General features: G+C 64.0%; 105 protein-coding genes, 1 other RNA gene and 1 pseudogene (2 of these 107 running past the window's edge). 45 read left to right on the top strand and 62 right to left on the bottom strand.

From position 1 onward, the window contains the following. The 9 genes from ilvC to miaA form a co-directional block, all read right to left on the bottom strand. On the bottom strand, positions 1-86 hold the 5' end (the start) of the coding sequence (ilvC, locus tag UP06_RS24570; protein ID WP_045006225.1) for a ketol-acid reductoisomerase. Its footprint begins 934 nt before the window's first position; only the first 86 of its 1020 coding nucleotides appear in the window; the start codon lies at positions 84-86; its stop codon lies off the left edge, out of view. Positions 87-219: 133 nt separating this feature from the next. Further along, positions 220-822, bottom strand: coding sequence for a LysE family translocator (locus UP06_RS24565; RefSeq protein ID WP_045006224.1), 603 nt, complete (start codon positions 820-822; stop codon positions 220-222). A 7-nt stretch (positions 823-829) separates the two neighbouring features. After that, entirely contained in the window at positions 830-1705 is an 876-nt protein-coding gene (locus UP06_RS24560) for an EamA family transporter (RefSeq protein ID WP_045006223.1), read from the bottom strand. 42 nt (positions 1706-1747) lie between these two features. Next, the gene (locus tag UP06_RS24555; RefSeq protein WP_045006222.1) at positions 1748-2443 is read right to left on the bottom strand and encodes a class I SAM-dependent methyltransferase; all 696 of its coding nucleotides are present in this window, start codon (positions 2441-2443) and stop codon (positions 1748-1750) included. Positions 2444-2446: 3 nt separating this feature from the next. Next, on the bottom strand, positions 2447-2989 hold the full coding sequence (gene ilvN / locus UP06_RS24550) for an acetolactate synthase small subunit (RefSeq protein WP_045006221.1): 543 nt from the start codon (positions 2987-2989) through the stop codon (positions 2447-2449). Between the two features lie 11 nt (positions 2990-3000). Further along, positions 3001-3144, bottom strand: coding sequence for a hypothetical protein (locus tag UP06_RS41020; protein WP_156163193.1), 144 nt, complete (start codon positions 3142-3144; stop codon positions 3001-3003). Then, positions 3141-4094: a threonine dehydratase gene (locus UP06_RS24545; protein ID WP_045006220.1), complete on the bottom strand. Its 954-nt coding sequence runs from the start codon at positions 4092-4094 to the stop codon at positions 3141-3143. Before UP06_RS24545 ends, UP06_RS41020 begins: the two co-directional genes overlap by 4 nt. Before the next feature lie 4 nt (positions 4095-4098). After that, positions 4099-5874, bottom strand: coding sequence for an acetolactate synthase 3 large subunit (locus tag UP06_RS24540; protein WP_045006219.1), 1776 nt, complete (start codon positions 5872-5874; stop codon positions 4099-4101). Positions 5875-6203: 329 nt separating this feature from the next. Continuing rightward, complete coding sequence (miaA, locus tag UP06_RS24535) at positions 6204-7160, bottom strand: tRNA (adenosine(37)-N6)-dimethylallyltransferase MiaA (RefSeq protein WP_045006218.1); 957 nt, start codon at positions 7158-7160, stop codon at positions 6204-6206. Positions 7161-7171: 11 nt separating this feature from the next. Between miaA and serB the strand changes: the two genes are divergently transcribed. After that, positions 7172-8077 carry a phosphoserine phosphatase SerB gene (gene serB, locus UP06_RS24530; protein ID WP_045006217.1) on the top strand — a complete coding sequence of 302 codons (906 nt, stop codon included), beginning with the start codon at positions 7172-7174 and terminating at the stop codon, positions 8075-8077. Between the two features lie 139 nt (positions 8078-8216). Here serB and UP06_RS24525 read toward each other — a convergent pair whose 3' ends face one another. From UP06_RS24525 to UP06_RS24470, 12 genes are all read right to left on the bottom strand, one after another. Next, positions 8217-9734, bottom strand: coding sequence for a Do family serine endopeptidase (locus tag UP06_RS24525; protein WP_045006216.1), 1518 nt, complete (start codon positions 9732-9734; stop codon positions 8217-8219). A gap of 158 nt (positions 9735-9892) precedes the next feature. Beyond that, on the bottom strand, positions 9893-10099 hold the full coding sequence (locus tag UP06_RS24520; protein ID WP_045006215.1) for a DUF2065 domain-containing protein: 207 nt from the start codon (positions 10097-10099) through the stop codon (positions 9893-9895). 71 nt (positions 10100-10170) lie between these two features. After that, entirely contained in the window at positions 10171-11067 is an 897-nt protein-coding gene (hflC, locus tag UP06_RS24515) for a protease modulator HflC (protein ID WP_045006214.1), read from the bottom strand. Then, entirely contained in the window at positions 11064-12203 is a 1140-nt protein-coding gene (hflK, locus tag UP06_RS24510) for an FtsH protease activity modulator HflK (RefSeq protein ID WP_045006213.1), read from the bottom strand. Before hflK ends, hflC begins: the two co-directional genes overlap by 4 nt. A 159-nt stretch (positions 12204-12362) precedes the next feature. Further along, positions 12363-12872 carry a dihydrofolate reductase gene (locus UP06_RS24505; protein ID WP_045006212.1) on the bottom strand — a complete coding sequence of 170 codons (510 nt, stop codon included), beginning with the start codon at positions 12870-12872 and terminating at the stop codon, positions 12363-12365. Further along, the gene (locus tag UP06_RS24500) at positions 12872-13357 is read right to left on the bottom strand and encodes a GNAT family N-acetyltransferase (protein WP_045006211.1); all 486 of its coding nucleotides are present in this window, start codon (positions 13355-13357) and stop codon (positions 12872-12874) included. The genes UP06_RS24505 and UP06_RS24500 overlap by 1 nt, the downstream gene beginning before the upstream one ends. 5 nt (positions 13358-13362) lie before the next feature. Further along, on the bottom strand, positions 13363-14157 hold the full coding sequence (locus UP06_RS24495; RefSeq protein WP_045006210.1) for a thymidylate synthase: 795 nt from the start codon (positions 14155-14157) through the stop codon (positions 13363-13365). 171 nt (positions 14158-14328) lie between these two features. Further along, entirely contained in the window at positions 14329-15312 is a 984-nt protein-coding gene (locus UP06_RS24490) for a tripartite tricarboxylate transporter substrate binding protein BugD (RefSeq protein ID WP_045006294.1), read from the bottom strand. 153 nt (positions 15313-15465) lie between these two features. After that, positions 15466-17031 carry a tripartite tricarboxylate transporter permease gene (locus UP06_RS24485; protein ID WP_045006209.1) on the bottom strand — a complete coding sequence of 522 codons (1566 nt, stop codon included), beginning with the start codon at positions 17029-17031 and terminating at the stop codon, positions 15466-15468. A gap of 7 nt (positions 17032-17038) precedes the next feature. Beyond that, positions 17039-17803 (bottom strand): tripartite tricarboxylate transporter TctB family protein, encoded by a 765-nt coding sequence (locus UP06_RS24480; RefSeq protein WP_045006208.1) that lies wholly within the window; start codon positions 17801-17803, stop codon positions 17039-17041. A 94-nt stretch (positions 17804-17897) separates the two neighbouring features. Continuing rightward, positions 17898-18428 (bottom strand): chromate transporter, encoded by a 531-nt coding sequence (locus UP06_RS24475; protein WP_045006207.1) that lies wholly within the window; start codon positions 18426-18428, stop codon positions 17898-17900. Beyond that, positions 18425-19030, bottom strand: coding sequence for a chromate transporter (locus UP06_RS24470; RefSeq protein ID WP_045006206.1), 606 nt, complete (start codon positions 19028-19030; stop codon positions 18425-18427). The genes UP06_RS24475 and UP06_RS24470 overlap by 4 nt, the downstream gene beginning before the upstream one ends. A 73-nt stretch (positions 19031-19103) precedes the next feature. Between UP06_RS24470 and ssrA the strand changes: the two genes are divergently transcribed. From ssrA to UP06_RS24435, 8 genes are all read left to right on the top strand, one after another. Next, positions 19104-19478, top strand: a transfer-messenger RNA (tmRNA) gene (ssrA, locus tag UP06_RS39450). A gap of 114 nt (positions 19479-19592) precedes the next feature. After that, positions 19593-20099, top strand: coding sequence for an SspB family protein (locus UP06_RS24465; protein ID WP_045006205.1), 507 nt, complete (start codon positions 19593-19595; stop codon positions 20097-20099). 101 nt (positions 20100-20200) lie between these two features. After that, positions 20201-21631: a class II fumarate hydratase gene (gene fumC, locus UP06_RS24460; RefSeq protein WP_045006204.1), complete on the top strand. Its 1431-nt coding sequence runs from the start codon at positions 20201-20203 to the stop codon at positions 21629-21631. A gap of 274 nt (positions 21632-21905) precedes the next feature. Beyond that, a complete protein-coding gene (locus UP06_RS24455; RefSeq protein ID WP_045006203.1) occupies positions 21906-22094 on the top strand; it encodes a DUF4169 family protein in 189 nt (62 codons plus the stop codon). Continuing rightward, a complete protein-coding gene (locus tag UP06_RS24450; RefSeq protein WP_045006202.1) occupies positions 22091-22342 on the top strand; it encodes a ribbon-helix-helix domain-containing protein in 252 nt (83 codons plus the stop codon). The genes UP06_RS24455 and UP06_RS24450 overlap by 4 nt, the downstream gene beginning before the upstream one ends. Before the next feature lie 114 nt (positions 22343-22456). After that, complete coding sequence (locus UP06_RS24445) at positions 22457-22732, top strand: FeoA family protein (protein WP_045006201.1); 276 nt, start codon at positions 22457-22459, stop codon at positions 22730-22732. A gap of 35 nt (positions 22733-22767) precedes the next feature. After that, positions 22768-24639: a ferrous iron transporter B gene (gene feoB, locus UP06_RS24440; protein WP_045006200.1), complete on the top strand. Its 1872-nt coding sequence runs from the start codon at positions 22768-22770 to the stop codon at positions 24637-24639. 418 nt (positions 24640-25057) lie between these two features. After that, positions 25058-26383: an MFS transporter gene (locus UP06_RS24435; protein WP_045006199.1), complete on the top strand. Its 1326-nt coding sequence runs from the start codon at positions 25058-25060 to the stop codon at positions 26381-26383. A 20-nt stretch (positions 26384-26403) separates the two neighbouring features. Here UP06_RS24435 and UP06_RS24430 read toward each other — a convergent pair whose 3' ends face one another. After that, positions 26404-26781 (bottom strand): response regulator, encoded by a 378-nt coding sequence (locus UP06_RS24430; protein ID WP_283806041.1) that lies wholly within the window; start codon positions 26779-26781, stop codon positions 26404-26406. A 155-nt stretch (positions 26782-26936) separates the two neighbouring features. On the opposite strand from UP06_RS24430, the gene UP06_RS24425 reads away from it, so the two are divergent. Further along, positions 26937-28058 (top strand): sensor histidine kinase, encoded by a 1122-nt coding sequence (locus UP06_RS24425; protein WP_245305531.1) that lies wholly within the window; start codon positions 26937-26939, stop codon positions 28056-28058. 63 nt (positions 28059-28121) lie between these two features. Next, the gene (locus UP06_RS24420) at positions 28122-28625 is read left to right on the top strand and encodes a GNAT family N-acetyltransferase (RefSeq protein WP_045006198.1); all 504 of its coding nucleotides are present in this window, start codon (positions 28122-28124) and stop codon (positions 28623-28625) included. A 151-nt stretch (positions 28626-28776) separates the two neighbouring features. Here the strand turns inward: UP06_RS24420 and UP06_RS24415 are convergent, their stop codons facing one another. The 3 genes from UP06_RS24415 to UP06_RS24405 form a co-directional block, all read right to left on the bottom strand. After that, the gene (locus UP06_RS24415; protein ID WP_045006197.1) at positions 28777-29205 is read right to left on the bottom strand and encodes a universal stress protein; all 429 of its coding nucleotides are present in this window, start codon (positions 29203-29205) and stop codon (positions 28777-28779) included. A 187-nt stretch (positions 29206-29392) separates the two neighbouring features. After that, positions 29393-29878, bottom strand: a complete 486-nt coding sequence (locus tag UP06_RS24410; protein ID WP_045006291.1) for a YkgB family protein — start codon at positions 29876-29878, stop codon at positions 29393-29395. Between the two features lie 164 nt (positions 29879-30042). Next, the gene (locus tag UP06_RS24405) at positions 30043-30636 is read right to left on the bottom strand and encodes a TetR/AcrR family transcriptional regulator (RefSeq protein ID WP_045006196.1); all 594 of its coding nucleotides are present in this window, start codon (positions 30634-30636) and stop codon (positions 30043-30045) included. Positions 30637-30731: 95 nt separating this feature from the next. On the opposite strand from UP06_RS24405, the gene UP06_RS24400 reads away from it, so the two are divergent. The 3 genes from UP06_RS24400 to UP06_RS24390 all read left to right on the top strand — a co-directional run bounded on the left by UP06_RS24400 (position 30732) and on the right by UP06_RS24390 (position 32716). Next, on the top strand, positions 30732-31472 hold the full coding sequence (locus tag UP06_RS24400; protein ID WP_045006195.1) for a 3-oxoacyl-ACP reductase family protein: 741 nt from the start codon (positions 30732-30734) through the stop codon (positions 31470-31472). A gap of 143 nt (positions 31473-31615) precedes the next feature. Then, on the top strand, positions 31616-32260 hold the full coding sequence (locus UP06_RS24395) for an HAD hydrolase-like protein (protein WP_045006194.1): 645 nt from the start codon (positions 31616-31618) through the stop codon (positions 32258-32260). Between the two features lie 96 nt (positions 32261-32356). Next, positions 32357-32716: a hypothetical protein gene (locus UP06_RS24390; protein WP_045006193.1), complete on the top strand. Its 360-nt coding sequence runs from the start codon at positions 32357-32359 to the stop codon at positions 32714-32716. Between the two features lie 54 nt (positions 32717-32770). On the opposite strand, the gene UP06_RS24385 is transcribed toward UP06_RS24390, so the two are convergent. Continuing rightward, entirely contained in the window at positions 32771-33319 is a 549-nt protein-coding gene (locus UP06_RS24385; RefSeq protein ID WP_245305530.1) for a sterol desaturase family protein, read from the bottom strand. Then, positions 33298-36681: an AAA family ATPase gene (locus tag UP06_RS24380; protein WP_045006191.1), complete on the bottom strand. Its 3384-nt coding sequence runs from the start codon at positions 36679-36681 to the stop codon at positions 33298-33300. The genes UP06_RS24385 and UP06_RS24380 overlap by 22 nt, the downstream gene beginning before the upstream one ends. 159 nt (positions 36682-36840) lie before the next feature. Here UP06_RS24380 and UP06_RS24375 point away from each other — a divergent pair, with 159 nt between their 5' ends. After that, positions 36841-37680 (top strand): class I SAM-dependent methyltransferase, encoded by an 840-nt coding sequence (locus UP06_RS24375; protein ID WP_156163192.1) that lies wholly within the window; start codon positions 36841-36843, stop codon positions 37678-37680. 9 nt (positions 37681-37689) lie between these two features. On the opposite strand, the gene UP06_RS24370 is transcribed toward UP06_RS24375, so the two are convergent. From UP06_RS24370 to UP06_RS24350, 5 genes are all read right to left on the bottom strand, one after another. Further along, positions 37690-39318: a di-heme-cytochrome C peroxidase gene (locus UP06_RS24370; protein WP_156163191.1), complete on the bottom strand. Its 1629-nt coding sequence runs from the start codon at positions 39316-39318 to the stop codon at positions 37690-37692. Between the two features lie 427 nt (positions 39319-39745). Continuing rightward, a complete protein-coding gene (locus tag UP06_RS24365; protein WP_045006188.1) occupies positions 39746-39979 on the bottom strand; it encodes a hypothetical protein in 234 nt (77 codons plus the stop codon). A 34-nt stretch (positions 39980-40013) separates the two neighbouring features. Then, the gene (locus tag UP06_RS24360) at positions 40014-41138 is read right to left on the bottom strand and encodes a DUF2336 domain-containing protein (RefSeq protein ID WP_045006290.1); all 1125 of its coding nucleotides are present in this window, start codon (positions 41136-41138) and stop codon (positions 40014-40016) included. Positions 41139-41387: 249 nt separating this feature from the next. Further along, entirely contained in the window at positions 41388-44996 is a 3609-nt protein-coding gene (locus UP06_RS24355) for an AsmA family protein (RefSeq protein ID WP_045006187.1), read from the bottom strand. Between the two features lie 155 nt (positions 44997-45151). Next, the gene (locus tag UP06_RS24350; RefSeq protein WP_045006186.1) at positions 45152-46381 is read right to left on the bottom strand and encodes a cytochrome P450; all 1230 of its coding nucleotides are present in this window, start codon (positions 46379-46381) and stop codon (positions 45152-45154) included. A gap of 130 nt (positions 46382-46511) precedes the next feature. On the opposite strand from UP06_RS24350, the gene UP06_RS24345 reads away from it, so the two are divergent. After that, complete coding sequence (locus tag UP06_RS24345; protein ID WP_045006185.1) at positions 46512-47123, top strand: TetR/AcrR family transcriptional regulator; 612 nt, start codon at positions 46512-46514, stop codon at positions 47121-47123. A gap of 36 nt (positions 47124-47159) precedes the next feature. On the opposite strand, the gene UP06_RS24340 is transcribed toward UP06_RS24345, so the two are convergent. The 4 genes from UP06_RS24340 to UP06_RS24325 all read right to left on the bottom strand — a co-directional run bounded on the left by UP06_RS24340 (position 47160) and on the right by UP06_RS24325 (position 55116). Continuing rightward, positions 47160-48533 (bottom strand): HD-GYP domain-containing protein, encoded by a 1374-nt coding sequence (locus UP06_RS24340; RefSeq protein ID WP_082081572.1) that lies wholly within the window; start codon positions 48531-48533, stop codon positions 47160-47162. A gap of 49 nt (positions 48534-48582) precedes the next feature. After that, positions 48583-51168, bottom strand: a complete 2586-nt coding sequence (locus tag UP06_RS24335; RefSeq protein ID WP_045006288.1) for an EAL domain-containing protein — start codon at positions 51166-51168, stop codon at positions 48583-48585. 157 nt (positions 51169-51325) lie between these two features. Next, positions 51326-52627, bottom strand: coding sequence for an MFS transporter (locus tag UP06_RS24330; RefSeq protein WP_045006184.1), 1302 nt, complete (start codon positions 52625-52627; stop codon positions 51326-51328). Between the two features lie 98 nt (positions 52628-52725). Next, complete coding sequence (locus tag UP06_RS24325; RefSeq protein ID WP_045006287.1) at positions 52726-55116, bottom strand: bifunctional diguanylate cyclase/phosphodiesterase; 2391 nt, start codon at positions 55114-55116, stop codon at positions 52726-52728. Positions 55117-55443: 327 nt separating this feature from the next. Between UP06_RS24325 and UP06_RS24320 the strand changes: the two genes are divergently transcribed. Then, positions 55444-56610: an ABC transporter substrate-binding protein gene (locus UP06_RS24320; protein WP_045006183.1), complete on the top strand. Its 1167-nt coding sequence runs from the start codon at positions 55444-55446 to the stop codon at positions 56608-56610. Positions 56611-56622: 12 nt separating this feature from the next. Here UP06_RS24320 and UP06_RS24315 read toward each other — a convergent pair whose 3' ends face one another. After that, a complete protein-coding gene (locus UP06_RS24315; protein WP_245305529.1) occupies positions 56623-57393 on the bottom strand; it encodes a GntR family transcriptional regulator in 771 nt (256 codons plus the stop codon). Between the two features lie 102 nt (positions 57394-57495). Next, on the bottom strand, positions 57496-58413 hold the full coding sequence (locus UP06_RS24310; protein ID WP_082078570.1) for a transporter substrate-binding domain-containing protein: 918 nt from the start codon (positions 58411-58413) through the stop codon (positions 57496-57498). A gap of 27 nt (positions 58414-58440) precedes the next feature. Between UP06_RS24310 and UP06_RS24305 the strand changes: the two genes are divergently transcribed. Then, positions 58441-59727, top strand: a complete 1287-nt coding sequence (locus UP06_RS24305; RefSeq protein WP_082078569.1) for an NAD(P)/FAD-dependent oxidoreductase — start codon at positions 58441-58443, stop codon at positions 59725-59727. Positions 59728-59745: 18 nt separating this feature from the next. Here UP06_RS24305 and UP06_RS24300 read toward each other — a convergent pair whose 3' ends face one another. The 4 genes from UP06_RS24300 to UP06_RS24285 all read right to left on the bottom strand — a co-directional run bounded on the left by UP06_RS24300 (position 59746) and on the right by UP06_RS24285 (position 64470). After that, positions 59746-60723: an NAD(P)-dependent oxidoreductase gene (locus UP06_RS24300; protein WP_045006181.1), complete on the bottom strand. Its 978-nt coding sequence runs from the start codon at positions 60721-60723 to the stop codon at positions 59746-59748. 11 nt (positions 60724-60734) lie between these two features. Next, entirely contained in the window at positions 60735-62588 is a 1854-nt protein-coding gene (locus UP06_RS24295; protein WP_045006284.1) for a TRAP transporter large permease, read from the bottom strand. 52 nt (positions 62589-62640) lie between these two features. After that, positions 62641-63672, bottom strand: coding sequence for a TRAP transporter substrate-binding protein (locus tag UP06_RS24290; protein ID WP_045006180.1), 1032 nt, complete (start codon positions 63670-63672; stop codon positions 62641-62643). A 354-nt stretch (positions 63673-64026) separates the two neighbouring features. After that, complete coding sequence (locus UP06_RS24285; RefSeq protein WP_045006179.1) at positions 64027-64470, bottom strand: DoxX family protein; 444 nt, start codon at positions 64468-64470, stop codon at positions 64027-64029. 93 nt (positions 64471-64563) lie between these two features. On the opposite strand from UP06_RS24285, the gene UP06_RS24280 reads away from it, so the two are divergent. The 3 genes from UP06_RS24280 to UP06_RS24270 all read left to right on the top strand — a co-directional run bounded on the left by UP06_RS24280 (position 64564) and on the right by UP06_RS24270 (position 68947). Beyond that, positions 64564-65484 (top strand): LysR family transcriptional regulator, encoded by a 921-nt coding sequence (locus UP06_RS24280; RefSeq protein ID WP_045006178.1) that lies wholly within the window; start codon positions 64564-64566, stop codon positions 65482-65484. A 142-nt stretch (positions 65485-65626) separates the two neighbouring features. Then, complete coding sequence (locus UP06_RS24275; RefSeq protein ID WP_045006177.1) at positions 65627-67129, top strand: caspase family protein; 1503 nt, start codon at positions 65627-65629, stop codon at positions 67127-67129. 150 nt (positions 67130-67279) lie between these two features. Next, positions 67280-68947, top strand: a complete 1668-nt coding sequence (locus UP06_RS24270) for a SulP family inorganic anion transporter (protein WP_045006176.1) — start codon at positions 67280-67282, stop codon at positions 68945-68947. Between the two features lie 68 nt (positions 68948-69015). Here UP06_RS24270 and UP06_RS24265 read toward each other — a convergent pair whose 3' ends face one another. After that, complete coding sequence (locus tag UP06_RS24265) at positions 69016-69375, bottom strand: hypothetical protein (RefSeq protein ID WP_045006175.1); 360 nt, start codon at positions 69373-69375, stop codon at positions 69016-69018. A 50-nt stretch (positions 69376-69425) separates the two neighbouring features. Next, on the bottom strand, positions 69426-70850 hold the full coding sequence (locus UP06_RS24260) for an FAD-binding oxidoreductase (protein ID WP_045006283.1): 1425 nt from the start codon (positions 70848-70850) through the stop codon (positions 69426-69428). 88 nt (positions 70851-70938) lie between these two features. Between UP06_RS24260 and UP06_RS24255 the strand changes: the two genes are divergently transcribed. Continuing rightward, positions 70939-71442: a thioesterase family protein gene (locus tag UP06_RS24255; protein ID WP_045006174.1), complete on the top strand. Its 504-nt coding sequence runs from the start codon at positions 70939-70941 to the stop codon at positions 71440-71442. Positions 71443-71503: 61 nt separating this feature from the next. Here UP06_RS24255 and UP06_RS40150 read toward each other — a convergent pair whose 3' ends face one another. Further along, entirely contained in the window at positions 71504-71674 is a 171-nt protein-coding gene (locus UP06_RS40150; protein WP_045006173.1) for a DUF1328 domain-containing protein, read from the bottom strand. A gap of 249 nt (positions 71675-71923) precedes the next feature. Between UP06_RS40150 and UP06_RS42190 the strand changes: the two are divergent. Together UP06_RS42190 and UP06_RS40145 are read left to right on the top strand one after the other, a co-directional pair. Next, a pseudogene (locus UP06_RS42190) lies at positions 71924-72798 on the top strand (ATP-dependent helicase); the annotation flags it as partial. Position 72799: 1 nt separating this feature from the next. Next, positions 72800-74516: ATP-dependent helicase (locus UP06_RS40145; RefSeq protein WP_245305528.1), on the top strand; the 1717-nt coding region annotated here is incomplete at its 5' end. A 46-nt stretch (positions 74517-74562) separates the two neighbouring features. On the opposite strand, the gene UP06_RS24235 is transcribed toward UP06_RS40145, so the two are convergent. Further along, on the bottom strand, positions 74563-74949 hold the full coding sequence (locus UP06_RS24235; RefSeq protein ID WP_045006171.1) for a winged helix-turn-helix transcriptional regulator: 387 nt from the start codon (positions 74947-74949) through the stop codon (positions 74563-74565). Positions 74950-75113: 164 nt separating this feature from the next. Here UP06_RS24235 and UP06_RS24230 point away from each other — a divergent pair, with 164 nt between their 5' ends. The 7 genes from UP06_RS24230 to UP06_RS24200 all read left to right on the top strand — a co-directional run bounded on the left by UP06_RS24230 (position 75114) and on the right by UP06_RS24200 (position 81237). After that, entirely contained in the window at positions 75114-75956 is an 843-nt protein-coding gene (locus tag UP06_RS24230) for an SDR family NAD(P)-dependent oxidoreductase (protein ID WP_045006170.1), read from the top strand. Positions 75957-76091: 135 nt separating this feature from the next. Further along, positions 76092-76508 carry a hypothetical protein gene (locus UP06_RS41610; RefSeq protein WP_045006169.1) on the top strand — a complete coding sequence of 139 codons (417 nt, stop codon included), beginning with the start codon at positions 76092-76094 and terminating at the stop codon, positions 76506-76508. Beyond that, positions 76508-77176, top strand: coding sequence for an OmpA family protein (locus tag UP06_RS41605; RefSeq protein WP_045006281.1), 669 nt, complete (start codon positions 76508-76510; stop codon positions 77174-77176). The genes UP06_RS41610 and UP06_RS41605 overlap by 1 nt, the downstream gene beginning before the upstream one ends. Before the next feature lie 154 nt (positions 77177-77330). Beyond that, a complete protein-coding gene (locus UP06_RS24215) occupies positions 77331-77867 on the top strand; it encodes an Mpo1 family 2-hydroxy fatty acid dioxygenase (RefSeq protein WP_063778869.1) in 537 nt (178 codons plus the stop codon). 32 nt (positions 77868-77899) lie between these two features. Then, the gene (locus tag UP06_RS24210; protein ID WP_045006168.1) at positions 77900-78931 is read left to right on the top strand and encodes an NAD-dependent epimerase/dehydratase family protein; all 1032 of its coding nucleotides are present in this window, start codon (positions 77900-77902) and stop codon (positions 78929-78931) included. Positions 78932-78961: 30 nt separating this feature from the next. Beyond that, a complete protein-coding gene (locus tag UP06_RS24205) occupies positions 78962-79588 on the top strand; it encodes a methyltransferase family protein (RefSeq protein WP_045006167.1) in 627 nt (208 codons plus the stop codon). A 344-nt stretch (positions 79589-79932) separates the two neighbouring features. Further along, complete coding sequence (locus tag UP06_RS24200; RefSeq protein WP_045006166.1) at positions 79933-81237, top strand: PQQ-dependent sugar dehydrogenase; 1305 nt, start codon at positions 79933-79935, stop codon at positions 81235-81237. 3 nt (positions 81238-81240) lie between these two features. On the opposite strand, the gene UP06_RS24195 is transcribed toward UP06_RS24200, so the two are convergent. Then, complete coding sequence (locus UP06_RS24195; RefSeq protein WP_045006165.1) at positions 81241-82065, bottom strand: aspartate dehydrogenase; 825 nt, start codon at positions 82063-82065, stop codon at positions 81241-81243. A 38-nt stretch (positions 82066-82103) separates the two neighbouring features. Then, positions 82104-83021 carry a LysR family transcriptional regulator gene (locus tag UP06_RS24190; protein WP_045006164.1) on the bottom strand — a complete coding sequence of 306 codons (918 nt, stop codon included), beginning with the start codon at positions 83019-83021 and terminating at the stop codon, positions 82104-82106. Between the two features lie 132 nt (positions 83022-83153). Here UP06_RS24190 and UP06_RS24185 point away from each other — a divergent pair, with 132 nt between their 5' ends. Both UP06_RS24185 and UP06_RS24180 read left to right on the top strand, forming a co-directional pair. After that, complete coding sequence (locus UP06_RS24185) at positions 83154-84452, top strand: MFS transporter (protein ID WP_045006163.1); 1299 nt, start codon at positions 83154-83156, stop codon at positions 84450-84452. A 21-nt stretch (positions 84453-84473) separates the two neighbouring features. Continuing rightward, positions 84474-85547: a tartrate dehydrogenase gene (locus tag UP06_RS24180; RefSeq protein WP_045006162.1), complete on the top strand. Its 1074-nt coding sequence runs from the start codon at positions 84474-84476 to the stop codon at positions 85545-85547. A 7-nt stretch (positions 85548-85554) separates the two neighbouring features. On the opposite strand, the gene UP06_RS24175 is transcribed toward UP06_RS24180, so the two are convergent. The 3 genes from UP06_RS24175 to UP06_RS24165 form a co-directional block, all read right to left on the bottom strand. Next, positions 85555-86484, bottom strand: a complete 930-nt coding sequence (locus tag UP06_RS24175) for a LysM peptidoglycan-binding domain-containing protein (protein ID WP_045006161.1) — start codon at positions 86482-86484, stop codon at positions 85555-85557. Between the two features lie 597 nt (positions 86485-87081). Further along, positions 87082-87342, bottom strand: a complete 261-nt coding sequence (locus tag UP06_RS24170; RefSeq protein WP_045006160.1) for a hypothetical protein — start codon at positions 87340-87342, stop codon at positions 87082-87084. 56 nt (positions 87343-87398) lie between these two features. Beyond that, on the bottom strand, positions 87399-88262 hold the full coding sequence (locus tag UP06_RS24165; protein WP_045006279.1) for a DUF3313 domain-containing protein: 864 nt from the start codon (positions 88260-88262) through the stop codon (positions 87399-87401). Positions 88263-88449: 187 nt separating this feature from the next. On the opposite strand from UP06_RS24165, the gene UP06_RS24160 reads away from it, so the two are divergent. Further along, a complete protein-coding gene (locus UP06_RS24160; RefSeq protein ID WP_045006159.1) occupies positions 88450-89112 on the top strand; it encodes a TetR/AcrR family transcriptional regulator in 663 nt (220 codons plus the stop codon). 13 nt (positions 89113-89125) lie between these two features. On the opposite strand, the gene UP06_RS24155 is transcribed toward UP06_RS24160, so the two are convergent. Then, a complete protein-coding gene (locus tag UP06_RS24155) occupies positions 89126-89818 on the bottom strand; it encodes a haloacid dehalogenase type II (protein ID WP_045006158.1) in 693 nt (230 codons plus the stop codon). 46 nt (positions 89819-89864) lie between these two features. After that, the gene (locus UP06_RS24150; RefSeq protein ID WP_045006157.1) at positions 89865-90467 is read right to left on the bottom strand and encodes a CGNR zinc finger domain-containing protein; all 603 of its coding nucleotides are present in this window, start codon (positions 90465-90467) and stop codon (positions 89865-89867) included. 143 nt (positions 90468-90610) lie between these two features. On the opposite strand from UP06_RS24150, the gene UP06_RS24145 reads away from it, so the two are divergent. From UP06_RS24145 to UP06_RS42715, 3 genes are all read left to right on the top strand, one after another. Next, positions 90611-91306, top strand: coding sequence for an alpha/beta fold hydrolase (locus UP06_RS24145; RefSeq protein WP_045006156.1), 696 nt, complete (start codon positions 90611-90613; stop codon positions 91304-91306). An 85-nt stretch (positions 91307-91391) separates the two neighbouring features. Further along, positions 91392-92252, top strand: coding sequence for an alpha/beta fold hydrolase (locus UP06_RS24140; protein ID WP_045006155.1), 861 nt, complete (start codon positions 91392-91394; stop codon positions 92250-92252). 15 nt (positions 92253-92267) lie between these two features. Beyond that, positions 92268-93095, top strand: coding sequence for an SDR family NAD(P)-dependent oxidoreductase (locus UP06_RS42715; RefSeq protein ID WP_502691592.1), 828 nt, complete (start codon positions 92268-92270; stop codon positions 93093-93095). Here the strand turns inward: UP06_RS42715 and UP06_RS24130 are convergent. Next, positions 93077-94096 (bottom strand): zinc-binding metallopeptidase family protein, encoded by a 1020-nt coding sequence (locus UP06_RS24130; protein ID WP_045006154.1) that lies wholly within the window; start codon positions 94094-94096, stop codon positions 93077-93079. The two genes, UP06_RS42715 and UP06_RS24130, sit on opposite strands and share 19 nt — an antisense overlap. Before the next feature lie 360 nt (positions 94097-94456). On the opposite strand from UP06_RS24130, the gene UP06_RS24125 reads away from it, so the two are divergent. Further along, positions 94457-94849 (top strand): PRC-barrel domain-containing protein, encoded by a 393-nt coding sequence (locus UP06_RS24125; protein WP_045006153.1) that lies wholly within the window; start codon positions 94457-94459, stop codon positions 94847-94849. Between the two features lie 172 nt (positions 94850-95021). Here UP06_RS24125 and UP06_RS24120 read toward each other — a convergent pair whose 3' ends face one another. Further along, positions 95022-95735 (bottom strand): hypothetical protein, encoded by a 714-nt coding sequence (locus UP06_RS24120; RefSeq protein ID WP_045006152.1) that lies wholly within the window; start codon positions 95733-95735, stop codon positions 95022-95024. A gap of 277 nt (positions 95736-96012) precedes the next feature. Here UP06_RS24120 and UP06_RS24115 point away from each other — a divergent pair, with 277 nt between their 5' ends. Further along, a complete protein-coding gene (locus UP06_RS24115; RefSeq protein ID WP_045006151.1) occupies positions 96013-96936 on the top strand; it encodes an ABC transporter ATP-binding protein in 924 nt (307 codons plus the stop codon). Then, entirely contained in the window at positions 96933-97694 is a 762-nt protein-coding gene (locus UP06_RS24110) for an ABC transporter permease (RefSeq protein ID WP_045006150.1), read from the top strand. The genes UP06_RS24115 and UP06_RS24110 overlap by 4 nt, the downstream gene beginning before the upstream one ends. Positions 97695-97749: 55 nt before the next feature. On the opposite strand, the gene UP06_RS40135 is transcribed toward UP06_RS24110, so the two are convergent. After that, positions 97750-98070, bottom strand: a complete 321-nt coding sequence (locus tag UP06_RS40135) for a hypothetical protein (RefSeq protein ID WP_082081566.1) — start codon at positions 98068-98070, stop codon at positions 97750-97752. A 303-nt stretch (positions 98071-98373) separates the two neighbouring features. Here UP06_RS40135 and UP06_RS24105 point away from each other — a divergent pair, with 303 nt between their 5' ends. Then, entirely contained in the window at positions 98374-99153 is a 780-nt protein-coding gene (locus UP06_RS24105; RefSeq protein WP_045006149.1) for a L,D-transpeptidase, read from the top strand. Positions 99154-99212: 59 nt separating this feature from the next. On the opposite strand, the gene UP06_RS24100 is transcribed toward UP06_RS24105, so the two are convergent. Next, a complete protein-coding gene (locus UP06_RS24100; protein WP_045006148.1) occupies positions 99213-100475 on the bottom strand; it encodes a hypothetical protein in 1263 nt (420 codons plus the stop codon). A 56-nt stretch (positions 100476-100531) separates the two neighbouring features. Beyond that, positions 100532-103720, bottom strand: coding sequence for a CHAT domain-containing tetratricopeptide repeat protein (locus UP06_RS24095; protein ID WP_050031990.1), 3189 nt, complete (start codon positions 103718-103720; stop codon positions 100532-100534). 218 nt (positions 103721-103938) lie between these two features. Here UP06_RS24095 and UP06_RS24090 point away from each other — a divergent pair, with 218 nt between their 5' ends. Then, positions 103939-104193 (top strand): acyl carrier protein, encoded by a 255-nt coding sequence (locus tag UP06_RS24090; protein WP_045006277.1) that lies wholly within the window; start codon positions 103939-103941, stop codon positions 104191-104193. Positions 104194-104219: 26 nt separating this feature from the next. Next, a complete protein-coding gene (locus UP06_RS24085) occupies positions 104220-105920 on the top strand; it encodes a fatty acyl-AMP ligase (protein WP_045006147.1) in 1701 nt (566 codons plus the stop codon). Between the two features lie 3 nt (positions 105921-105923). Here UP06_RS24085 and UP06_RS24080 read toward each other — a convergent pair whose 3' ends face one another. The 3 genes from UP06_RS24080 to UP06_RS24070 are packed head-to-tail and all read right to left on the bottom strand — an operon-like array spanning position 105924 to position 109304. Beyond that, positions 105924-106940, bottom strand: a complete 1017-nt coding sequence (locus UP06_RS24080) for a hypothetical protein (protein WP_045006146.1) — start codon at positions 106938-106940, stop codon at positions 105924-105926. Continuing rightward, a complete protein-coding gene (locus tag UP06_RS24075) occupies positions 106915-108297 on the bottom strand; it encodes an MBOAT family O-acyltransferase (protein WP_045006145.1) in 1383 nt (460 codons plus the stop codon). The genes UP06_RS24080 and UP06_RS24075 overlap by 26 nt, the downstream gene beginning before the upstream one ends. A 47-nt stretch (positions 108298-108344) precedes the next feature. After that, positions 108345-109304: an acyl-CoA desaturase gene (locus UP06_RS24070; protein ID WP_245305527.1), complete on the bottom strand. Its 960-nt coding sequence runs from the start codon at positions 109302-109304 to the stop codon at positions 108345-108347. Between the two features lie 156 nt (positions 109305-109460). Between UP06_RS24070 and UP06_RS24065 the strand changes: the two genes are divergently transcribed. Further along, on the top strand, positions 109461-110444 hold the full coding sequence (locus UP06_RS24065) for a glycerophosphodiester phosphodiesterase (RefSeq protein ID WP_045006144.1): 984 nt from the start codon (positions 109461-109463) through the stop codon (positions 110442-110444). A gap of 8 nt (positions 110445-110452) precedes the next feature. On the opposite strand, the gene UP06_RS24060 is transcribed toward UP06_RS24065, so the two are convergent. Then, positions 110453-112735, bottom strand: coding sequence for a fused MFS/spermidine synthase (locus tag UP06_RS24060; protein WP_045006143.1), 2283 nt, complete (start codon positions 112733-112735; stop codon positions 110453-110455). Between the two features lie 178 nt (positions 112736-112913). Between UP06_RS24060 and UP06_RS24055 the strand changes: the two genes are divergently transcribed. Then, a protein-coding gene (locus UP06_RS24055; RefSeq protein ID WP_045006142.1) for a phytoene desaturase family protein crosses the window boundary here: on the top strand, positions 112914-114165 show its 5' portion. Its footprint extends 359 nt past the window's final position; only the first 1252 of its 1611 coding nucleotides appear in the window; the start codon lies at positions 112914-112916; its stop codon lies off the right edge, out of view.

Genomic DNA, 114165 nt, shown 5'->3' with positions numbered 1-114165 from the left:
TGGCCCTGGCTGCCGTAGCCGACGATGACGACCTTCTTGCCCTTGATCAGGTTCAGGTCGGCGTCGCGATCGTAATAAACACGCATAGTCGTTTCCTCGGGTCTGGGCCAGAATCGGCCGTGGGTCAGGTCTCGGACGGTGAGATTTGCGGATTTCGGGGGCTGTCTAGAGCATTTTCAGCCCCCTGGGAAACCCGTTTCTGCATGGAAATCTGCGGCATCATGCATCCATGAAGACAGGATAAAGCGAGGCCAGCAGCAGGATCGCCATCAGGATATTGAAGGCGCGGACCAGCCGCTCGGAGGTCAGGACCGGTCGCAGTGCGGTGCCGAAAAAGGCCCAGAGCACGGTCGAGACCGTGCCCACGAGCAGGCTGATCACGGTCTGGATCGCGATGTTGATGGGGAACTGGGCAATCGCCGCATAAGCGGTGATGGTGCCGATCACGATCACCCAGCCCTTGGCGTTGATCCATTGGAACATGGCCGCGCCCCAGAAGGTCATCGGTCCGCGGCCATCCCCCGCGCCCGGCTTGGTTGGGCCGGAGAAAGCGATCACAGCGGCGAGGTAAATCAGGTAGGCGGCGCCGGCATATTTCAAAATGCTCTGGAGGATCGGATAGGCCAGGAACACCGTTCCGAGCCCAAGGCCGATGGCGCCGACCATGAAGGCGAAGCCGATGACGATGCCGGCGATGTGCGGGACGGTGCGGCGGAAGCCGTAGGTCAGACCCGAGGCCAGCAGCATGATGTTGTTCGGCCCGGGGGTGAAGTACATCACCGCCATAAAGGCGAGGAAGGCATAGAAGAGCGAGTAGGCCATATCCACCTCACGCAGTCTTCGGCAGCGCATGCGGCCGCTTGACCAGCACCATCACCGCAATGCCGCCGATCACGGTCAGCATGCCGGCGAGACGCAGCGGGCCGAACCGCTCGCCGAACACGATGCTGGAGGCGGCAGAACCCACGAACGGCACCAGCAGTGCGAACGGCACCACTTGGGCTGCGGGATAATCCCGCAGCAGCCGACCCCACAGCCAATAGGCGATGCTGGTGGAGATGGCGCCGATCACCAGCAGGCAGACGAGGCCGGTGAGCGACATATGAATCAGCGACTGCACAGTCGGCGCCGGTCCGTTCACAAGCAGCGTCAACACGAACAGCGGCAACGCGGTGACGAGGCAGAGCCAAGCGAACAGATCGAACATCGGCACGCCGCGAGCACCACGCAGCAGGATGTTGCCGACCGCAAAGCTAAGCGGCGCGATCATCAGCACCGCAAAGGCCCCGACGCTGAAATCGTAGCCGACGGTGCCGCAGATCATCAGCAGGCCGACTGCCGCGATGACGACGCCCAGCGTCTGCGCAGGCGTCGGGCGCTCGCCGAAAGCGAGCGCGGCAAAGCCGATCGTGAACAGCGCCTGGCTCTGCACGACGACGGAAGTCAATCCCACCGGCACGCCATGGGCGATGCCGTAAGCCTGGCTCAGGAACTGGCCGAGGAACAGTGTGAAGCTGATCGCGATCAGCAGCGACCAGGCGATCTTCGGCTTGCGAACGAACAGGCATGGCACCGCGGCAATCGTGAAGCGCATCGCCGTCATCAGCTCCGGCGAAAATTCGTCGAGCGCGATCCGGCTCGCCACGAAGGCAAGCCCCCAGATGATCGCCACCAGGATGGCGATGAGGATATCGGCCGGCTTCATTTTTGTTTCCGGTTCTGCTTTGTCGTGCAGCCCTGTTGTTGTCTAGCCTTGCTCGCCGGCTTTGGGTTTCCGCAGCAGATAGGTGCCGTGCATCGGCGCGTGATAGTCGACCGAAACCAGCGTGAAGCCGACATCGGTCAGCATCCGCTCCATCACCCAACCGAAGGTGGAATATTCGTCGCGCATATGCGTCACCACGCTCTCGTGCGAGAAATCGTGGTTCTTGATGTGGTAGTCGGCCCATTGCTCGACGTCGCGCTCGACGGCGTCGGGCATCGAGGCGTAAACGATGTCGCGCAGGTAGAATGTCGCGCCCGGCTTCAGCGCGCGATAGATCCGCGACATCGCCACCGCCTTCCAGAAATCCGGCAGATGGTGCAGCGTAAACTCGCTGACGATCAGGTCATAGGATTCCGGCTGGTAGGAGAAGCTGAGCAGGCCGGCGGACTGCGTGCGCACGGGCGCCTTGCGGTCGCGGGCATAGATCTCGGCAAGCGCCAGCATCGCCGGCGAGATGTCGATGGCATCGACCTCGGCGCCCATCAGCGACGCTTCGGTCGCCAGCACGCCGTTGCCGCAGCCGATGTCCGCAATCCGCCAGCCCCGCTGTACGCCCAACATTTTCAGCGCGGCGCGCGCACGTAGATCGGCATCGTCGTGGGAGTCGTAGATCGACGCCACCGTGGGCCCGATGCCCATCCGATTCCGCTCGTTATAGTACCAGTCGCGCGCCAGCATGGTTCACATCCCCTCAGGCCCGCGGCCGATCGCGGCAACGCCCGTGCGCGACACCTCGACAAGGCCAAGCGGACGCATCAGGTCGATAAACTGGTTGATCTTGTCCGTATTGCCTGTGATCTCGAACACGAAGCTCTCGGTGGTCGCGTCGATCACACGGGCGCGGAAGGCGTCAGCAAGCCGCAGCGCTTCGACGCGGTGGTCGCCCTCTCCGCGCACCTTCACCATTGCGAGCTCGCGCTCGATCGAGCGCTTGGTCAGCGTCATGTCGACGACGCGATAGACCGGGATCATGCGATCGAGCTGATGCTTGATCTGCTCGATCACCATCGGCGTGCCCGTGGTGACGATGGTGATGCGCGAGAGATGTTTCTGGCTCTCGGTCTCGGAGACGGTGAGGCTCTCGATGTTGTAGCCGCGGCCCGAGAACAGGCCGATGACGCGTGCGAGCACGCCGGGCTCGTTCTGCACGAGCACCGAAAGCGTGTGCGTCTCGTTGGGATCGTGACGCTCCTCGATGAAATAGGCGGATGCGGGCTGGTTCATTGTCGTCCCCTCTATTCTTTCTTGTCATGCCCCGCGAAGGCGGGGCATCCAGTAATCACCAGCGCCGAGATTCCCACGACGGCCGCGGCGTACTGGATCGTCCGGTCAAGCCGGACGATGACGGCGGAGTTATTGGTAAGCGCCGGCGCGATCATGCGACCACCCATTGCTTGAACAGATCGAAATCAATATTGCCACCGGACAGCACCAGACCGACGCGCTTGCCCAACAGTTTTGCCTTTTCCTGAATCGCCGCGGCGAGTGCGGCCGCACCGGCGCCTTCGGCGAGATTATGTGTATCGGTCCAATAGGCGCGGATCGCGGCAGCGACCTCAGCGTCGGTCACTTGCACGATGCGCGAGGCGCCCTTGCGGATCAGCGCGAACGCATCCTCATCGGGGATCCGCGTCGCCATGCCGTCGGCGAGCGTGTTGCTGGTCTGGGTGGTCACGATCTTCCCGGCCGCGAACGAGAGCGCGTAGGACGGCGCCTCGGTCGACTGCACGCCGACGATCTCGGTCTTCAGGCCGAGCAGATCGCGCGCCATGATGCAACCGCAGATGCCGGAGCCCTGCCCGATCGGCACATAGAGAATGTCGAGATCGGGCGCGGCCCTGAACAGCTCGAGCGCGTAGGTCGCCACGCCCAGCACCAGATCCGGGTGGAACGACGGCACCATATGGAGGCAGGCGAACTGCGCGCGGCGTGCGGCTTCCTCGCGCGCGGCCTGAAAGTCCTCGCCATGCTCGACGAGCTCGGCGCCAAAGGTCTTCATCGCCCGGTTCTTCTCGACCGAGTTGCCGCGCGGCATGTAAATCACCGCGGGCACGCCGTGGCGGCTCGCCGCAAAGGCAAGGCTCTGGCCGTGATTGCCGCGCGTTGCCGAGATAATGCCCGGAATGTTCGGCCGCTCACGCTTCAGCCGTTCGAGATAGACCAGCCCTCCGCGCACCTTGAAGGCGCCAATCGGCGTGTGGTTCTCGTGCTTGACCACGACCTGGGTGCCGAGGCGCTGGGCGAGCAAAGGCCAGGCGTGCGCCGGCGTCACCGGCACCGCCTGCCCCACGATCGCATGCGCGCGCTCGAGCTCCGTCAGGTCGAACATGGCCTCACACCAGCGCCTTGCCGCCCGCGAACGCCTTGGCAGTCGCCTCGTCGTTGGCCTGCTCGGGCAACAGCATCTCGTTGTGCGCCTTGCCGGAGGGGATCATCGGGAAGCAGTTTTCCAGCGCGGCGACGCGGCAGTCGAACAGCACCGGACGCTTGACCGAGATCATCTCCTTGATGGCGCCATCGAGATCGGCAGGCTTGTGCACCTGGAGGCCGACGCCGCCATAGGCTTCCGCAAGCTTGACGAAATCCGGCAGCGCCTCCGAGTAGGAATGCGACAGCCGGTTGCCGTGGAGCAGTTGCTGCCACTGCCGCACCATGCCCATGTACTGGTTGTTCAGGATGAAGATCTTGATGGGCAGCTCGTACTGAACCGCCGTCGACATCTCCTGCATCGTCATCTGCACAGAGGCATCGCCCGCGATGTCGATGACGAGGCTGTCGGGATGGGCCACCTGCACACCGACCGCAGCCGGCAGGCCGTAGCCCATGGTGCCGAGACCACCCGACGTCATCCAGCGATGCGGCTCCTCGAAGCCGAAGAACTGCGCGGCCCACATCTGGTGCTGGCCGACCTCGGTCGTGATGTAGGTATCCTTGCCGCGCGTCGCCTCGAACAGGCTCTGGATCGCGTGCTGCGGCAGGATGACGTCGTTGCTTTTCCTGTAATAGAGCGAGTTGCGGGCGCGCCACTGCGTGATCTGCTGCCACCACGCCTTGACGTCGGGCTTCTTCGCCTCCGCCTTGAACACCTGGAGGATGTCGCCGAGGATGTTGGCGCAATCGCCGATGATCGGCACGTCGACGCGGATGTTCTTGTTGATCGAGGACGGATCGATGTCGATGTGGATCTTCTTGGAGCCCGGCGAGAACGCATCGACACGGCCGGTGATGCGGTCGTCGAAGCGCGCGCCGACGCACAGCATGACGTCGCAATCATGCATGGTCATGTTGGCTTCGTAGGTGCCGTGCATGCCGAGCATGCCGAGCCAGCTCTTGCCCGACGCCGGATAGGCACCCAGGCCCATCAGCGTCGAGGTGATCGGAAAGCCGGTGACCTCGACCAGCTCGCGCAGCAGCTTGGTCGCCTCGGGACCGGAATTGATCACACCGCCGCCACTGTAGATCACGGGACGCTTGGCGCCTGCGAGCAGCGCCACCGCCTTGCGGATCTGCGTCGCATCACCCTTCACGCGCGGCGCATAGGAGCGGTGCACGTCGGACTTGCGCGGCGGATGATAGGTGCCGGTCGCAAACTGCACGTCCTTCGGCACGTCGACCAGCACCGGGCCGGGCCGGCCCGTGGTCGCAACGTAGAAGGCCTCGTGCAGCACTTTTGCGAGATCGTTGACGTCGCGCACCAGCCAATTGTGCTTCGTGCAGGGACGCGTGATGCCGACGGTGTCGCATTCCTGGAACGCGTCATTGCCGATCAGATGCGTCGGCACCTGGCCGGAGATGCAGACCAGCGGGATCGAATCCATCAGCGCGTCGGTCAGCGGCGTCACCATGTTGGTGGCGCCGGGGCCGGAGGTCACCAGCGCGACGCCCGGCTTGCCGGTCGAGCGCGCATAGCCCTCGGCGGCGTGGCCCGCGCCCTGCTCGTGGCGGACCAGGATGTGCTGGACCTCGCTCTGCTGGAAGATCTCGTCATAGATCGGAAGCACCGCGCCGCCGGGATAGCCGAAAATGTCGGTCACGCCGTGATCGATGAGCGCGCGGACGATCATCGCGGCGCCGGTCATCTGGTTCGGATCGTGGCTCTTGTCGCTCATTGGCTTGCTCCGGATGCGCTGTTGTCAGCGGCTTCGTTCGTGTCTGGTTCGGGAAATAAAAAAGGCCCCGAAGAGGGCCCATGCACACCGCCTGTCATGTGGATGGCAGTTAGCCACCCCCGGCGGTGTGCCTGGGTACGACGGCGATAAGGAGTTTGGTAATAATATTACGCATTGCGGTGGCTCGGCTTCCCAAAGGTTGCGCGAAACATAACGACCAAAGCCCGGATGTCAAGGCAGTGCGGCCGTTCCCGCGCGATTTTGGCAGTGTAGCGGTGTTCCCGAGGTTCGGCGAGAGGTAAAATTGGGAACTGAGGCACAAAAGCGCGTCAACTGGCGTCCCTCGCTGCGTTCGCGGCCGCCGCGAGCCAACCCCTCACCTCCTCTGGCTTCACCCATTCGAATTCGGGCAGCTGGTGCCGAAACCAGGTGAACTGGCGCTTGGCATAGTGGCGGGTATCGGCCCGGCCGATCGTGGCGGCCTCATCGAGACTGATCTCGCCGCGCAGGTGGCGGATCAACGCCGGGACGCCATGAGCTTTCATCGCCGGCAGCAGCGGATCGAGGCTGCGGGCGCCGAGCCGCTCGACTTCGTTCAACGCGCCGGCGCCCAGCATGGCGTCGAAACGAACATCGATGCGGGCATAGAGCTCCTCGCGCTCGGGTGCCAGAAACACTGCGCGAAAACTGTCCTTCGGTAGCAGCGGGGGCTGACCCTCGTGGTGCCAGTCGAGAAGGGAGCGCCCGGTCGCCTCAATCACTTCGAGCGCGCGCGCGATGCGGGTGCGATCACGCACGTTCAATCGTTCCGCGGCGCGCGGATCGCGAGCCGCGAGTTCCGCGTGCAGCGCCTCGACGCCGTTCCGCTCCAGCCGCGCGCGCACGTCCTCGCGCAGCTCGGCAGGGATCGGCGGTACCACCGAGAGACCAGCCGTCAAAGCCTTGAAATAGAGCCCGGTGCCGCCGATGAAAATCGGCAGGCGGCCTTCGGTCTGCGCCTCTTCCAGCGCCTTCGCCGCGTCGCTCACCCAGGCCCCGGCCGAAAAATTCACGGCTGCATCGACATGGCCATAAAGGCGGTGCGGCACCCGCGCCTCCTCAGCCCCTGTGGGGCGCGCCGTGATGATGCGGAGATCCCGATAAACTTGCATGGAATCCGCATTGATGACGACGCCGCCGGTGGCGAGCGCAAGCTCGAGCGCCAGCGCCGACTTGCCGCTGGCGGTCGGGCCTGCGATAAGCACGGCCTTGCCAACATGCCTTCTGCCGACTTGCCCCTCGCTCACGAAAACCTCAAATGTCCCTCGTCGCCACGCTGATCTGCAACCCCAATAATCCCGCGCTCGATAGCACCATCGTCGACGGCGCCCGCGCCGTGCTGCCCCAGGCGCTACCTGCGCACTGGCTGTTCGACGGGGTTGCGGTCGACATTCCCTTCGGCGCCGACAGTAACCTCGAAGGCGACCGTCACGCCATCGAGCAGCGGTTGCGCGAGCTTCGTGGCGATCTGCCCATCGACATCGTCGTGCAGCCTGTCGGCTTCCGGCGCAAGAAGCTTTTTCTCGCCGACATGGATTCCACCATGATCGGCCAGGAATGCATCGATGAACTTGCCGATTTTGCCGGACTGAAGGCGCATGTCGCCGGCATCACCGAACGCGCGATGCGCGGCGAGATCGAGTTCGAGCCGGCGCTGCGCGAGCGCGTCGCGCTCCTAAAGGACCTCCCCGTGGGCGTGGTCGACAAGGTGCTGGCCGAACGCATCTCGCTGACGCCGGGCGGCCGCGAGCTGGTCGCGACCATGCGCGCGCACGGCGCCTATACCTGCCTCGTCTCCGGCGGCTTCACGCTGTTTACGAGCGCGGTCGCCGCAAAGATCGGCTTTCAGGAAAACCGCGCCAACGAACTCGTCGTCCGCGACGGCAAGTTCACCGGCGAGGTGAAGGAGCCGATTTTGGGCCGCGCGGCCAAGCTGGCGACGCTGGTGGATTTGATGGAGTCGTTCGATCTCGACGATATCGACTCGGTCGTGGTCGGCGACGGTGCCAATGATCTGGCGATGATCCAGGCGGCGGGGTTCGGTGTGGCGTATCACGCGAAGCCGGCAGTGGCCGCAGCGGCGGCCGCAAAGATCGACCACGGCGATCTCACCGCGCTGCTGTATGCGCAGGGGTATCGACGCGAGGAGTTTGTGGAGGCGTAGTCTCCTCTCCGCCGTCATGCCCCGCGAAGGCGGGGCATCCAGTACGCCGCGGCGTCTCCGTATCCTCGCACTGTCTCTGGAATACTGGATCACCCGCTTTCGCGGGTGATGACAGTGAGGATGTGTTTCAGAGCGCTTCCTACTGCACGCTCAACGCCACGAAGCGCAGCTCGCCGTCACCATTCGAGACCAGCAGCAGCACCGACTTCTTGCCGTCCTTCTTGAGCTGGTCGACCCGCTTCTGGATGTCGGCACCGCTGGAGACGGCTTCCTGCGCCACCTCGACGATGACGTCGCCCGCGGAGAGCCGCTTCTCGGCGGCGTCCGAATTGGCCTCGACATTGGTGACGACCACGCCCCTGACGGTGTCCTTGATCTTGTAACGCGTGCGCAAATCCTTGCTGATCGTTGCGAGATCGAGGCCGAGCGCCTTCTGCGTCACCGGCTTCTCGGGCGCGGGCTCGTCGGTCTTCACCGCGGCCTGCACCTTGTCGGCATCCTGGAGGCGGCCGAGCGTGACCTTCTTGGTCTCTTCCTGGCCCTTGCGGATGACGATGACGTCGACCTCCTTGCCGACCGCCGTGTCGGCGACGACGCGGGAGAGATCCTTCGGATCCTTGACGTCCTTGCCGTCGAACTTGACGACGACGTCGCCGGGCTCGATGCCGGCGGGCTTGGCCGGGCCCTTGTCGTCGACGCCCGCGACCAGCGCGCCGCGCGGCGGCTTGATGTTGAGGCTCTCGGCGATCTCATCAGTGACGCTCTGGATGCGTACGCCGAGCCAACCGCGACGCAATTCGCCGAACTGGCGGAGCTGATCGACCACGCCCGCGACGGTCTTCGACGGCACCGCAAAGCCGATGCCGATCGAGCCGCCGGAGGGCGAGATGATCAACGTGTTGACGCCGACGACGTCGCCATCAAGGTTGAACAGCGGGCCACCGGAATTGCCGCGATTGATCGCAGCGTCAGTCTGGATGTAGCTGTCATAGGGACCTGAGGAGATGTCGCGGTTCTTGGCCGAGACGATGCCGGCCGTCACCGTGCCACCGAGGCTGAACGGGTTGCCGATCGCAACCACCCAGTCGCCGAGGCGAAGCTTGTCGGAGTCGCCGAACTTCACCGAGACCAGCGGCTTCGGCGGCTTGAACTTCAGCACGGCAAGGTCGGTCTTCTTGTCGACGCCGACCAGCTCGGCCTTGATCTTGCTGCCGTCATTGAGAATGACGTTGATCTCGTCGGCATCCGCGATGACATGGTTGTTGGTCACGACGACACCGGAGGTGTCGATGATGAAGCCGCTTCCGAGCGAATTGGCTTTGCGCGGCGGGCCACTGCCGTTATCGCCGCCCTTGCCGCCGCCGCCGGGACCCCTTCGGTTCTTGAAGAAGTCGTCGAAGAACTCCTCGAAAGGCGAGCCGGGCGGCAGTTGCGGCATGGTGTTGCTGCCGCCGCCGCCCTTGGCTTCGACGGTCTGCGACGTCGAGATGTTGACGACCGCGTCGATCACCTTCTCGGCGACGTCGGCGATGCCTTCCGGTCCGCGCGCTTGAGCCGGCGAGCCGAACGCGCTGAAAGCGCCGACGGCGAGCGCAGCCAGCCCAAATCGCAAGCGGATTGGGCGCAAGCGGGTCGGGGCAATTGTGGCAGCGGTCATTGTGGTCTCCAGAGAAAAGGATTCGATGCCAAGGACTCGGCTCCAAGACTGCGCTCGAACCGGGGGACGGCGCAAGCACGGAGCTTAACGGGCCTCAAGAGCCAGATAATACGGCGAAAACCTGCCCTGCGCCTTCACTTTGGCGTTGGCGCGTCCCTCTAAATGGGCCGCCGCATCACCCAGATCAGGATCAATCCGGCGACGGCCGAACCGATCCCAACCGCGCGCAGGACGTTGTCCGGCGTGGCGATTGCGCTCTTCATGGCCTTGCGCATCCAGGCGGGACTCGCCGCGAACATCAAGCCTTCGAGCACGAACAGGATGCCTAAGCCGATGAGGAAGTCGGCGAACGCAATGGACCTCATCGGATTGGAACCTCCCGTTATGCTGTTCTGTCTGGACGATAGGGCGGCAGAAGCGCCGCCCTTCGTCTAGCTTACGGCTTCGCCGGTGTCTCGGTCGCCGTCTTGCCGCTCGGGTTACTGAAATACCGGAAGAAATCCGAATCCGGCCGCAGCAGGAAGCGGGTATCGCCCGCCTTCAGCCCGTTCTCATAGGCCGTCATCGACCGGTAGAAGGCAAAGAAGTCAGCATCCTTGCCGTAAGCCTCGGCGAACAGCCGGTTGCGTTCGGCGTCACCCACGCCGCGCGTCTGCTCGGCGGTGGAGTTCGCTTCGGCAATGATCACGGTCGCCTCGCGATCGGCCTTGGAGCGGATCTCCTGCGCCTTCTGACCGCCCTGCGCGCGGAACTCGGCCGCTTCGCGCTGACGTTCGGTCTGCATGCGCTGGTAGACCGCCTGGCTGTTCTGCTCAGGCAGATCAGCGCGGCGGATCCGGACGTCGACGACCTCGATGCCGTAACCATCGGCCTCGTGATCGAGCTGCTCGCGGATGCGCCCCATCAGCTTCTCGCGCTCATCACGCACCACAGTGATGAAGTTGACCTCGCCGAGCACCCGGCGCAGCGCCGCGTTCAGCAGCGAGGTGAGCTGGAGGTTCGCAGCCTGGATCGAGCCGACGCTCTGATAGAAGCGCAGCGCGTCCTTGATGCGATAGCGCGCAAAGGCATCGACCACGAGCCGCTTCTGGTCGGAGGCAATGACCTCCTGCGACGGGTTTTCGAGATCGAGGATCCGCTTGTCGACGTTGATCACGGAGTTCCACGGCGCCTTGAAGTGCAGCCCCGGGTCGGTGACGACGTCCACCGGCTTACCGAATTGCAGCACGATAGTCTGCTCGGTCTGCTGCACCGTGAACAACGACATGTAGGCGACGATCATCACCAGCAGCAGCGCAAGCAGCGCGACGATACCTGTAACCGGAGACCTCATCGGGTGCCTCCAGTCGACTGCTGGCCGGTGGTGGTCGGCGCCTTCTTGGGCGTCAATTCATTGAGCGGGAGATAGGGCACGACGCCCTGGCCCGAGGAGCCTCCGTCATAGATGAGCTTCTCGGAGCCACCGAGCACGCGCTCCATGGTCTCCAGATAAATTCGTTCACGCGTCACGTCGGGCGCCTTCTTGTATTCCTCGTACACCTTCAGGAAGCGCGAGCTCTGGCCCTTGGCCTCGGCGACCGCCTGCTCCTTGTAGCCTTCGGCGGCCTGAATGATCTGCGCAGCGCGACCGCGCGCGTCCGGCACGATCTTGTTGGCGTAGGTCTGCGCTTCGTTTTGCAGCTGCTCAAGATTGGCGCGCGCCGCCTGCACGTCGCGGAACGCATCGATCACCTGTGCAGGCGGATCGACCTTCTGCATCTGCACCTGGGCGATCTGGATGCCGGCGCCGTAGCTGTCGAGCGTCTTCTGCATCAAATCCTGCACGGTGGCCTCAGTCTGCGTCCGCGCGCCGGTCAGGATCGGCTGGATGTTGGAGCGGCCGATCACCTCGCGCATGGCGCTTTCGGCGACCGCCTTCACGGTGCCCTCGGGGTTCTGGATGTTGAACAGGAAGTTGCCGACACCGTTGGGCTTGATGCGCCACAACACGGTGAAGTCGACATCGACGATGTTCTCGTCGCCGGTCAGCATCAGGCTCTCTTCCGGCACGTCACGGATGGAGCGACCGCGGCGGGCCGGATCGTCGATCAGCGTCATGCCGATGGAAATGGTGGAGACGCGCAGCGCCTTCGGCAGCAGCACGGTCTCGATCGGATAGGGCAGATGATAGTTCAGGCCCGGATCCACGGTGCGGACGTGCTTGCCAAAGCGCAGCACGACGCCCTGTTCTTCGGACTGCACCCTGAAGAAGCCCGACAACAGCCAGAGCGCGATGATGATGAGCAGGATCAGCGTGATGCCGATGCCGGAGAAATAGCCGCCCGGCATGATCTGCTGGAGCCGGTCCTGGCCACGCCGCAGAAGGTCCTCCAGATCCGGCGGCCTCGGCCCGACCGGTTGCGGGCCTGAGCCCCACGGTCCTTTCGGACCCGAGCCCCATGGGCCACCGCCCTGATTCTTCCACGGCATTCGACACTCTCCTCGGCAGACCGGGACTAAAACTTACCCAGCCCGCATTGTCCGGTCCGGCTTTATAGGGGACCGGCAGGTCCCTTACAACGCGGCCATGACCGACCCACGAGCTATGCTCGGGCACGGAAAAGTCAATGTAAACATTGGCGAATGGAGTTAATGGGACGGCCGCCGACGATATGTCACATAGGAGTAGTCGGCGCTGTCGTCGGGGCCGGCCGGGTGGCGGACGCGGCTCGTTTCGTCCCACTGCGCCTTATCGATGTCGAAATGTGTGTCGCCGTCAGGCCGCGCATGCACTTCCGTGATTTCGAGGCGATCTGCACGATCGAGCCACTGCCGGTAGATTTCAGCGCCACCGATGACCGCGATCTCGGCGGCCGAACGCCGCAGGGCGTCGCCGCGCGCAACCGCGCCTGCGTCCGCTGCCGATGTCGTGACGATAGCGCCATGGGCGCGATAATCTGCATCGCGTGTGATGACGATGTTGGTGCGGTTGGACAGCGGCCGGCGCAGCGATTCAAAGGTCTTGCGACCCATGATCACGGGCTTTCCGATGGTGAGCGCCTTGAAGCGCTGCATGTCGGACTTCAACCGCCATGGGATTGCGCCGCCGGCGCCGATGACGCCGTTCTCCGCAACTGCGACAACGAAGACGATCTCCATCAGATGTCATTCCCCGCAAGACGCGTCAGCGCTGGCCCTGTGACGCGGCACAGTGTCCAGTCATCCATCATGACCGCGCCGAGCGATTTGTAGAAGGCAATCGACGGCGCATTCCAGTCGAGCACCGACCATTGCAGGCGCGACCAGCCGTTCTCGACACATTCCCTGGCGAGATAGACCAGCAGCGCCTTGCCGAGGCCTTTGCCCCGATGCGACGGCCGCACATACAGATCCTCGAGATAGATGCCGTGGCGGCCGCTGAATGTGGAGAAATTCGCAAACCAGACCGCAAAGCCGACCGGCTCACCGCTCCACTCAACGAGTGCGCAATAAAGCCGCGGATCGGGGCCAAACAGCGCGTCACCGATCATCGCCTCGGTCGCCTCGACCTCGTGCGAGAGCTTTTCGTACTCGGCGAGCTCCCGGATAAACGAAAGAACAAGCCCGGCCTCGCCAGGGCGCGCGCGGCGGATGTTGAGCGACATCGGCGCTAGACCGCGACCGCCGCCTTGATGTGCGGATGCGGGTCGTAGCCGACGAGTTCGAAATCCTCGTAGCGGAAGGAGAAGATATCCTTCACGTCGGGATTGATCCGCATCACCGGCAGCGCACGCGGCGCGCGCGTCAGTTGAAGCCGCGCCTGCTCCAGATGGTTGGAATAGAGATGGGTGTCGCCGAACGAATGCACGAAGTCGCCGGGCTTCAGACCCGTGACCTGCGCCACCATCAGGGTGAGCAGCGCGTAGGAGGCGATGTTGAAGGGCACGCCGAGGAACACGTCGGCCGACCGCTGATAGAGCTGGCACGACAGCTTGCCGTTCGCGACGTAGAACTGGAACAGGCAATGGCACGGCGGCAGCGCCATCTTGTCGACCTCGGCCGGATTCCAGGCCGAGACGATCAGGCGGCGCGAGTCCGGATTGCGCTTGATCATGTCGATCACGTTCGCGATCTGGTCGATGCTGCGGCCGTCCGGTGCCGGCCAGGAGCGCCATTGATGGCCATAGACCGGGCCGAGATCGCCATTGGCGTCCGCCCACTCGTCCCAGATGGTGACGCCGTTGTCGCGCAGATATTTGATGTTGGTGTCGCCCTTCAGGAACCAGAGCAGCTCATGCACGATCGCCTTCAGCGGCAGCCGCTTGGTGGTCAGCATCGGGAAGCCGGCGGACAGATTGAAGCGCATCTGGTGGCCGAACACCGACAGCGTGCCGGTCCCGGTCCGATCGGTCTTCTCGGCGCCGTCTGAAAGAATCCGCTCGAGCAGGTCCTGGTATTGGTGCATGGGGCTATGGGCCTTTGGGAGGACGGCGAACTTAACGGCCGGCCCCGCGCTGCGACAGCGGCGATTCGCCGGTTCGCACAGATTATACCCCGAAAACTGGTCATTCCCGGCGCAAACGACAAGGGGCGGAAGTCGCGTCCCGCCCCTCGCCTATCAGCTTGATTGTACTGATTAACTTGCCGGCTTGAGCACCGGGGTCCACTTCGCGATTTCGCTCTTCACGAGGGCTGCGAGTGCTTCCGGCGTCCGTTCCGCAGGGGTGGGGATGACGCTGCCGAGTTCGAGCAGGCGCTTGCGTACGGTTGCGTCGTCGAGTGCCTTGGTGGCGGCGGCGTTCAGGCTCGCCACGATCGCCGGCGAGGTTCCCTTGGGCGCGAACATCGCATTCCAGGCTTGGGCCTGGAATGCGGGCAGGCCCGCTTCCGCCGTCGTCGGCACGTTCGGCAGCGACGGATTGCGCTCCGCCGTTGCGATCGCATAGGCCTTGATGGTGCCCGCATTGATCTGCGGCACCGCGTTGACGATCTGGTCGCACATATAATCGACCTGCCCCCCCACCAGCGCGTTCATCGCGGGTCCGGTGCCGTTGAAGGGCACGCCGACCGGCTTGATGTCGAGGATGGAGTGCAGCAGTTCGCAGGACACGTGCGAAACCGAGCCGATGCCGGCATGCGCCGCGTTCACCTTCTCGGAATTGGCCTTCACGTAAGTGACGAACTCCTTGAGGTCCTTTGGCGGAAAGTCCTTGCGCGCCAGGATCAGGATCGGCGTGCCTGCGAGCAGCGCGACCGGCTCAAAGTCCTTTTCGGGATGATAGGCGAGCTTCGGATAGAGCGGCACGGAGGCGGCATGCGTGCCCATATGCCCGGTGATCAGCGTATAGCCGTCATTGGCCGCGCGCGCGGCGCGCGTGGTCGCGGTGGTCCCACCGGCGCCGACGACGTTCTCGATGATGATGCTTTGCCCGAACGTCTGCGCCATGTGCGACGTGACGATGCGCGAGATCACGTCGGTCGGACCGCCGGCCGCGAACGGCACGATCATGGTGATGCTGCGCGTCGGATAGGTCTGCGCTTGAGCCGGTGCGACAAAGCCGCACATCGATGCGAGCACTGCAGCGCATGCGCCCGCGGCAAGCGCGCGAATAGAAGTCATCTCGATCTCCTTGTCGGTCCCTTGCGACACAAACAAAAATGCCGGCCTCACGGCCGGCATTCTCATTTCACGAAGCTGTCGCTTAAGTCGATTGGACTTCCGAATGCGGCGCGCCGACGCAGGCGCGCGGCGACGACGCAGGGCGCGGCGCGATCAGCTCTCGGATTCGGTGAACACCTCGTCGCGCTTGGTCCGCAAGAAAGGCAACACCGTGAGCACCAGCAGGAAGGCCGCGATCGCCAGCAGCACGGCCGACAGCGGACGCGTCAGGAATACGGTCCAGTCGCCGCGCGATATCAGAAGTGCGCGGCGCAGGTTCTCTTCCATCAACGGTCCGAGCACCATGCCGAGCAGCAACGGTGCCGGTTCGAAATCGTGCTTGATCAGCCAGTAACCGACCAGGCCGAACACGCCCGCAAGGACGACGTCGACCGGTGCGTTGTTCACCGAGTAGATGCCGATCGCGCAGAAGATCACGATCGAGGGGAACATCAGCCGGTAGGGCACGCGCAACAGCCGCACCCAGATTCCGACCAGCGGCAGATTGATGATGATCAGCATCAGATTGCCGATCCACATCGAGGCGATCATGCCCCAGACGAGCTCCGGCTGCTTTTGCATCACCTGCGGACCCGGCACGATGCCATGAATGGTCATCGCGCCAACCATCAACGCCATCACGGCGTTCGGCGGGATGCCGAGCGTCAGCAACGGGATGAAGGACGTTTGCGCCGCGGCGTTGTTGGCGCTTTCCGGTGCCGCCACGCCCTCGATCGCGCCGCGGCCGAACCGCGACGGGTCCTTGGCGATCTTCTTCTCGAGCGTATAGGACGCAAAGGACGCAATAACAGCGCCGCCACCCGGCAGGATGCCGAGGATCGAGCCAAGCACAGTGCCGCGCAGGATCGCAGGCGCGGAGTCGATCAGGTCTTTCCTGGTCGGCATCAGGCCGGTGATCTTCTGCTGCACGAGATCGCGGTTCATCTCGGCGCCGGCATCGAGATTGCGAATGATCTCGGCGAAGCCAAACACGCCCATGGCCACCGTCGCAAAGCCGAGACCGTCGGCGAGTTCCGGAATGTTGAAGGCCATGCGCGAGGCGCCGGTCTCGATGTCCGAGCCGACCATCGACAGCAATAGACCGAACACGATCATCGCGATCGCCTTCAGCACCGAGCCTTTCGCCAGCACCACGGCGAAGATCAGGCCGAGCACCATCAGCGAGAAGTACTCAGCCGGACCGAACGCCAGCGCCAGCTTGGTCAGCGGCGCACCGAGCACGGCGATGAGCACGGTCGCGACGCAGCCGGCGAAGAACGAGCCGATCGCCGCGATCGCCAGCGCCGGTCCGGCGCGGCCCTGCTTCGCCATCGCATGGCCGTCGATGGCGGTGACGACCGATGTCGCCTCACCGGGAATATTGACCAGGATCGACGTGGTCGAGCCGCCGTACTGGGCGCCGTAGTAGATGCCGGCGAGCATGATCAGCGCGCCGACCGGCGGCAATCCGAACGTGATCGGCAGGAGCATCGCCACGGTTGCGACGGTGCCGATGCCCGGCAGCACGCCGACAAGCGTGCCGACCAGTGCGCCAATCAGGCACATGAGAATATTGATCGAAATCGGGAGCGACAGGCCGTAGAGCCACCAGGGTGACCACCAGGAGATCTGAAATACGACGCCGAAACCGAGGCCCAGATTGTGGAAGAGATCGAACATCACACCCTCACTGAACCAGGAAGCGCGGGAACATCGGCATCGGCAGCCCGAGCACGTAAGGGAAGAGCAGCGCGCAGCCGAGCGTCAGGCAGGCGCCGACAATGATCGCTTCGACCCAGCGCGTCTCATGCGTGCCCATCGCCGAGATCAGGAAGCTCGCGAAGGCCGTAACCACGACCCCAAGCGGACGAATCGCCAGCGCGAAGAAGACGATCGAGATCATCACGAAGAGCGGTCCGCGCCAGGCATAGTGCGCCATCGCCGGTCCATCGGTCAAAAGTCCCGTCAATGCGATGCCGGCGCCAAGCGCGACGAGGAGCCCGCCAAACATCCGCGGCGCCGTGCCTGCGCCAAAGGAGAAGCCGCGCATCCCCTGCAAATCGCTCGAGGCCCACAGCGCGAACAAGGCGAGTGCCATCAGAACGATGCCGCCAACATAGTCCTGTGCCGACCTGATCGTCATGAAGATCGTGAGGATCGCCACCGCAAACAGCGGATAGGAATAGATCAGCGCCAGCAGTACATCGGATGACGTCTTCTTGGTGTCACCACTGAGCGCTCCGAGCAATGCACCGGGCGCTCCCGCGACCAGCGCGGTGGCATGGCCGATCACGACGGTCGCCGGGCCGCGGCCGACGCCCCAGCCGAAGATCGTACCGATCGACCAGATGAATTCGAAAATCTGCGGCGCAACGGCCAGCAGACAGAAGGCGATCACCACCGACGTATTTCGGGTCGTCGCCGCCGCCGAGTGGCCCATTGTATCGGCCATGCATGTCTCCTCCGCGACCCGTAAGTCACGAGCACTGTTGTTCTAATCGGCTGGAAAAGGATCCCCCGCCCGGATCATTGCCTAGCGATTTTCATTACACAATGCCAGCAAAACCCAACAAGCCCCCTGCGAGCAGAAGCCACAGCGGATTGATGCGCGAGACAGAGGCGATCACTGCAACCGTCGTGGTCAGAAGCAGTGCAGCAATGGTGCGATCGGTCGACTGGGCCAGGATCAGGGCACTCGCCGCCATCAATCCGATCGACAGCGGAACCAGTGCAGCCTGGATCAGGCCGGGCCAGCGCGATTGGCTCGGCCGGTTCAGGAGCCGGCTGACATAATAGGCAAGCAGCGCCGTCGGCAGGCACATCGCCAGCGTTGCGGCCAGCGCGCCGGGGATGCCGGCGACGGCATAGCCGATTAGCGTGACGATAAGGACATTGGGACCTGGCGAGAGCTGCGCGATCGCATAGGCATCCGCGAACTGCTTGTCGGTCATCCAGTGATGCACGTCGACCGCGATGCGGTGCATCTCGGGCACCGCCGCCGAGGCGCCGCCGACCGCGAACAGCGACATCAGACCGAAGGTGGCGATCAGCGCCCAGATCGGGTTCTCGCTGCTCATGCTGCTACTTTCCGTCGCAGGATGAAGGTGACGCCGACACTGAGGGGAATCGCGACCAGCAACACCACCTGGAGCGGCAGGCGCAGCACGCCGATGGCGGTGAACACCGCGAGCATCAGGATCAGCCCAACGGCGTCCATCCGCTTCAACAGCGGCGTCATCATCCGGAAGACCACCGCGATCAAGAGGCCGACCGCGGCGCAGGAGATGCCGGCGAGGCTGCGACGCAGCACGTCCACATCACCGAAATGGGCGTAGATGATCGCAAGCACGGTCATGATCAGCGTCGGCGGCAGCAACAATCCGGCAAAGGCCGCGATGCCGCCGGCGATCCCCCGCAGCCGCGAGCCGAACACCATCGACAAATTGACAATGTTGGGCCCGGGCAGGAAATGGCAGAGCGCAAAGGTCTCGTTGAACTCGTCCGCCGTCATCCAGCGGTGCCGCTCGACGATGGCCCGCCGGGCAAACACCAGGACCCCGCCGAAACCGGCCAGCGACATCCTGGCAAAGGCCATGAACAGCGCCGGCAGGCTGGGTGGTGGGCTGTGTGCGGGGGTGAGATCCGGCTCTTGGGCGGCCGGCGCTGAATCCAGGGACATGTCAGGAGCTTAGAACGAGGGTCGCGGCGCGGCCAAGACCGTCCGGAACCTATCCAAAGGGAACCGCGCCAAACCCCTGTCTTTCTAAACCTTTGCCCCCTATATTGGGGGTGCCGGTTCGCCGGCTATGGAAATAAACGGTCGTCGTAATAAACCATTCGGACCCGGGGGCGGTACCCGGCGCCTCCACCAAAGCTCATCGTTCGGAGGGCTTGGCCCACTGACAAGTGAGCTTCGGCGGGGGCGAAATAGGATCGACGAGGGCGTAAAGGGCGTTCTTTTTCTCGGTATTGTTCCGCCGTTATCGGGCTATGCAATAGTTGCCAACGACAACTTTGCTCCGGTTGCTCAGGCTGCGTAACGCAGTTTGAAAGACCATTCTGAAGTCCTAACGGGTTAAGCTCCGTTAGGCGGGGTTCGGAGGCACCTGGCAACAGAAGCCTCCACTTACCTCTTATTTCCTTCCCGGCGGGGACTCCTGCTGACCCGTCAGGCGCGGTACTATTGCGGCTTGGCGAGTCGGGCCGGCAGGGCCCAACTCCTGGAATGCAACAGGACCACCATGGCGACCGATCATATTCGATACGATGTGCTGGCCCGCGACGCGCTGCGTGGCGTGCTGCGCAAGGTGCTGACCGATGCCGCGTCCCATGGACTGCCGGGCGAGCATCATTTCTTCATCACCTTCGTCTCGAAGGCCGAGGGCGTGAAGATCTCGCCGCGGCTGCTGGCGCAGTATCCGGAAGAGATGACGGTCATCCTCCAGCACCAGTTCTGGGATCTGACCGTGCTCGAGGACCGTTTCGAGGTCGGCCTGTCCTTCGGCGGCATTCCCGAGCGGCTGATCGTGCCGTTCAGCGCCATCAAGAGCTTCCTCGATCCGTCGGTGAAGTTCGGCCTCCAGTTCGACACCTCCGACGTCGCCGAGGTGGCGATCGAGACATTGCCGGCCGCCCCTGCCCCGACGGCCATAGCTGTGCCCGAACCGGCGGAAACCGCGGAAGAGCCGACCCCACGGAACCAGGGCGGCGCCGAAGTCGTGCGGCTCGATCGTTTCCGCAAGAAATGATCTAGGTTGGGCGCGAGACCGTCGCGCCCGGCCAAACTGCCTATATAGAAGAGCATGTGAAGAAGCCGCGCGGCGTTTCGTACGGCAGAACGGATGTGCTCATGGCCAAGACTGCCCGCTCGAAGACTGCCCGCCCCTCTCGCTCCGCGACCCGCATCGAGACCGACAGTTTTGGTCCGATCGAGGTCCCCTCCGATCGCTATTGGGGGGCGCAGACGGAGCGCTCGCGCCAGAATTTTCGCATCGGTATCGACCGCATGCCGATCTCGCTCGTGCATGCGCTCGGCATCGTCAAGCTCGCCGCGGCGCAGTCCAACCGCGAGCTCGGCCTGCTCGACCAACGCCGCGCCAATGCGATCATCCGCGCCGCGCGCGAGGTGATCGAGGGCAAGCTGGACGACCATTTTCCGCTTGTCGTATGGCAGACCGGCTCGGGCACCCAGAGCAACATGAACCTCAACGAGGTGATCGCCAACCGCGCCAATGAGCTGCTCGGCGGCGAGCTCGGCACCAAGAAGCCGGTGCATCCGAACGATCACGTCAACATGAGCCAGTCGTCGAACGACTCTTTTCCCACCGCGATGCATATCGCAGCTGCAGGCCGCATCACCGCCGATCTCATCCCGGCGCTCGGCGAGCTGCACCGCGCGCTGCGCACGAAGGAGAAGGAGTTCGCCAAGATCGTCAAGATCGGCCGCACTCACACCCAGGATGCGACGCCGCTGACGCTCGGCCAGGAATTCTCCGGCTACGCCGCGCAGGTCGAAAGCGGGATCGCGCGGCTGAAGGTCGCGGTGAAGGACCTCTATCCGCTGGCACAAGGCGGCACCGCCGTCGGCACCGGCCTCAACTCGAGCCCTCGCTTCGCAAAACTGTTCGCCAAGCACGTGGTCGGGATCACGAAGCTGCCCTTCACCAGCGCCGCCAACAAATTCGAGGCCCTCGCCTCCAACGACGCCTATGTGCTGGTGCACGGCGCCATCAATTCGGTCGCGACGGGGCTGTTCAAGATCGCCAACGACATCCGCCTGCTGGGTTCAGGCCCGCGCTCGGGTCTCGGCGAACTGATCCTGCCGGAGAACGAGCCGGGCTCATCGATCATGCCGGGCAAGGTCAATCCGACGCAGTGCGAGGCGATGACCATGGTGTGCTGCCAGGTGTTCGGCAATCACACCGCGATCACGGTCGCCGGCAGCCAGGGTCATTTCGAGCTCAACGTCTACAAGCCCGTGCTGGCCTACAACATGCTGCACTCGATCCGCCTGATGGCCGACGCCGCGCGCTCCTTCACCGAGCATTGCGTCAGCGGCATCCGCGCCGACGAGAAGCACATCAAGGAGCTGATGGAGCGCTCGCTGATGCTGGTGACCGCACTCGCGCCGAAAATCGGCTACGACAGCGCGGCCAAGGTGGCGAAGACCGCGCATGCCAACGGCACCACGCTGAAGGAAGAGGCGCTGCGGCTCGGCTTCGTCTCTGCCGACGAATTCGACCGTTTGGTGCAGCCGGAGAAGATGACGCGGCCCGGATGAATTCCGAATTCCGATAGTCATCCGTAATGATACGGAGCCTTAAAGCTCATAAATATAAGGCTAAACCGACAGGATTTGATTACCGTCAATGTCGCGGCAAGGATGCGTGCTACGCATTCGTCTCCCCCTTTAGCGGGGCGAAATTCATCGTTTGATGGCCGATAGGCCGATTGACGAGGACAAGCGAATGGCGATCAAGTCTCATGGGGCGCAGTGCGCCTGGTTTCTGGATATTTCATCCAATCTGAGGAGGATCGGGTGATGGAGACGCGGCATGGGGAACGTCATCAACCTGAATCGTTTCCGGAAGCGCGCCGAGCGGGAAACCTCGGCGAAGCAGGCGGACGCCAACCGGGCGAAGTTCGGCCGCACGAAGGCGGAACGGTCGGCGGAGGAGACGCGCGCGGACCAGGCGAAGGAGCATCTGGACCAGCACCGGATCGATCGCGAGGATCAGCCATGAAGTCGCCCGTCGTGAAGCGATCGATCGTGGTCGCCGGCCACAAGACCAGCGTCAGCCTGGAAGAGGCGTTCTGGAACGGCATGAAGGAGATCTCGGGCCTGCGCAACATGACGCTGTCCGAACTCGTCGGCGAAATCGACGGCGGCCGCCAGCAGGGCAATTTGTCCTCGGCGATCCGCCTGTTCGTGCTCGATTACTTCAAGAGCCGCGCCATGGCCGTCCAGCCGGAAAAGGTCCCGGCCCAGTAACCCCGAGGCGTCTTCCCCACGCTTTCGTGATCTGCACTTTAAAATCGCTCTAAGGTGCGGGCTTCCGCGAGCGAGCGCGCTTGACCTCAATGCCCTGCGTTGAAAATACAGGGCATGACCGACACCCATGATACGCGCCCGCATTTGCCGCTGGGTCTGGCCCAGCGCGGCTACACCGGCGTCATTCAGCACCTGTCCGCCAAGGACACAGGCTCGGCGCTCTCAGACATCGAGCTCGAGAGCCGGCTGATCGAGCTCGGCTTCGTCGAGGGCGCCCGGGTCGAGGTCCTGCACGAGGGGCTGGTCGGGCGCGACCCGATCGCCGTCCGTGTCGACAACATCACGATCGCGGTCCGCCGTCGCGAAGCCATGGCCATCATCGTCGGCTAAGGCGACCGGATATCTGATCCAAGGCCTTTAAACACATGGAAGCACCCCTGCTGCATCTCGCCCTGGTGGGCACGCCCAACAGCGGCAAGACCTCGCTGTTCAATGCGCTGACCGGCAGCCGGCAGAAGGTTGCTAACTATCCGGGCGTCACCGTCGAGCGCAAGGAAGGCTTCTTCGTCACGCCCTTGGGACGCCAGGTCTCGGTGGTCGACCTGCCCGGCACCTATTCGCTGCGCGGCCGCAGCCCGGACGAGGAGATCACTCGCGACTTCGTGCTCGGCAAGGCCTCCGGCGAGGCCACGCCCGACCTCGTGCTGTGCGTGGCGGATTCGACCAATCTGCGCCTGACCATCCGCCTGCTGCTCGAGCTCAAGCGCACCGGCCGGCCAATGATCCTCGTGCTCAACATGTTCGACATCGCGAGCCGCCGCGGTATCAGCGTCGACGTCGAGCGGCTCGCCAAGGAGCTCGGCGTGCCCGTGGTCACTTCGATCGCGGTGCGCAAGGGCGGCACGGCCGACCTCTTGAACCTGACCGACGAGATCTCGGCGAAGCTTGCAGCCGAGCCGCAGGAAAACACCTGGCGCGCACTCAGCGTCGCCGAGCTGCGCGCCACCCAGCGCGAGGCCGACCGCATCATCACCGACTGCGTCAGCCTGCCGAGCCGGCCCGACACCTGGACCGCACGGATCGACGCCGTGGTGCTGCACCCCATCGGCGGGCTCGTGGTGCTCGCGGCTATCCTGTTCGTGATGTTCCAGGCGGTGTTCGCCTGGGCGCAGCCGCTGATGGAGCTGCTCAACTCCGGTTTCGATGCGCTGGGCGAGTTCGTGCACGCGACGCTCCCCGCCGGCCTGTTGCAGAGCTTCCTTCAGAACGGCGTGATCTCCGGCGTCGGCAGCGTCATCGTGTTCCTGCCGCAGATCATCATCATCTTCCTGTTCATCCTGCTCTTGGAAGATTTCGGCTACATGGCGCGCGCCGCGTTCCTGATGGACCGCATCATGGGCGGCGCAGGCCTCCACGGCCGCGCCTTCATTCCGCTGCTGTCGAGCTTTGCCTGCGCCATTCCCGGCATCATGGCGACGCGCGTGATCGACAACAAACGCGACCGGCTGACCACGATCCTGATTGCGCCGCTGATGACCTGCTCGGCGCGCATCCCGGTCTACACGCTGATCATCTCCGCCTTCATTCCGGCCAAGGACGTCTGGGGCTTCATCAACCTCCAGGGCCTCGTGATGTTCGGCCTCTACGCCACCGGCATCGTCAGCGCGCTTGCCGTCTCGTTCCTGATCAAGTTCTTCATGCTGCGCGACTATGCGCCGGCGCCGTTCATGCTGGAGTTGCCGGACTACAAGATGCCACGCCTGAAATCGATCGCGATCGGCGTCACCACGCGGGCAAAAATGTTTCTGCACCGCGCTGGCACCACGATCTTCTCGATGATGGTGCTGATCTGGTTTCTGGCCTCGTTCCCGCAGCCGCCGGCGGGCGCCACCGAGCCTGCCATCGACTTCAGCTTAGCTGCGATCATCGGCAAGGCGATCGAACCGCTGCTCGCGCCCGTGGGCTTCAACTGGCAGATCGCCGTCGCCCTGATCCCGGGCATGGCGGCGCGCGAGGTCGCGGTCGCTGCACTCGGCACCGTCTATGCGATCGAGGGCGGCAAGGAAGCGGCCGAGCAGATCGGCCAGGTGCTGGCGACGAAATGGTCGCTCGCAACCGCCCTGTCGATGCTCGCCTGGTACATCTTCGCCCCGCAATGCGCCTCGACGCTGGCCGTGATCCGGCGCGAGACCGGCAGCTGGGTCTGGATGGCGACGACGTTTGCGTACATGCTGGTGCTGGCTTATGCCGCGAGCCTTGTGACGTACAATGTCGCGGTGGCGTTAGGGGCGGGATAGGCCCTCTCGAAACTAAAAAGTCGAAAACAACCCCATGCACAGTAGAAACGCGTTGCCGGGGTGATGACCGGTGGCTTCCGCGAAGCCATTGCACCGTCAAGCAGAACATCCGTAGCCCGGATGAGCGAAGCGAAATCCGGGTTCTCACATCGCGGAAAGACTTTCCCGGATTGCGCTGCGCTCCATCCGGGCTACGGCGCTGCGAGTGTTGTCCCGTCGGGCAAAACACCTGTACGATGCTATCATCACGCCTCCGGTGCCTGTTCCAGCTTCAAATCATGACAGCGCAACTGTCGCTTTGACCTGAACGTCAAAAGCAAATGCCGTTTGCACTCGTGGTGTCCGAGCGTCATAGTTTCACCAACGCTGTCCGGATGTTTGAACCGGCTTCAAAAAAAACCAAGCGGGAGACTGCGTCATGCAGGACGTCGAGACTCGGGTCATTGGCAAGGTGATGTGGCGGCTGATTCCGTTCCTGATCGTGTGCTACTTCGTGGCCTATCTCGACCGCGTCAATGTCGGCTTTGCCAAGTTGCACATGAACCAGGCGCTTGGTTTGAGTGAAGCAGCGTTCGGGCTGGGCGCCGGCTTGTTCTTCGTCGGATATTTCCTGTTTGAAGTGCCCTCAAATATCTTTCTGGAAAAAGTCGGCGCGCGCGTCTGGATCGCCCGCATCATGATCACGTGGGGGATCGTCTCGGCGGCTTTCGCATTTATCCCGTCGATATCGGCAGCAACGGGAATTCCGACGACGGGCGTTTTCTACTCGCTTCGTTTGCTGCTCGGTGCCTGCGAAGCGGGCTTCTTTCCCGGCATCATCTTCTATCTGACGCTCTGGTTCCCCGCGGTTTACCGCGCCCGGGTCATCAGCCTGTTCATGCTGGCGATCCCGATTTCGTCGATCATCGGCTCACCGATCTCCGGGATGCTGCTCGGCGTGACAGGTTGGGGGTTGGAAGGCTGGCAGTGGCTGTTCATTCTCGAAGCGTTGCCGTCGGTCTTGGTGGGCATTGGCGTCCTGTTCTATCTGACCGACTTCCCGCGCCAGGCCCGCTGGCTGCAACAAGACGAGATTGCCTGGCTGGAGAACGTGCAGGCCACCGAGAAGCGCAACAAGGAGCGCGTGGAACATTTGTCCCTGGGACAGGCGCTCACTGACCCCCGCATTTTGGCGTGCGCTCTGGTGTACTTCTGCCTGAACGCTGCAAGTTACGGGGTGGCGTTCTTCCTGCCGACCATCATCAAGGGCTTCGGCGTCAGTGACACCCAGACCGGCCTGCTCGCGGCACTCCCCTTTGTTTTCGGGGCCGTGGGCATGGTGGTTCTTGGTCGTCATTCCGATCGGACCATGGAGCGAAAGGGTCACGTCGCCGCGGCGCTGTTGATGGCAGCGGTCGGGGTCGGATTGGCAGGTCTCGTTTCGAACTCCGTGCTCGTTATGGCCTTGCTTTGCTTCGCACAGATCGGGATCTCCGCGGTACCGCCGATGTTCTGGCCGCTGCCGGCGAGCTTTCTAACGGGAGCATCGGCCGCCGCCGGCATCGCCGCGATCAACTCGCTCGGAAATCTTTCCGGTTTCGCCGGTCCTTACGCGATGGGCTATCTGAAGGATCTGACCGGCAATTTTACCGCGGGTCTTCTCCTGCTGGCGGGTTGCGCGCTGGTCGGCGCAATCGTTGTCGTGATCCTGCGGATCGATGCGAGGCGCGAGCAAGTGTCCGGTGACGTCGCAATGGCGCATTAGATGTCGGTGATCGTCGGAGCTCAATAGAGACCGCTCAACTCTCGAACAGCCCCTAAGACTTCTCGCGCGCTATAGGGCTTCGGGATGAACCGGCCGCCCGACGGCAGATTGACCTGGTCGACCCTGGCCATGCCTGACGTCGCGATGATCTTGACTGGCGGCCAGCGGCCCCGAACGGCGGCAGCGAGCTTGAGGCCATCCATGGACCCCGGCATCTGCACGTCTGTAAATACAACAGTGATATCGGAGCGGTGCTCGAGAATGGCGATGGCTTCATCCGCGTTATTTGCTTCAATCGCTTCAAACCCGGCGGACCTGATCATATCGACCGCGTCCATGCGGATCAGGAACTCGTCCTCGACAATGAGAACAACTGGCAGTCCAGTAACTGAATTCACTGCATAAATGCCTCCTGACAGGCTAAGTATCCCTGTCGAGGATGGTTCCTCGCGTGTCGACCGCTCTCTGCATCCAGGACAGATGGACATCCGCGGCCGTCACGTGCACGGTACTCGACACAGTCGCCAAATTGGAGGTGTCGTTGAGAGCGGACTTGCACAGGGCCGAGGAGTTCCGTCTTGGTGCCCTCCTGCGTTATGGCATCCTCGACACCCCGCGAGAGGCCGATTTCGACGAGGTTGTGAATGTCGCGTCTGCGGTCTGCAATACGCCGATTTCCGTGATCAATCTGATCGACCAGGGCCGCCAATGGTTCAAGGCGGAGGTCGGGCTCGGTGTCCGCGAAACGCCGCTGGACAGTTCGATCTGCGCGCACGCGATTTTGCAGCCCGGCCTGTTTGTCGTGCCCGACACCACACTGGACCGCCGCTTCGCCGATAATCCCCTGGTCACGGGCGACCCGCATCTGCGGTTTTATGCGGGTGCGCTCCTGGAAACGCCCGAGGGCTTTCCGCTCGGCACCGTCTGCGTGCTCGATTACAAACCGCGTGAGCTTGACGACACCCAAAAGGCCTTCTTGCGGCTGATGGCCAATCAGGTGATGAAGCAGCTCGAACTGCGCCGGATCAACGCCGCAGAACACGTCGCCAGAGTCCGAGCCGAGGAGATGGTCGCGGAAAAAGAGACGTTGATGCGCGAAGGCGATCATCGGCTCATGAATTCATTGCAACTTGTTCAATCGATCCTGTCGCTTCAAAGCCGCGGCGCATCGAGCGACGAAACGAAAGCGCAGCTGGACATGGCCAGCAATCGCGTGCTCGCGATTGCGACCGTCCACAAACAGCTGCACCTGACCGGCAGTCTGGAAAAAATCGAGATCGATACTTTCCTGCGCCGGCTCTGCGACAACCTCAAGCATACCGCACCTGCGCAAATTACGGCGATCAATGTCAGTGCTGAGAATGCCAAGCTGCGGTCGGACGTAGCCAGCGGATTGGGTCTCCTGGTGGCCGAGCTAGCAACGAACAGTTTCAAGTACGCCTATTCGCCTGGTGAACGCGGCCCTGTCGACGTGAGCTTCAAGACAACCGCAAACGGATGGACTTTGGAAGTGTCCGACCAGGGGCGTGGGCTTCCGCCGGGCTTTGACGTCGATCAGAGCAAGGGCTTTGGAATGCAGGTCGTGAAGGCGTTCGTGCGGCGTCTGAACGCGACGATGTCGGTCTCGTCCCGCCCCGGACGTACTGCGTTCGAGATATTCAGTACCGAAGACTGATAAGAGGACGAGATGGCGGAGCCGGGCGAAAATTTGACACGCCGGAAGCGGTTATCTGGTTCCATGGAACACTTCAACACCGAGAGCTTGACCGCCGAGAGGCTGCGCGAAGGTCACCTGGCAGACCTGGTCGCGCTCCATCTCGATCCCGAGGTCTCCCGCTATCTCGGCGGCGTGCGTTCGGCCGAAGTCACGAAGACCTATCTCGCCGTCAACATGGCCCATTGGGACCAGCATGGCTTCGGGCTCTGGGCGCTGAGAACGCGCGACGGGGCGTTCGCAGGCCGCGCGGGAATCCGGCACATCCTCGTGGATGGCATCGACGAAACCGAGATTGCCTACACGTTCAAGCGCAGTCTCTGGGGCCAGGGGCTCGCGAGCGAGATCGCCTTCGCAATAACTGACATCGGGTTATCGCAACTCGCACTGCCGTCCCTCATCGGCCTGGTGTTTGCTGAGAATGGCGCATCCCGCCGCGTGCTGGAGAAATCGAACTATGTGCTCGAGAAAAGCACGACGCATCACGGCCAAGACGCCGTGATTTACCGCATCCGGCGGAGCGTATAGTCCGGATCGCCCACTTCAGGTGCTGGGCCGACCAAGCCTCACCGGCACATAAGGTCTGCGAATGACGCAAAGCAGACAAGGCGCTTTACGTGGCTGATGAGTTTTCCAATCCTCGCGGCCACGCGAGAACTCTGTCACCAGGCCCGCACATTCACTGACAAATCAGTACGGGGGTTTTCGCCTGCGTCAGCACCTTGTTTGTCACGCTACCGATGAGAAGCATGGAGAGCCCGCTGCGCCCATGGGATGACATAACGATGAGATCGCAACCTTTATTCTCGGCTGCCGCGATGATGGCTTGATGGGGTTGTCCGTTCTCCGCTTGGATCTGTTCGCACGAAACGCCAGCCTCCTTGGCCGCTTTTGCCGCGCGATCCAACGCGGTCGTGGCCTGTTCCTTGCGCAGCTCAGCATATGTTGCGACTGCTTCACGGAACCGTCCTGTTATTTCTGAAAACGGCTCCACAACGAAGATTACGGAGACCTTGGCTCCAAGGGATTTCGCCAGCGCCAACCCATGCGCCACTCCATGCTCCGCCAGCTCCGACCCATCTGTCGGAATGAGAATATGCCGGTACATGCTTCACCTCCCGCTTGTCTGAACGTATCGCTGCGTTCGGTATGCAAGCTGGGCCCGCATTTCGGATATAGGCTTGAGATAGATCAATCCCTCGGCCCAACGCCCCTCGACCCAGATGTCGGCATTGGCGCAAATCGAACGGGCGATGGCCCGCTGCGCTGTCCGGGAATGAGAGGCGGCCCAAGGCTCAGCCGGTGCGCAGCTGGACAACTGATCGTGGCAACGAAGCGAGAAACAACACGGCGCAAACGCACAGCAAGACGAGATCCTTGAACAGAAACTCGCCGGTCAAATTCCACGCCATTGGATCGGGCGAAAGGCTCCATTTGACGACCCCCGGCGTCGTGAAGAAGAATGACCACGTGATCGCGAAGGTCACCATGCCCATGAATGAACCGAGGGCGGACAAGACGGGGTTGAACGCGCCAGCCGCGAGCAACGTCGCAATCACGAATTCAGAAACACCGAGAAAATACGCCTCTCCCCTCAGGCCGAACACCGACAGCCAGGAGATGATCGGACTGTTGCTGATGAACTGGGCGATGCCCTGTGCCGACTGTAGTGTGAACTTCTGCATTCCAAACGATACGAATATGATCACCATGACCCAGCGGAGAATGGCGAGCGGACGATAGGAGCCGTCTCCATTCTCAGCAACGTTGAACCCTTCCATGTGACTCTCCCGGGACTGCACATCCATCAGCTTGCGGAAAATGCGTTCGCTGAAGGCTGTACGAAGGGGGGCTTCGATCGTTACCCGCATCCGGGGTTCCACTGATCACAGCTGCGTGCAATGCGCGCAACGGTCGAGACGCATGCATTTCGGATAGCCAAACGCTAGTCGTCGTCCGGCCACGCTGCCATCGCCGCTTCGGCCGCACCTTTCAGTTCCGCCGGCGTGGCGCCATCCTTGGACTGGATGGCCATGCCCTGGAAGACGCTGAGATAGAACCGGCTCAGAGCTTCGATGTCCGTCGTGGCGGCCAATTCACCATTGGCGACCGCAGCCTCCAGCCGCGTGCGCAAACTGCCGAGCATGTCGAGCCGGACCTTCCTGATCTCGCGGGCGATTGGGGCCGGCCATTCGTCGCTGACGGCTGCCAGCACGGCCATACAGCCGGCCGGTGTCATCCGGGATTTTGGCAAGGTCTCGACCGCTGCGGCGAGCAGGTTCTCAATACCCTCGCGCGCGGTTGCGCCGTCCGCGAGCCTGTCCCAGACCGGCTGTCCATGAATCAGGACGTAATGCTTGATCGCCGCAAGGTAGAGCGCCTCCTTGCTCTCGAAGGCGGCATAGAGGCTCGGCGAGCGGACGCCCATGGCGTCGCACAGATCGTTCATCGAGGCGGCCGCAAAGCCCTTGCGCCAGAACAGCAGCATCGCGGCCTCCAGCGCCGCCTCACGATCAAATTCCCGTGGCCTTCCCGCCATGACGCCTCTTTCTGTAGCGATCAACACATAATTCACTTGACGCGGGCGATCAAGATCCCAGATATTCTGTGTCGATCATTACAGAATAGGAGAGTATGATGACACTGGCAGGAAAACGGGCCCTTGTGACGGGCGCAAGCAGAGGTATCGGTGCGGCCATCGCAAAGGCCCTCGCCGCGGAAGGCGCCGATGTTGCAATCACTTATGAAAAGTCCGCAGACAGCGCCGCCAAGGTCGTCGATGCGATCAAGGCGACGGGGCGGAAGGCCGTGGCGATCCAGGCCGACAGCGCGGACGTCGCCGCCGTTCAGGCCTCGATCGACAAGACCGTCGCCGCATTGGGCGGGCTTGATATCCTGGTCAACAACGCCGGAATTCTTCGCCTTGGCGGCCTCAGCGACATCTCGCTCGCCGATATCGACGCGCTCCTGAACGTCAACGTCCGCTCCCCGATCATCGCGAGCAAGGCCGCGCTGCCCCACCTTGGCAAGGGCGGTCGCATCATCACCATCGGCAGCTATTTTGCCGATCGTGTGCCTGCGCCGGTGCTCGGCGTGTACGCGGCGTCGAAGTCGGCGCTGATCGCTTTCAACAAGGCCTTGGCCCGGGAGCTCGGCCCCAAGGACATCACGGTCAACCTCGTACAGCCGGGCTCGATCGATACCGACATGAACCCGGCCCACGGCCCGACCGCGGATACACTGAAGCAGTTCATGGCACTCGGCCGGTATGGTGCGGCTGAGGACATCGCCAACGCCGTGGCGTTCCTGGCGAGCGCGAAAGCCAAGTACATCACCGGCTCGGCATTGACCGTCGACGGCGGCGCGAACGCGTAGGCGTCAAAGGAGTAACGGCCGGGTCGTGGTTCGGCCCGGCCGGTTCTCTGCGACGGCAACTGTCATATCCCGGCCAAACCATCTGATCTGGGCTGACGGCCATGACGATGCTATGCTTCGAGCATGCCTGAAGCCACTCCGTACTGCTTGATCTCGACGGAACGCTGATCGATTCCCGGCCCGGCATTGCCGCAAGCACCCTCGCGGCTCTGCGCGCGCTGGGACACAGCCCTGACGAGGCGTTCGACATAACCCCCTTCATCGGGCCGCCGCTCGAGGACGTGTTGCGCGTCTTGCTCCGGACCTATGACGACGACCGCCTCGACGATGCCGTGTCGGCGTATCGTCAGCATTACGGCGACAGCGGCTATCTCGGAAGTGAACTTTATCCCGGAATTGGCGAGGCGCTTGAAGACATGCGGCAGGCAGGCTTGCGCATCTACATGGCCACGTCGAAGCGAGAGGTCTTTGCCCGGCGGATCGCCGAGCATTTGAACCTGGCAGGATATTTCAACGGCATCTACGGCTCGGTGCACGGCGGCGCGCTGGATCACAAGCCTGAACTGCTCGCGCACGTCCTGTCCGAACGGAACCTGATTGCGTCCGAAGCCCTCATGGTCGGCGACCGCCGGCATGACATCGTCGGCGCTCACGCGGTCAGGATGCGCGGGCTTGGCGTGCTCTGGGGATATGGCAGCCGGGACGAGCTTGAAACGGCCGGCGCGGATCATCTGGTGGAACGCACCGCTGAGCTCGCGCACACGGTTCTGTCGATGCTGGGCAGGTAATTTCCGATTCGAGCGGCGAAAAATTCGCGCGAATCTGCAAAAATTCGCACTCGAATTTGAATGGCTTTCCCGTAATTGGCTGTCTATGGTTGACCCATGTCGCGCCTCGTATGTCTATTTGTTGCTGTCATTCTGTCGCTGCTGCCGGTCGTCGCGCCTGCTGCGCCGGTCTCAAAAAAGCCCAAGCCAAGCTGGCACGGCTACGGCTTCCTGCCGGGCTATCGTCAGCCGCTGAGCAACAGCCAGCCGCTCTACGCGCAGAAAAACGGGCTGCGGCGCTACGCGCGCGAAAACCAGCGCCAATGGTATATCGACCCGGTGCCCTACTATTATCGCTATAACGGCGACTGGCACTATTTCGGCCGGCCCGGCTTTGCCGGCCCGCGTTACAATGGCGGCAGCTTCGGGCCGTGCTGGACGCGGACGCCGATCGGCGCGGTCTGGAATTGCGGCTGAGCCGTCGCGTCGGTCGCGCTTCAATCGGAAACCATCACCCTCGGGGCCGCGCAATCATTCGGAACAAAACGTTCCGAACACGCGATCCCACATGCTGGTGACCACCCCGAAATTGCACGGCGTCTTGCCATAATGATGGCGCGCGTGTCGGCGCTTCAATCGCCAGAGATAGCCGCCCCGCTTCGTCGGATGGTGATGAACGATGTGGTGAAGCAAGCTGAAATAGATGTAGCCCAGCATCAACCCCGCCGTAACCGCGCAGGCGGTCGCAAGACCGGTCAAGAGCCAGACCGGCAGCAGCGACCCGCACAAGATCGACCCCAGGCTCAGCCAGAGCGGCGAACCGACCAGCGCACGCGGATCGGAATGGTGCATGTCGTGCAAGGCTGCAAGATAGGCGGGACCATGCAGTGCGAACCTGTGAATGAGGTACTCAGCCAGGGTCCAGAGCGCCAGCCCGCAAGCGAAACCGATGGCCGCCCCGTCCCAGCCGAGGGGTTCTTTCAGCAACAATGCGGCTGCCACCAGTGCAACGCTTGCCAGGGGATAGAACGCAAAATCGGCAAAGTACAAAAACTTTTTCACTCGCATGGGTTTGCGCATGGGCTTGTCTTGCTCAAACGATCCATGGCCGCCCTTGCTTCGAAAATCTCCGGCAAATCCTGTGCGTTGGCGAACTTTCCGACCACGGGACTGAGCACCGTCCACGCCTGCTCGCCCGTTCCGCTCGCGAGATACAGTCTGGCCAGCGAGAGCGCGGCGCGCAGCTCGAACGTCGCGGCCTGCTGCCGTCGCGCGGTCTCGAGGGCCTGCGTGAAGGCTGTCTCGGCCGCGACAATATCGCTCGGGTCCTTGCGCAGCAGCAGCTCGCCACGCCGCCGGTGGATTTCCGTGGTGAACCACTCCTGTCCGGTCCGCTCGACCTCGACGAGCTGTTCGTCGAGAATCGCGAGCGCCTCGTCGAACTGTCCCTCGCCGGCCTTTGCTTCCGCAAGCAGCGTCCAGGTCAAGGGCACGTAGAGCCCGGTCGCCATCTTCCCGACCAGCGGCAGCGCGATCGAGTCCTGCATCTCCTGGAGCCCCGACTCCCGCTCGCCGGAATGACAATGGATCCAGCCGTTCCAGAACTTGCTGGCCCGGGTGTAGAGCAAGAGCCCGTGCTCGCGACTGAGCTCGATGACGGCATCGACATGCGGCCTGGCGCGCTCGGGATTGCCGCGCATCGCTTCGAGCACGATCTTGTGGAAATGCGCGTAGACCATCGTCGCGACATGGCCGCTGTCGGCGGCGCGGCGGATCGCCTCCTGCGCCAGCTGCTCGGCGCGATCCACTTCGCCGAGCGGCCACAGCACCAGCGCGAGATAGATCGCCGCCGCGATCCCGTAATCGTGGCCGTACAGGAATGCGAGATTGCGATCGTGCTCGTAGCGATAGATGGTGAGCGCCTGCTCGAGATGCTGCTTGGCATCGACGAGATTGCCCTCGAACCAGCGCGTCATGCCGCAGACGCGATGGGCGATCCCGGCCTCCGGCGAGTCGGGCCGGTCGGCAGTATCATGCAGGAAGGCTTGTGCCAGCTCCTGCATGGCGCCGAGCTCGCTGCGAACCAGGCTCCCGACCCACAAGCCGTAGGTGGCGGCGAACCGCTCGGGCGCACCCTTGAGCCGGGAGGCAAGCTCGCGCGCCCGTGCGAAAGCGACTGACGTTTCCGGCGCGCCATAGCCGCGCGTCGCGATCAGCGCGTTGCCATAGGCGATCTGCAATTGCAGCCGGCGGCCCTGCCCGGCAGGGCCCTCGCTCAACCCCTCCGCAAGACCGATGGCCTTGGTCAGATGCGCGATCGCCTCGTGATAGGCCGAGCTGCGCAGCGCGCGGTCGCCCGCCTTGCCCCACCATTCCACGGCGTCCTCGACGAGGCCGGCTTGCGTGAAGTGATGTGCGGCGATTTCGGGTGCAGCAGCGGCCGCTTCCGGAAACTTCTCCTGAAGCACGCCTGCGATCCGCTCATGCAATCTGCGCCGGCTGCTCTTGAGCAGGCTCTCGTAGGCGGTGTCCTGCACCAGAGCGTGCTTGAAAGAATAGACGCCCTCGGGTGCGGACTTGCTGCGGAATATCAATTCAGCGCGTTCGAGCTGGGCGAGCAGGGCATCGAGCTCGGAATCATCCTTGTCCGCGATGGCGCGCAGCAGCTCATCGGAGAATTCGCGGCCGATCACGGCACTGATCTGCGCGACTTCCTTTGCCGGTCCGAGCCGGTCGAGCCGCGCCATCAGCGAATCCTGGAGCGTCGAGGGGATCGAGACGCGCGGCAGGATGGCGCCGATCCGGTAGCGGCCGCCCGCCTCCTTTTCGAGGATGCCCATCTCGAGCACGGTCCGCGTCAGCTCCTCGACGAACAGCGGGATGCCATCGGTCCGCGCCGCGATCTGCGTCACGAGCTCGGACGGCACCGCGCGGCTTCCGATCACCTCCGCGATCATGCGTTCGACGTCGGTCTCCTTGAGCCGTCCGAGCTCCAGCGTCGTCAAATTCGCCGGCCCCATCCATCGCAGGGTGAATTCGTCGCGAAACGTCAGGACGAGCAGGACGCGAAGCTGATCGGCAAGCTTGACCGCGAGCTCGAGCAGCTCGAGCGAGGTGGCATCCGCCCAATGCAGGTCCTCGACGATACAGAACACCGGGGCCTCGGTGCTCAGACGCTGCAAACGCTGGATCAGCGCCGCCAGCGTGTTGCGCCGCAGCTGTTGCGGCGTCCATGCGAGCGGCGGATAGCGTCCGTCGGTGGGAATCGACAGCAGATCTGCGAACAACGGCACGAGCGTTGGCGTCCTCGGATCGGTGCGACCCAGCAGCGCTTCGAGTTTGCGCAGCCGATGCTCATTGGTATCGCCGGCGCCGAGCTTCGCAGCCCTCTGCAACTGCGTGATGACAGGATAAAGCGCGCTGGCGCGATGATGCGGCGAGCATTGATAGCGCAATCGAATGTGCGGCTCGGCGACGACGCGCTCATTGAAGAAATGCGCCGCAAGCCGCGACTTGCCGATCCCGGGTTCGCCGGAAATCAGGACGACCTGGCCCTGGCCGCGCCAGGCCCGCTGCTTGCACTCGGCCAGCCGGTCGAGCTCGTGTTCGCGGCCGACGAACCCGACGAGACCCCCGGAACGGTGGGCCTCGAAGCGGCTCGCGTGCGGCGACGGACTGTCCACGGCCCAGACTTCGACGGGCTCGCTGAAACCCTTAATCGCGCGCGTTCCGAGCTCGCGCAGCTGGAACAGGTTTCCGAGCAGCCGACGCGTCGAGGACGCGATGATGACAGTGCCGGGATCGGCGAAGGCCTGCATGCGCGCCGCGAGGTTGGGCGTCTCGCCGATCACCTCGAGCCGGCTCGAAGCGCCCTTTGCGATGAGATCGCCGACGACGACAAGCCCGGTCGCAATCCCGATGCGAACCTCCAGCCGCTCGCCCGGCTGCATCTTGACGGCCTGGACGGCGGCGATCGTTTCGAGCCCGGCGTGGACCGCGCGCTCGGCATCGTCCTCATGCGCAGAGGGATAGCCGAAATACGACAGGATTCCGTCGCCGACCAATCGCGAGACTATGCCGTCATAGTGCACGATGACCGCGGTCGCGGCCTCGCGATAGGCTTGCAGTATCTCGCGCATCTCCTCGGGATCGAAGCGATGTGACAACGCGGTCGAGCCGACCAGATCGCAGAACATGATCGTGAGCTGACGGCGCTCGGCGCCGGTGTCGACCTTCGGTGCGGCAAGACGCGGCTTCGGAACATCCAGTTCGGCGATCGAACGCAGCAGCTTGCGCCGATGCCCGAGCACGACACCCATGCTCGCGAGATCGCGATCCGTAATCTCCGAAAGAATGTCGAAATCAATGCCGTGGTCGGAAAAGGACTTCAGGTATTGAGGGAGGCCGACCTTCTCCAACCAGGCAGCAACCTGCCCAGTCATTACGCGGTCCAGCATTATCTGTACTAAACCTAAAGTATATCTTCCCTCGGAATGAAGTCAAATGTGGCAGGTAAGCGTCGCCATTGTTGACGCAACCTGACCCGTAGCCCATCCTTTGCGGTGGAAGCGTTCCCCATTTTCGCGTGAGAGTATTCGCTCGTGAAGCAGGATATGTATCCAGCAGGGACAAACCCCGTTCACTCGGCCGTCGTGAAACTGTTCTATTCGCGCGCCGCCCGCCACCTCTTCACCAACGCCTGGTACTCCCTGCTGAGCAACCTCGACAGGGGCGCCGCCATCAGATTTCTCAACTACGGCTACGCCGCGCTGGACGGCGAGCAGGTTGCGCTGCAAGCCATGGACGAGCCCGATCGATATGCGATCCAGCTCTACCATCACGTGGTGTCCGGCACCGCGATCGTAGAGAAGGACGTGCTGGAAGTCGGCAGCGGCCGCGGCGGCGGCGCGTCCTATGTCGCGCGATATCTCCACCCGCGCAGCTATACCGGGCTCGACATCTGTAAACCGGCGATCCGGTTCAGCCAAACCCGCTACGCCGACCAGGGCAATCTCGCATTTCGCGTCGGGGATGCGCTCAGCCTCCCGTTCGAGAACGACAGCTTTGATGTCGTGATCAATGTCGAGAGTGCGCAGCACTATGGCGACATGGGGCGCTTCCTCGACGAAGCCCACCGCGTCCTCCGACCCGGTGGCGACTTCCTGATGGCGTGCTTCGAGGACCCGTCAAAGGACGTGTTTCCGCGAGAGTCCCTGGCCCGATCGCGCTTGCGTCTCGTCAAGGAGGACGACATCACGGCCAATGTGGCGCGCGCGCTGGAGCTCGACGGCGCGCGGCGGACCGCGCTCGCAGTCGAGATCGTGCCGCGCCCGCTGCTTGGGCTGTCGCACGAGTTCGCGGGCATTCCAGGCACGCAGCTCCATGCGTCCTTCGCGAACGGCGAATGCCCCTATTATTGCTTCACCTGCCGCAAGGACTGAGCGACTATCTCATAGCGTCTTGAGATACTCGATCAACGCCTTCCGATCGTCCTCGGTCAGGTCCGTTCCGTAGATGTGGCCGGCGTTCGAGTTGCCGCGCACAGTGGTGTCGAATTTGAACGCGCCAGGGGTCTCGCTTGCCATCGCGTAGCCGACGTTCACCGGGTCGAATTCCCAATTGCCGACAAAAAACGTCTTGGGCCGCTGCTCCGGCGGAAGCAGGAGATCATGGAGCGATGGAACGGAGCCGTTGTGCAGATAGGGCGCCGTCGCCCAGATGCCGTTGAGCGGCCTTGCGCGATATTGAAGCAGACCGCGGTATTCATTTGGACGTCCGCAATTGATCGCGGCGGCAGTGGCTGCGTTGTCCCTGGATTTGGCGATCCATTGGTCGGCGACATTGCCCGTGACGATTTTGGCAGCATCGTAGTTGGCGATATCGTCCGGCCCGCCGATCTTCGACAGCGCGATCCTGCGGTTCGCGAATGTTGTCGCTTGCGCGGGATCGGTCCCGATATCCTTGAGATCGGACATCCGGACCTGGATCTCGTCGCACGCCCCGGGAGCGGCTACGGCGGGAGCCGGATCGTGGCAGTTCGCGCACGCCTTCGCGTACACCCCCTGCCCGAGCGCGGCTAGTTTCAGGTCAGGCGCCCCGAAGATCTTGTCCGGCCAGCGCGGCGAGCGCAGATCCATCAGCGCCCGCTGTCCCCAGACCACATTCTCCATCTGGACTGCATGCGTCACGTCGGCCGTGATCATCGTGGCGTCATGCTTCATCGGCGCCTGGACGCCAAGCGCTTCGATCAGATTGCGCGTGAACGGCTGCCGGATCGAGCCGTTGTACAGCACCCAGCTGAACCGCGGCGTATCCCACAGCGGCGGATATCTCACCGGCGCGGTCCGCGGCGCATAATTCCTGGCCTCGTTGATCGGATAGGCAAGCAGCTGGTTCAGCCCTTCCCCGTGCGCGTCCAATCTGCCGGCCCCCGCAGGCGTCTCGGGGTTCTGCGGATCCGGCGGAAACGATGGGAGTGCAGCAAAGCATCCCAACCCCGCCCCCACCACGGGGGGCGGAAGCTTCACGCGTGCCATGAAGCGCCCGAGGACTTGCTGGTCCGAGAGCGCTTTGAGAGCACCGAAGAGTTGAGTGGTCAGGCCGCCGATGTCGATATGGGACGGTCCGCCCTCGATGCGGATCTGCTGGCCGCGATAGCTCACCTGGCCGGTGTGACAGCCGGCGCAGCCCAGGCCGAGCCAGTTGCCCTTCCAGCACTTGTGCTTGCCGTCAGGAAAGTCGACCGGCGTTTTGTAAAGCCCGGCGGGGAGGCCGTCCGGGTTATCAGTCGCGCGCGCAGGCTCGGCGAGGAAACCGAGCCGCTGCAAATTCTCGGGCGCGCTGATCAGTGCGGTTTGCCCTGACGGCTGGCCCGGCTGTTCGAGCGCCAAAAACCATTCATAGGGGAAGATCGCCGTCCCCTGCGAGACGAAGTGAAAGCGATCGGCGGTGTCGGCACTCCAGCCCTGTTGCAGATGCACGGGATTGTCCGGCGTAGTCTTGTCTTCGGCCGCCGCGAAAAGGAAAACAGCGAGAAGGGCGGCGATGGCAATCAATGGTACGCGCACATCAAATTTCATGTTCGGCTCCAAATACAGTGAAGCTCTCAAGAATGACGTCCAACCGGTCCAATGCACCGCGATCAATCAATCAAAGCGGGTTGGGTCCGGCATCAGCAAACAATTGCGTCAAAGCCTTCGCTGCCTGGCAATCAGCGATCGTGCGCCACCGATGGAGCTGCGCGCAGCACCGGAGGCATTCCAGTTATTTTTGTATCAATGACAATGGCGGTCAGCATTTGGGCGCGCGCGAAAAGCGGCGCGCCCCTGTTCGCTCGCGCGAAACCATCAGCAAGGAAGACACGCCGCTCCATAGCGACCGCTCCAGACCCCATTACATGCCGGCGCCTTCGACGCCTGCAAGTAGAGGCTACATCATGTCACACATGAGCGCAAAGATAGAGATGGGTCCGCGGTCGGCCCTTTTTTCCGAGGACGTTGCGAACGTCTACCTGAAATACCCCAGCACGAGATCGAGATCCGCACCACCGGCGACGGTGCCGTTCAGCTCGGCATCGATGACGCGGCGGCAGGCTTCGATCGCGGCGTGGTCGCCGAGATCGTTGGCGGCTTCCAGCACCAGCCATGCGGCGTCGACGGACGCCTTGTCCGGAGCCGATCCGCCCGGCTCGGCGTTGAGGCTCTTGGTCTTGCGAACTGCGGTGCCGAATTGAGGCAACATTGCAAATACTCCCCTGCCAATTCCCGAATGAGGCTCAGTGCACCTGAAGCTCGGGCTGACGACCCTGGGCGGGATCGGCGCCGGCGCTGTTCTTGCGCGACTGGTAGAACTTCAAGACGCTGCGCGAGGTCTCGATCTTGAGCCGGCCGAAAGCGCGCTCGTTGTCGTGGAGCTCGCGCGCCGTGATCAGATGGTCCTTGGCGCCGAGGAACAACAGCGACATGGTCGTGTCCCAGGAGAAATCGAGCGCCTTGCACAGCACCAGAAGGATCTCGCGGTTGCGGTCCATCATCGCGCGCTCGATCACGTCGACCGGCAGCGCCGACAGCAGCGACAGGCCGATCTGGACCTCGTCGAGACGATGCTGGCGTGCATAGTTCGAGATCGAATCCTGGTTGAGGTTGCCCTGCCGGTATTGCGTCGTCACCACGCGCTTGGCGACGAAATAGCTGCGCGAGGATGGTCCGAACTTGGACTGGAGATCGCCGGTGACATCGCTGACCGAGCTCTGGATCTGCGCCATCATTTCCGGGCGCTCGCTCTCGAGCCGGCGGCGAACGTCTTCCGATGCTTTCGAGATGAGCTGCTGGAAGATGTGCCGCGGCACGTCCTTGCGTAGGCCGAGCTGCTCGGCGAGGATCGAGTCACCCTCGGCGCGCCGAACCATGTGCAGCAGGCCCGAACCGGAGAAACGCGCGCCTTCGTTCTTGGCGACGGAGGTCACGACCTCTTGGTCGCCACGCTTGACGAGCACGTCGGTCACGGCCTCGCCGATGGATTTGCGCTGGGCAATCGCGAGTAGATGCGACTGGCCCTTGGTCATGGCGCTTTCGACCAGCATCTTCTCGTCGAGACGCTCGGAGTCGCGCAGCACCGGGCCGGCGACCGCAATCTCGTCGTCGAGGGCAAGTTGCGCGACGACATTGAGCGGGGCGTGATCGCAGGCTGCCATGAGCTCCGAAAGCTGCACGCGCGCGACGACCTCGATCTCCTCCGAAAGCCTGCCGATGACCTCGCCGAACATGCTGATCTCATCGTCGACATAGCGACCGGTGATCAAAAGGTCGGTCGCGTGCCACAACGCCCGCGTCCGGCTTTCGTCGGTGCCGCGTGCGATCGCATCGTCCAGATCCTGTAGAAGCGATTTCGCCCCGTTCATCTCGATCACCCCAGTTCTTGGCGAGTCGTCCTGCCTCTGTCGGCAGGACGCCGAATTCCTCAGGAACCGACACTAGGGAACAAACGCGAGAATCCGGTAAAATCGGTAGAGCAGTTTTGTCGAGCAAAACTCATTCAAATGCGAGGGAATGCGTTAACCACTGCGCAACATGGAGGGTGCGCCCCCTCTCCCGCTTGCGGGAGAGGTTAGGCGAGCCCGCGGCCCGTTCCGTACAAACCAAATCTGCACTTACGGATTCGACGGAGTCAAAACCAGCGGCGGCTTCGGCTTGGGTCTTGGCGGCGGCGGGCCCGGGGCCGGTCTCACCTCGATCGGTGGCGGCAGCGGCGCGATCTGTTGGCTGGCAAGCGGCGGGCTCGGCGCGGCGGGCGCGGCCTGCGGGGCCTTCGGCGTCGGCGCGACCTTCGGCTTCGGCGGCGTACGGCGCGGATCGCGGCCCGGCATCGGCACGTCGGTCAAAGACGGCTCGGGCACCGGATCGGGAGAGACGAGCGTCGGCAGCGCGGCGGTCGCCGGTGGCGGCTCGCCGCGCTCGATGGCGTCCAGCCGGCGCGTCTCGCGATCGATCGTGCGCACTGCAAGCCATGACGACAGCGGCGCGAGATCGACGGTGCGGTTGAGCCTGTCGGGGGGACCTGCCGCAAACAGCTGGATCTCCGGCGGCGCGCCGGAGAGGCCGGTCATGATCGGCGTCAGGCTGGCGCGGATGTCGGCCTGGTCGGCAGGAATGTCGTAGCCGCCGGAGACGATGGCGCGGGCGTTCTTCGCTTCCAGCGGCGTCGCACCGACGCGCAGCCGTCCGTCGCGGATCGTGAACGGGATCTGTGCGGAAGCAACCGCAATGGGACCTGCCGACAGTGCGGGCTCGACGAGCTGCCGAAGCCGGTTGTCGTCGGCGACCTGGCCACCGTCGCTGGCGCGGATGGCGATCTCGAAAGCGCGCGGATTGAGGCCTGAGATTTCAGCCGAGTCGAGCGTCACCGTGCCATTGCCGGCGAGCGCACCGGTCAGGGCGGCGATGCTGCGGCCCTGGCTCGTCAGCGCCATCTGCATGGACGCGCGCCCCTTCGGCAAAGCGAGATCGCGGTAGCGCAGCGTCGCCGCATCGACATTGGTGAGATCGAGGCGCACGTTCAGCGCGAGCCCATTGGCGCCATTGCGCGCATCGAGGCTAGCGGTGATCTCGCCACCGCCGACGCCGCCCTTGAGCGCATCGAGCGCGAGCGACTGGCCGTCGCTCCTGATCGTGCCACTGAAGGGACGCAGCTCGATTCCGCCCGGCAAGGTCCCGCGCAACGCCTGGAACGCGACCCGGCCGCGCCAGCCGATGATGAGCCCGGCACTCAGCGGCTCATCCGCGTTGTGTCCTGCCGCGCCCAAGGCCACCGCGAGCGCGGGCGCGAGATCGAGCGAGTCCAGCCCGACTTCGCCGTCAACGCTCTTCTCCTGGTCCAGCGTCATCGCGAGATGACCACGCAAATGCGAGCCGACCGCGGTGCTATCGAGATCGTCGAAGGTGAGCTTGTTGCCGGACAGCGTGAGGCGGGAGGACAGGCTGACATTCTGGGCCGAACTGGTGCCGAACAGCGGCGCCAGATTGGCGTTGCGCACGCGCAGGTTCACGCTCGCCTTCGGCTCCGGCGTCGACAGTTCGACGCTGCCTTGTGCATCAGCGTCCAGCCCACCGCCGCTGAGCTTTGCGTTCAATTGCAGCGGCCGACGCCACGCGCCGCTCAACTTACCCTCGAGCTGCGAGGCGCCCTCACCTGCGGCAACCATGCGATCGAGGCCGAGCAGCGCCGTCAGCGCGCCGGCCTGCGGCGTCGACAGTTTCGACTCCAGCGTGAAGTCGTTGTTGCGCAGGCGCTCGATGTCGATGCCGTTGAGCGCCGCCACCGGCGTCTGCGCGACAAGCGTCGCGGTGGCCTTGAGCTGCGGGGCATCGAGGTCGAACATTGCGCGCGCATCGCTGCGATCGGCATGTTCGGCGTTCTTGTCGACGCTGAGGTCGAGCTTCAGGCGCGTCGCACCGGGCAACGATGGGAGCGCATCGAAGCGTGCGCGCACCGCAGGCGCAAACGGCTCAAGCAGCGCAGTGAGCTCGCGCAGCGAGTTGGCCGAGGATTTCAGCGCGAGCCGACCGGTCGCATGCGCGCGATCGAAGCTGCCGCTCGCCTCGGTGGTCACACCGCTGGCCTGGCCGAACCGCAACTGCTCCAGCGATAGCGCCGCCGGACCATAGCCCAGCTTTGCTGCGAACGGCCGCAGCTCCTGGCCGGCCGAGATCGCGCGGCCGACATCGAGCGACAATTTCGCTTCCTCCGGCCATTCGCCCTGCGGTCCGGCGAGCGCGCGGACAAAACTCGCGGCGGCATCGAGATCGAGCCGGTCGGCCTTCAGCTCCGCGTCGATCCGCGAGCCTTTGTTGGCGCCGGTCTGCACGAAGGCGATCCGTCCCTCGACGGAACCGCCTTCGATGTCGGCCTTCAGCTTCTCGATCGCGAAATGGTTTGCGGCGATCGTCACGTCGCCAGCCAGGCGCAGCGGCCTTGTGCTGCGGCGGTTGACCTCGCTGCGGCCCTGGAGCCACGCCGCCAGCGTATCGGGATCGGAAGATTCGACGCTGAGGCGACCGCTAAAGCTGTCGGAGCCGGGAGCAGCACCGTTCAGCGCAAGCTGCGTCATGCCGGGCGCGCGCAGGTCGAGCCGCTGGAAGGTCCAGGACCTGCCGTCGGTCGTCAGTTCCGCCGTGATGTTCTGGAGTGGACGGCCGCCCAGCATGATCTGGTCGGAGTTGAACTCGATCTGCGCCGGGATCGGCGCCTGCGGGATCGCGGCGAGGCCCGCGCGCAACGCCGGCAGGATGCGCAGCGGCTCGGCATTGTCCTTAGCCGTAAGCTTGTCGGCATCGACCTGGCGTGCCGACAGCACCGCGCGCAACAGCGGCGAGGCGCCAAACCTGAGATCGCCGACGCCGCCGGCCTTCAGCGCGGCGTCATCCGTGCCGAAGCTCGCGTCGATCTGGTCGAACTTGGCGCCGGCCGGATCGGCCTTGAGCTTTGCGGTGAGCTTCCAGGGCGTCGGCCCGGCCTCGCCCGGCTTCTTCGTCGCCGGCACCGCCAGCGTCAGCGCGCCGTCGAATTTCGGCAGGCGGTTGTCGAAGGCCAGCACGCCCTCGAGATCGGCCAAAATGGCGCGCTCGCCGGGATCGATATTGAGGTGCAGGCGCGTGGCGCTGCCGTCGGCGCTCGGGCCGGAGGAGATGCGGAACGGATAGCGTGTGCCGGCCGCGGTGAAATTGCCGTCGCCCCGCACCGAACCAGCGAGCGAGCGCACGTCGCCGGAGAAGGCGATGTCGTTGAGCTCCAGCGTCGCGCGGCTGGCGGCATCATGCAGGGCGATGCGGCCGGTGAGGTTCAGCCGCTCAATGGCAAGCGAGGCCAGATTGAAGGTGCCGCTCGCGGTGGATGGCAGGTCGACCCGCCCCTTGGCGTCGAGGCCGAGATCCACCGCCATGCCGTTGACCGAAAGCTCGGTGGCGCGCCATTCGCCGCGCATCAGCGAGCTCAGGCTGAATTCGACGTCGAGCTTGTCGGCGCGCAGGCGGCCGAGATCGTTGTTGCCGCCGAAGGTGACGGAGCGCAGCCGCAGCGTCGGCGCCGGCAGCAGCCGCGCGTCGAGCTCGCCCGCCACCCGCACCGGCACGCCGATGATCCGGGTCGCCTCCGCTTCGAACTGGGGCCGGAACTGGTTCCAGTCGACGAAGTAAGGCCCGATCAGCGCGGCCAGCAGCGCTAAGATGAAGGCAATCGCCAATCCGAGCAGCGTCGTCTGCACGGGTCTCCCCTCGGCCAAACCGGCAACCGGGCCAAACCTTGGCCGCCAAACCTTGACCGCAGAGGCTTCAGGCGCGCCGGAACAGCCCCTTATATAGGGGGAAGTGTGGCGAAGTCACAGCGACTGTTGCGCACGGAGGTTAATGCCGACGGCTATCACCAGCTCGCCGGCAGGTGCTTGAGGCCGCGCAGCACGAAAGTCGACCGCCATTCCGGGTTCTCGACGTCATCGATGCGCAAATCGGGCAGCCGCCGCAAGAGTGTCGCGATGGCGATCTCAGCCTCGATGCGCGCCAATTGGGCCCCCAGGCAGAAATGGATGCCGCCGCCGAACGACAGCGGCCTGACGTTGGGACGGGTGATGTCGAGCCGGTCAGGGCGATCAGGATAGACCGCCGGGTCGCGGTTGGCCGAGCCGAGCAGGCACAGCACGGTCTCGCCCTTGGGAATCCTCTTGCCGCCGAGATCCTCGATGTCCTCCAGCGTGACGCGGCCGGTCATCTGCACCGAGGAATCGTAGCGCAGGAATTCCTCGATTGCGTTGACCATCAGCTCCGGCCGCGCTTTCAGGAGCGCGAGCTGCTCCGGATTGCGGTGAAGCGCCAGCAGGCCGTTGCCGATCAGATTGACGGTGGTCTCGTGGCCGGCGCCGAACAGCAGGATGATGTTGGCGGTCAATTCCTCGTTGGTGAGCTTGTTGCCGTCTTCCTCGGCCTGCACCAGCTGGGTGATGAGATCATCCCCGGGACTGCGACGGCGCAGTTCGAACAGCTGCTGGAAATACATCTGCGCCATCATGTTGCCGGCGTTGGCCTTCGCGATCTCCTCCGGCGTGAGCGGCACGGGGTCGAGCAGGCGGCCACCGTCGCGCGAGCTGTTGTAGAAGGTCTCGCGATGATCCTCGGGGATGCCGAGCATGTCGCAGATGATGGTGACCGGCAGACGGAAGGCGAAATCCTCGATCAGGTCCATGTGGCCGCGATCGATCACGGCATCGATGGCCTGGTCGACGATCTCCTGGATCCGCGGCCGCATGTCTTCGACCCGGCGCGCGGTGAAGGCCTTCACCACCAGGCCGCGCAGGCGGGTATGATCGGGCGGGTCGGATTGCAGCATCCAATGGCTCATGCTGCGGAACACCGGCTCGTCCATGATCTTCTCGCCGTAACGGCGCTTGGAGCGCTCGACGTAGTCCTTGCCGAAGCGCTTGTCGCGCATCACGAGGCTGACCTCGGCATGGCGGCTGGCGAGGAAGTGGCCAAACGGCGTCACATGGATCGGATCGATCGTCCGCAGCCGGTCATAATGCGGATAGGGATCGCGGATGAAGTCCGGCGACAGCGGATTGAACAGCGGTCCGCCTGCGGGTTGCGCTTGCTCGTTCATGGTGACCTCACATCGGTTGCCGCATGACACGAATACGCGAGGCAGCCCTGATGCCCGGCGTAACCATCCCCCAAAATTATCAACTCGATACATTGTTGTATCGAGTTGCATTCTGCCCTAACTTGCGGCGATGTCAAGGGTGAGAACCAGGCCGACTAGGGACGATACGCGCGACAAGCTGTTCGAGGCGGCCGCGCGCGTATTCGAGGCGGACGGCATCGGCAGCGCCAGCATCGAGGCGATCGCGGCTGCGGCGGGTTTTACGCGCGGCGCGTTCTACTCGAACTTCAAGAGCAAGGACGAGTTGATCATCGCCATGCTCGAGGACCATGTCGAGCAGTCGATCCGGCGCAACCTCGACATCCTCGCGCAGCACAAAAATCTCGACGATTTCATCGCCGCCTTGAAATCGATGGATCGCGGGCGGCAGGACCCGCTCTCCCGCTCGCCGCTCCTGCATATCGAGATGATCCTCTTCGTCGCACGCGCCGAGAAGCGCCGCCCCGAGCTCGCCAAACGCCTGCGCGCGCGGCGCAAGCTGATCGCCGACATCATCGAGGCGACGCTGAAGGGCAATGACAAGGGTGACACGCTGAACCCGCCATGGATGGCTTCCGTCGTGCTGGCGCTGGAAGACGGCTTTCGCCTGCACCGGCTGATCGATCCGGAGACGACGCCAGCGGATAGTTTTTTGCGTGCGATCACGGATTTGAGGCGGAGGACGGGGTTGGCGTCGGAGTAGAAGTGTCGCCCGGCGACGCGACCTCTCGCGCGCTCGCTAAGCCGCCAGTACTCCGTCGACGCGTCCGAGGGCGCGACGAAGCGCAGCAAAGCAGTCCGGATCGATTTGGTTCCCGATCATCCCGGACATGATCGCGAGCGCTTTCGTGATCGGCATCGCGGCGCGATACGGCCGGTCTGCGGTCAGCGCATCGAAAATGTCTGCGGTGGTGATGATTCGGGTTTCCAGGCAAATCTGGCTTCCCGAGAGGCCGCGGGGATAGCCCTTGCCGTCCAGCCGCTCATGATGCGCGCCGGCGATCGGGGCGAGCTCGCTGAATGCGCTGATGCGCGACAGGATGGCTTCCGAATGCGCGGAGTGCATGCGCATGACCTCCCATTCGGATTCGTCAAGCTTGTCCGGCTTGTCGAGGATTGCGTTGCTGACCCCGAGCTTTCCGATGTCATGCAGCAGCGCGGCACGCTTGAGCCAGCGCCGCTGCTCGGCACTGAACTCCAGCTGCTCGGCGATCATGTCGGTAAACAGCGTGACGCGCTCGCTGTGGCCGCTGGTGTAGGGGCTCTTGGAATCGACCACCCGGGCGAAGGCAGCCGCGATGTCATCCAGATAGTCCTCATCGACAGGCACGCTTGCCTGCGCTGGCAGTTGCGGAAGAGCCTCGAGCCCATCCCCAGTCCCGATGACGTCCCAGAATGCAGGCTGTGCCGCCATGCGCTCACAGGCAACCACCAACTGCGGATCGAACCAGGTGCCCGATCGATTCCGGATCTCACGAAGCGCGGCCTCGGGACCGTTCGCGATGTAGAACACATCGACCACCTGGACCAACAACGCCAGGCGGGAATAAATCGGGATGTCTGTTCCGCGAAGGCCCAGAGGCTTGCCGCCACCATCCCAATGCTCATCGAGATTTTTGATGCCTTCCGCGACCGGCTCGGAGAAGCGCATCTTGCGGGCGATGTCGGCGCCGCGATGGCAACGCGTCTCGATCAGCTCGCGGGCGATCTGGCCGCCGTTCTGGAAGATGTTGACGATTGCGCGAAACCGTTCAGCAAGACCGGCCTTCAGGCCGGTATGGCCCAGCACAAAGCGTAGCGCCTGCGGCAGGCTGCCGTCGATAAGCTTGAAGTCCTGTTTGAAGGAGAGATCGTCGGTGAGATACAGCTCGCAGATGCGCGCGGCATTGCTGCTGCAGCCGAGATCTTTCAGCAGCAACGCGTAATAGAGCTCGACTATTTCGTCCTCGCTGAGGCCGATTTCCCTGGCGATCGTAACGCCGATACGGCTGCACCGAACACAATGTCCGGCGGGCTGTCCCTCAGAGAGATCGAGCGCGTGGCTAAGCGCGCCGAGCAGTTCGGAAAGTGTGATCCTGTCGAGCTGCTTCGGCGCGTGCGGCATGGGGTTCATCATGTGGGCTCTCAGACTATTTCGGGCGGCGAACATTCTTGTGAGGCGGCTACGCCGAACGCTTCACCGCGTCGCGGCCCGCCGGCGCCAGATCGAGCCGCCCCAGCATCGCCCTCGCCTGCTCGGCGCAGTGCTCGATCAGCCAGCGCTCGAATGCGACCGGCGGGAGCGCCGGCGCGTAAAGAAAACCCTGTACGACGTCGCAGCCGAGTTCGGCGAGCATCTTGCGCTGGCCCTCGGTCTCGACGCCTTCGGCGACGACGGTCATGCCGAGGCCTTGGCCCACGCGCACCACGGCGGTGGCGATCGCGAGCGCGCCGGCATCCTTGTCGATGTCGCGCATAAAACTGCGGTCGATTTTCAATTCGCGGATCGGCAAATGCGCGAGCCGGCTCAGGCTCGAATAACCGGTGCCGAAATCGTCGACCGAAAGCCCAACGCCGAGCGCGCGGATCGCATGCATGGTCTCCAGCGCCGTCGCACCGTCCTGCATGAACGTGCCCTCGGTGATCTCGAGCATCAGCGCGTCCGGCGGCAGCTTGTATTCGGCAAGAATATCTGCGAGCCGCGCAGCAAGGGTGACGTTGCGGAAGTTGAGCGGCGACAAGTTCACCGAGACGGTAGGAATGTTGAGCCCGGCGCGGCGCCAGCTCGCCATCTGGTGGCAGGCCTCACGCACCGACCACAGGCCGATCTGCTCGATCAGGCCGCATTCTTCGGCGAGCGGAATGAATTTTGCCGGCGAGACGTCGCCGAGCACGGCATCGTGCCAGCGCGCCAGCGCCTCGACGCCGTGGATGGCGCCGTCGCAGCTGCGGATCTGCGGCTGGTAGCTGAGCGTGAGCGCACCTTCCGCGATGGCGCGGCGCAGCGCCGCGATCAGCGCCAGTCGCTGTTCGGTGAGTCCGTTCATCTCGGCGCTGAAGAGACGATGGGTGGAGCGGCCGGCCTGCTTGGCCATGTACATGGCGGCATCGGCCTGCTGCATCAGCGTGTCGATGTCGGTGGCGTGATCGGGATAGAGGCTGATGCCGATGCTCGCCGACATCTGCAACTGCCTGGATCCAAGCCGCAGCGGCGCGGCTAGCGCCTCCGTGATCTCGGCGGCTACACGTTCGGCGCCCTCGGCGTTGCGATACGGCAGCAGCACGACGAATTCGTCGCCGCCCAGCCGGCCCAGCATGTCCTCAGGCCCGATATGCTCGCGCAAGCGCTGCGCGAGCTGGATCAGCAGCTCGTCGCCGGCAGCGTGGCCGAGCGTGTCGTTGACGTCCTTGAAGTGGTCGACGTCAAGGAAAGCGAGCGCGACATGGCTGCTGGTCGGACAGGCGTCGATCGCAGTCGTGATCAGGTGCCGCAACTGCGCGCGGTTGGGCAGGCCGGTGAGGATGTCGTGATAGGCAAGCCGCGCGATCTCGGCACGCGCCTCCTTGCGCTCGATGGCGAAGGCGCCGAGGTTGACACAGGCCTCGACGATGCGCCGGTGCCAGTTGCTCGGCGCGCGCGGCTCGCGGAAATAGAAGGCGAAGGTGGCGATGACGCGGCCGTCCTTGGCCTTGATCGGGGTCGACCAGCAGGCGCGCAAGCCGACTGCGAGCGGCATCGCCTTGTAGGGCTGCCAGCGCGGATCGGTATCGATATCTTCGGCCAGAACCGGCTCGCCGTAATAGGCCGCGGTTCCGCAGGAGCCGACATCAGGGCCGATCGCGATGCCGTCCAATGCGCGGGAATAATCCTCGGGCAGGCTCGGACCACCGAGCGGATGGACCAGGCCCGCGGAATCGACGTGAAGCAGCGAGCAGACGACGTCGGGCGCGATCTCCTCGACGCGGCGGCACAGCCGATCGGCGATCTCGGTGATCGGCACCTCGTCGGCCAGCGCGCCCATGATGAGCTGCTGGAGCGAGCGCAACTGCCTGGTTTCGGTGATGTCTTCGAGCAGCGCGAAGATGTGCTTGACGCGGCCCTTCTTGTCGCGGAACGCGTCGATCCGGGCGGCGACCCAGATCTCTTCGCCGTTCTTGTCGTAAGCAAGCACCTCGACCTCGCCGCGCCGGCCGCCATGCATCAGGCGCTTGACGAGCTTTGCGATGGCCGTGCGGTTGGTATGGCAACCGGCAAGGAGCTCCGTCGCACGGCGTCCCTCGGCTTGGTCGTTAGTGTAGCCGAACAGCGCCGTGAAGGCGGCATTGACGTAACGGATGTTCTGCTCGACGTCGGTGACGATCACCACGCGGTTGGTCTGGTCGGAGACGGCGTTGAGAAGTCCGATCCTGACGCGCCGCTCGGCCTCGGCGGTGACGTCGCGGGCGAACACGATGTGATGGGTCGCGCCATCGATGGTCGCGGAAGACAACGCGACTGTCGCCCTGATGCGGCTGCCGTCACGACGCACGAGGCTGATCTCGTCGCGGAAATCCGTGACCGGATCGGCCTGAAGGCATTTGAGCGTGAGAACTTCCGCATCGCGACCAAGCACCTCAGTGCGCGCGAGCTTCCAGATCCGCTCCGCACCGGCGTTGAAATGCGTGATGCGGTGCGCACCATCGACGATGACAATGCCGTCGTCGGCGCATTCAAGCGCCGCACGCAGCACGTCCGGAATTCCTGGCACAAGGCAATCGGAGGCGGACATCGTTTGACCCGGATGCATCGGGAAGATGCGGCATTCGGCCCAAAGCTAAGGCTCCGATGGTGTCCAAGACGTTGTTGCCACCACGCCGCGTCCCGCCAAGACGCGACATGCTTAACATTCGGCGAAAAAGACGAAGGTATTTTGGTGCTCGCGGAACCTACTCTGCGGCCGTTCCAGGTTTGAGCTTGTGCAGCCGACCGGCCACGGCCCGCACCTTGCCCGGCGAGGCCCGCCAGACCGACAAAGCCGACAAGCCGCTCATGACCATGGCGATGACAAAGGCCAGCGTGTAGTCGCCGGCGCGATCGTAGAGGAAGCCGGTGACCCACGGACCGGCCGCGCCGCCCGCCAGCGCCGCGAGCATGATCATGCCGAAGATGCTGCCCTGGTGCCTGCCCTGAAAAATCTCGAACACCACCGCGCCCATGATCGAGGTGAGGCCATAGCCGAGCGCGCCCTGCGTGAACACCATGAGATAGACCAGCCAGAACGAGGGCTGGTACTTCAGCGCGATCAGCGCCGCGAAGCAGATCGCAAAGCCGGCACAGCTGATCGCCCAGACCCATTCCCGCCCGATCCGGTCGGAGACATGGCCGAGCAGGATCTGGCCAGGAATGCCGAGCAGGCTGACGATACCGAGCGCCCACACCGCGACGCTCGGGCTGAAGCCGATGTCGAGCAGGAATTTGGTCTGGTGCACCTGCACCGCGTACCAGATGTACAGGCCACAAAAATAGCCGAGGGCGATCCACCAGAACCGCGCGGTCGCAACCGCACGGGCGAGTGTCCATTCGGTGTTGACCCAGGCGTGATCGACGATGTTGGAGACCGGCTTTGCGGTGCCCGCGCTAGGTGCAGCATCGCCGTCCGGCTGAAGGCCGATATCCTCCGGCCGCTTGTGCAGGAACAAATTGATCGGCGCCAGCACGATCAGAATCATCAGGCCCATCGCGGTGCAGGCGGTGCGCCAGCCGGTCTGCTCGATCATGTGCTGCACCCAGGGCAGCAGCGTCACCGAGCCGATGCCGACGCCGGCAAAGGCAATGCCGATGGCAAAGCCGCGCTTGCGGATGAACCAGTTCGGCAGGAACTGCGATTGGCCGGAATAGCCGAGACAGACACTGCCGGCGCCGACCATGACGCCAATGGTGACATAGAGATGCCAGGGTTCGCTGGTCAGCGGCGCCAGCAACAGCCCGCCGCCCATCAGCAGGACGCCGAGCTCCATCACCGCGCGCGGACCAGCGCGATCCATCAGCCGGCCGATCAGCGGGCTGACGATGCCTGACACAACGAAGCCGAAAGAGAAGGCCCCAGCAGTGACGCCGCGCTCCCAGCCGAATTCGGAGATGATCGGCGGAAAGAACAGTGAGAACGCCGTGCGCGCGTTGACGCCGATGGCCATGGTGACGAAGGTCACCGCGACCACGACCCAGCCGTAGAAGAACGGAAGCCGCATTTTTTATGTCATCCCTAGACGGCTCTTCCGACCATCTGGGGGGACCTGGGTCAAGCGATTTTCACAGATGCCGCTTGACAGCCTCTTGGGCGGTCGGCTCAGGCTGCGTCGCGTTGCGAAGGCTGAGCGGAGGTATCGAACGTGATCTGGTCGACCGGCAGCGGGCGGCCGAACAGATAACCTTGCGCGAAATTGACGCCGAGCGCCTGCAGCCGCTCAAACTCCTCAGCTGTCTCGACGCCCTCGGCGGTGACCGACATATCCAGGCCGCGTGCCAGCGTCACGATCGAGGAGATGATGGCGGAGCTGCGCGGCTGGTGCGTGAGGTTGCGGATGAACGATTTGTCGATCTTGATCTTGTCGAACGGAAACGCGGTGAGATAGCTGAGCGACGAATAGCCGGTGCCGAAATCGTCGAGCGCCAGCTCGATGCCGATGTGCTTCAGCCGCTCCATGAAGGCGTGGTTCTCGGCGCCGCGCTCCAGCAGGACCGATTCGGTGATCTCGATCTCGAGCCGTTGCGGCGACAGCCCGGAATCGCGCAGCGCCGCGCAGATCATATCAAACAGATCGGCTTCCTTGAACTGGATCGGCGACAGGTTCACGGCGACCATCAAATTCGAGGGCCACGCGGCGGCGTCCGCGCAGGCCTGCCGCAGCACGAACTCGCCGAGTGGCACGATCAGCCCGGTCTCCTCCGCGAGCGGTATGAACTGGTCTGGCGCGATCAGGCCGCGGGTCGGATGCCGCCAGCGCACCAGAGCCTCAAAACCGCGCCGCGCGCCGCTGATGGCATCCATGAACGGCTGGTAGTGCACCTCCAGCTGGCACCGTGCGATGGCGTCGCGCAGATCGCCTTCCAGCGTGTTGCGCGCCTCGAGCTCGGCCGACATCGCCTCGTCGTAGATGGTGAAGCAGTTACGGCCCGCCGATTTCGAACGATAGAGCGCCAAGTCGGCTTTCTTGAGCAACTGCTCCTGGTCGCTGCCGTGATCCGGCGCGATCGCAATGCCGATGCTGGTGCCGATCTCGACGCGATGCCCGGGCAAAAGGAACGGCTCAGTCACGAGCTTGGCGATCCGCGCTGCCAGTTCGGTCGAGCAGACCCGCTGATCCTCGCAACCTTCCTGGATGATGGCGAATTCGTCGCCGCCGAGCCGCGCCAGCACGTCGCTCGCCCGCACCGCGGATTTCAGCCGCAACGCCACCTGGCGCAGCAGCACATCGCCGGCGCCGTGACCGAGCGAGTCGTTGACGTTCTTGAAGCGGTCGAGATCGAGCATCAGGATCGAGAAGGTCGGGCCGCGGTCCTTCAACTGACCATTGAGCTCATCAAGCCGGGCGAGAAAGAAGGCGCGGTTCGGCAGTCCGGTCAGGGTGTCGGTCTGGGCGAGCTCCAGCACGCGCCGGTTCGCCAGCGACAGCCGCCGCGAGTTGCGGCTCGCCAGCATCAGATAGGTCGCAAGCGACAGCGTCAGCAGCATGCCGACGATGAGGACCGTGGCCGCACGGTCGTAGGTCATTTCCAGCGAGCCCCCAGCCGTCGGCATCGCCCGCACCTGCCAATCGGTATCCCCGATCTTGAGATGGCCCGACCAGTGCAGGCCCCGCGCGACGTCGCGCATCGACTGCGGCGATGATGACGCGGACGAATAATCCGGCAGCGACTCCTCGAGGCTGACGATCCGCGCCGTGAACGGCGGATAGACATTCACGCTGATTGCCGGGTTGGCTCCCGTGGTGACACGAATGGCCTGCATCAGCAGCGGCAGGTCGAACACGCCGACGACGTAGCCGGCGAGATTGCGACGCCGGTCCGCGACCGTCACGCGCGAGGTGCCCTTGGCGTAGACGGGAACGGCGACGAAGACATCGGGTAACCGGCCGCCCTCGCGCGGCTCATAGAGGCGCGCGCGAATGCCGGCGATCCGGTCGTTGTCGCGCGCGCGTTCGAGCGCCACGCGGCGTTCCGGAACGGTGGCGTAGTCCATGCCGTAGACGGACGAGGTCTTCGGCTGGGTCGAATAGAACACCGGAAAATATTCGTCGCTTTGCGGCGCCGCCGCAAATCCGTCGCCCTGGAGCGACTTGATGTGATAGCTGGACAGGCCGTCTGCGATCGCGGCGGCCTCGTATTCGGCGCGCTCCTTGCGGTTGACGCGCGGCAGCCAGGCGATGCGCAGCATGCCCGGATGACGCTCGAACAGCCGGGAGCTGAAAGTCTCGAACTCGCTGCGGGTGATTTCCTCGTTGATCGATTCGAACAGGGTCCGCAGCGCGACGAGCCGGCTGATATATTCGTTCATGCCGTTCTGCATGACGATGGATTCGGTTTCGGCCGCGCTCTCGAATTCGATCCTGTTGACGCGGTCTTCCCAGCGCGCCACTGCGGCTGCACCCGCCAGCGAGAACAGGAGACCGACACCGGCTGCGACGAGCGCAGGACGATAGAGCCCGAGCAGCGGCGCGACGCGCCACCATCCGGTCATCCGTTTCCGATCCTGATCATTCTGATCGCGATCGCCCATCCCTGAATCCGCCGTCCCCATCTGTGCGACGGACCGAACCTGTGGTTGAGCCGCCGGAACCACTATCGGACAAGGACCGCGGTTAAGAACTGCACAATTTCGGAACCCGGCTTTCCCGCAATGCACGGCTTAGTTAACGAACTGCAGGCATGACCGAGCTTTATCCAGGCAAGTTGCCGGATTTACCCGGAGTATTACGGAGGCGCCGGTACGCCACCGGTTAGCGAGCTATTCAGGCCGCACGGCTATGCTCGCCGGGATTTCTCCTGCATCCGGCAAGACTTCCTGATGAAACCGTTTCGATCAGCGACACGCATCGTCATGAGCTTCGCGCTGCTGGCCGTGACCACGCTCGCGGCGAGCGGCGAGGAGGTCGGCGTCAGCGCGGATGCGATCCTGTTCGGCCAGGCTGCCGTGCTCGAGGGCCCCTCCTCCGCGCTCGGGCAGCGCATGCGGCAGGGCATCGTCGCGGCCTTCACCGAGATCAACGCGAAGGGCGGCGTCCATGGCCGCAAGCTGCAACTGATCAGCCGCGACGACGGCTACGATCCCGACCATTCGGTGGCGCAGACGCTGCGACTGATTGAGGACGACAAGGTGTTCGCGCTGATCGGCGCGGTGGGCACGCCGACTGCGATGGCGACCATTTCGATCACCAGCGCCCGGAACGTGCCCTTCATCGGACCGCTCAGCGGCGCCGAATTCTTGCGCGACCTCGAGATTCCGAACGTCGTCAACATTCGCGCGAGCTATGGCGCGGAGGCCGAGGCCTGGATCAAGCACCTCACGGAAGATCGCCACTTCACCCGCATCGGCATCTTCTATCAGGACGATTCCTTCGGCCGTGACGGCCTTGCCGGCGTGAAGAATGCGCTTGCCAAACGCGGCCTCGAGCTCGCCGCCGAAGGCACCTTCGAGCGCAACACGCGCGCGGTCGGCTCGGCATGGCGGATGATCAAGCGGGCCGAGCCCGAGGCGATCGTCATGGTCGGGACCTACGGTCCCTGCGCCGAATTCATCAAGCTCGTACGCCGCAGCGGCCTCTCACCGACTTTTGTCAACATCTCCTTCGTCGGCGCCAATGCACTCGCCAGAGAACTCGGCCCGGAGGGCGAAGGCGTCATCGTCTCGCAAGTCGTGCCGTTTCCCTGGGATCGCTCGCTCAAGCTCGTCGCCGACTATCAGGCGGCGCAGAAGGCATTCGACCCGACGCTGACGCCGGACTTCGTCTCGCTCGAAGGCTATCTCTCCGGCCGCCTTGTCGCCGCCGCGCTGGAAAATCTCGGACCGAACCCGACGCGGGCCGACCTGATGCGGGTCATCAACGACGTCGGCCGCTTCGACATCAGCGGCAGCGTCATCACGGTCGGCATCCGCGCAGTCGAGACGCCACCAAAGGTGTTCTTGACGGTGATCCAGAAGGACGGGACGTTCAAGGCGGTTGACCGGCTTTAGGGCGTAGCGATCTCAAACACGCGCCTGTCCTGCGATCGAAAGGCCGCGACCAGACGTTCTGCGCATCGCTGCCAAAAGCGACTTCTGAGTGTGGAGGATATGATCCTCAAGCAATTTGACCGCTTGGTTGAGGTCTGCGGAGCGACAGGCGTCGAGGATGGCCCAATGCTCCCGGTTCGGTTGCTGCTTGCCAGATGCCAGTGAGACTTGCAGTCGGACGAAGCGTCCAACATGCCCGTAGTTCGATTCGATCATCGCAAGAAGTTTCGGCCGGCCGCAGGGAACGTACAGCGTTTCGTGGAAGCGCCAATTCATCTCACCCCACTTTTGCGGTTCCGGCTCATCGTCATAGCCTTGCAGTATCTCCGCTGCGAGATCGAAATCCGCGCTGACCATGTTGGGGATGGCGAGCTTGAGCGCGCGACATTCCAGGCCAATCCGGATTTCCAGCAGTTCCAGCACGTCCTCCAGCGAGATGGACGATACCGATGCCCCTCTATTTGGATGCAGCTCGACGAGACCTTCGCTCTCCAATTGTCTCAGCGCTTCACGTACCGGAATGCGGCTTGTCCCGAAACGATTGGCGAGTTCGTCCTGGCGGAGCTGTGTGCCCGCGACGAGATCTCCACTCAGGATTGCTTTCCGCAATCCATCCCTCACCAGGTCCGGAGCAGATGGCTTTGCGACGCTCGCAGGATTGACCATGCCGCCAGGCGCGGCCCGCTTTGCAGACCGGGCACCCCGTGCCTGTGGCTTCTTTGTCGATAGCGCAGTCTTCATCATTGGGAACGCCGGTCGTGCGATAGCGATCTAACCCGTATAGGGCTGCCCCGCGAGCCGTGCAATGGAGCGTTCGCACGAACGAAGCAGTCCTGCTCCAATTCCCTATTGGTACGTCGCGGGATCCGCCGAATCGGTCGGATGCTGAACTGCGTTCTTGAGGGCTGCGCTCATCGGGAGACTGAGATTGATATTCCGTGGCGGGATCGGCGTTTCGAACCACTTCCGATAGGTCCGCTCGAAATCCCCGGAGCTGAAGGCCGCGCCGAGCGCGGCGTCCACAACTTGCTTGAAGCCCGCATCCTCGCGCCGAACCATGATTGCGTAAGGCTCGATGGACAGAAACTCCTTGGATATCTCATACATGGATGGATCCTGCGAGTTCGCCACCAGTCCGGCAAGCAACACGTCGTCCATGACGAATGCAGCGGCCCGATCGGTCGCAACCATCAGGAACGCCTCTGCATGGTCCTTTGCCGAGATGATCGACATGCCGAGATTCTTGCGGCTGTTGAGCTCATTGAGCAGGCGCAGGCTGGTGGTGCCGGCGGTCGAGACGACTGTCCGGCCCTTGAAGTCGTCGAAGCCGTGGAGACCAGCCGATTTTTTCGACACGAAGTTGCTGGTGGTCAGGTAGGTGGTCGATGAAAATGCGACCTGCGTCTGCCGTTCCTTGGTGTTGGTCGTGGATCCGCACTCGATGTCGATGGTCCCGTTGGCGAGCAACGGAATCCGGGTGGCCGACGTCACCGGCAAGAACTTGACCTGGAGATCGGGGCGCTTGGCTGCAATCTTGATTTGCTCGACGACGCGAGAGCAAAGGTCGATCGTGAATCCGACGATGTGTTGGGCGTCGTCCAGATAGGAGAACGGGATCGAAGTATCGCGATGCCCGATGGTGAGAACACCGGAGCTTGCGATCCGATCCAGCGTGTCAGACTTGACTTGCGCGTGCGCCAGCGTAGGCGGAACACAGAGCGAAAAAATCAATAAAATCAGAATTTTGGCTGCGCGATTCCACATGCAAAGCTCCCCGTCGTCACGATTTAGATGCATACGATCGTCACATATTGCATACCAAGTCAAATTATTTTATACAATCTAGCGAGCAATGGATCCAAGGTAATCGACTTCCCGCACCCAGAATCCCGTGCCGCAACAGGAGAAAATCACGTGCATTACGATGTCGTTGTGGTCGGCGGAGGGGCAGTCGGAGCGAGCGTTGCCTATTTTCTGAGGACCCATAGGAAGGCCTGCTCGGTGGCCGTCATCGAGAGGGACAAGAGCTATCAGCAGGCCTCGACGCCGCGCGCGTCCGGTGGCGTTCGCCGGCTCTTCGCGCTGCCCGAAAACATCGCGCTCTCCAATTTCAGCATTCCTTTCTTCGAGCGGTTCGAGACCGAGATGGCCGTGGATGGCGAGGCCGCCCGCATCGACTTCAAGAAGAACGGCTATCTCTTCATCGTGTCGGAGTCCGAGCGGGCCGCGCTGGAAGGGAACTTTCGCGTGCAGCAGGAGCACGGCGTGAACGTCGTCTGGCTCGACCGGAAGGACCTGAAGGCGAAGTTTCCGTCCATGAATGTGAGCGATCTTGCCGCCGCAGCCTATTCGCCCGACGACGGCTGGCTGGATCCCTGGAGCGTGCTACGGGGACTGCGCCGAAAGGCGATCGCCGTCGGAGCAACCTTCCTGGACGACGAGGTCGTCGGACTCGAGGCGCAGCATGGACGCGTGCGAAACGTGACGTTACGGTCGGGCGCGACCATCTCGACCGATCACGTGGTGAATGCGGCCGGCGCCTGGGCAAAGGAGATCAGTGCGATGGTCGGCATGCGGGTGCCGATCGAGCCAATGCGACGCTACGAGCACTATTTTGAATGCGAACAACCGATAGAGCCACTGCCCTATCTGAAGGACACGCAGCGATTGGCGTTCCGTCCAGAGGGCAAGGGATATTCCGGCGGTGTCCCGGACATCCGGGAGCCGCGCGGATTCAACTTCGAGATCGAGCACGACTATTTCGAACGGATCGTTTGGCCGGCGCTTGCGCATCGCTTTCCAGCCTTTGAACGAACAAAGGAAAAGAACGTGATGCCGGGGCTCTACGATCAGAACGAGCTCGATGGCAATGTGATCATCGGGCCATGGAGCGACGGCATGCCGAACTTCTACATGGTCGCCGGATTCTCCGGCCACGGCCTCATGCACGCACCCGGCTGCGGTCGCGCCATGGCCGAATTGATCTTGGACGGCAGTTACCAAACCATCGACCTCAGCCGCTTCGGATGGCAAAGGGTATTGGACGGCGCGCCTTATCGCGAACAAGGCATCATCTAGGGTTGACCACAGCGCCCTTCATGGCCGCCGCGTCCAGCGCTCCGCGTTGACGGCGCCTAGCGGCGCCTCGCCCTTGATGATCGCGTCGACCTGCCGCACGGTTTCCAGCGACTGGTATTCGATCGCCTGCGGCGTCAGGCCGCCAACATGCGGCGTGGCGATGACGTTCGAAAATTTTGCGAGCTCCGGCGTCGGCATCTGATCGGGTGCGCGGCCGACATCCATTGCGGCACCCGCGATGCGATTCTCCAGCAGCGCCCTGGCAAGTGCGGCCTCGTCGACGAGATTGCCGCGCGAGAGATTGATGAAGACGGCATGCTTCTGCATACGCGCCAACGCCGCCTCCCCGATCAGCTTCTCGGTTTGCTCATTGGCAACCGCAAGACAAACGACATAGTCCGACGCTGACAGAAGCTCGTCGAGCTCAACCTGCCTGATGGCGCCGTCGCTGACGGTCGCGAAGGGATCGGACACCAGCACTTCCATGCGCAGCACCTTTGCGACCTCGGCGAGATAACGCCCGATGCTGCCATAGCCGATGATGCCGATTTTGCTGCCACCGAGCTGGCGGCCCATCCGCGCCTCCGGCTTGCGGCCGGCGTGGTAGTCGACTGTCGCCCGCGACACACCGCGCGACAGATCGACCATGAAGCCGACCGCGAGCTCGGTGACGGCCTGCACGAAGCCGGGTCCCGCGCGGGTCACGAGCACACCGACTTGCGAGGCGGCTTCGACGTCGATGTTGCGGATGTCGACGGCGCAGCGGACGAAGGCGCGCAGGTGCGGCAGTTGCGAAAAGATCTCGCCGCGGCCTTCGGTCATGCGATCGGCCACGATGATATCGGCATCCTTCGCCGCGTTGACGAGGCCAGCGGCATCGAGCGGCTGATCGCCCTCATGCAGGTTCACCTCGGCAATCGCCCGCAATCCGTTCAGGCTGCGATCGCCGTAGTAATTCCGCCGCATCTCCGGCGTGTGGGCGAGCAGGACCTTCACGGAAAACTCCTTCAGTAGCCGAACGCGCGCGGCAGAGCGGTCGAGAGCGACGGCACGAACGCGATCACCAGCAGACAGAGCAGCAGCAGGCCGAGATAGCCCATGATCGGCTTCACGGTCTGCTCGATCGGCACATTGCCGATCAGGCAGGCGCCGTAGAGCCCGAGGCCGAGCGGCGGCGCGAACAGGCCAATGCCCATCGCGATAACAAGCACGACGCCGAAATGCAGGGGATCGATGCCGAGTTGCACCGCCACCGGCAACAGCAGCGGCCCGAAGATGATGAGCGCGGCGGCACCTTCCAGCACCGACCCCATCACGATCAGCACGGCGATTGCGAGCAGGATGAACATCCAGACCCCGCTGGTCTTCGACAGTCCCAGCATGATCTCGCCGACCGCATGCGGCACCTGCTGCAAGGTCAGCGTGAAGGCGAGCGATTGCGCAGCGGCGACGATGAACAGTACGAGACCCGCGCGCGTCGCCGCCTGGACGAAACTGTGCGCGGCCGATTTGAAAGTGAGCTCGCGGAACACCAGGCTTCCGACGACGAGCGCATAGGCCACTGCGAAGGCGGAGATTTCGGTGGCCGTGGCAAAGCCGCTCTTGAAGCCGAAGAAGATCATGAAGATCAGGCCGAACGAGGCGATCGCGCCGCTCCACAAGCCCGACACCGGCACCTCCGGCGCGACCTCCTCGACCGTGGCCGGGCGTTTGCCGAAGATGATGGAGACCGCGATCAGGACCAGTGCCATCAGCGCCGCCGGCAGAAGCCCTGCGATGAACAGGCCGCCGATCGACAAATTCGCCACGAAGCCGAGAATGATCAGGTTGATGCAGGGCGGGATTGTCTCCGCCATCACCGCGGATGCCGCGAGCAACGCCACCGCGCTGCCCGGATTCTGCTTCGAGCGGCGCGCTGCCGGGATCAGCACGGAGCCGACGGCGGCGACATCGGCCATCTTCGAGCCCGAGATGCCCGAGAACAGCACCATCGAGGCCACCATCACGACGTTGAGCCCACCGCGCATGCGGCCGACCCCGCGTTGCAACAGCTCGATCAGGCGCACCGACATGCCGTTGGCTTCCATGAGGTAGCCGACAAGGATGAAGAACGGGATCGCCAGCAGCACGAAATTATCGATGCCGCGCGCCATCTGCTGGGCGAAGATCACGCCGGGCAGCGCGCCCTCGACCCAGATGAAGACCAGCGCGGCGAGCGCCAGCGCAAAGCCGATCGGCAATCCGCCGAACAGCGTCGCGAAGAAGCCGATCAGCATCAGCGTGCCCGCCGACGGCACCGTCGACGGCGACAAATAATCCCAGGCGAGATAGAGGCCGGCGACGATGGCGATCGCAATGAAGCCCCTGACGATATCAGGAAGCGGCCGCGCGCAGAGATGATCGATCGCGAACACCGTCATGAACAGCGCGCCGACGCCCATCGGGTAGAAGGTCAGCTCCAGCGGCAGACCTGAGCCCGTGGTCTGGCCCGCCGTCAGCGAGCCCAGCTTGATCGCGTTATAGGCGACGTAGCCGGAGATCAGCACCACCAGCAGCGCGCTCGCGGCATCGACCAGCGCGCGCAGCCGCAGCGGCAAGAGATCGCGGAAGAAGGACACGCCGACATTCTCGCCGCGCGCGAGCGCACTGGCCGCGCCGAAGAAGGCCGATCCGACCATCAATCCGCGCGCGACGTCGTCCGACCATTCGACCGGTGCATTGAAGAGGAAGCGCAGCAGCACGGAGGCACAGACCACGACGAGGTCGGCGGCCAACAGGATGGCCGCGATGGCGTCGCTCAGGCGAAGCAGAAGGGTGATGCCCCCATAGCGGCCGCCCGAGAGCGGCACGGCGGCCGTCATCGCCATCTCTGGCCTTGCCGTCTCAGATTCGATTATCTCAGTCCTGGCCATCTCAGGCTTGGGTCGCGCGGATGATGTCGATGACGGGCTTGGATTCCGGCCGCGCCTTCATGAAGTTTTCGGTCTGCGGCGCGACGCGCTTGCGGAAGGCCTCGCGATCGCATTCGATCACTGTCACACCCTTATCGGCAAGCGCGCCCAGCGCCTCCTTCTCGACCGCCCGCCCGTGGACGCGGGTGTCGGCCGCCGCCTTCTTGGCGGCGTCGAGAAAACCTTCGCGCAGCTTCGGATCCATGCGGTTGAAGGTCATGTCGCTGAAATAGATCGCGAGCGGCGAGAAGATGTGCTGCGTCATCGCATAGTGCTTCGAGGTCTCGAAGAACTTGCTGGCGAGGATGGTCGGCGCATCGTGCTCGAGCCCGTCGAGGACGCCGGCCTGGAGCGCGGTATAGATCTCGCCGAAGGCGAGCGGCGTTGCGGCCGCGCCCATCAGGCGCAGGCATTCCGTGATGACGGGATTGGGCAACGTTCTGATCTTGAGGCCGGTAAGATCCTCCGGCGTCTTCACCGGCTTCTTGGCCAGCACGCTGCGCGCGCCGAAATTATAGGCCCAGGCGATGACGCGGATGTTGCCGCCCTTGAGCAGCGCATCCTCGATCGGCTTGGCGGCGCCGGCGTCGAACGCCTTGGTCTGCTGCTCGAAGCTGGCGAAGAGATAGCCGAGGTCGAAGGTGCCGACGAGCGGCACCAGATTGGCCGAGATCGACGAGCCCGACACCATGAGGTCGATGACGCCGAGCTTCACCGAATTGATGACGTCGATTTCCTGGCCCAACTGGTTGTCGGGGAAGAAGGCGACCTCAACCTGCTCGCCGAGCCCGTTCGCCTTCAGGTTCTTGACCAGATTGTCGTAGTAGACGCGGCCGTTGGCATATTTGGGATCGTTCGGCAGCGAGGAGGAGCATTTCAGCTTCAGCGTCGCGGCTTCGGCGCGGCCGATGATCGCGGGAGAGAGCACGAGGCCGGCGGTCACCGCCGTCGACGACTTGATGAACGTGCGACGGCTGACGGGCACGATGGTCATGGTGCTGTCTCTCCCCAATGCATTTTTGTTTCGGCCGCGGTCGTTGCCACAGCCTGTTGCACGGACTGTATGGCCAAAGCGACAGAGCAGGCAAGGGTTGCGGCCCGGGGCGCTGCGACAGCTGGAGAGGCAGACGCTTCGGCAGAAACTGCGGCGGAAGGTCTATGTTTGCCGATGTTTTCGATGACGCCGCATCGCGGGGAAGAGGTCCGCTGGGCAAGATTGACGCAGATCGATCCAATTCAGGTATGGATCAATGCTGAACGCAGATTGATGGGTTTGGTACGAAGCTAAAACAAGAGCTGCGGGATGAATATCCCGCAGCTCTTGCGTTTCAACGATGCTACGATGACGTCAGCGCGAATGCGCGACGCTCAACTGTCCATTCGCCGCCTCGACATCGCGTGAGGGCAGCAGCGCGAAGGCGCCATCGCCGAGCAGCGCCTGCGCGACCAGCGCGATTGCCCAGAAGGCGGGGTATTCCCAGCCGCCCTTCGGGTTGGTGAAGAAGAAGCCGGCGGCGCCGTGCACCGTGAAGATGGCTCCGAGCAGGATCGGAATGCCGGCGAGCGCGGCATAGCGGGTCCAGACGCCGAGGATCAGGGCGATGCCGCTCAGCACTTCAACCGTCATGATGAGATAAGCGAGTTCGGGCGGGAAGCCGAGGCTGCCGAAGAACTTTGCAGTTCCAGCCGGGGTGAAGACGAACAGTTTCAGGCTGGCATGGGCGAGAAACAGCGCGCCCAAGGTCACGCGCAGCACCAGCGCGGCGTAGGGAGCAGTACGGGAATCGATCATGATGGTCTCCTTTGCACCGCAACATGATCTATTCTCGTTCGAATGATAATCTGCTATTCTGGAAATATACTTCACACTCTTAGAGTGAGATAGATGCTCGACCGGCTGACCAGCCTGGAAGTCTTCGCCAAGGTGGCGGCGAACGGCAGCCTCTCCGGCGCGGCCCGCGCCCTGGGCCTGTCGCAGACCATGGTCACCAAGCATGTGGCGTCGCTGGAGGCGCGGCTCGGCATCAAACTGTTCCATCGCACCACACGGCGGCTGTCGATCACCGAGGCCGGTCGCCTTTATCTGGAATCCTCCGAGCGGATCCTCGCCGACATGGAGACCGCCGACGCTGCGGTCGCGCGCGAGCGCGTCGAGCCGCGCGGGCTGTTGCGGGTCAACGTGCCCGTGGTGTTCGGCACACGGCAGATCGCGCCACTGATTGCAGAGTTCTCGGAACGCCATCCCGAGGTCACGATCGAGCTCGGGCTCAATGATCGCCTGGTCGACCTCGCCGAGGAGGGCTGGGACCTTGCGATCCGCATCGGCAAGTTGCGCGATTCCAGCATGGTGGCGCGGCGGCTCGCGCGGAACCGCCTGCTGGTCTGCGCCGCGCCTTCATATCTAGCGAAGCACGGCACACCGCGCAGCGTGGCCGACCTCGCTGCGCATAATTGTCTCGGCTACACGCTCACGCAGCAAGGCAGCGCTGCGGAATGGCCGTTCGGCGTCGACGGCGAGATCCGCATCCAGATCAGCGGTACCTTGCGCGCCAACAATGGCGATGCGCTGCGCGCGGCGACGCTGGCCGGCCTTGGTATTTCACGACAGCCGACCTTCATCATCGCCGATGATTTGCGCGCCGGCACGCTGGTCGCGCTTCCGCTCGACCAGCCGGAGATCCAGTCCTCCGCGGTGCATGCGGTCTACCTGCCCGACCGCCGGCCGCCGGCCAAGGTGCGCGCCTTCATCGATTTTCTCGCCGCGCGCTTTGCGCCGGATCCGCCCTGGGATCGCGGACTGTTCTGACGCCACAGCGTGACGCATCAGCTCCGGCAGACCTCCTGCCCCATTTTGCCGCACGTCGTAGCGTGAGATAGCGCACAGACAGAGTCATGGCGGACGACTAGAAAAGGTGACATCCTCGCGCATTGCCGATGGAGGTGACATTATGCGCCGTCCAATCCTTCGTAATTTATTCCTTGCCTCCAGCCTTCTAGCGCTCACGCAATTGATGACGCCGACAGACGCTGCGGCCGAAGCGCGGCTGGCGCTGGTGATCGGCCAATCGGCCTATCGCACGGTGCCGGAACTGCCCAACGCCGCCAACGATGCCAAGGGCATGGCGGAGCTGCTCGGCAATGCCGGCTTCACCGTCACCGCAGCGCCCGATTTGGCGCAGAGCGAGATGCGTCAGGCGATCTCTGACTTTGCCGGCAAAGTCAGCGCCAGCGGCGCCGACACCATCGCGCTGGTGTTTTATGCCGGCCACGGCCTCCAGATCGACGGCGAGAACTATCTCGTGCCGGTCGACCTCGACCCCAAGCGCGAGGCCGACATTCCACTCCAGGGCGTGCGGCTCAACGATCTCCTCAATACGCTCGGCGCGCTGCCGACGCGCGCGCGCATCTTCATGCTCGATGCCTGCCGCAACAATCCGTTCCCGGCGCTGAGCGGCGCCGGCCACGGACTTGCGATCGTCGACACCAAGGCCGGCGCACAGGGTACCTTCATCTCCTATTCGACCTCGCCCGGCGCGGAAGCCGAGGACGGCTCCGGCGTCGATAGCCCCTACACCACCGCAGCGCTGACGGTTGCGAAGCAACCGAACGTCCCGATCGAGGAAGTGTTCAAGCGAATCCGCATTGCGGTGGCGCAATCGACCGACGGACGGCAGATCCCCTGGGAGAGCTCGTCGCTGACGACCGACTTCAAATTCTTCGGCGACAGCAGCGGCCAGCAGCCGCCTGCTCCGGGCGCAGGCTCGATGGCGCTCGCCAGCGCCACCCGCAGCGTCGAGGACTGGCGCAAGGATTTGCAGGGCAAGGACGCGAAGGTTGCCTACGACCTCGTCATCGCCGATGACACCGTTCCTGCATATCAAGCTTATGTCGAGTTGTACGCGCAGGCCACCTACACGCCGCGCCTACGCTCGATCCTGGAGCGCCGGCGCCAGATGCTCGCGTGGGATCGCGCGGTCGCGATCAATACCCGCGCCTCCTTCGAGGCCTATCTCGCCAACTGGGACAACAGCGACCTCGCGGCGACCGCGCGCAAATTGCTGCTCCGCGTGCAGAACCGCAACTATGTCTTGCCGGTCGCGGCTGCTGCGGTCCCTGCTCCGATCGCCGTCGCGCTGGCGCCGACCTGCCCGTGCTCGACGCCCACGACCCCGGCCTCGCCGATCAATCCGACGGTTGCGCCGATCATCAAGAAGCGCGTCGACGACACGCCGCCGAAGCGCAAGGTGGTTGATACGCCGCCCAAGCGCCGGCCGCCGCCTGACGAAACGGTCGTCGAGCGCGCGCCGCCGCAGGACCGCGGCCCGCCGCCAGCCGCCGTGATGCAAGGCATCGGCATCGGTATTGGCCTCGGCATGGGCATGGGCGGTGGTGGCGGCCGCGGCGGTGGCGGAGAGATGGGACACGGCGACTACGGCCGCAGCAGATACTGACACTGCCGCACCACGATAGGCACTGATGTCCGCAAGCCTTGCTTGCGGACATTTCTGTTGATGGCGCCACGCCTGCGCGGTCTCCCACCTTCTAGGCCGGAAATGCTGTAGTCTGGTCGGCCGACGCACGCTTCCGGGGACATCACGTCAATGCCGCAAAACGCACACGCCAAAGGATCATGGCCCGTCTTCCGGTCGCTCGCGTCCTATTCCCTGCCCGGCGACCTGATGGCGGGACTGACGCTGGCGGCGATCGCCATCCCCGAGCAGATGGCGACCGCACGGCTCGGCGGCTTCGCGCCACAGATCGGCTTCTTCGCGTTCATGGCGGGCTCGCTCGGCTTTGCGCTGCTCGGCGGCAACCGTTTTCTGTCCTGCGGCGCGGACTCCACGATCACGCCGATCTTCGCCGGCGGGCTTGCAGCGCTGGCTGCCGCCGGCTCGCCCGAGTACCAGGGATTTGCGATCGCGCTGGCGCTGATGGTCGGCGCGATGATGCTCGCCGGCGGCGCCTTCCGACTCGGCGGCATCGCCAATCTCCTGTCGGTGCCGATCATGGTCGGCTTTCTCGCCGGCATCTCCGTCCACATCATCGTATCGCAATTGCCGGGCGTGCTGGGACTGGAGTCGCCAAGCGGGCCGACACTCGATCGCATCGGGGTGCTCGCAACCGAGCTTGGCCGGACCAATCCGCTGACGTTCTGCATCGGCTTCGGCGTACTCGCCGTGGTCTTCATCTCCGAGAAGATCAGCGCAAAAATTCCCGGCGCGCTGATCGGGCTTGTCGCCGCAACGCTGGCCGTGATCTGGCTTGGCCTCGAGAGCAAGGGCGTCAACGTCGTCGGCGTGGTGCCGGGCACGCTGCCGCGACCGACCTTGCCCGATCTCGCGCCGGAGCAATGGGTGCGCCTGGTGCCGCTCGCCTTCGTGGTCACCATCGTCGTGATGGTACAGACCGCCGCGACCACGCGGTCGTTTCCGTCAGATCCCGACAAGCCCGCCGATGTCGATCGTGATTTCCTCGGCGCGGGCGCCGGCAGCGTGCTGGCCGGCCTGTTCGGCGCTTTTCCGGTCAATGCGAGCCCGCCGCGAACGGGCATCGTCGCCGAGACCGGCGGCCAATCGCAGCTCGCAGGCCTCGCGGCGGCACTCATTGTGCTGGCACTGCTCGCGTTCGGCACGGGACTGTTGCGGCACGTGCCGGATGCCGCACTTGGCGGCATCTTGCTGTTCGTCGCGCTGCGCATCATCCGCATGAAGCAGATCGTCACGATCTATCGGCAATCCCCGAGCGAGTTCCTGCTGATCATCGCGACCGCCGCACTGATCATCGTCCTGCCGATCCAGCAAGGCGCGTTCCTCGGCATCGTGCTGTCGCTGCTGCACGGCATCTGGAGCACGACGCGCGCCAGAATCGTCGAGTTCGAGCGCGTGCCGGGCACCACGATCTGGTGGCCGGCCCATCCGCACATCACCGGCGAGCGCATCGCCGGCATCGCCGTGATCGGGCTCCAGGCGCCGCTGTCGTTCCTCAATGCGCCCGGCTTCCGCAGCGACGTGACCAAGATTCTCACGACATCCACGCCGCAACTGCTGGTGCTGGAGGCGAGCGGCATGGTCGAAATCGACTTCACCGCCGCGCAGATTTTGCTCGACGTCTTCAAGGCGTGCAACGAGCAGGGCGTCACCGTCGCGCTGGCGCGGCTGGAATCGGTGCGGGCGCAGGACGCATTCGAGCGATTCAAGCTGTTCGATGTGCTGCCGAAGGACCACGTCTTCCACAGCGTGGACGAGGCCGTGCGCAAGCTGGCGAAATAACGGCGTCAGGTTGTTGTTTTGAGCATGATCTTTTCGAAAAACCGCTCCACACTTTTCCGGATCATGCTCTACGCCAGCGCGGGATAATCGCGCTGTATCGTTTCGCGGATCCAGCTGGCATGGATCGCACGACACAGGATCTGCGCGGTCTTGAGGTCGTTCGCTTTCATGCAGAGATCGACGATGCGATGCACCGCGTCGTCGCGCATCAATCCGTCGGAGATCTTCATCGCGATTTCCATCGCGACCTTCGCCGCGCGTTCATAGCGCTCGCTGTCGCCCTTGTCGTTGCGCGAAAAACCTGTCGCACTCGCGGCCGCGGCGTCACAGATCGCGCGAATGCGCTCAGCCGCCTCGATGTCGCCGAGCGGCCATTCTATCGTTTCGTCCCAGATGTCCTGTCGCGTCTTGCGCGCGAACCACCGCATTGCCCGCTCCGTGGTGACGGAACGAGCATAAACGGCAGCGGCGCTGTGCGCTACGCCTCCGGCACGATCTTGCCGGGGTTGAAGATGTTTTGCGGATCGAGTGCCTTTTTCAGCGCACGCATCGCGTCGAGCGCCTCGGGCCCGAGCTCGGCCTTGAGATATTTCTGCTTGCCCTGGCCGACGCCGTGTTCGCCGGTGCAGGTGCCGTCCATCGCCTGCGCGCGTTCGACCAGGCGATGCATGAACTCCTCGCCGCGCGCCATCTCGTCGGCATCATTGGTGTCACAGACCAGCGAACAGTGGAAATTGCCATCGCCGACATGGCCGACAATGGGCGACAACAGGTTGAGCCGCTTGAGGTCTTCCTCGGTCTCGCCGACGCATTCGGCCAGGCGCGAGATCGGCACGCAGACGTCGGTTGCGACCACGCCGATGCTGTCGCCGGGCCGCAGCGCCTTCACCGACCAGTATGCATCGTGGCGCGCCTGCCACAGTTTTGTGCGATCCTCTGGCTTGGTGGTCCAGGAGAAATCGCCGCCGCCGTATTCCTTCGCGATTTCGCCGAACGCCTTGGACTGCTCGGCGACCTCGATCTCGCTGCCGTGGAATTCCATCAGCAGCAGCGGCGTCTCCGGCAGCGTCAGCTTCGAATAGGCGTTGCAGGCTCTCACCTGCGCGGCATTGAGCAGCTCGATGCGCGCGACGGGAATGCCGGTCTGGATCGCCAGGATCACGGCCTGACACGCCCCGTGCACGGTCTCGAACGACACCGCGCCGGCCGCAATGGTCTCGGGGATGCCACGCAAGCGGATAGTCAATTCCGAGATGATGCCGAGCGTGCCTTCGGCACCGACGAAGAGATGTGTCAGGTCGTAGCCGGCGGATGATTTCTTGGCGCGCGTGCCGGTGGTGATGATCTCGCCGTCGCCGCGCACGACCTTCAGGGCGATCACGCTGTCGCGCATGGTGCCGTAGCGCACCGCATTGGTGCCGGAGGCGCGGGTCGAGGCCATGCCGCCGAGCGAAGCGTCCGCGCCGGGATCGATTGGGAAGAACAGGCCCTGGTCGCGCAGATGCTCGTTCAGCGCCTTGCGGGTCACGCCGGGCTGGATCACGCAGTCGAGGTCCTCGGCATGCACGGCGAGCACCTTGTTCATGTCGCGCAGGTCGATGCAGATGCCGCCCGCGGGCGCGTTGACCTGGCCTTCAAGCGAGGTGCCGGTGCCGAAGGCGATGACGGGCACGCCATTCTTGGCGCAGATCCGCACCACATCCTGGATGTCGGCGGTGTCCTGCGCCATCACCACGCCGTCCGGCGGCTGGTTGACGAGCCATGTCGTGGTGTGGCCGTGCTGTTCGCGCACGGCCTGCGAGGTGATGAGGCGGTTGCCGAAGCGTGCGGCAAGCTGCTCCAGCGCGCTTGCGAGGGCTTTCGGCGCCGGCTTCGGCGGATTATTGGTGATGGTCGTACCCACGGACATTCCTCCCGACGAGAAGAAACCGTGGCAAAGGACATCTCACCGGTCAAGTCAAGCGACCGGACGCATAGGTAGGGAATGAGACATGTCGGAGACCGTCGCTGCGCCCAAAGCCGAGCCGTTCCGCGGCTCGATCATGCAGATCGAACCGCAATGGATCGATTATAACGGCCATCTCAACATGGCCTATTACAACGTGATGTTCGACCGGGCCATCGACGAGTTCTGGCTCGAACTCGGAATCGGTCCCACTTACAAGAAGGAGCGCCACGGCTCGACCTTCACCGCCGAATGCCATGTCCGCTATTTGCGCGAAATCCACCTCGGCGATCCCGTGCAGATTTTGGTGTGGCTGCTGGAGGCCGACGACAAGCGGCTGCATACGTTCGAGGAAATGAGGCACGGGACGGAAGGCTGGCTCTCGGCCACTTCCGAGAACATGTCGCTGCACATGGACATGAAGGCGCGGCGCGTTGCGGCGTTTCCGCCTGATATCCAGCAGCGCATCGCAGGGATCGCCAAGATCCACAGCACCTTGGCCCGGCCCGAGGGCATCGGCCGCAACGTGGCGATGCCCTCGAAGCGGTAGTGCATGATCCGGAAAAGTGTGAAGCGGTTTTCCGGTAAGATCATGCACCAATCAGACCGCGCTAGATCCTGCGGCCGCGGGCGAGGCCGACCACGGCCGAGACCAGGAACAGCACCACAGCGACGAAGAAGATGATCTTGGCGATTTCGATCGACGCGCCGGCGAGGCCGCCAAAGCCCAAAATGCCGGCGATCAGGGCGATAACCAGAAACGTCACAACCCAGCTAAGCATGGTCCGAACCTCTGTTTGAATGACTGTCTGCGATCGGCGCGGCTGGCGCGCCTCACTTGCCCAAACAATCTCCAACGCGGAACAATGGTTCCTGCCCGCTGAAGCCGGAAATTCGCACGTCCAGCAGGAACAAATCGGTCTTCCGCGTACGTGGAAAACCCCTCGCCGCGCCCCCATATAGGCAACAATCCCTGTTATGAAGGCTCCCTTCCACCACCCCGCGGTGCCATCGTGGGGCCAATGATTCGCATGACCGAGCCGAGCAAGATCACGCCCCAGAACGTCTCCGACCACCAGCCGGCAGCCGGCGGCATTGCCGCGCGTGCGCGCGCCTCGGTGGGACCGAAATATCTCGCCGGGCTCAATCTCGAGCAGCGCGACGCCGTGGAGACACTGGATGGCCCGGTTCTGGTGCTGGCCGGCGCCGGCACCGGCAAGACCCGCGTGCTGACCACGCGTATCGCCCATATCCTGAGCCAGGGCCGTGCCCGCCCCGCCGAGATCCTGTCGGTGACCTTCACCAACAAGGCCGCGCGCGAGATGAAGCACCGGCTCGGCCAGATGCTCGGCCAGGCCGTCGAGGGCATGCCGTGGCTCGGCACCTTCCACTCGATCGGCGGCCGCATCCTGCGCACGCATGCAGAGCTGGCGCAGCTCAAATCGAATTTCACCGTGCTCGACGTCGACGACCAGGTGCGGCTGCTGAAGCAGCTCCTGCAAGCCGACAACATCGACGACAAGCGCTGGCCGGCGCGCATGCTGGCCGGGCTGATCGACGGCTGGAAGAACCGCGGCCTGACGCCGTCGCAGGTGCCGGCCGGCGAAGCCGCCGTCTTCGCCAACGGCAAGGGCGGCAAGCTCTATGCGAGCTACCAGGAGCGGCTGAAGATCCTCAACGCGGCCGATTTCGGCGATCTGCTGCTCGAAGACATCCGCATTTTCCGCGAGCACCCGGATGTCCTCCGGCAGTACCAGCAGCGCTTCAAATACATCCTGGTCGACGAATATCAGGACACCAACGTCGCGCAATATCTGTGGCTGCGGCTGTTGTCGCAGGCGCCGTCGGCTTCTTCCTTCGCTTCTCCCCGCTTGCGGGGAGAGGCCGACGCACGAAGTGCGGCGGGNTGAGGGGGACTCTCCCAGCACCGCGCTCGTGGAGACTCCCCCTCTCCCCGCAAGCGGGGCGAGGGAGCAGACACCACACGTCAAAAATATCTGCTGCGTCGGCGACGACGATCAGTCGATCTATGGCTGGCGCGGCGCGGAGGTCGACAACATCCTGCGCTTCGACCACGATTTTCCCGGCGCCAAGGTCATCCGCCTCGAGCGCAACTACCGCTCGACCGGCCACATCCTGGCCACCGCCTCGCATCTGATCGCGCACAATGAAGGCCGGCTCGGCAAGACGCTGCGCACCGAGGACCAGGACGGCGAGAAGGTCACGGTCACCGGCTCCTGGGATTCGGAAGAGGAAGCCCGTGGCATCGGCGAGGAGATCGAGCAGATCCAGCGTCAGGGCGACAAGCTCAACGAGATCGCGATCCTCGTGCGGGCCTCCTACCAGATGCGTGAGTTCGAAGACCGCTTCGTCACCCTCGGCCTGCCCTATCGCGTGATCGGCGGCCCGCGCTTCTATGAGCGCGCCGAAGTCCGTGACGCGCTGGCTTATCTGCGCGTCATCAATTCGCCCGCCGACGATCTCGCCTTCGAGCGCATCGTCAACACGCCCAAGAGGGGCTTGGGCGATGCCACCGTGCAGATGCTGCATGATCACGCCCGCAAGCGTCGCATTCCCTTGTTCGAGGCGGCACGCGCCGTGGTCGACACCGACGAATTGAAGCCGAAGGCGCGGGGGAGCTTGCGCGACCTGGTCGCCCAGTTCGATCGCTGGCGCGCCCAGCGCGAAGTCACCGCGCACACCGACCTCGCCCAGATCGTGCTCGACGAGAGCGGCTATACCGAGATGTGGCAGAAGGACCGCTCGGCCGATGCGGCAGGCCGGCTGGAGAATTTGAAAGAGCTCGTGCGCTCGATGGAGGAGTTCGAGAACCTGCAAGGATTCCTCGAGCACATCTCGCTGGTGATGGACCGCGACAGCGGGGCCAACGAGGACGCGGTGTCGCTGATGACACTGCATTCGGCCAAGGGGCTCGAATTCGACAACGTGTTCCTGCCCGGCTGGGAAGAAGGCCTGTTCCCGAGCCAGCGCACGCTGGACGAACAGGGCCGCGCGGGCCTCGAGGAAGAGCGCCGGCTTGGTCACGTCGGCCTGACCCGCGCGAGGCGCCGCGCAAAGATCTATTTTGCGACCAACCGGCGCATCCACGGCACCTGGACAACCACGATCCCGTCGCGCTTCCTCGACGAATTGCCGGCGGCCAATGTCGAGATCACGGAATCCAAAGGCGGCTCGGCCTGGGGCGGCACCGGCGGCTACGGCGCCTCGCGCTTCGACGACATGGAGGCGTTCGGGTCGACCTATTCGACCCCGGGATGGCAGCGTGCCCAGGCCAACCGCAACCGGGGCCAAGCGAATGGACAAGGCCGCAATGGTGGCGGTGGTCGCAGTGGCTTCGAGGAAGAGGCCTCGTCGTTTTCGTCAGCGTCGTCCTCGCCCGATTTCGGCAGCTTCTCGTCGCGCCGCCGCGGGCCGATGACGATCGAGGGCGAGCTGGTCGCCAAATCTACCGGCACGACCTCGGAATTCTCGCTCGCCGACCGCGTCTTCCACCAGAAATTCGGCTACGGCCGCGTCACCAAGATCGACGGCAACAAGCTCACCATCGCCTTCGACAAAGCCGGCGAGAAGAAGGTGGTCGACAGCTTTGTTCAGCGGGCGTGAGCGCATCGCGCCCCGCTCACTTAACGCCGCTTGCTACAATCCAGGCTCAGGACTCATTAGAATTGGCCGCGGAGATGTTCGTTGGCGGATTCAAGAGATTTCCCTTCCGTGACGCTGCCCATAACTTAAGTGCAACCAGCGCCGGACGCAGAGCCAATCCTTCCTCTGTCAGAGCATACTCCACCTTGGGAGGCACTTCAGAGTAAACCTTGCGGACAACGACGCCGTCCCCTTCCAGATCACGGAGTTGCTGGATCAACATCTTTTGAGAGACGCCAGGAATTGCGCGACGCAGTTCCGAAAACCGGAGCACCGGCGCGCGAAAAAGATGGAATAGGATGAGTGCTTTCCATCGGCCTTCAAGCACCTTCAAGGCGTCCTCGATCTCGGCTGTGGAACATATCTGCGAAGAGCTTTGGGAAATTTTGGCCATAGTTACCTGAGGGTGTGTATTGCACTTTGTGGTGCGTTCTTGCGCTTTGAATACCACGCTCCCTATTCTCCGCGGAAGCAGTTCGGCCCTTATGGCGGGCATTTGGACACGAGAACTGGTGCCGGCCGTCAGGCTCGCGCCCGAAGCATCGCGAGGGATAGATCATGAATGTGGTGGCCGTAGTTACGGGAGGCAGCCGGGGAGCGGGCAAGGGTATCGCCATCGCACTTGGACGGTCCGGCGCGACCGTATATGTGACAGGACGCAGCCAGACGCCGGATGACTCGCCCTATGGCGGCACAGTGGCGGAGACGGCGACGCTTGTCAGCGAAGCCGGCGGCAAGGGCATCCCTATGTGCATCGATCATTCCAATGACGAGGCCGTAGCAGAGTTGTTCGCTCGGGTCGGACGCGATCATGGCCGTCTCGACTTGCTCGTCAACAACGCGGTGAAGGCGGTCGGGCTGACACTGCCCGGAGGGTTCTGGGAGAAGCCGTTGGAGGCGGCCGATCTGATAATGATCGGGCTGCGATCGCATTTCGTGGCCAGCTTCTATGCAGCACCCTTGTTGATTGCGAACGGCCGTGGGCTGATCGTCAATACGGGGCATTATGGGGCAGTCGCTTATTATCACAGCCCCGTCTATGGTGCGCAGAAGGCGGGCGCCGACAAGATGGCGGCGGACATGGCGAAGGAGTTGCGTCCCCACAACGTCGCCGCCGTCTCGATCTGGATGGGTGGCCTCGATACTGAACGCGCCCGTGCGTACATCGCTAGCTTGCCGCCCGAAGCGAGACCGACGGCCAAGCGGGAATCGCCGCAGTTCACGGGCCGGGTCATAGCAGCCCTCTACGCGTCCGGCGATCTCATGCACTATTCGGGCAGGGCCTTGATCGGTGCCGAACTGGGCGCGCAGTTCGGCATCACCGACATCGACGGCAGCACTCCGCTCTCGCTGCGATACAGGTTGGGCGGGCCGCCGGAACTCCACGCCAGCCTGCGGTGATGCGGTTGGGAATCAGCCGGTAGGCCCGCGCGCACGCCACGGAGTGAGGACTGTTCGCCGCACTCGTCGGACTCTCGACAGTTCTGGCCCGAACGCCCCTTGACCATCGCGAACTTCCCCGTATCAGATGCAGCCATGGTCCGGGGCTCCATCACATTGATCGTGCTTGCATTGGGGATGCCGTCGCTTGCGACGGCGGAGACCATGAGCTTTGGCGATTCGCTCGGGCTGCTGGCCAAGAGTTGCGGCGCGGAAATCGTCGCCAATTGCCGCGGCGTCAATCCGGACTCGACCCGGCTGAAGGAATGCCTGTCCCGCAACCGGGATGTGCTGTCGCCGCAATGCCAGACCGACTACCTCACGGCCTTCGACGCCATCCTGAAGCGGGTGGCCGCCCGCGTCACGGTCGCGAACGTCTGCCAGCGCGAGATCGTCAAGGTCTGCGGCGGCTCGACCAAGGAGACCAGCAAGTCGATCCCCTGCCTGGTCTCGACGCCCAAGGGCATCAGCAACAACTGCCTGAAGGCCGTCGACGACGCGGGTTATCGATGATGCGCGCAACCGGGCTCACCACCGCCGGAATTGGCATCGCACTGGGCCTAGGTCTGCTCGCGGGCACCGCGGGCGCGCAGACGGCGCCGACCCGTGACGACATCGTCGGCAAGCTCAATCATTTCGAGGAGGCCGCCGAGGTCGACCTCCCCGCGCTGAAACAGCAGGTGATGGAGCGGGCCAAGGCCAGGATCAAGAACGATCCGGGGCCGGTGAACCGGCCGCTGATCGCGCCTGACCTCGCCAAGCTGCCCGCCTTCAACGCGCAGATCCAGTTCGACGCCGACACACCGATCATCCAGCCGGACTCCTACCAGACCGTCGGCCGGCTCGCGGACGCGCTGGTTCACGCCTCGCTGCTGCCCTACACATTCCTGATCGTCGGCCATGTCGAATCCAATGCGAAGACACGAGAGGCCAATGCGATCCTGAGCCAGCGCCGGGCGGACGCGATCCGCGACGTGCTGGTGAACACCTTCAAGATCTCGACCAAGCGGCTCCAGCCGATCGGCCTCGGCGAGGAACAGTTCCTCGACCGCGCCAAGCCGACCTCGGCGGTCAACGGCCAGTTGCAAATCCTGACCTTTGCCAAGGTGCCCGAGGACCAGCCTGCGCACCCGGCTACGGCGCCCGCGCCTGCGACGAAAAAGCCCGCCAAGAAACATTGAGCGCACGCGCTTCGGTACCCGACGGAACCTGTTGAAGTCCTGACCTTTTTGTGACCTGTCTCACAGCGCGACAGCGCGGTTTTGTGCGACAAGAGCGCAGGTTTGTGCAGTGCCCGCTCCGGTGCTATAGCCTCTCTTCGTCCTTCCCGACCCCATGCTGCATGAGACCAAGATGGCTGGCTATTTTCAACGCCAACTGGCCGATTATGTCGAATACCACCGCGATCCCTGGAACTGCGCGATGCATGTGGTCGGCATTCTCCTGCTCTTCACCGGCGCAACGCTGCCGCTGACGCTGGTCCATTTTCCCGTGTTCGGGGTCGAGGTGAGCCTGGCGGCGATTTTGGCCCTGCCAGTGCTGGTATACTGGCTGATGCTGGACGCCGGGATTGGCCTCGGCATCCTCGCGGCGATGATTGTGCTTCTTTCGGTCGCAACCGCGATCGGCAATCAGGTCTCGATTGCCATGATGTGGTCGATTTTTGCGGTGCTGATCGGGTTTGGCGTCGCATCGCAGATCGTCGGCCACAGGGTGTTTGAGGAGCGGCAGCCGTCAATGGTCGACCACCCCACTCATTTCCTGCTGGGACCGATGTTCGTCATGGCGAAATTATTCATTGCACTGGGTTTTCGTCGCGACCTTGCCGCGATTCTCGCGCCTCTTCCGACCAACTCCCTTTCAACCCGATAGCTTGCTAGAAGCGGAACAGCAAAACCTTCTTCATGAATCTCGTACTGGTTACCGGTGGCAGTGGTTTCATCGGACAGCATCTCGTCGAAGCGCTCCGCGCCCGTGGGCAGCGGGTACGTGTTCTCGATGTCCGGCCGCCGGACGCGGCCAACGGGGACGTTGAATATGTGCACGGCTCGGTGCTGGATGGCGCCGCGGTCGATGCCGCGCTTGCCGGCGTCGATCAGGTCTATCATCTCGCCGGCCTGCCCGGCATGTGGGTCGCCGACAAGCAGGCCTTTCACGACGTCAATTACCGCGGCACCGAGGTCGTGCTGGCAGCCGCGATGAAGCGCGGGGTCTCGCGCTTCCTGCACTGCTCGACGGAATCGATCCTGTTCCCCTATTCGAACCTCAACGGCGTTGCCGCCGAGGAGGCGCTCCAGCCGGCCGACGCGATGCCCGGCGCCTATACGCGGTCGAAGTCGCTCGCCGAGCACCACGCCGCAAAGGCTGCGGCTGCGGGCTTCCCGCTCGTCATCGGCACGCCGACCATGCCGATCGGACCTGCCGACCACAATCTGACGCCGCCGACAGCGATGCTGTGGTACTTCCTCCAGAAGAAGGTGCAGCCGCATCTCGACTTCCTGGTCAATCTCGTCGACGTCCGCGACGTCGCCATGGGCCTGGTGCTGACGATGGAGCGCGGCCGCATCGGCCAGCGCTACATCCTCGGCGGCGATTGCGTCAGGCTTGGCCAGATCTTGCGGATGATGTCCGCGATGAGCGGACGGCGGCAGTATCCGGTCGTCGTTCCCGGCAAGATCGCCGAACTCTCCGCCATCATGCTCGAATCGATCTCCGATCGCATTACGCGCCGTCCTCCCAACGGCACCGCCGAGGGCGTGCGCATTGCGCTTGCCGCAAGCGATCTCTCGATCGGCAAGGCGCGCACCGAGCTCGGCTATGCGCCGCGCCCGATCGAGCCCGTGCTGCGCGAAACCATCACCCATCTGCTCGCCTGCGGCGGCGAGCCAGCCTCCGGCGCCATCGAGCATCACGCGCTCTCTTCGCGCGCGAGCTGAGCCGCCGCCCAACCCAAAGAACCTTTCCGCATGTCCTTTGATTTCAGCAAGCTTCTCTCTGTCGCCTGGGGTGGTTGGACCACGACCTGGCCGACCGAACTCCTGGCCCTGATCTGGCTAGCCTTTCTCGCCAGCTGGGTGGGCGCCTCGTTCTGGCAGGGGCGGACCAAGAAGCAGGTCATGACGCTCGAGTCGCAGCGCTATCGCCTGCCGATCCTGGTCGGCGGCATCCTGTACACGCCGTGGATTGCGGAGATCCTGGGCTGGAAGCCGCTCTGGGTGCTCGGCAACACCGGCATCACCATCGCCGCGGTTCTCTCGATCGCCGGCATCGTCTTCGCCTGGTGGGGCCGGCTGCACCTCGGAAAATTCTGGTCCAACACCATCACCCACAAGGAAGACCACCGCGTCATCGACACCGGCCCCTACGGCATCGTGCGTCACCCGATCTACACCGGACTGATCTTCGGCATGCTCGTCACCGGCATCGCGATTGGCGCCGTCACGACAATCCTCGGCGCCATCCTGATCTCGCTCGGCATGTGGCAGAAGGGCCGGATGGAAGAAGTGTTCCTGTCCAAGGAGCTCGGCGAAGACGCCTACGGCGCCTACTGCCGCCGCGTCCCGATGATCATTCCGTTTTTGTCGCCGCGCTGACGGGCGGGGTACTTCCTGCAACAACACCGCTGCTGATCCCGTCATCCTTCGAGGCTCCCCATGTGGCGCGCTGCGCCCCATGGCTCGGCACCTCAGGATGACGGTGATGGACTCGCATCCTTGCCATGCAAATTCGGCGGGCTGCCATCTGCGCACACGCTAAACGGCCCGATCCGAGCCCGCGCAGGTTGACCTTTTTACCGCCACCAAGTTGGATGCGCGCGCAAAACGGCACGACGACATTCCATCCTCGATCTGGAGAGGTCGACGATCCGGTCTGAGCCCGCGCGGGGCTTTGGACGATCCGTCGTTGCACAGTGCCACAGGTTCGACAGGGGATTTTCATGACCTTTTCCAGCATCTTTGCGCAGTTCGTCGCGTTCGTCGGCGGCATCGCGCTGCAATGGCGAAAGCTGTCGGGCACCGCGCCCGCGCCCGCCTGGGGCCAGGCGCCGGCCATTCCCGAAGCGAAGCCGCAAGGCGCGCTGCCGACGTTGAAGATGCCGACCGCGCGAGGCTGGAGCGAAGGGCAGAAGCCGACGGTCGCGCCCGGACTCAAGGTCAATGCGTTCGCGGCCGGCCTCGACCATCCGCGCTGGATCGAGGTGCTGCCCAACGGCGACGTGCTGATCGCGGAAGCAACCCAGATCGCAGGTGCCCCGAGATCGGTGTTTCACTATGCGATGCAGGCGACGATGCGGCGCGCCGCAGCCCTCGGCGTCAGCGCCAACCGCATCACGCTGCTCCGCGACAAGGACGGTGACGGCGTCGCCGAAGTGCGCGGCGCCTTCATGGAAAACCTCAGCCAGCCGTTCGGCATGGCGCTGATCGGCGATACCTTCTATGTCGGCAACACCGACGGCGTGATGGCCTTTCCCTATGTCGCCAATGCCGACCGCATCACCGCGGCTGGCAAAAGGCTCACCACATTCAAACCGAGCGGCCACTGGACACGCAGTCTGCTCGCGAGCCCCGACGGCAAGAAGCTCTATGCCGGCGTCGGCTCGCTCAGCAATATCGCCGAGATGGGGATGGAGGTCGAGGAAGGCCGCGCCGCGGTCTATGAGCTCGACCTCGTCGCCGGCACGCATCGCATCTTCGGCGCTGGCCTGCGCAATCCCGTTGGTCTTGCCTGGGAGCCGAACACGAACGTGCTCTGGACCGTCGTCAACGAGCGCGATGGTCTCGGCGACGAGACGCCGCCGGACTATCTCACCTCAGTGCGCGACGGCGGCTTCTACGGCTGGCCCTATTGCTATTGGGGCAAGACGGTGGACGATCGCGTGCCGCAGGATCCGACACTGGTCGCCAAGGCGCTGACGCCTGACTATGCGCTCGGCGGCCACACCGCTTCGCTCGGCCTGTGCTGGATGCCCGCGGGGACGCTGCCCGGTTTCCCCGACGGCATGGTGATCGGCCAGCACGGCTCGTGGAATCGCAGCACACTGTCCGGCTACAAGCTGGTGTTCATTCCGTTCGAGAACGGCAAGCCCTCGGGCCCCGGTCGCGACATCCTGTCGGGCTTCCTGTCCCCGGACGAGAAGGAATCCTACGGCCGCCCGGTTGGCGTCGTGATCGGCCCCGACAAGAAGTCGCTGCTGATGGCCGACGACGTCGGCAACGTGATCTGGCGTGTCACCGGCGCGTAAGAATTACGTTCCCACACACAACGTGGCGCGCTGCTTGCGCAGCAGCGCGATCACGGACAGCGCCGTGATCAGCCCCGTCTTGGGATTTTCGGACGGGATGTTCTCGATCGACATCGAGAAGCGCGCCGAATCCGCCTCGACCTCGATGCGGTGAACGTTGCGCGTCACGGTCGGGTCGGCCCAAATCTGCACGGACGTGCGATCCGGCCCGACGCCCGCGAGCGACAGCGCCACCGCGACGTTGAGATTGGCCGGAAAGCCTTTTGCAGCCTCGCGCGCCGTGCCCTCGAACAGTTTCAGCGGCTCGCGCAGATTGTCGATGTCGATGTTGTTCTCGACGATGAACGGCGCGCCCTTCAGCCCGTCGATCGGTTTGCGCGTCACCATCTTCACCGAATGGATGGTGCCGATGGCGGCCGCGTTGACGGCATCGAGCCCGATCAGCGCCCCCGTCGGCACGATGATGCGGCCGCCATTGGCGCGGGCCAGATCGACGAGATCAAAATTGTCGAGCAGCCCGCCGACGCTGACGACGACCGCGGCCTTGCCTCGCTTCACCGCGGGCTCGACGATCGCACGCAGCTGGCTGCTCGGCGCGCATTCGACCACGATGTCGGCGGCGTCACCGAGCTGGTCGATCGGCACGATTTGCGGCGGGCGACGCAGGCTGTTGAGGAAAGTCTGATGCTTGGCGGGGTCGCGTACGGCCACCGCCGACAGCGTCAGGCCTTCGATGCCCTGATCGAGCGCGGTCGCGATCTTACTGCCGATCGAGCCCAGGCCTGCGATGGCCACCCGCAATTCGTTTGAAGCCTTCTGTCCAGTCATCGCATCCCGCTTTCTTGCCAAGCCCATGTCATAGCGCCTCACGCCTCCCGCGCATAGCTGCGGAGGCGCGCCTCGAGCACCAACAGCATCGCATCGCGGGCCGGGTCACGCGAGCCGCGCAGCCATGCCGCAGCGAGAGGCAGCCGGCCGACGGGGCCGCTCTGCTTCGGCCGGAGCGGCACGAAGCGCACGCCGGAGACCGCCATCCGCGTAGTCCAGCGCGGCACGATCGCAGCGCCGAGCTTCGTAGCCACCAGATGGATGATGGTCTGCTTTTCGTCGGCGACCTGCACGATGCGCGGCGTCAGGCCAGCCTGCTCGAACAGTTTGATCGTGAGGTCGTGGCTGTGCGGCCGCGAGCGGCGGTCCGGCACCAGCATCGGCTCGTCGGCGATCTCGGCCAGCGTGATCGACTTGCGCGCGGCCAGCGCGTGCCGTTGCGGGAACGCCACGATCGCGGTCTCCTGAAGCAGATGGCGGAATTCGAGGCGCTTGTCGGGCCGGTCGGGCGGACGGACGAAGGCGAGATCGAGCGCGCCGGTCAGGATCTTTGGCAGCAGCCGGATGGTCTTGTCCTCCAGAAGCTGCACCGCGACCTCCGGATGCTTGGCGCGGAAGTCGCGCAGAAGCGGCGGCAACAGGCCAGCCGCCGCACTGTCGATCGCGCCGACCCGCAGCCGACGCGCGGCGCCTGCGCGCGAGCGGTTGCGTAAATTGCTCTCGACCGCCTCGACGCGGGAGAGGATGGCGCGGGCGTCGCGCAAGAGCGTGGCACCGTCCTCAGTGAGCGACACCGCGCGCGTCGTCCGCGCGAACAGCCGCGTTCCCAGATCTTCCTCGAGGAGCCTGATCTGGCGGCCGAGCGCGGAAGGCAGCATCTGGAGCTGCTGCGCCGCCCGGCCGAAATGCAGCTGCTCGGCCGCCGCCACGAAGCATCGGAGCTGATGCAATTCCATTCGGTCCCCTCGTCTCGCCTTGCGATGATTATATCATTTTTTTGTATAAACCAGCGCCAATTGAGTCCGCCTGCCGCCTCCGCCTAGGCTCACTGCCGCACAACGAAAAATCGGAACTCTGGGGAGGCCAAGGTGGCGAGCGAGATTCAGACACGCGTGCTGCGCAAGATCACCTGGCGCATCGTTCCTTTCATCATGCTGCTCTACTTCGTGGCCTTCATCGACCGCGTCAATATCGGCTTCGCCTCGCTGACGATGAACAAGGACATCGGCCTGTCGCCCACGGTCTACGGATTTGGCGCCGGCATTTTCTTCTGGGGCTATTTCCTGTTCGAGGTGCCCTCCAACATCATCCTGCACAAGGTCGGTGCGCGGATCTGGATCGCGCGGGTGATGATCACCTGGGGGATCGTCTCGGCCGCGATGGTCTTCGTGCAGGGCCCGACCAGCTTTTACGTGCTGCGCTTCCTGCTCGGCGTCGCGGAGGCCGGCTTCTTTCCCGGCATCATCCTCTATCTCTCCTACTGGTTCCCGGCGCGCCAGCGCGCCGCGGTGACGGCGCTGTTCATGGCCGCAGCACCGCTCTCGACCGTGCTGGGCTCGCCGGTCTCCGGTGCGCTGCTCGAGATGGACGGCCTGTTCGGCTTCAAGGGCTGGCAATGGTTGTTCGTGCTGGAAGCAGTGCCGGCCGTGCTGCTCGGCTTCGTCGTGCTGGCATTCCTGACCGACCGGCCCGAGAAGGCGAGATGGCTCGCGGACGACGAGCGCCGATGGTTGGTCGAGGAGATGAATGCAGAGACCACCAGCAAGGCCGCGACCGCGAGCCATGGCATCTGGCGCGGCCTCGCCGATCCGCGCGTGCTGGCGCTGTCGCTGATCTATTTCGGCACCTCGGCCGGCCTCTACACGCTCGGTGTCTGGGCGCCGCAGATCATCAAGCAGTTTGGCCTGTCCACGCTCCAGGTCGGCTTCCTCAATGCGCTGCCGGCAACCGCAGCGGTCGTCGCCATGGTGCTGTGGGCGCGGCATTCGGACCGCACCGGCGAGCGCACATGGCATGTGGTGTGGGCCTGCCTGATCGCTGCGGCCGGGCTCGCCTATGCCGGCCTTGCGACCGGCGTGGTCACGGTGCTGATCGCGCTCACGCTCGTCAACATCGGCATCTCCTCTGCCAAACCGCCGCTCTGGAGCATGCCGACCCTGTTCCTGTCCGGCCCTGCGGCCGCGGCCGGCATCGCCACCATCAACTCGATTGGCAATCTCGGCGGCTTCGTCGGGCCGTCCATGATCGGCTGGATCAAGGACCGGACCGGCAGCTTTGTCGGCGGGCTTTACTTCGTCGCTGGCCTGCTCGTTCTCTCCGCGGTCCTCACCCTGCTATTGTCGCGCGCGCAGACCGCACGCGTCGAACCCGTCACGCAAACTCATTGATATCTGAAACGGAGCACTCCCATGCGCACGCATTCGATCGCAGCAATTCCAGCCGACGGTATCGGCCCCGAGGTCATCTCAGCCGGTATCCGTGTGCTGGAGGCGCTCGCAAAGCGCAGCGGCGACATCGCTTTCAACACCAAGACCTTCGACTGGGGCTCCGACTACTACAAGAAGCACGGCGTGATGATGCCGGCGGATGGCCTCACCGAACTGAAGAAGTTCGACGCGATCTATTTCGGCGCGGTCGGCGCGCCCGACGTGCCCGATCACATCACGCTGTGGGGCCTGCGGCTGCCGATCTGCCAGGGCTTTGACCAATACGCCAATGTGCGGCCGACCAAGATTTTGCCCGGCGTCGCCTCGCCGCTGCGCAATGTCGGCATCGGCGATCTCGACTGGGTGATCGTGCGCGAGAACTCCGAAGGCGAATATGCCGGCATGGGCGGCCGCGCGCATCGCGGCCTGCCGGAAGAGGTCGGCACCGAAGTCGCGGTGTTCACCCGCGTCGGCGTCACCCGCATCATGCGCTATGCATTCAAGCTTGCGCAGTGGCGCCCACGCAAATTCCTGACCGTGGTGACCAAGTCGAACGCACAGCGCCACGGCATGGTGATGTGGGACGAGATTGCTGCCGAGGTCGCGGCTGAATTCCCCGATGTGACCTGGGATAAGATGTTGGTCGATGCCATGACGGTACGCATGACGCTGCATCCGAAGAGCCTCGACACCATCGTTGCGACCAATTTGCACGCCGACATCTTGTCCGATCTCGCCGGCGCGCTCGCGGGAAGCCTCGGCGTCGCGCCGACCGGCAACATCGATCCAGAGCGCCGCTTCCCCTCGATGTTCGAGCCGATCCACGGCTCGGCCTTTGACATCACCGGCAAGGGCATCGCCAATCCGGTCGCAACCTTCTGGACCGGCGCGCAGATGCTGGAGCATCTCGGCGAGAAGGACGCCGCGGTGCGGCTGATGGCGGCCGTCGAGCGCGTCTGCGCTGCCGGCGTACTGACGCCCGATGTCGGCGGAAGTGCTACGACGAAGGAAGTGACGGACGCCGTGATCGACGCGATCAATGGGTCGAATGTTTGAGAAAAACCTACCTCCGGGCCGGCGGCGTCGCCATCGCGGCAGCCGGCTCGGGCGGCGTCAAATGCCGCGGGACGATGATGGTCTGGCCGGGGGTAAGCGGCGCGTTCTCCGGCAGCGAGTTGCTCTGCGCGAGCGACCACAGCGGCACGCGATTGGCGGCCGCGATGCTCTCCATGGTGTCGCCCCGACGTACCGGCAACCGCACGCCGCTATCCCACAATTCAACCAGCGTATCCCCGGGCACGAGATAGCGTAGCGGCACGGCATCAGCCTGGGTCTGCGCCTGGATGCGCGGCAGCTGCGTCACCATCTCGATGATCTGGCGATGGATGTCGTCCGACTTTTCGATGTTGATGTGACTGACGCGCGGGTTCTCTTTCAGGTCGTAGCTAGCGTAGTGGCCGCGGAAGCCCGGCACCGCCACCACGTTGCCGCCGCCGAGCACGCTGTCGGAGAGGTAGATGTTGATGAAGCGCTCGACATTGAGCGGCACGTCATCGGTCGCGTGCGCGGGATCGATGGTGATGACGAGGCTGATCGGAATGTTTTCCTTGGCCGCCATCTCGGAGATGATCACCGAGCATAGCCCGCCCATGGAATGGCCGATCAACACGATCGGCGCCGGCGTTTCCTTGTAGCTCGCGATGGCGCGGCTGCCGATCCATCGGCAGATGGTGAATTCGTTGACGTCGGCGGAGAAGCCGGCCTGTGTCAGCTTCTCGCTGAGCCGGTCCATGCCGGTCGAGAAGATCGGCCCCATCGCGCCACGGAACAGGTAGATTTTCGGCGGCGGCAGCGGCTCGGCCGGAGGGGGCGGCGGCGCGACGGTCGGGATCGCAGCCGGCTTCGACTTGGCGGGCGAGCCTGCGGCCATGGCGGGGTTCAAGGCGAGCAGCGCAACCGCTGCCAGCACCACAAGTCGCCTTGGATCAATCATCAAGTCCCGCAGTCCCACCACAGGAGGCACAGGCCTCCCCCGCGGGGCTTAGTGACCACCGATTTGGCGTATTTTGGGGCACGGAACCGGGCCCGATGACGCCCGTCAGCGGGGACGCTCTTTCCGACCCTCCCGGCATCGTGGCCTCACTTGAACGGAACCAATGATTTGGCTTCGCAGGCGTCAGAAATCACCGAGCTCTGGATTCCCTTGTAGTCGTCATTGTCGAAAAAGACCGAATAGGCGGGCCGTCCGCCCNCCCGCCGAGGGACCTGTCTGCCTCAGACAGACGAAATACGATCCCGGCCCGTGATCGGTGTGGCGGACGGCGGATGCCGCGAGGGCTCCGGTCAGCTTGGCTTCGGCGGCGGCCTTCTTGACACCCTCCTGCACCGCTTTGGCACTCGGCGGGCGCGGGGGATGATAGGCAGGAGGGAGATTCGCGCTCGACGCGCATCCCGCCAATAGCAGCGTCAAGACAACTGCCAAAGCTCGCGGTGATTTGCGGCGGCCGAAGGCAAGTGCCCGGCGACCACGCCGCGTCAACCCATATCGTGATTGCATTGCTTCCCCTCGGCGTCGCGTTCGAAGCGCGCCTCACCCCTGGGTCAGCAAGAGATAGAGACAGCCCGCGGCGGTCGGCAGAAACGCGACCAGGGCCGTCATCCAGAAGCCGGGCTCGAGGAGCGACTCCTGGCCATCCTTCTCGCCGGCTACGCGCCGATCCGCATTCGTCCGGCTCCATGCCTCATCGGCCGTGAATAGGGGAATGGCCTCCGCGCTCGCACGAATATCGGCACGCGCTGCGCTTTGGCGCAGAGCGCGTTGGAAAGGGCGAGTTGTTCCGGATGTCAGCATGTCATCTACTCTAAACGGCTACGAATATGTTGAGCTTGGACGTGAAGGCGGCCACGTCACTGTGTGAGCGTTTGGCCTGAAGGCACTTCGGGCGCTGGTGGTGCGGCCGGAGTGTTGGTCGAACTTTCCTTGGCACCTGAATCCGTCCAGCCTGGCGGCAGGCCGAGCTTCTCCCCCGCAAAGCCCGTCACGCCTGGAAACCGTCCGAACGCCTCGCACGCGACATATTTGGGCGCGCCGCCGAACCGCACGGAAATGCTTTCGATCGGGGGCAGCGCAGGGATGCCACCAAATGGGGAGTCTCCGGTCGTCACCAGCTTGGCGAAGTCGGCGCCGAAATCGGCGGCGAGATCGTAGGCATCGCCCTCGTTGGCGACCCGCGCAGAGTTCGTGATGGAATTGGCGCTGCGCGCCCAGACCATGGCCGCCTTCTGAAATCCGGCGAAATCGCGCGCTTCCGCCTCGACCGACAGGCTGCCAAGCCCGACCGGAAGCCTTGGCACCGGCACAGGCACGCCGGGAAGCGCAACGGTCTTCGCAATCGACAGGGCTTGCGATGCGCCGGAGGCGGTCGGGCTGGTCGCTGTGGCATGCGTCACCGTCGCCTGCACCGTGAGGTCGGCGTCGTCATCGGCGGCCACGATGCGGAAGCGCTCGCTCAGGCGGAGACACAGCTCGCGGCTGATGGCATTCGCGACCAGGCGCCGCTCCTTTTCGTTCAGCGCAACGTCGGTGCGCGCGGGAAAGACGGTCGAGGCGATCCGGACCGTCTTGGCCGCCAGCACGTCCTTCTTGTTCACGCGGATCTGCGATCGCGTCACCAGCCCGTTGGCGTCCGTCATCCGGTCGTAGCTCCTGAGGGAGCCGGCCCGTTCGAGCGGCGCGGCCGCGCACCCACCGAGCGCAAGCGTGACAGACATCAGGGCCGCCCGTTGAAAGCGCATGGTCCCACTCACGCCTGGATAATTTATTAGAGAGGTTTCTCTAACAATCATTCTCACGCCCCTTGCTACCCGTCAACATAAATAGATGGAACTCTCTAATTTTGATTTTCTCGTGGCGGACCGTCGTGCTAAATGGGGCGATCAGGGAAAGGAGACGCGCGCTTTGAGGAAAGTCGACCCCGTCAAGCATGAGCAGAAGCGCGAGGAGATTCTCCACGCCGCGATCCGCTGCTTCGCCAGGGACGGCTTTCGCGGGGCCAGCACGACGGACATCTGCGCCGAAGCCGGGATCAGCCCCGGCCACCTCTATCACTATTTCGCGAGCAAGCAGGCGATCATCGAGGCGATGATCGACCTGGGTCTTGCATACGCGGCCGAACGGCTAGAAAAGATTCTGGCTGCCCCCGACGTGATCGAGGCGCTGCTTACCGATATCGAGGAAACCTGCCTGCGGCTCCGCCCGACCCAGGTCCTCAACATGGATGGCCTCGCGGAGGCCGCCCGCAATCCGGAATTCGCCAAGATCATCCAACGGCACACCGATGCGTTCCGCCGCCTGTGGGCTGACTTCCTGCGCCGGGCGCAAGACCAGGGGCGGGTCGATTTAGGGCTCGACCCGGATACGACAGCGAACATCCTGATCGCCATCATCGACGGATCGCGCGCCATGCCGATCCGCAATCCCAAGCTGGATATCAAGCAGAGCGCGGCGCATCTCAGAACGATGCTCGTCCGCTTCCTGAGCGCGCCCGACGCACAGAGCGTCGCGATCAAGCATCCCAATCAGAAGGCGAATCGTCCCCTCAAGCTGGTCAAGAAGCGGTAGGTCGCTCCGCAGATCAACCCGCGCCAGCGCCCTTGTGGCGCACGATCAATTGATCGGCGACGTCGTTGAGGTCATCACCAACGATCTGCGGCTGCGGACCAACACCGAGGACGTCGTTGCCGACGCGCCTGATCAGCGCCGCCTCCCAGCCCGCCGCCACCGCACCGAGCGTGTCCCAGGTGTGGCAGGCGATGAGACAGAACTGCGAGGGTTTTGCGCCGAGCTCGCGCTCGACATAGCCATAGGCCTCACGCGACGGTTTGTGATGCTTGACGCCGTCGGCGCTGAAACGCCGCTCGAACAGATCAACAATGCCGCCATGCGTGAGCTGCCGCGTTTGCACCTCGAGCAGATTGTCGGTCAGCGTGAACAGGCGGAAGCCGGCGTCGCGCAGCTTGCGCAGCGCCGCAGGGACCTCCGGATGCGGCGGCATCGTCGAAAACCGCTCGGTCAGCTCCTTTTTATCGCGCTCATCGATCCGGATGCCTTTTGTATCCGCCAGCATCTTCATCACGGCAGCGCCGATGTCGGTGAACGGGACATAACAGCCGGCGACCGTGAGGGCCGAGGAATAGAGGATGAAATTGGCGAACCACAGGCGCATCGCGTCCTTGTCGCCGAAGATGCGCGCGAAGGTCGGCTCCATCGTCTCGAGGTCGAGCAGCGTCTCGTTGACGTCGAAAACGATCAGGGGAAGATCAGCCATGGTGTTGGAGTCCTTGTTGTCAGGTCCGCTGTCGCCCCCGGCCCTGTCACTGCCTGCTCTTGAGCCTGCTCCGATGCGCGGCCTGCTTGGCGCGGTTGCCGCAGACCGCCATGATGCACCACCGTCGCGCGCGCCTGCGGGTGTGGTCGGCGAACAGCATCGTGCAGCTGTGGCCCTCGCACGCCTTCACGTCCGAAAAGTCCTCGTCGCAGACAAATTTTGCCATCGCTTCGCCGACCGGCAGCAGCAGGGATTCGGGCGATCGCCAGCGCCGCATCCTTTGCAGCGCAAGACCATCACCACCCTCGCCATGACGTGGCGTGATCTGCCGGAACATCTCGTCGCGTTCCAGCAGGCTGTTCAGCGGACCGAGTTCTTGCAGCGCCTTCGCCGTGAGCGGCCGGCCGGCATGCTTGCGAACAAAACCTCTGAACCACTCGCGTAAGGCGCGCGCCTGATCCGCGACCTCATCGAGCTCGCCCGGCAAGGCGCGCCCTTTCATCGCGTCGAGCTCGTCAGAAGGAACGAGCCTCGCCTGGGCCAGCCAGTCGATCAGGCCCTCGCCGTCGTCGATCCAGTCGACGGGCGTATCGACCGGCGTCGCGATCGAATTGAGGAAATCGAGACCGAGTGAGTCGGCAATGAACATGGCAGGCGGTCTGTTTGGCACGCGCGGCTCCCCAGCCAGATGGAACAGGCCTCACATAACCTGTAAAATGACTATTGACAAGTTACTACAACCAAGAATAACCTGATTGTAGCAATTACACAGGTTATGTACGGGAGATAGAAATGGCCAAAGGCGATGTGACGGTGGTCCTGGCCCACGGCGCGTGGGCGGATGGATCGAGCTGGTCGCGTGTCATCACCGCGCTCGAGGCCGAGGGGATCAAGGTGCAGGCGGCGCCGTTGCCGCTGACCTCTCTCGCCGACGATGTCGCGGCCCTCAACCGCAGCCTGGATCGCACCGAAGGTCCGATCGTGCTTGCAGGGCATGCCTATGCCGGTGCGGTGATTGCGCTCGCACGGCCTGCGCGCGTGAAGGCGCTGGTCTACGTCGCGGCCCTTGCCCCCGACGAGGGCGAGAAGGTTGCGGACGTGTTCTATCGCCTTCCGCCACATCAGCAGGTGCCGAAACTCGCACCCGACGACAATGGACTGATCTGGCTGCCTGAGGATGCCTTCGCGACGGCCTTGGCGCAGAACGCCTCGGCGGAGGAGCACGCCGTACTCGCAGCCGTACAGCGGCCGATCTCGCTGAACTGCATCACGGTGCCAGTCGGCCGCCCGCTTTGGAAGGACGTCCCGAGCTGGTTCCTGATCGCCGAGCGGGACCGCATGATCGTGCCGGACACGCAGCGCTACATGGCGGAGCGCATGAAGGCAAACATCCGCGCCCTGCCTGTTGATCACACGCCGAGCGTTACCGCGCCCACGGCCGTCACCGACATCATTCGCGACGCGGTCCGCGCCGTAAGCGGTAATTAAAGCCGCCTGCGGCACCGGCGTTGCGTCAGCACCGAATCCAATCTTCTCAAGGCAACCACATCAGCTACCAATCACGGAGACTGTCATGACCTCCACCAGATATCGCACGGCCGACATCGATGGCTTCAAAGTGTTCTATCGCGAGGCCGGACCCGTCGGCGCGCCAAAACTCTTGCTGCTGCACGGCTTCCCGAGCGCAGGCCACATGTTCCGCGACCTCATTCCGCTGCTCGCCGACAAATTCCACATCGTCGCGCCCGATCTTCCCGGCTTCGGCCAGTCCGACATGCCCTCACGCGACACCTTCAACTACACCTTCGACAACATCGCGCGCGTGATTGAGCGCTTCACCGAAGTGATCGGATTCGATCGTTTTGCGGTTTACGTCTTCGACTATGGCGCGCCGACCGGCTTCCGGCTTGCGCTCAGCCATCCCGAGCGGATCACGGCCATCATCTCGCAGAACGGCAACGCCTATGAGGACGGGCTGAGCGACGGCTGGACTCCGATCAAAGCCTATTGGCAGGACCCGTCGCCGGCCAACCGCGATGCGTTGCGCGCCTTCCTCACGCCGGAGACGACGCGCTGGCAATACACGCATGGCGTACCCGATCCAGGCATGGTGTCGCCTGACGGCCAGAATCTCGACAATTTCTATCTGGCGCGCCCGGGCTCGGATGACGTGCAGCTCGACTTAATGGGCGACTACAAGAGCAACGTCGCGCTCTATCCGTCATTCCAAAACTACTTCCGCACGCACAAGCCGGCGTTCCTCGCGGTCTGGGGCAAGAACGATCCCTTCTTCATTCCGCCCGGCGCCGAAGCCTTCAAGCGCGACAATCCCAACGCGGTGGTGCAGTTCTTCGACACCGGTCATTTCGCCCTGGAAACGCATGCAACGGAGATCGCGGCGAGCATTCGCGATGTCCTGGGCCAGCTCCGGTAGGGCGAGGAGATCACCATGACGAGACCCGTCGCCATCGTCACCGGCGCTAGCTCGGGGATCGGCAGGGCCACCGCGGTTCGGCTCGCGCGGGACTTCGGCGTAGTCGTCATCACGGCGCGCAGCGGCGAGAAGCTGCAAGAGGCCGGCCGCGAGATCGCGGCGGCCGGCGCCGAGCCGCTGGCGCTCGATGTCGACCTGATGGACTCCGCCTCGGCGGAAGCCGTTGTGACCCGGACGCTGGACCGCTTTGGCCGCATCGATGCGCTGGTTAATGTCGCCGGCGCAGTCCCCGGGCTCGACTTGTTCGAAATGACGGACGCGCAGTGGGATGCGGGCATGGCGCTGAAGTTTCACGGCGCGCGCGGGCTGACCATCCGCGCCTGGGAGGCCCTGAAGCAGGCCGAGGGAAGCGTTGTCTTCATGTCCGGCAATGCCGCGGTGATTCCGAAGCCGGCGGCTGCGGCCGTCGGAGCGATCAACGCGGCGATCGAAGCGCTGGCCAAGGCGTTCGCGGAGCGCGGCATCGCGGACGGCGTCCAGGTCAACAGCATCTCGCCCGGCGCGATCGTGACCGGCCGCCGATTGTCCATGCTCGATAGGATCGCCGCGTCCCGAAACGTCACGCTCGACGACGCCAAACGACAAGTTTCTCAGCCAAGCCGGCGTCGCCCGCTTCGGCGAGCCCCAAGAGATCGCCGACCTGATCGCATTCGCCGTCTCGCCGGCCGCGCGCTGGATGACTGGAACGGTGCTGCGCATGGACGGCGGCGAGGTGAAATCGGTGTAATGAAACTGGCGCTGCATCGGGGCCGAGGACGGCCGCCCTACTCCGCCGGAGCGTAAATCCTCGCCGCGTCCTCCAGCGCCCCTTGCTGATCGCGAAACGCGCTGATCGCCATGTGGACGAGATGCAGCTTGCCTTTCACCGCCGGCGATATGTCGAACGGATAGGCGTCGTTCATCCCGAGCGACCGGTTGAGCTCGTTGATGCCGCGGGAGAGCGGTGTCCACAATGCCAGCAGCGCTTCGAAGTCGCTCTCGAAATAGGGATCCGTCAGGGTCTGCCGGGCGCGCTCGTCCAGCGACAGCGGCAAACCTGCCAGCGAGTCGAGCGTCGACACGATGTGGAGAAAATGCGCGAAGGTTTCGGCCCAGTCCTCCCAGGGATGCGACGTGGCGTACTCGCTGATGAAGCCCATCCGATCGTACGAACGATCGGTGCGGCTGTAGTAGCCGCGTATCGCAGCTTGATAGTCCTGCGTCTCGTCACCAAAGATCAGCCGGAACGGCGCCCGGAAATTCGTGCTGTCGACGAGAACGTCCCAGTAGAAGTGACCGATCTCATGGCGGAAGTGCCCGAGCAACGTGCGATACGGCTCCCGAAACGACACCCTGCGCGCCTCACGCTCGACGTCGTCGGCTTCTGCGAGGTTGAGCGTGATGAGGCCTGACAGGTGCCCGGTCAGGATCGGATTCGTCTCGTCCGAGAGAATGTCGAAGGCCACGCGCGCGCCGCTGCGCGACACGAGCGGCAGCCGCAGACGGCTGAGGTCATAGAGAAGACGGCGCTTGGCTCCCTCCACGCGTCGCCAAAGCAGGACGTTTCTGGAGCTGCCGAGGTTCGGGATCGTTCGCGTCAGACGGCAGGCGTCGCAATACCACTCCGATCCGTCGACGGACCAGTTACAGCCGATGATGTCGCGGTTGCTGCAGGGGCGTTTGAAGTCGAGCGATGTCATGCCAATGCACGAGGAATCGAACGCCAACTGGCTGCCGCAGTTCGCACATTCGATCTGTTCGAACGAGACGGGTTGCCGGCACGACTGGCACTGGAATTCTCTCACGTGTCATCGCCTAAACAGAGGTAGCCCGAAGAGGAGCAATCACTTTCCGGAGCCGTTGCGGCTTTCGTTCTTGCCAGCGAGCAACGCGCGTTGTGTCCGGAGTGCCTGTTTCCTCAACAGAATGGCCCGCGCGGCGTTCAACCGATTCGAACGGGTACGCGCCTGCTTCCCAGGCGCATTTTCAGCAACCGGCTGGCCTGCCCAAGCGCGCTCAGGCTGAACTGACATCGGACCCGCGTTTCGTCTCTTTGCCATGATGTAACAACACCAGATTGTGCATTGAGTTCCTTTGAACGCAGCCGAGGAACCTCCGCTTCAACCGCTTGTTGCCACCACGATCGATTAGCTGAGGAGATCAAGATGAAAAAGCTGGTTTTGGCATGTGCCCTCGCGGTTGCCGCCGCCACCGCTGCTCATGCAGCAACGACCACCATGAAATCGGGGCCGACGGAAAGCTGGACGGTGACCAACTACTACAAGCAGGCCGTCTACGATCCCAAGGAAAGCAAGATCGGCGATATCGATGACGTGCTGGTCGACAAGTCCGGCAAAATCACCGGCCTCGTTCTCGGCGTCGGAGGCTTCCTGGGCGTCGGCGAAAAGGACGTCATCATTCCCTTCAGCGCAGTCAAGACCGCCAAGAAGAACGACAAATGGTGGCTGACGGTCGAGGAGACCAAAGACACGCTCAAGGACGCACCGGGCTTCAAATATGACAAGGCGAGCACGACCTGGGTGCCCGAGAAGAAGTAAATCGTCGTTCCCGATGATGTCTTGGAGGGGCATGCCGCTCGCACGGCGTGCCCTTTTCATGTTTGACGCACGACGACGAGCCGCCGGGAGAACTGGCTCGACTTGCAGATACGACAATGCCGCCGTCGGCAGGACGGCGGCATCATCGGTTCAGCCGTTTCCGGCGGAAGCTTCAGTTGCGGCCCGGAGCCGTTGCCGCTGCTGAACGCGCAGCCCGCGGCGCGCCAGGCTCGGCCACCGGCGCAGGCACGCGCGAACGCGAGATCGCGGCATCGATCTCGGCGATCACGCGGCGCTGGATCGCTTCGTTCTTATCGATGGTGATGTGGCCGACGCCGCTGCCGCGCACGTCGACGTTGTCGAGCTTGCCACGAAGACCGGTCGCGGCCCGTACCGGCTCACCCGGACCGTCGCCGATATAGATGTTGATGTAGCGTTCGGCGCCGGTCGACAGCTTGGTCTTGAACACGGAATCGAGCCCGATCGCGAGCTTCACGGGAACGCCGAGCTGGTTGAGCTTGGCGATCATGTCGGGCAGCGCGGTCGCGCCCGATGAGTGCCCGACCAGCACGATGGTCTTGAGCCGGCCGGCCTTGTAGTTCGCCGCCGCCTCATTGGCGAGCGAGGACCAGGAGACGAAGTTTGCGACCGTCACCGGGATGCCCTGCGCCTCGAGCCTTGCACCGATGGTGTCGAGCCCGAGCGAGAAGATGTTGAGCACGCCGCGGAGCAGATAGACATGGGTCGTCGCGGCGGCCTGGCTCGGCGCCGCCTTGGCGGTGGTCGGGCTCATGGCAACAGTTGACAGCAGGAGCAGGCAGATCGCCCACGCGCGGAGGGTGGACAACTGGCTGGCGCCGGCTGCGTAACGGCCGTTCGGTCTCATCGATCTTTTCCCTGGGGACACTTAGCAATTGGTCGGAATCGTAGCCATGGCCTGCTCGCAGACGCAACAAAGAGCCGCGTGAGCGACAATCTTAGCCGCAGCCCGTGACCATCGCGCAACACTTGCCCGAAACCCGCCACCTAAGGGCCTGTTTTGAGACCATTTTTCTCTCGGCAATTGCGACCGGGCAAGGGCATTCCTATTTCAGGGCTCCGCTGGTCTCCGCCCGACAAAGTGCGGGTTCCAGCGCCTCCCTCCCCACCCCCTACCGGCCATCATGTCCCCCATCATCTCTGTCGCCAATCTGTCGAAGACCTATGGGTCCGGCTTCAAGGCGCTCAAAAACGTCAATCTCGACATCAAGCGCGGCGAGATCTTCGCGCTGCTCGGCCCCAACGGCGCCGGCAAGACCACGCTGATCTCGATCGTCTGCGGCATCGCCAATCCGAGCGAGGGCAAGGTCCTGGTCGGCGGCGAAGACATTCGGACCTCCTACCGCAAGGCGCGCTCGCTGATCGGGCTGGTGCCGCAGGAATTGCACACCGACGCCTTCGAGAGCGTGTGGGCGACCGTGAGCTTCTCCCGCGGCCTGTTCGGCAAGCCGAAGAACCCGGCCCATATCGAGAAGGTGCTGAAAGACCTTTCGCTCTGGGACAAGAAGGACAACAAGATCATCACGCTCTCCGGCGGCATGAAGCGCCGCGTGATGATCGCGAAAGCGCTGTCGCACGAGCCGCAGATCCTGTTTCTGGACGAGCCGACCGCCGGCGTCGACGTCGAGCTGCGCAAAGGCATGTGGGAAGTCGTGCGCACCCTTCAGCAGTCCGGTGTCACCATCATCCTCACCACGCACTACATCGAGGAAGCCGAGGAGATGGCCGACCGCATCGGCGTCATCAACAAGGGCGAGATCGTGCTGGTCGAGGACAAGGCGACCTTGATGCAGAAGCTCGGCAAGAAGCGGCTGACGTTGCATCTGCAAGGCAAGCTCAGCGCGCTGCCGGAGAGCCTCACCCACTACGAGCTCGACCTCTGCGACAGCGGCGCGACGCTGATCTACGACTACGACACCAAGGGCGAACGCACCGGCATCACCAGCCTGCTCAGCGATTTGCGCAACGCCGGCATCCGCTTCAACGATCTCGACACGACGCAATCGTCGCTCGAGGACATCTTCGTCGATCTCGTGAGGACGTCATGAACTACCGCGCTGTCCGCGCCATCTATCTGTTCGAAATGGCGCGCACCTGGCGCACGCTGCTGCAAAGCATCGTCTCGCCGGTGGTCTCGACCTCGCTCTATTTCGTGGTGTTTGGCGCCGCAATCGGCTCGCGCATCAGCCAGGTCGAGGGCGTCAGCTACGGCACCTTCATCGTGCCGGGCCTGATCATGCTGTCGGTGCTGACGCAGAGCATCACGAATGCCTCGTTCGGCATCTACTTCCCGAAATTCGTCGGCACGATCTACGAGATCCTGTCGGCGCCGATTTCCTATGTCGAGATCGTGCTCGGCTATGTCGGCGCGGCCGCGACCAAGTCGATCATTCTGGGCCTCATCATCCTGGCGACAGCCGGCATGTTCGTGCCGCTGCACATCCAGCATCCGTTCTGGATGCTGGTCTTCCTGGTCCTGACGGCTGTCACCTTCAGCCTGTTCGGCTTCATCATCGGCATCTGGGCCGACGGGTTCGAAAAACTCCAGATGATCCCGATGCTGGTTGTGACGCCGCTGACCTTCCTCGGGGGCAGCTTCTATTCCGTCGACATGCTGCCGCCGGCCTGGCGCACCGTGACGCTGTTCAACCCGGTCGTCTATTTGATCTCCGGCTTCCGCTGGAGCTTTTACGAGATCGCGGATGTCAGCATATTCGTCAGCTTCGGCATGACCGTGGCGTTCCTGGCGATCTGCCTGAGCGCGATCTGGTGGATTTTCCGGACGGGATATCGGCTGAAGAACTGACCTTCAGCGTCATTCCGGGGCGCCAAGAGGCGCGCCCCGGAATGACCACCGGTCGTCAATAGCAACGGAAATGGTGGTAGCCGTCATAGTAGCCGCGGCAACGGCGGTGGCCGTGATAGGGAATGCCCAAGATGCCATCCACGGCGCCGACGGCTCCGCCGACACCGGCACCGACGACACCACCGACCGCGCCGCCCACGGGGCCGGCGATACGGTTGCCTTCATAAGAACCTTCCTGGGCACCGCGGACGATGCCCTGGGCGTGGCCAGGTTGCGGCAAACTAGCCAGGGCCAGAAGGACGGCAGCGCCGGCGAAAAGCAGGCTGGTCAGGAAGCCCGCCGGCGGTTGCGCGGCGGCGATACGAGCTTTGTTCATCTTGGGTCCCCAGGGGTCAATGGCGGCGGGAGCCGCCTGTCGAGGTAGATGATGAACAACGCCCGGGGCGGCCAAATGGTTGCGCTTTTGTGACGAATTGTCGGCGTTGTGAACGCACCCCGCTCGCGAAAATGTCAGCACCGCCGCAGGCGGCGCGGCACAAAGCAGCCTTGCTTACGCCCGGCATCACGTTAACGATGGGCTCGCAGGCCGCTGGAACGAAAGCCGGATTGCAGGCATAGTGCACGCCGGGGGACGGAGAGCCGCGGCGCTTGCGTGAACAGGCCGGAGGCCAGACGTCAGATGCGTTCCTTTTTCATTGCTTTCACTTCCTTGATGCTTTTGAGCGCGGGCAGCGCGCAGGCCAAGGTCGACATTACCGTCGACAAGGACAATCAGCAGATGACCGTCGTGGTCGACGGCGTCACGCGCTACCACTGGCCGGTGTCGACCGGCATCCCCTCGCGCGAGACGCCGAACGGCGCGTTCCGCGCCTTCCGCATGGAAGAGGATCACTACTCCAAGGAATTCGACGACGCGCCGATGCCGCACTCGATCTTCTTCACCAAGGTCGGGCACGCCATCCACGGCACCGACTCGGTCGGACGATTGGGTACGCCCGCCTCGCATGGCTGCGTGCGGCTGTCGCGCCAGAACGCCACCACGCTTTATGCGCTGGTGCAGGAGCAGGGCGTGCTCAACACCTCGGTGACGCTGACCGGCTCGGCGCAGGTTGCGCTGGCCCGCAATCCGCGCGGCCGCACCACCAATGCAGTGGCCCGCGCCACGCAGCCGGCCGAAGAGCAGCAGTACGCCACCACTGGCGATCCCGTGAATCTGACGCCGCCGGCGCAGCCCGCCCGGCGCTACATGCCGCAGGATGACAATTACATCTATCCCGCTGACGGCAGCGACACCGGCGCGCGCTATCCGGCGCCGCGCCCTGTCAATCGCGCCTATGGTGCGCAGGTCTACCAGCAGCAGCAACCATCTTACGACCAGGGCTACGGTCAGCAGGGCTATTACTATCAGCAGCAACAACCCCGGCAGTATTATCAGCCGCGCGGCTACTACCAGAACTGACGCTATTATTTGAGCATGATCCTTTCGGAAAAACCGCTCCACACTTTCCGGATCATGCTCTATCTGAATGCGGCGTCGCCGCGTTCGACGATCTTTCGTGCAGCATCAACAAAAGCGCGCGCGACCGGCTCGAGTATCTCGGGCCCGGTTGCGCCGAGATCATCTGCCGGCGTATGGAACGTATGATGGCGACCGGCCATGCCGAGGAAATTGGCGTAGCCCGCTGCATGCACGTCGCGCAGCTCGCCGACCGCCTGCTTCTCCGTCACCAGACGTTTTGCCGCGACGGCGACGAAGGCCTCGTCGGTCAACGTGACCGCCGACTTGCTCAGCACGAGATAGCGCTCCTCTTCAGCCCGGTCAGTGCGGGCCCCCTCCGCAACCGCGTAGCAGGCGTTCGACGAGCCGAAATGGATCCAGGCCAGCGTGTCCTTTGGCGCGGGCGCGCCATCCTTCAAGAACAACTCCATGCCGCCATGGCCGATCTCATGGCCGGCAGTGGCGATAAAGACGAAATGCGCCGGCCATTTTTCCGCGGCGACCGTGCGTGCCAGCGCAAGGAAATTGGCGATGCCGGGGCCGCGCTCGCAGACGCAAGTGTACCAGCCGGTCATCGGTGTGGAGACGACGATGGTCGGCCCGCGGCCGATGCCGGTCTCGGCGATGACGTTGCGGCCTGAAACGTCGCGCTCGTAATGGCCCGCAACATCGAAGGTCACCGGCGCACCTGACGCCAGCGCACGCTCGAATGTCGCCCGCGCCTTGGCGCCGACCACCATCACCGGCACCGGCCAGGGCGCGTCCTCCTGCGTGACATTGTAGGCGAAGCGGTCGTCGGCGGGATTGCCGATCATCAGCAGGATGGCGGCGGGCTTCCTAGCCGCGGCCTCGGCGATCGCCGTGCGATGGGCAGGACCGAGATAGGCGCCGCGATCAAACGGCAGCTCGATCCTGAGAACCTTTCCCGCGACATCGCCGTCGCGCGCCAGCGGGGCGGAGAGATGGAAGCTGGCCTTGTCCTCCGGCGGCCACCAGAACGGCGTCGCCTCGACGCTGATGCCGACGGCTTCAGCGCTGGCTCGCTCGACGACATATTGCCGGCCGAGCACGACGGGCTGGAATTTGATCGCAAAGCCGGCAGCCGAAAGCTCGCCGGCGATCCAGTCAGCAGTCGCACGGTCACCCAGCGAGCCGAAGCGGTGCAGGCCGAAGGAGGCGTAGCGCGCCACATCTTCATAGAGGCTCGCGCCCGACAAAACATCCTTGGCTGCCGCTTGTCCGATCATCAAAGCCACCACCGTCGCGATGAGGATATGCCGCATGTGAATCGCTCCCGGGACCTTCTTTGAGCGACAGTTTCGGCCTTCCGCAGCCGCCGTCAACCGCCCTCGCCGACCAGCACGAACGGCGCCCAGATGGCCGGATCGGCGTTGCGCGGTGACGACCGGTCGGCGATCAGAGCCTTCATCGATCGCCTCAGCGCCTCGGCACGGCCGATGCCGGGATGTGCGGTGAGCTCGGAGAAGGCGCCCGTGGTCAGGCGCACCGCCGCGTCGGAATCAACCGGCCAATGCGAGACCAGCAGCGCTCGCGCGCCGGCGTAGAAGAAGGCGCGCGCAAGGCCGGACAGGCCTTCCGCACCCGGCCTGTCTCCGGCGGCGGTGTTGCACGCAGAGAGGACCGCCCAGTCGGCATCGAGCCTGAGCTTTGCGATACGGCTTGCGGTGAGCAGGCCGTCATCATCGCTGGTCGGCCGGTCCGGCAGCGTGAGCACGAGCGCGGGCTCGCTGAGGCCGTTGACCTCGCCGGCGACGAGGCCGTGGGTGGCGAAATCGACGACGCGGTATTGATCGAGCGGAAGCAGGCTGACGTTTGTCACGGTCGCGGCCGTACCGAGCTTGACGTCGTCCTGTGGCGAAGCGCCGAGCGCACGCGCCACGGCCTGGAGCTCGCCTGCGGTCTCCGGCAGCGCGGGCAGACCCGTGCGCAGACGCTCGAGATCGACGGCGGAGCCGTCATAGTAGTTCTGGTAGGGCTGCACGCTCCGCCCTGGGCGCTTGTCGCCGGACGACCGCTGCAACACCGGATCGCCAAAGCCGATGAACGGCCTTTGGGCGCGCGAATCCCTGGCAAAACTGCGTAGCGCCCGCAGGCTCGGCACTGACGGCAGCACCGTGATGGCGCGCTCATTGAGCAGCCACGCCGCCTGCCGATAGCGATCGGCGGACGCCATGTCAGACTTTTTCGTCACCAGCACCTGAAACGGCAGGCTGGTCAGCGCGCCGGCCGGGACGACCAGCAGTTTCGGCTTACCGCCGATGTCGCCCAATATCGGACCGAACAGCGTCGTGTAGAGTTCGAAGGACGCATCGAGGTCGAACGACGATTTTGCGGCTTCCGGATCGGTGAGCCCTTGCCGCAAATGCGCGACGCGGTCATTGAGCTCGCGGCTGCCGAGCGCGATCTGGCGCAACGCGCTTGCCTCGCGCGTTATCGCGAACGCATAAGTCTTGTCGCCCAGCACGATGAACGCCAGCAGCGCCTCGTCGGACTTCAGCAGCCCCTGCGTTTGCGCAATCGACAGCGGTTGCGGACTGGACAATTCGGCATAGGCCGGAAAACTGCGGTCAAGCTGCGCCGAAACATCGTCGAGCGATTTCTGCGTTTGCGCCGTCTGCACACGCAGGCTCGCGATCAGCGTGTCGTTGCGCTTTCCATCCGCCTGCCCGAGCTCCGAGGTCACGCGCTTGTCGAGCGTCTCGAGGCTCGCCTTCAGATCTTGCTGCCGCCGCACCAGTCCCGCGATCGCATCATTGCCCGCGCCGAACCGCGCCGCCATCTGGGACAGAGCCGCGCCCGCACTTGTCTCATGCGCGCGCTGCGCGGCGCCGAAGGCTTCGTCCTTTGCCGCATTGTCCGGCTTGCCGTCGGAGACGCGCCAGATCGCATCGATCAGCCAGGGATCGAGCTCGGGAAAACGAATGAACTGCACATTCTGCTGCGCGTTGAGCGCGGTGGCGGCGAGCCGCAACCGTGCCAGGCTGTCCAGCCATTTGCCTTCGCGGCGGTCGGCATCGGCGAGGTTGATCAGCGTGGCGATGGTGTCATGATGGCGCGGCCCGAGCCGGTCCCGCGCGATCGCGAGCGCACGGTCGAGCTGGCTGCGCGCATCCGCCATGTTGCCGGTCTTGAGGTCGAGCAGCGCGATCGCGCGCAGGTCCTTGACGAGCTGCGGATGCCTGCCGCCGAGGGCGCGCTCGTCAATCTCGAGGCTCCGGACCAGGTACAGCCGCGCCTCATCCGTCTGGCCCGCGTCCCTCAGAGCCTGTCCGAGCGATCCTGCCGCCAGCGCGGTCGGGCCACTGCCCTCGCCAAACTTGCGCTCCATCACGACCAGCGACCGCCGGTAGAGATCGAGCGCCTGTGCGTTGCGTCCCATATCTGCGTAACTATTCGCAAGATTGTTGAGGGCCCGCCCGACATCGGGGCTCTCGGGACCAAACGCCTTCTCGTAGATGGCGAGCACGCGCTCCTGGAGGCCTGCTGCCGCTTCGTTCCTGCCCTGAGCTGAGTAGACATTGGCGAGATTGTTGAGCCCGATCGCCGTGGTCGGATGATTGGAGCCGAAGATCCGCTCATAGGCCTGAAGCGTCTGCTGGTAGAGCTTTTCGGCCTCGGCGTAGCGTCCCTCGTGCTCCAGCACGGTTGCAAGATTGCCCATGGTGCCCGCGACATTCGGATGAGCATCACCGTTCCGCATCCGCGTGATCGCGAGCGAACGGCGCATTGCCGCCTCGGCATCAGGCAATCGCCCGGCATCCAGATAGAGGTTGCCGAGATCATTGAGCATCTTGTCGTAGTTCGGCGCAGTCTCGGCGTTCTTGCCAAAGCTGCGGTCGAACAGATCAAGTGCCTGCTTCAACATACTCTCGCCGTCGTCGAAGCGCCCAAGCAGTCCGTAGACATCGCCGAGATCGTCCATGGCGGATGCGACATCGATCGGGGACGAATTGGCGGCCTGCAGGCCGGCCAACGCCCGCTCGAAATAGCGGACGGACTCCCCCAAATTCTCCTTGTCGCGCGCGAGCCCGCCAAGCGACGACAGCGTGTCGGAGAGACGGACGTCGTTGGCCCCGAAAGCGCTGGTGCCGAGCGCCAGCGCCCGCTCGGCCACGGCTGTCGCCTCCGCCCGGTGATCGAGCATGCCGAGCGATGCCACCAGGACGTTGGAGGTGCGCAGCGTCGAGGCGACGTCATTGTTGCGCAGCTTGATGGCAAGCGCCGCATTGAGCTTGTCGACGGCCTCCGGCAAGCGGCCAAGATTATGGAGGAACATGCCCTCGTTATGCAGCACCCCGGCATAGTTCATGTTGTCCGTGCCCTGCCGGCGGCGCACCAGGTTTTCCAGCTTTTGGGCCGCGGCGAGCCCGTCGGCCCAACGTCCGGCTTGAGTCGCCGCGTTGACCTGTGCAACCAGCGAATCAAAATCGTTGCCGCGCTGGGCGGAGGCCGATCCGGACAGCAGGACCAGAATCAGAAACGCAGCAAACAAGCGGGCGCGGTTCATGCGAAAATCCCGTCACGCGCGTCAAATTGCAATTTTAGGAGGATACGGGCGGCCGCGGCCCCTGTCGACCACGGGAAATCGCGTCATCTGTGCATGAATTGAGCAGCCGGCGACGCCGGAAAGCAACAGTCCCCAACCTTCAACGCTGCGGCGTTCCGGCCAAATTGACAACCTTGGGGTCGCCCGTATTGTCGTTCCAATTGTTTCTGGGAAGCAACATGACACGCGAGCAGATTTCGGATTTCTGCGTTACTGCGCTAGCCAATATCCTGCGCATTTCGACGGACCGGGTCGACACCGGCACAAAATTCAACCGTCTCGGCCTCGATTCGGCGATGCTCGTCTACCTCATGATGGACCTCGAGGAAAAGCTCGACCTCGAACTGTCGACGGACGACTTCTACGATCACCCTACCGTTGAGGCGCTGTCGCGATTTCTCGCCGACAAGCGCGCCATCCGCTCCGCCGCCTGAGAGCGACTGAGATCGGCGCAACCCAAATGGACACTTTCCGCTCGCTCGTGGCTCTGCTGGCCCGGCGTGCGGCGGACCAGGGCGACGATCGCGCCTATGTCTTCGTCTCCGATCGCGGGACGGAGGAAGCGGCCCTCACCTTCCGCCAATTGCACGACGCCTCACGTGCGCTGGCGTCGCACCTGACCGCGGCTGCGCAGCCCGGCGACCGCGCCATCCTGGTGTTTCCACCCGGCATCGAATTCATGGTGGCGTTCTTCGGCTGCCTGATGGCCGGCATTATCGCCGTGCCGATGATGATGCCGCGGCGAAACAGCGCCCGTGACGCCAGCGCTGCAATCCTCGCCAATTGCGCGCCGGCGGTGGCGCTGACGACTTCAGCCTTCGCTTTGCGCGGCGATTTGCATACGCGCCTTGCGCGGGAAAACATCCGCTGGATCGAAGTCGATCTCGCCGCGGTCGCAAGCGCAACGGTCGATCTGCCTGAGCCCTCGCCGAACGACTTCGCCTTCCTGCAATACACCTCCGGCTCGACCTCTGAGCCGAAGGGCGTGATGGTGAGCCATGCCAATCTGCTCGCCAATCTCGAGATGATCCGGCTGGCGCTCGGCAACACCAGGCAATCAACCTATGTCAACTGGGTGCCGCTCTATCACGACATGGGGTTGATCCTGAACGCGCTGCAAGCGCTCTATGTCGGTGCGACCTGCGTGCTGATGGCGCCGAACGCGTTCATGCAGCGGCCGCTCGGCTGGCTGCGCGCGATCTCGCATTATCGTGCTGAAGTGGCGTGCAGCCCGAATTTCGGCTTCGACCTCTGCGTCAGCCGCTACCGCGCCGATCAGATGAATGGCGTCGACCTGTCCTCGCTCAAAATCGCGCTCAATGGCGCCGAGCCGGTGCATGCGGACACCATCGAACGGTTCGCCGCGACATTTGCGCCGCATGGATTCGATCCGCGCGCGATGTATCCTGCCTATGGCATGGCGGAGGCGACGCTTCTGATCTCCGGAGGGAAACGCGGCGGAGGTCACATCACGCGCAGTGTCAGCCGCGCGGCGCTTCAGGCGCATGTGGCGGAGGCGCCGACCGATCCGGACGATGCGCAGGTTCTGGTCGGCTGCGGCCGCGCACTCTCTGGCGAGCGGATCGCCATCGTCGAGCCGGACAGCCGCGAACGGGTTGCCATCGACCGCATCGGCGAGATCTGGGTCACCGGCGCGAATGCCGCGCGCGCCTATTGGCGCAACGATACGGCGACGCGCGAGGGACTCAACGCCGCGATTGCCGGCGAAGACAGCCCGTGGCTGCGCACCGGCGATCTCGGCTTCCTCGATGCCGACGGCGAATTGTTTGTCACCGGGCGGATCAAGGACCTCATCATCATCCGCGGCATCAACCATTATCCGCAGGACATCGAGCGCACGGTGCAGGCGCTCAACGAAGGCTTGCGCGAAAACTGCGGCGCGGCGTTCTCGGTGCCGGACGAGACCGGAGAGGAAACCCTCGTCATCGTCCAGGAGGTCGAACGTACAGCACGGCACACCATCGACACCGCCGAGATCAAGGGCCGGATACGCGAGGCCATCGCCGACAGCCACGAGCTCTCTGCGCGCCACATCGCGCTGATCCGTCCCGGCACACTGCCGAAGACCACCAGCGGCAAGATCCAGCGCAAGCTGGCGCGCGGGCTCTGGCTCGACGGTGGCTTCGAGGACATCGGCTGATCGTCAGAAGTTGATCTGCGCCGCCTCGCCGTCGCGCAAGCTGGCCGCGATACCCTGCTCGAGCTTGCGCGCAATGATCGCCCGGTAATGGATGAGATCGACGAAATTGGCGGGGTCGCGCGTGAGCGCATTATCGAGGCGATAGTCGATCAGATTGCTGTTGGGTCGGCCGCTAATGATGGAGCGATACGCCGTCTTGCAGACCTCATGGCGCGCGGCTTCGCGGCTGCGGGACGGGGGCACGATGGCGTAGAAGGTCGGCGGCATCAGGAGCACGACCGGCGCATCTCGGGGAAGTTTTGCGACCGTGCTTGCCAGCATGACTGCATAAGGAAAAGTATCAGTGATCTTGCCGTCGAACGGCGCCGCCTTGGCGGGCTCCGCGGCGGCCGGATGTTTCGCGCCGGGTGGCCACACCTCCTCATAGCTCCAATAGCCGTCAGGGCGGATCGGCTTGCGCGAGCCGCGACCGATGGCGATGGCGATGCGCTGGACGACGCGATCGAGCGCAGGCCATGTGAAGAGATGACCGAGATAGCGGAGCGCGCCGGCTTCATAGAGCCAGTACGGGAACGCATCTTGCGGCAACGGCGGCAAGTCGTTCGCGCACCAGGGCTGGTCGATCACGACGACGAGGGCGCCGATGGTCGTGTGCTGCCCGGCGAAGAAATCAAGGATTGCGAGGTCGCCGCGCGGGTCCGCGCCCGGCGCGACGAGCTGCACGAAGCGCTTGCCCGTCGCCTTGTCGAGCTCAGCCGGTTGCAGCAGCTGCCCGGTAGAATTGCCCAGAATGGCGGAGTCGAATTGCGGATCGCGGGCCCGGCTGGCATTGGCGGTCCAGGGATTGCGATCATTCACGCCGGCGATGCCGAACCAGCCGAACCGGCCGCTGTCGTAGGGATCGACCGACATCACGACGGCGGCGACCAGCGCGGCGCCCAGTGCAAGCGCGCCGAAACAGGCGGCAAGGCAGCGGCCCCATTCGACTGACGTGTCAGAACTTGAAATAGACGAACTCATGGAGCCCCCCTTCCCCGATCTGGATCAGCAAGGCAAGGATGCCAATCCCGAGCAGGCCCGCCAGCACAGCATTCGGCTTGCGGGTGAAAAACGCCACGATGTCCTGGCTCGCCGGCAACAGGAATGCGACCAGCGGAGCCACCACCAGCGGCCACACCTGGCCGATGCGATCGAGCGGCAGCGGCTGGAGAAGCCCCGCGAACACGTGCCAGGCGGCTTCAATCGATCCGGCGCGAAAAATCACGCCGGTCGCGAGCACGAACAGCACCGTCAGCGCCCAGCCGAGCCACGATGGAAAATCCGGCCCGTAGCGGCGCCACAACGCGCAGGCGACCAGCGCGAGGCCGTGCAGCACGCCCCACAGCACGAAGGCCCAGCTCGCGCCATGCCACAATCCGCACAGCGCCATGGTGATCAGCATTGCGCCGAAGAATTGCACCGGCAGCCAGCGCCGCGGCAACAGGCGCAGATTGACCAGCGGATAGAACACATAGTCGCGCAAAAACAACATCAGCGTGATGTGCCAGCGCTGCCAGAAATCCTGGATATTGGTCGAGCGCAGCGGCGCATTGAAATTGTAGGGAAGCTGGACGCCGAACAGCAGGGCAACGCCGATCGCGATGTCGGAATAGCCGGAGAAATCGAACAGGATCTGGAACGAGAAGCAGAAGGCGAGCCAGGCATCGCCGTTTCCGAGTGGCCCGCTCGCGGCCTGCGTGTAGATAGGATCGAGCAGATGCGCGATGTTGTCGGCGATCACGACCTTCTCGAACAGGCCGAGCGCGATGAAGCAGGTCGCGATGCAGAACTGGCGCTGCCAGCCCGGCACGTAGACCTGCCTGCCGAACTGGTGCATCACCTCCGACCAGCGCGCCAGAGGGCCGGCGATCGCCTGCGGGAAGAAGGCGATGTAGAGCGCGTAGCGGTCGAGCGCATAGAGCGGCGCCTTGCCGCGCTTCAGGTCGACCAGATACATGATGTGGTGAAAGGTGAAGAAGGAGATGCCGAGCGGCAGCCCGATGTCGAGCGTCGGCAGCGTCGTGCCAAGCACGTGGGCGAGATTGGCCAGCACAAAATTGGCGTATTTGAACAGCGCCAGCACGCCGATATCGAGCACGATCACGAGCGTCAGCACCGCCTTCCACTTCACCCGGCCATAGGCGACCGAGGCAAGCCAGTTGACCGCGATCGAGGCGATCAGCAGCAGGATGAAGGACGGGCTGCCCCAGGCGTAGAAGGCGACCGACAGCGCGACCTGCACGCCAATGCGCAAATGTGGATAGGGATCGACCAGGCGGTAGATCAGCAGCGCCGCCGGCAGGAAGACCAGGAGAAAGGGGTAGTCGTTGAACAGCATCGGTTCAAAGCCGAATCATCACCGGCACTCGCGCCGGTCGATGATACTCAGCCCGTTTCCAGGTCGGGCGTAGCGTCGCCCGGCTGCGGTGACATGCGCCGCGCGATCTTCTCCTCGCTCGGCACCTTGACGTCCCAGGCAAGCCCAAGCGCCTCCAGCGCGCGGATGAAGATGAAGCCGGGATCGAACTCGAACCAGCGTAGGCCGAAGGCGGCCGAATACGGGAAGGCGTGATGGTTGTTGTGCCAGCCCTCGCCCCAGGCGAGCCAGGCCATCACGCCGAGATTCCTGCTGTTGTCATCACGCGTGACGAAGGGCTGCGCACCGAACGTGTGCATGATCGAGTTGATGGCGGACATGGTCTGTTCGACCACGAACATGCGGACCACGCCGCCCCAGAGTAGGCCGTCCAGCGCACCCCAGAGGCTCATCGTGGCGAGGCCGCCGATCGCGGCCGGCAGCAACAGGCCGAGCACGACCCAAGTGTAATAGTAGCTGTTGACCGCGACCAGCCTGCGGTCCGCCATCAAATCCGGCACGTAATGCGCGACGTTGGGGTAATCGTGCTCGATCATCCAGGTCAGGTGCGCATGCAGGAAGCCGCGCAGGCGACCGAACGCGCCATCGCCATGCAGACGCGGCGAATGCAGATCGCCGTCGTGATCCGACAGCTCGTGGTGGCGCCGATGCATTGCCGCCCAGGACAGCATCGGGCCGCGGCCGGCCATCGATCCCATGATGATCAGGATCGCGCTCATCGCGGACGAGGTGGCAAAAGCGCGATGGGTGAACAGGCGATGATAGCCGACGGTCAAACCAAGGCCAGTGATCAGCCAGAAGCCGAACAACAGGCCGAGCTCGGTTACGCCGATCGGGTGACAGAGTAACAGGCCCAGCGCAACCAGCGTACCGACGAAGGGCAGCACGTCGAAAATGACAAAATGCCGCCGCTGCATCTTGTGAAAATGCCGGCTGCGAATGATGCGGTGATCGCGTTTCTGGTGCACGGGTGAGATTCCAAGGCGGCTATGAGTACATAACCGCCGGGCGAGCGCAACCCAAGCCGCCGCCCAAGGTTTCAACAGGCGCAAAAGCCTGTAGAATACGTCGGACACGCCAAGATGCGTTCAAATACGCCCTTTTCGCTTGCCCTCCGAGCCGCCATGCCATCACGTGCTGCGACAATTTTGACCGTGCTCTCAGTTCTGATGGCGGGACGAGCTATGGGATTCGATCTCGAGGCGCATCGCGGCGGGCGGGCGCTGATGCCGGAAAACACCCTGCCGGCCTTCGCCAACGCACTGTCGATGGGCGTGGACACGCTGGAGCTCGATGTCGGCGTGACCGCGGACGGTGAGGTGGTCGTCTCGCATGAGCGCGGGCTTAATCCCGATCTCGCACGGGATGCGGCCGGCGCTTATGTCGCCGCGCCCGGCACGCCATTCGTGAAACTGCGCTTCGCCGACGTCAGGAGCTACGACGTCGGCCAGCTTCGGCCGGACAGTGCCTATGCAAAACAATTCCCCGACCAGCGCGCCGTGACGGGGACGCACATTCCCACCTTGCGCGAGGTGTTCGCGCTGGTGCGCAAGTCCGGCAACCGAAGCGTGCGTTTCAATATCGAGACCAAGATCGATCCCGACCATCCGGACGAATCTCTTGATCCCGAGGCCTTCGTCGCCAAGCTGCTCGGGGTGATCGATGCCGAGAAATTCTCCGACCGCGTCATGATCCAGTCCTTCGACTGGCGGACGCTGCTTCTTATCCAGCAGCAGGCCCCGAAGATTCCGACCGTGTATCTGACGCTCCAGCGCGGCTCGGCACCGACCATCGTCCTCGACAAAGCCACCAACTGGACGGCGGGTTTCAGTCCGGCCGATCACGGCGGCTCACTGCCGCGAACGATCAAGGCCGCAGGCGGCGCGGTGTGGTCACCTTATTTTGGCGACGTGACCGTGGCGCTCGTCACTGAAGCCCATGCGCTGAGATTGCGCGTCGTGGTCTGGACGGTCAACAAGCCCGAAGACATGGCGCGCATGATCGAGACCGGCGTCGACGGCATCATCTCGGACCGCCCGGACCTGTTGCGACAGGTCGCGGGTGAGAAGGGGATTGCGCTGCCGGCGGGAACGCCGGTCCAACCGTAAGCCGCGAGTTACTGCTCCCCGTAGCGCAAACGCCGATACAGCGCACCGAGAATGTTGGAGTAATCGTCGGTCCAGACCCGCACTTTCTCGTCCGCGTCGGTCTCCTCCCACTGCTTGGAGGAAGCGAGCTTGCCGACATCGGCCTCCTCACGCGCGGAGATGACGACGTCGGTGGCGAAGATGTAGTCGGCGTCGCGGCCCGAATCCTCGTCGTAGACCCAGCTCTTCAGGTCGTTAGCATCGGCAATCCCGACCACGACGGGCTCGAGATCGAGATGCCGGTTGGAGACGTGCATCACCACCGCGCCATGCGGGGCGAGCTTGTCCTTGTAGATCTTCATCGCCTCTTCGGTGGCGAGATGAATCGGGATCGCATCCGACGAATAGGCATCGACGATGATGAGGTCGTAGACCCCATCGGGCTCCTTGGCGAAGGTGAGGCGCGCATCGCCAATCACCGGCTTCAAATCCGGCAGGCAGCTCGAGATATAACGGAAATTCTTCGGGTCGCGCGCGGCATCGACCATGGACTGGTCGATCTCGAAGAATTTCCAGTCTTCGCCGGGCTCGGCGGCGCAGGCGAGCGTGCCCGATCCGACGCCGATGGCAGCGACCTTCAGCGGCGCACCCTTGCGCTCGCGGATCGCGGTGATGGCCTGACCGATGCCACCGTCCTTGTAATAATAGGTGATCGGCTCGGGCCGGCCGGTGACCGGCGTGCCGTCATTGTTGCGGAAGCGTTCGGCGCCGTGAATGGTGGTGCCGTGCATCAGCACGTGGAAATAGCCGCCCGGCGTCACCACGATCTTGTGCACGCCAAAGAAGCTGCGCACGGTCGTGACGCGGCCCTCGTCCGCCGGATAGATCCGGATCAATGCGAGCGCGAGCGCGACGGTGGCAAAGATCTTCCAGCGGCCTGCGCTGACCGCGATCGCAAGAAGTGCCGCGAGCACGCCGACGGCGCCGGCGACCCAGACGCGGTGATCCTCGAACCAGGTCGAGAGATCACCCGTCGTGTAGGACGGCACGACCAGCGCCACGGCGAGCGCGGCAAGGGCCAGCCAGTACCATTTGACGATGCCGGCAAAACGCTCATTCACTGAGGGCCGGCACAGCGCGGCCAACGCGACCAGGATTGGATATTCGGCGATCCAGGAGAAGGTGAAGGGCGCGACGAGGCCAGCAAACAGACCGCCGATCATGCCGCCGAAGGACAGCGCGACATAGAAGCCGGTGAGATATTTTGAGGGCGGCCGGGTCCGCGCGAGTTCGCCATGGCAGGCCATGGCGATGACGAAGAAGCACAATTGGTGCCCGCCGAGCGTCAGCAGCAGATTCTGCTCGCCGCCGAAGGCGAGCAGGAAAATGACGCCCGCGATCGCGACCGGCTGGAGCATCAGCATCCATTTGTGCGGCAACAGCGGCCGCGACTGGAACACCACCACCCAGGTGAGCAAATATAGCGACAGCGGCAGCACCCACAAAAGCGGCGCCGCCGCGACGTCGGTCGAGATATGCGCGGTCACGGCGATGAGGAGGCCGGACGGCACGGCAGCTAGGAAGATCCAGCGCAGCCGCGTCACCACGCCCGGCGCCGGCGCATTCGCCTCCTCGGTTTGCGCGTCAATCACCGCCAGCTTCGGCGAACGCAACAGCAGCACGCCGCAGGCCGCGATCAAAAGGATCAAAAGGCCATAGCCGCCGGTCCAGAGCCGGTTCTGCGTGTGCAGCGTAAAGATCGGCTCCAGCAGGAACGGATAGGACAACAGCGCGAGAAAGCTGCCGATGTTGGACGAGGCATAAAGAAAATACGGATCGCGCCCATCGGGATGACCGGTGCGGACGAACCAGGCTTGCAGCAGCGGATTGTTGGCCGCGAGCGCGAAGAACGGCAGGCCGATCGACATCACGAACAGCCCGAGCAGCCAGAACGCGTAGCCGGACGCCGGCGGCTCGCCATAGGCGGTGGCAATGCCGAGCGGCAGCGTGACGAAGGCGACGACCAGCAACGCGAGATGGACCACGATGGGAACGACGCGGCTCTTGATCTGCATCAGCAGATGCGCATAGGCATAACCGGCCAGCAGCAGCGACTGGAAGAACACCATCGCCACCGACCACACCGCCGGCGAGCCGCCGAGCCGCGGCAGCACCATTTTCGTGAACAGCGGCTGCACCGAGAACAGCAGCAGCGCACTGACGAAGATCGCGGCCGTATAGACCGTCAACAGCAGCCGGTTGCGTGACGAGGACGGCTGCTCCGTGGCGGCGGGTTGCACGATCGAATCCATGGAAGCTCCGGCAGACAATCCCCGGCGGGCGCCGGGCGCGCGCAATGGAGCACAAGCCGCCTGAACGGGCAATAAATGGTCTCGTGATGTTGCCGCGAGAAATGCCTGATATAGAGATGTCATTCCGGGTCGGGTCCTTCGGACCATCCGGAATGAGCATGGAACATCAGAAACCCTCATGACCGAAACCGACGTCGTCATCATCGGCGCTGGCCATAACGGCCTCACCTGCGCGGCCTATCTCGCGGCGGCGGGCTTGCGCGTGCACATGGTCGAGCGCCGCAAGGTGGTCGGCGGGGCGGCGGTCACGGAGGAGTTTCATCCGGGTTTCAAGAATTCGGTCGCGGCCTACACGGTGAGCCTGCTCAATCCGCTGGTGAGCCGCGACCTGGGGCTCGCCGAGCAAGGCCTGCGAATCGTCGAGCGGCGCGCGCAGAATTTTCTGCCCGCACTGGACGGCAACTATCTCCTCACCGGCGAGGGACGAACGAAGGCCTCCGTCGCGCGACTCAGCACACATGACGCAGATGCACTCGACGGCTTTTCGCGCGAGCTCGAAGACATTGCGGATGTGCTGCGGCAGTTCGTGCTGCGTGCGCCACCGAACCTGCTCGGGAGTTTTGGCGTTGGCGCACTCCGCGAAGCCGTGAACGCGTTGATGACGGCCAACATCCTGCGCGGGCTGACGCTGGAGCAAAGCCGCAGCCTGCTTGATCTGTTCACCCGCTCGGCCGGCGAGATACTGGACGACCGGTTCGAGAACGATCTCGTCAAGGCGCTGTTCGGCTTCGATGCCATCGTCGGCAATTATGCCAGCCCCTACGCGGCCGGCTCGGCCTATGTGATGCTGCACCACGCCTTCGGCGAGGTGAACGGCAAGAAGGGCGTCTGGGGCCATGCCATCGGCGGCATGGGCGCGATCACGCAGGCGATGGCGCGCGCTGCGCGTGACCGCGGTGTTACGATCGAGACCGATGCTGGCGTACGCGAGGTGATCGTCGAGCGCGACCGCGCCGTCGGCGTGGTGCTGGAGAACGACTCAACCATTCGCGCAAAATATGTCGCGGCCAGCGTCAATCCAAAGCTGCTCTATACGCGGCTGATCGCAGCCGACGCCTTGCCGTCCGATTTCCTCGCGCGCATCCGCCACTGGAAGAACGGCTCCGGCACCTTCCGCATGAACGTGGCGCTGGACCGCCTGCCCTCCTTCACGGCGTTGCCCGGCGATGGCGATCACCTCTCCTCCGGTATCATCCTGGCGCCGAGCCTCGGCTATATGGACCGTGCGTATCTCGACGCGCGGGCGCAGGGCTGGAGCCGGCAGCCGATCGTCGAGATGCTGATCCCCTCGACGCTCGACGACACGCTGGCGCCAGCGGGACAACACGTCGCGAGCCTGTTCTGCCAGCACGTCGCGCCCGAACTGCCCG

The sequence above is a fragment of the Bradyrhizobium sp. LTSP857 genome (genome assembly GCF_000938285.1).
Taxonomy (GTDB): Bacteria; Pseudomonadota; Alphaproteobacteria; order Rhizobiales; family Xanthobacteraceae; genus Bradyrhizobium.
The sequence above is the reverse complement of the archived record's forward strand: the minus strand, read 5'-3'. Positions and strand labels throughout refer to the sequence as shown.

Excerpts from the sequence above, each read along its gene's own strand:
- UP06_RS24565 (WP_045006224.1), bottom strand. The coding sequence starts at position 822 with ATGGCCTACTCGCTCTTCTATGCCTTCCTCGCCTTTATGGCGGTGATG.
- UP06_RS24560 (WP_045006223.1), bottom strand. The coding sequence starts at position 1,705 with ATGAAGCCGGCCGATATCCTCATCGCCATCCTGGTGGCGATCATCTGG.
- UP06_RS24555 (WP_045006222.1), bottom strand. The coding sequence starts at position 2,443 with ATGCTGGCGCGCGACTGGTACTATAACGAGCGGAATCGGATGGGCATC.
- ilvN (WP_045006221.1), bottom strand. The coding sequence starts at position 2,989 with ATGAACCAGCCCGCATCCGCCTATTTCATCGAGGAGCGTCACGATCCC.
- UP06_RS41020 (WP_156163193.1), bottom strand. The coding sequence starts at position 3,144 with ATGATCGCGCCGGCGCTTACCAATAACTCCGCCGTCATCGTCCGGCTT.
- UP06_RS24545 (WP_045006220.1), bottom strand. The coding sequence starts at position 4,094 with ATGTTCGACCTGACGGAGCTCGAGCGCGCGCATGCGATCGTGGGGCAG.
- UP06_RS24540 (WP_045006219.1), bottom strand. The coding sequence starts at position 5,874 with ATGAGCGACAAGAGCCACGATCCGAACCAGATGACCGGCGCCGCGATG.
- serB (WP_045006217.1), top strand. The coding sequence starts at position 7,172 with ATGTCCCTCGTCGCCACGCTGATCTGCAACCCCAATAATCCCGCGCTC.
- UP06_RS24525 (WP_045006216.1), bottom strand. The coding sequence starts at position 9,734 with ATGACCGCTGCCACAATTGCCCCGACCCGCTTGCGCCCAATCCGCTTG.
- UP06_RS24520 (WP_045006215.1), bottom strand. The coding sequence starts at position 10,099 with ATGAGGTCCATTGCGTTCGCCGACTTCCTCATCGGCTTAGGCATCCTG.
- hflC (WP_045006214.1), bottom strand. The coding sequence starts at position 11,067 with ATGAGGTCTCCGGTTACAGGTATCGTCGCGCTGCTTGCGCTGCTGCTG.
- hflK (WP_045006213.1), bottom strand. The coding sequence starts at position 12,203 with ATGCCGTGGAAGAATCAGGGCGGTGGCCCATGGGGCTCGGGTCCGAAA.
- UP06_RS24505 (WP_045006212.1), bottom strand. The coding sequence starts at position 12,872 with ATGGAGATCGTCTTCGTTGTCGCAGTTGCGGAGAACGGCGTCATCGGC.
- UP06_RS24500 (WP_045006211.1), bottom strand. The coding sequence starts at position 13,357 with ATGTCGCTCAACATCCGCCGCGCGCGCCCTGGCGAGGCCGGGCTTGTT.
- UP06_RS24495 (WP_045006210.1), bottom strand. The coding sequence starts at position 14,157 with ATGCACCAATACCAGGACCTGCTCGAGCGGATTCTTTCAGACGGCGCC.
- UP06_RS24490 (WP_045006294.1), bottom strand. The coding sequence starts at position 15,312 with ATGACTTCTATTCGCGCGCTTGCCGCGGGCGCATGCGCTGCAGTGCTC.
- UP06_RS24485 (WP_045006209.1), bottom strand. The coding sequence starts at position 17,031 with ATGTTCGATCTCTTCCACAATCTGGGCCTCGGTTTCGGCGTCGTATTT.
- UP06_RS24480 (WP_045006208.1), bottom strand. The coding sequence starts at position 17,803 with ATGGCCGATACAATGGGCCACTCGGCGGCGGCGACGACCCGAAATACG.
- UP06_RS24475 (WP_045006207.1), bottom strand. The coding sequence starts at position 18,428 with ATGAGCAGCGAGAACCCGATCTGGGCGCTGATCGCCACCTTCGGTCTG.
- UP06_RS24470 (WP_045006206.1), bottom strand. The coding sequence starts at position 19,030 with ATGTCCCTGGATTCAGCGCCGGCCGCCCAAGAGCCGGATCTCACCCCC.
- UP06_RS24465 (WP_045006205.1), top strand. The coding sequence starts at position 19,593 with ATGGCGACCGATCATATTCGATACGATGTGCTGGCCCGCGACGCGCTG.
- fumC (WP_045006204.1), top strand. The coding sequence starts at position 20,201 with ATGGCCAAGACTGCCCGCTCGAAGACTGCCCGCCCCTCTCGCTCCGCG.
- UP06_RS24455 (WP_045006203.1), top strand. The coding sequence starts at position 21,906 with ATGGGGAACGTCATCAACCTGAATCGTTTCCGGAAGCGCGCCGAGCGG.
- UP06_RS24450 (WP_045006202.1), top strand. The coding sequence starts at position 22,091 with ATGAAGTCGCCCGTCGTGAAGCGATCGATCGTGGTCGCCGGCCACAAG.
- UP06_RS24445 (WP_045006201.1), top strand. The coding sequence starts at position 22,457 with ATGACCGACACCCATGATACGCGCCCGCATTTGCCGCTGGGTCTGGCC.
- feoB (WP_045006200.1), top strand. The coding sequence starts at position 22,768 with ATGGAAGCACCCCTGCTGCATCTCGCCCTGGTGGGCACGCCCAACAGC.
- UP06_RS24435 (WP_045006199.1), top strand. The coding sequence starts at position 25,058 with ATGCAGGACGTCGAGACTCGGGTCATTGGCAAGGTGATGTGGCGGCTG.
- UP06_RS24420 (WP_045006198.1), top strand. The coding sequence starts at position 28,122 with ATGGAACACTTCAACACCGAGAGCTTGACCGCCGAGAGGCTGCGCGAA.
- UP06_RS24415 (WP_045006197.1), bottom strand. The coding sequence starts at position 29,205 with ATGTACCGGCATATTCTCATTCCGACAGATGGGTCGGAGCTGGCGGAG.
- UP06_RS24410 (WP_045006291.1), bottom strand. The coding sequence starts at position 29,878 with ATGGAAGGGTTCAACGTTGCTGAGAATGGAGACGGCTCCTATCGTCCG.
- UP06_RS24405 (WP_045006196.1), bottom strand. The coding sequence starts at position 30,636 with ATGGCGGGAAGGCCACGGGAATTTGATCGTGAGGCGGCGCTGGAGGCC.
- UP06_RS24400 (WP_045006195.1), top strand. The coding sequence starts at position 30,732 with ATGATGACACTGGCAGGAAAACGGGCCCTTGTGACGGGCGCAAGCAGA.
- UP06_RS24390 (WP_045006193.1), top strand. The coding sequence starts at position 32,357 with ATGTCGCGCCTCGTATGTCTATTTGTTGCTGTCATTCTGTCGCTGCTG.
- UP06_RS24385 (WP_245305530.1), bottom strand. The coding sequence starts at position 33,319 with ATGCGCAAACCCATGCGAGTGAAAAAGTTTTTGTACTTTGCCGATTTT.
- UP06_RS24380 (WP_045006191.1), bottom strand. The coding sequence starts at position 36,681 with ATGACTGGGCAGGTTGCTGCCTGGTTGGAGAAGGTCGGCCTCCCTCAA.
- UP06_RS24370 (WP_156163191.1), bottom strand. The coding sequence starts at position 39,318 with ATGAAATTTGATGTGCGCGTACCATTGATTGCCATCGCCGCCCTTCTC.
- UP06_RS24365 (WP_045006188.1), bottom strand. The coding sequence starts at position 39,979 with ATGTTGCCTCAATTCGGCACCGCAGTTCGCAAGACCAAGAGCCTCAAC.
- UP06_RS24360 (WP_045006290.1), bottom strand. The coding sequence starts at position 41,138 with ATGAACGGGGCGAAATCGCTTCTACAGGATCTGGACGATGCGATCGCA.
- UP06_RS24350 (WP_045006186.1), bottom strand. The coding sequence starts at position 46,381 with ATGAACGAGCAAGCGCAACCCGCAGGCGGACCGCTGTTCAATCCGCTG.
- UP06_RS24345 (WP_045006185.1), top strand. The coding sequence starts at position 46,512 with ATGTCAAGGGTGAGAACCAGGCCGACTAGGGACGATACGCGCGACAAG.
- UP06_RS24340 (WP_082081572.1), bottom strand. The coding sequence starts at position 48,533 with ATGAACCCCATGCCGCACGCGCCGAAGCAGCTCGACAGGATCACACTT.
- UP06_RS24335 (WP_045006288.1), bottom strand. The coding sequence starts at position 51,168 with ATGTCCGCCTCCGATTGCCTTGTGCCAGGAATTCCGGACGTGCTGCGT.
- UP06_RS24330 (WP_045006184.1), bottom strand. The coding sequence starts at position 52,627 with ATGCGGCTTCCGTTCTTCTACGGCTGGGTCGTGGTCGCGGTGACCTTC.
- UP06_RS24325 (WP_045006287.1), bottom strand. The coding sequence starts at position 55,116 with ATGACCGGATGGTGGCGCGTCGCGCCGCTGCTCGGGCTCTATCGTCCT.
- UP06_RS24320 (WP_045006183.1), top strand. The coding sequence starts at position 55,444 with ATGAAACCGTTTCGATCAGCGACACGCATCGTCATGAGCTTCGCGCTG.
- UP06_RS24315 (WP_245305529.1), bottom strand. The coding sequence starts at position 57,393 with ATGATGAAGACTGCGCTATCGACAAAGAAGCCACAGGCACGGGGTGCC.
- UP06_RS24310 (WP_082078570.1), bottom strand. The coding sequence starts at position 58,413 with ATGTGGAATCGCGCAGCCAAAATTCTGATTTTATTGATTTTTTCGCTC.
- UP06_RS24305 (WP_082078569.1), top strand. The coding sequence starts at position 58,441 with ATGCATACGATCGTCACATATTGCATACCAAGTCAAATTATTTTATAC.
- UP06_RS24295 (WP_045006284.1), bottom strand. The coding sequence starts at position 62,588 with ATGACGGCCGCCGTGCCGCTCTCGGGCGGCCGCTATGGGGGCATCACC.
- UP06_RS24290 (WP_045006180.1), bottom strand. The coding sequence starts at position 63,672 with ATGACCATCGTGCCCGTCAGCCGTCGCACGTTCATCAAGTCGTCGACG.
- UP06_RS24285 (WP_045006179.1), bottom strand. The coding sequence starts at position 64,470 with ATGATCGATTCCCGTACTGCTCCCTACGCCGCGCTGGTGCTGCGCGTG.
- UP06_RS24280 (WP_045006178.1), top strand. The coding sequence starts at position 64,564 with ATGCTCGACCGGCTGACCAGCCTGGAAGTCTTCGCCAAGGTGGCGGCG.
- UP06_RS24275 (WP_045006177.1), top strand. The coding sequence starts at position 65,627 with ATGCGCCGTCCAATCCTTCGTAATTTATTCCTTGCCTCCAGCCTTCTA.
- UP06_RS24270 (WP_045006176.1), top strand. The coding sequence starts at position 67,280 with ATGCCGCAAAACGCACACGCCAAAGGATCATGGCCCGTCTTCCGGTCG.
- UP06_RS24265 (WP_045006175.1), bottom strand. The coding sequence starts at position 69,375 with ATGCGGTGGTTCGCGCGCAAGACGCGACAGGACATCTGGGACGAAACG.
- UP06_RS24255 (WP_045006174.1), top strand. The coding sequence starts at position 70,939 with ATGTCGGAGACCGTCGCTGCGCCCAAAGCCGAGCCGTTCCGCGGCTCG.
- UP06_RS40150 (WP_045006173.1), bottom strand. The coding sequence starts at position 71,674 with ATGCTTAGCTGGGTTGTGACGTTTCTGGTTATCGCCCTGATCGCCGGC.
- UP06_RS24235 (WP_045006171.1), bottom strand. The coding sequence starts at position 74,949 with ATGGCCAAAATTTCCCAAAGCTCTTCGCAGATATGTTCCACAGCCGAG.
- UP06_RS24230 (WP_045006170.1), top strand. The coding sequence starts at position 75,114 with ATGAATGTGGTGGCCGTAGTTACGGGAGGCAGCCGGGGAGCGGGCAAG.
- UP06_RS41610 (WP_045006169.1), top strand. The coding sequence starts at position 76,092 with ATGGTCCGGGGCTCCATCACATTGATCGTGCTTGCATTGGGGATGCCG.
- UP06_RS41605 (WP_045006281.1), top strand. The coding sequence starts at position 76,508 with ATGCGCGCAACCGGGCTCACCACCGCCGGAATTGGCATCGCACTGGGC.
- UP06_RS24215 (WP_063778869.1), top strand. The coding sequence starts at position 77,331 with ATGCTGCATGAGACCAAGATGGCTGGCTATTTTCAACGCCAACTGGCC.
- UP06_RS24210 (WP_045006168.1), top strand. The coding sequence starts at position 77,900 with ATGAATCTCGTACTGGTTACCGGTGGCAGTGGTTTCATCGGACAGCAT.
- UP06_RS24205 (WP_045006167.1), top strand. The coding sequence starts at position 78,962 with ATGTCCTTTGATTTCAGCAAGCTTCTCTCTGTCGCCTGGGGTGGTTGG.
- UP06_RS24200 (WP_045006166.1), top strand. The coding sequence starts at position 79,933 with ATGACCTTTTCCAGCATCTTTGCGCAGTTCGTCGCGTTCGTCGGCGGC.
- UP06_RS24195 (WP_045006165.1), bottom strand. The coding sequence starts at position 82,065 with ATGACTGGACAGAAGGCTTCAAACGAATTGCGGGTGGCCATCGCAGGC.
- UP06_RS24190 (WP_045006164.1), bottom strand. The coding sequence starts at position 83,021 with ATGGAATTGCATCAGCTCCGATGCTTCGTGGCGGCGGCCGAGCAGCTG.
- UP06_RS24180 (WP_045006162.1), top strand. The coding sequence starts at position 84,474 with ATGCGCACGCATTCGATCGCAGCAATTCCAGCCGACGGTATCGGCCCC.
- UP06_RS24175 (WP_045006161.1), bottom strand. The coding sequence starts at position 86,484 with ATGATTGATCCAAGGCGACTTGTGGTGCTGGCAGCGGTTGCGCTGCTC.
- UP06_RS24170 (WP_045006160.1), bottom strand. The coding sequence starts at position 87,342 with ATGCTGACATCCGGAACAACTCGCCCTTTCCAACGCGCTCTGCGCCAA.
- UP06_RS24165 (WP_045006279.1), bottom strand. The coding sequence starts at position 88,262 with ATGTCTGTCACGCTTGCGCTCGGTGGGTGCGCGGCCGCGCCGCTCGAA.
- UP06_RS24155 (WP_045006158.1), bottom strand. The coding sequence starts at position 89,818 with ATGGCTGATCTTCCCCTGATCGTTTTCGACGTCAACGAGACGCTGCTC.
- UP06_RS24150 (WP_045006157.1), bottom strand. The coding sequence starts at position 90,467 with ATGTTCATTGCCGACTCACTCGGTCTCGATTTCCTCAATTCGATCGCG.
- UP06_RS24145 (WP_045006156.1), top strand. The coding sequence starts at position 90,611 with ATGGCCAAAGGCGATGTGACGGTGGTCCTGGCCCACGGCGCGTGGGCG.
- UP06_RS24140 (WP_045006155.1), top strand. The coding sequence starts at position 91,392 with ATGACCTCCACCAGATATCGCACGGCCGACATCGATGGCTTCAAAGTG.
- UP06_RS42715 (WP_502691592.1), top strand. The coding sequence starts at position 92,268 with ATGACGAGACCCGTCGCCATCGTCACCGGCGCTAGCTCGGGGATCGGC.
- UP06_RS24125 (WP_045006153.1), top strand. The coding sequence starts at position 94,457 with ATGAAAAAGCTGGTTTTGGCATGTGCCCTCGCGGTTGCCGCCGCCACC.
- UP06_RS24120 (WP_045006152.1), bottom strand. The coding sequence starts at position 95,735 with ATGAGACCGAACGGCCGTTACGCAGCCGGCGCCAGCCAGTTGTCCACC.
- UP06_RS24115 (WP_045006151.1), top strand. The coding sequence starts at position 96,013 with ATGTCCCCCATCATCTCTGTCGCCAATCTGTCGAAGACCTATGGGTCC.
- UP06_RS24110 (WP_045006150.1), top strand. The coding sequence starts at position 96,933 with ATGAACTACCGCGCTGTCCGCGCCATCTATCTGTTCGAAATGGCGCGC.
- UP06_RS40135 (WP_082081566.1), bottom strand. The coding sequence starts at position 98,070 with ATGAACAAAGCTCGTATCGCCGCCGCGCAACCGCCGGCGGGCTTCCTG.
- UP06_RS24105 (WP_045006149.1), top strand. The coding sequence starts at position 98,374 with ATGCGTTCCTTTTTCATTGCTTTCACTTCCTTGATGCTTTTGAGCGCG.
- UP06_RS24100 (WP_045006148.1), bottom strand. The coding sequence starts at position 100,475 with ATGCGGCATATCCTCATCGCGACGGTGGTGGCTTTGATGATCGGACAA.
- UP06_RS24095 (WP_050031990.1), bottom strand. The coding sequence starts at position 103,720 with ATGAACCGCGCCCGCTTGTTTGCTGCGTTTCTGATTCTGGTCCTGCTG.
- UP06_RS24090 (WP_045006277.1), top strand. The coding sequence starts at position 103,939 with ATGACACGCGAGCAGATTTCGGATTTCTGCGTTACTGCGCTAGCCAAT.
- UP06_RS24085 (WP_045006147.1), top strand. The coding sequence starts at position 104,220 with ATGGACACTTTCCGCTCGCTCGTGGCTCTGCTGGCCCGGCGTGCGGCG.
- UP06_RS24080 (WP_045006146.1), bottom strand. The coding sequence starts at position 106,940 with ATGAGTTCGTCTATTTCAAGTTCTGACACGTCAGTCGAATGGGGCCGC.
- UP06_RS24075 (WP_045006145.1), bottom strand. The coding sequence starts at position 108,297 with ATGCTGTTCAACGACTACCCCTTTCTCCTGGTCTTCCTGCCGGCGGCG.
- UP06_RS24065 (WP_045006144.1), top strand. The coding sequence starts at position 109,461 with ATGCCATCACGTGCTGCGACAATTTTGACCGTGCTCTCAGTTCTGATG.
- UP06_RS24060 (WP_045006143.1), bottom strand. The coding sequence starts at position 112,735 with ATGGATTCGATCGTGCAACCCGCCGCCACGGAGCAGCCGTCCTCGTCA.